A 113,941-nucleotide genomic window follows, 5' to 3' on the forward strand; every position below is an offset into this window, starting at 1 on the left:
CATCCTCACCAAGATCGAGCGGCAGTCGGGCAAGACCATGATGATCTGCGTCTCCCGCTGCACCGGCAAACGGCTGGTGCTGGACGTCTAGCCCCGCAGCCCGGGCTCGGCCCCGCGAGGGCAGGCCGCCCCGCCGTCGAAAGGAAACCCGCCCGGCACGGACCGACGATCTACTTAGTTGTCGAGCGTCAGCTTCTGCTTCTGCACCACGTCCTTGTAGACCGCGTACTCGGCCTTGATCTGTTCGGCGAACTGCTCGGGTGTGTTGGCCACGATGATCGAGCCGGTGTCCTCGATGCGCTTGCGCACCGCCGGGTCTTCCAGCGCCTTCTTGGTGCCGGCACTGATCTTGTCGACCACCTCCTTCGGCAGGCCCTTGGGGCCCAGGATGCCGTAGTAGGCCATACGGTTCACCGGCTCCAGGCCCACTTCCTTGAAGGTGGGCACGTTGGGCAGCTCCTTCAGCCGCTGCGGGGCGGCCACCACGATGGGCACCAGCTTGCCGGCCTTGATGAAGGGCAGCGCCGAGGGCAGGTTGTCGAAGATCATGGGCACCTGACCCGCCACCACGTCATTGAGGGCCGGACCGGCGCCGCGGTAGGGAATGTGGGTGATGAAGGTGCCGGTCACGCTCTTGTACAGCTCCATCAGCAGGTGGCCGATGCCGCCCGTGCCGGAGGTGCCGTACGAATACTTGCCCGGGTTCTTCTTCAGCTCGGCGATGAAGCCTGCATAGTCCTTGGCCGGAAAGCTGGGGTTCACGGCGATGACGTTGGGCGTGGCCGCGATGTTGATGATGGGCGTGAAGTCCGTCAGCGGGTTGTACGGCGTCTTGGGGTTGATCGCCGGATTGGCGGCCGTGCTGGACACGGTGGCCACGCCCAGCTTGTAGCCGTCCGGCGCGGAGCGCGCGGTCTCCAGCGCACCCACCGCGCCGCCGCCGCCGGCCTTGTTGGTGACCACCACCGGGTGGCCCAGGATCTTGCCCAACGGATCGGCGATGACGCGGCCCACGATGTCGGTGGTGCCGCCGGGTGCGAAGGGCACCTGCAGCTCGATCGGCCGCTCGGGATAGCCTTGCGCGAATGCGGCGGGCGCCGCAACGAGGGCGGCGAGCACGGCGCCACCCGCCAATGCCTTCCAGGGACTGCGTTGCATGGTTGTTTCCTTTAGTCGTGATCGGGAGCGGCCTCGTTGCGGGCCGGCCGGCAGTGTGGCGCGGCGGCGACGCGGCGTCGTCCGTAGCCGCGGGCCGGCGGCCTCCGTGGCGCTACGCAGGGGTTATCCCCAATCCAACACGCGCAGTTCTAAAGGCCGTGCTCGCGCAGGAAGCGATACAGCCCGTGGCTGTTGGCCACGCCCAGCTTGGCGAAGACATGCGCGCGGTGGGTCTCGATGGTGCGCAGCTCCACCGGCGCGAGTTCCTGCGCGATCTCCTTGTTGGGCTTGCCTTCGGCCACGAGCCGCGCCACCTGCATCTCGCGCGGCGTGAGCTTCTGCCACAGCGCCTGGGCCGCGTGCAGCGTCTGGCGGCGCTCGGCCCCAGCCTGGGCCTTCTCCAGCGCCTTGGCGACCGCGGCCAGCAGGCGCTCGTCGTTGCAGGGCTTTTCGAGCCAGCCCAGGGCGCCGTTCTGCACCGCTTCCACCGCCATGGGAATGTCGCCGTGGCCGGAGAGGAAGAGCACCTCCAGCGCGCTGCCCCGCTCGCGCAGCGCGTCGAAGACCTGCAGCCCGCTCATGCCGCCCAGCCGCAGGTCGAGGATCACGCAGCCCGGATGCTGCAAGTCGGCCCCGGCCAGGAAGTCCTCACCGCTCTCGAAGGTGCGCACGGCATAGCCACGCGACAGCAGCAGCAGGCCCAGCGAGCGGCGCACGGCCTCGTCGTCGTCGACGACGCACAGGTTGTTGGCGGGCAGGGTCATGGTGGGGCGATGGGCAGTTCGAGCGTGAAGACGGTGCCGCCGCCTTCGCGCCCGGCAAAGGTGAGGCGACCGCGGTGGGCCTCGACGATGGTGCGGCAGATGTTCAGCCCCAGGCCGAGCCCGCCTGCCCGCGTGGTGAAGAAGGGCGCGAACACCTGGTCGGCGATGGCCGGGTCGATGCCGGTGCCCCGGTCGGCCACGCGCAGCTGGATGCCGCCTTCGCGCCGCTCGGCGTCGATCTCGAGCCGGCGTTCGGCGGGCGGCACGCCGCGCATGGCATGCAGGCTGTTGGAGACGAGGTTGAGCAGCACCTGCTCCAGCAGCACGCGGTCGCCGCGCAGCAGGGGCAGGTCGTCGGGGATGCGCACCTCGGGCACCACCTGGCCTTCACGCAGCTCGCCGCGCAGCAGGGCCAGCGCCTGCGCCACCAGCGTGGCGACGGCGCAGTCCTCGGCGCCGGCCGTGCGCTGGCGCACGAAGCCGCGGATGCGCCGCACGATCTCGGCGCTGCGCTGGGCCTGGGCGATGGTGTCGTCCAGGCTCTGAGCCAGCAGCGCGCCGTCGCCGCGCTGCGCGAAGGCCTTGGCCGCGCTCGCGAAGCTGCTGAGCGCCATCAGCGGCTGGTTCAGCTCATGGGCCAGCGTGGAGGCCATCTCGCCCAGACTGGCCAGGCGTTGGGCGTGCTGCAGCTGGGCCTCGTTCTGCCGCTGCAGCAGCTCGGCGCGCCGCTGCTCGGTCACGTCGACCACCGAGCTCATCCAGCCCGCGTGCCGGCCCTCGGCATCGATCAGCGGCGAGGTGTAGACCATGGTGATGACGTCGTGCCCGTCCTTGTGCCGCAGCCGCGACTCGTGACCGGACTGCGAGGGCTGGCCGCTCATCATGGCCTCGTAATGGTGCCAGTGGCGCGTCACCTCGTCGGGATGCCAGTACGGATAGGGCGGCAGCCGGCCCAGCAACTCGCCGGCCTCGAAGCCGGTCATGCGGCAGAAGGCCGGGTTGACGTAGGTGATGCGGCCTTCCACATCACGCGCGCGCATGCCCACGGGCAGTGCGTCCTCCATGGCCTTGCGGAAGGCATTCGCCTCGCCCAGGGCCTGGGTGCGCTCCTTGACGCGCAACTCCAGCTCGCGGCGCGCGTCCCGCTGCTCGGCAAAGCGCCGCTCGCGCAGGCGCCAGTACAGGCCGGCCAGCAGCAGCAGGCTCAGGCACAGCAGGGCGACCATCCAGGCGCTTTCGCGCGTGCGCAGCACCTGGTCGTGGTCGGCCATCACGGTGAGCATCCACGGCAGGTCTTCCACCGGCTCGCTCACCGCCAGGAAGTGGCGGGCCTGACCGTCGATCTGCGTCCGGACCAGCATGCCGGGTCGGTCGCCGTCCGGCGTCACCTTCCACGGCAGTTGCGGAAAGCTGGCGCGCGGGCCGTACTGCTGATCGCGCCGCACCTGAGCCAGCCCCTCGGCATCCACCGGCCGCGTGGCGTGGTAGAGCCACTGAGGCACGGAGCTGAGGAAGACGATGCCGCGCGTGTCGGTCAGCAGGATCGGATCCTTGGCCAGTCGCCAGGAGTCCTGCAGCTGGCGCAGGCTCACCTTGACCGTCACGACGCCGAGCACCTGATCGCCATCGCCGCGCACCGGTGCCGACATGAACAGCCCCGGCTCGCCGGTGGTCTGCCCCACCCCGTAGAAGCGCCCGCTGCGGCCCGCCAGCGCCTCGGTGAAGTACGGCCGGTTGGCATAGTTATGGCCGACGAAGCTGTGCGGCGCCGCCCAGTTGCTGGCGGCCAGCGTGACCCCGCGCGCGTCGATGAGGTAGAGCACATCGGAGCCGGCCAGGCGGTTGAGTTCTTCCAGGTAGCGGTTGGCGCTCTGGCCGAGTGCGGCCTGCCCAGGCGCATTCAGCAGTGCCAGCACCACGGGATGCAGGGCGGCGGTGAAGGGCAGGTGCCGGTAGCGGCCGGTGGCATCGCGCAGGCCTGAGAGCTGCACCTCCGCCGCGCGGCGGATTTCGTCGGCCTGGTTGCGGGCGGCGCGGTCGGCGGCCCATTGGCCGGCCAGGGCGACGACCAGCAGCGAGAGTCCAAGCAGCGCGGTCCAGACCGCGAAGCGCGGCCAGTGGAATCTCGCGGCGGAGATGGAAGCCCCGGGGTTGGGCGCAGCGACGGCAGGTGGCATGGGCGATAGGCCGGCCATTCTCTTCGAGCAGGCTGGGGCGTCGGAGGCCAACGAGAGGACGCAGGAATCGCGGGCTGACTCCGCCTCGTCCTGGGCCATTGCTGGCCGTCAGATGCGCCGCGCCAGCTCTTCCGCGAAGAAGTCGGTCACCTGCCGCACGGTCGCCGAGATGAACCGGCGACTGGGCCACACCAAGGCCAACGCGCGGCTCTCCCCGACGAACTCGTCGAGGACGGTGATGACCTCCGCATCCTCCGGGCTGTCGGTCAGCGACGCTCCGTGGAACATGCCGATGCCCAGTCCTGCGCGCACTCCGGCGAGGATGGTCTCGACCGTGTTGGAGGCGAGGTTGCCGCCCACGCGCACAGTGATCGGCCCGGCCGGGCCGCTGAAGGCCCAATCGGTGGCGCCGTCGTAGACCAGGCAGTTGTGCTGGGTCAGCTCCTGCGGATGCCGCGGCGTGCCGTGGCGCTCGAAGTACGCGCGAGAGCCGGCGCACACCAGCGAAGTGCTGGCCACTTTCCGCACCACCGAATCCGCGTGGTAGACGGGGCTGACGCGGATCGCCAGGTCGACGCCTTCGGCAATCAGGTCTTCGGTCCGGTCGGAGAGACGCACGTCCAGCTGGATCTTCGGGTGCAGCGTCAGCAGGCGCGGCAGCAGCGGCAGCACATGCAGCCGCCCGAAGGTGGAAGGCGCTGCGATGCGCACCGGGCCGGCGATCTCGTGGACGCTGCCGGCGAGTTCCTCGTCGGCCTGCTGCATCTCTTCGAGGATCGGCTTGCTCCGCTCGTAGTAGCGGCGCCCCGCCGGGGTGAGCGCCACGCTGCGCGTGCTGCGGTTGAGCAGCTTGACGCCCAGGCGCTGCTCGAGCGCGCTGACCGACTTGCTGGCCATCGACTGCGAGCCGCCCATGCGGCGGGCGGCGGCGGAAAAGCCACCGGCCTCCACGACGGCGATGAAGGCACTCAGTTCCTGGAATCTATCCACGGCCCCTCTCCGGCTCATTGATTCGTTCTAAGAATAGACGATGTGCTTCATGACGGGATTATCAGCACGTAGAGCGGAAATTAAAGTCGATTCATCGATGCGCGACGGCCTCTGCAATACACAGCGTCCGCCCCGTCGGTGCCCCGCACTCCGATCGACCCTCCAAGGAATCACCATGACCTCCCGCCCCGACGCCCTCTCCAACGAAGCCTTTGCCGATGCCTCCGGCCCATCCCTGAACCTGGCCGGCAAGACCGTGGTCGTCGTCGGCGGCAAGACAGGCATCGGCCTGGGCATCGCGCAGGCCGCACGTGCCGCCGGCGCCACGGTCGTCGTGGCCAGCCGCCGCATCGCCACGCCCGACGAACGGCCCGACCTGGCCGGCTACCGCCAAGTCAGGCTCGACATGAGCGATGAATCCGCGGTGAGCGGCGCCTTCGACGGCATCGGCGCCTTCGACCACCTCGTGGTCACCGCCGCGCCGGACATCGGCAGCTGGGGCGCGTTCCAGGACGCGGACATGCGCGGCGTGCGCGCCTATGTGGAAGGCAAGTTCCTCGGCAGCTGGGCCTGTGCCCGGCACGGTGCACCGCACATCCGACCGAACGGCTCCATCACCTTCCTGACAGGTGGCATGGCCGTGCGACCCAAGATCGGCTTCACCGCGGTCACGTCGGCATTCGCCGCCGTGGAGGCCCTGTCCGCCTCGCTCGCGCTGGAGCTGGCGCCGCTGCGCGTGAACACGATCCGTCCCGGCTTCGTCGACACCGACATGTGGGGCTTCCTGCCCGAAGCACAGCGCCAGGGCTTGCGCCAAGCCGTGGCGCGGAACTTTCCCGCGCGGCGCGTGGGCCAGCCGCGGGACATCGGCCATGCGGCGCTCTTCCTCATGACCAACCCTTACGTCACCGGCACGGTGGTGGAGGTGGCGGGCGGCGAGAACCTGGTGCCGAGCGTCGGTTGAAAGCGCAACGGGGGCGAAGCCAAAGCCAAACTGTCTTGGCATTCCCCCCCTTCCGAAACAGACTTCCGATGGCGCACACGGGCTTCGGTGTTGTTGCCCCTACTCGTGCGCCGTCTCGCCGGTTCAGCGAGATGGATGGCTCACCAAGAGAGAAGGGGCACTCCCGGCAGGGCATCAATTGCTGACTGCCGATGTCCACTCACGGCCGGCTGCGTCTACCTACCTGTAGGACTCAGCTTAGGGACTTCCGCTACGTTGACCGGGTGGGTGTGGGCCGCTAAGTTGAGCCCATGTTCAAACCATCACAGTCTTATGCGGAATCCTGTTGATCTGGAACTGATTCGGCAGTTGGAGCCAGCTTAGTTGGCCACGGGTAGGGACCAGCTTCCACCGCCGAATTCAAGGTCGTCCTCGCACGCCGAAGCGGTCGTTTACCTGCCGGCTCTAGGAGTTGTACGGATCACGTATGCGCTGCGGAGAACAGTACTAAGAGGCGTTCTAAGCTGGTGTTGGTTCGCGAAGAGTGCCTCGGTCGAGGCTCCTCCTGCTTGAGGACAACTGCAAACTTGCGGCTTCGCCCAGTGTGAGACCGTTTTGTGGTCAACTCGACCTACTTACTACCTTGCCCGATAGGTCTTAAACGAATTCTGGCGGAAGCGGTGAGATTCATCGACGTCTACAAATCATGCACTTAGGATTTCGATACCATGGACTTCACCATGCCTACACGCCTATTTAGACTTGCGTCTCCCTTAGCGTCAAATCTTCAAAGTGACTGACCTACTTTCCATGAGACCTAGAGCCACCGGAGCAATGCGCGATGGCGGGCCCCTTACAGGTGGCGGTTATGGTGTGCCATTAAGCGCATGAGATTTCCGACCCTGACGAGGCTTGCGTCGGGCCGAGCGCCTAGCGTTGGTCCACGGCCGCCAGAACGTGACTATCTGGACTCGCAACTACTGCCAAAGCTTCATCCTGCGGATCGAAGTCCCTGAGCTTTCGGGTGCTCTTGAGAGCTTCCGGCGGCTAAGCACCCGCGACGCCGCGACCAAGGTAGACCGTAGGCCGGGTCGGCAGTCCCGCAGCTTGAGCTCTCGTAGTAGGCGCACAACGTTAACACTATCATTGGGGTCATCCTTGTCCGGTACGCATTTCCCGAAAGCACGTACCACGACTATGGACCTCTTTTCTATGCCGCCATCTTTAGGTGCGGCCGCGGAAAAACACTTCAGCTGCAAGAGTTCGCGGCTCAAGCGCTTCTCAGCTTGCGATGTGGAGCGCAGTGGTGACGAAATCAAGGCTAGTCGCCCGAGGCGGAGATACATTCGCCGCTGTCAGTTAAAGCGTCCTAAGCCAGCTAAGCGACCGCATCGTCTGCTCAAGGATCTCGCGGCTAGTCTGCGACCGCTGATGAGCATGAATGGTGCGGACCGAAATGAGTGGCGAAACTCCCGCGAAGCCGGCGGAAACCATGCTTCTGCAATCTTCCCCCGTCATATGCGACCTTGTCTCCGGCGATGTGCAAGCCCGACGATGACCTTACTTCGACTGCATTGTGTGCCCCACTTAGAGCGAGCTCACCTCCTACGCACGAGTTAGCAACGTTCACCGACGTCCGCATTTCGGCGCGCCTCCAACCCGCGGGCTTGTCCCGGTACGCTGTAGACTGGTGCAAGGACCCACGAAGGGTCGAGGAGATGTAGTGCCTATCCATCTAACTCCGTTCGGACAGACCGACTCGCTATGGACCGGCAATACTTGGGAGGTGCCCGACGAAGACGCCCTCGCGAAATGGATTGGGTGGGTAGCAATTGGCCAAGCGCTTCATGTCGCTGAAATTCTTCACTCAGTAGACCCAGGCTCTGCTTTACCCACGAACGAAGCAGCGAAATCCGAGGCTGTTGACCTTTTGACTCAAAAGGGTGCCGATCCTTGGCATCGAGATGGGTGGATGTTTCAAGTTATGTCGTGGCTAGCGGCTAATGTGGATAGGCCTGGCGCACTAATTGCGCTTCCCCATCTCATGCACGCAGACAAGGGCCTAGATGGCCTCGAAATACTGCTTGATGAATCCCAGAACGTCGTTGCAGCGATAATTTTTGAGGACAAAGCGACTGAAAATCCCCGAGACACCATCCGGGACGACGTCTGGCCAGAGCTCTTAAAATTCGAGTTAGGGCATGGAGTCAGCAGGCTGACTCAACAGGCTTCAGGGATTCTGGCGGCAGCGCAGGTCCCGAACCCGAGTGCAGCTGTTAGCAAGATCTCATGGAATACAACTAGGCGCTACCGCATTAGCATCACATCAAGTAAAAGCACGCCAAATTCGCGAAAGAGCCTATTCAAAGATTTCGAGACTACGGTGCAAGGTGGCATCGACCGGCGAAAGGCGGAACTTTTCGTGGTTAAGGACCTTAGACCGTGGATGGCGAACCTAGCCAAGAAAGCAATTGCCCAAGTAGCTGAGCTATAAGTTAAGGAGTGCCTCGCGATGTTTGACCCTTCAACAGAGGAGCTGATTCGGCACGCCCCAACCCTCGATGGGCTAGACAATAATCAACTCTCTAAAGAATTCACTCGAATATACACGACCATCATAGCGGCACGTATGCGGCTGCGTGATATACCCTCGCAAGCTGATCAAATAAGCGAGTCGCGAGTCGAGACCCTTGAAATAGTCAATAAAGAGATAAAGTTTTTAAGAGAGCTTGCAAGCACCCAAGAGGCAATTATTTCTGTCAGCCCTTCACGCGATGACCGCCGCTCTGCGGCATTTGTCGCCGGGACTGCGCACTATGTTCTCCTGCAGGCGGAACGCATCGGTGGCGCCAAGGTTACCTCACGCCTAGACGTCGACTACATATCGCCTGAAATTTCTGCGACAGTTTTGTTCATGATTGCTGGCGCTAGTGCAGACGCCGCGGAAATGGCCAGAGAGATTGAAGAAGACCATTCTCAGTGGAATCCTTATCGGTCGCCGCTATTAGCCGCTATCCGGCAACTTGCTACCGGAGATCTAGCGAACATCCAGCCACAATCAGAATTCACAAGTGGCGCCGATGATCGGCGTCCAAGCATAGAGCGCGCAGTTGATGCGCTGTACCACCTGATTTACAACGGTCTTGCGTCGTTGGCTGCCGAGATGCTGGGAAATGAGGACGCAAGCAGCGGTGGGAAATTCGCGAGAGCGGAAGCGCTATGCAGCCGAGCGGTCAGCAGTCCGTTTCAACATCAACCAATCGTCCGCATCTTCGCTGGGCCGCGACATCTAGCAGTGTTGCTTAAGATTCTGGCTGGTGACTTCCCAGAAACAAGTGTCGCTAAGCTTTCTCCACCAGATGGCAGCGATCCTGCGCGATGGAGCCGCGGCGTTCGCCACATCTCACGCCGTCGCCCATACCTCTGGCCGAACCACCTCGACGCCATCCGCAGTGGATATTTGGACCTCGGGAAATCCGCTGCAATAAGCTTTCCAACCGGCGCTGGGAAGTCAACCCTGTCCGAACTTAAAATACTCGCGACGCTCAGCAAACACTTAGATGTTGTCTTTCTGGCTCCGACGCTTTCGCTCGTGGACCAAACGGCTCGCGTTTTAGACGCGGCATTCCCTGAGGCGGCCGTCGAGCGCGAGTACGCAAGCGACGACCCATTCGGCTTCGAATCCGTCCGCCTTCCGCCGATCACCGTCATGACACCCGAAAGATGCCTCGCTCTAATGGGGTTTGAACCGAGACTGTTTGAGAACGTTGGCCTCATCGTCTTTGACGAGTGCCACCTACTTCATGCTATCGACACTGAGCGGGGAAAGCGGGCCGTGGATTCTATGCTCTGCGTGCTCAATGCGGTCGATCTGGCACCAAAGGCAGACATGCTCATGCTTTCAGCCATGATGAGCAACGCAACTCAAATAGCAGGATGGCTGGAAAGCATCATGAAACGGCCCTGTCTCGCACTGTCAATGAGTTGGAAACCTACTCGACAAGTGCGAGGCTGCCTTGTGTATCCACGTTCAGAGGTCGACGATATGAAAGCCCTCGCGAAATCACTAAAAAAGGCCGCTTCTACCAACGCACCTTCACAAAAAGCAAGACGGCAAATGCTGGCGCGACCGCAAGGTTTTTTTGGCCTTAAGCAAACATGGGACACCACGAACCGAGTTGATTATGCGCTGCTTCCATTGCTCGAAAAGCCGGTGCAGTTGGGCCTAAGTCCGTACTGGAAGCTAACGCCAAATGCGAATAATGTTGCGGCGGCCATTAGCTCTGCGGCAGTCGATGGGAGTTCGTCTCGGGTGCTAAAGACCCTTATTTTCTGCCAAACGACAGTTAACGCAAACAGCACCGCCGAATACGCCAGGGCGCGGCTTGGAGCAAATATAATTCAATTAACAGCCGAGGAATCTCAATTCTTAGACATTGCGTTACAAGAGATTGGAAGTGCAGACTGCCTGTATATTGAAATAACGTCAAAGAAGGAAGTGACTTCGTCGGCGCTACCACATCACGCACGGCTCCTACCGGCTGAGAGGCACCTACATGAGTCGCTGTATCGTCGTAAAGACGGCATCCATATTTTAGCTGCTACTTCAACCCTTGCACAGGGAATGAATTTGCCCAGTCAGATTGTTCTAATTGCCGGGGACAGTCGCTTTGACGCTGCAAACAACCAACTTGAACGCCTACAGGCGCACGAACTTCTAAATGCAGCAGGTAGAGCAGGCAGAGCGGGAGAGAGTTCATATGGATTCGTTCTTGTCATTCCCAGTAAAGTTGTCTTCTTTGACGATTCTATCGGCAGCATCCATCAACACTGGACTAACCTTAAAGAAATTTTTTCTCAATCTGACCAATGCCTTGCGATTGAAGATCCCCTTGCGCCGATTCTTGACTCTATACACTTGCATGGAGAGAGCCATGCGGCTGCTGAATATTTGCTTCGACGTCTTCCCGTTGGAGAGTCGGATGAGGTTACAGAAATGAAGTCCCGCGCCATGTTGAATCGGACATTCAATGCATACCTAAAATTGATGTCTGGAGACAAGGAATGGATTGGGTCGCGTATAGCCGCTGCAATTTCGGCTAAGAAGAATCTTGCCGATCCAGATGAAGATTCCGACTGGGCAGATGTGCTGGCGGCGAAGTTCGGCATTCATCCTTCCACACTGCGTTCGTTGGAAGAGCACCTTAAATCTCCGCCAAGTGACACTTCCGTAAACGGGTGGATCCGATGGCTGTTCGACTGGCTTAAGACCGAGCCGAAGGCCTTTATTGAGATGACTCGCCAAGAAGGTCTTGAAACGCTGTTCGGGAATAGATTTTCCGTGCTATCAGCGCCGGATGAACGAGGGGCATTTGCCATTCCGAGGCTTTTACCACTTCTCGAAGCATGGATGGCGGGGAAGCCGTATACGGAAATGGAGAAGGTGTTTGACCCCTCTCTGAAAAAGCTGAATAAGTGCGAGAACAGTCGGGATTTCGTGCTCCGTGTTCTCCCGGATTTAGCTTATGTAGCCTCACTTCCCGAATTAGTCCGCCGTTCCAGCGAAGCAATTGGCAAATCATGGATAACCCTCGAACGCCTGAGCGGATGTGTTCGCGACGGCCTAGACTCACTGGAGAAGCTCGCCCTGTATCAAATCATCGGCAGGTCAGGAGCGCGGATCGCAGCACACGAAACTTGGGATGTCTGCGAGTTTTGGACTGACGCTGCGAAGCCTGATGAGGACTGGAAGACGTTGCGAAACCGAGTCAAGGAGGGCTGGACGACGTGGCGCACCCCCTAAATCCATTTCAGCAGAAACGCCGCAATCTTCCATTCGGCGAGATTTATCGATTAACCTGAGCTATTAGGTCACCTGGAGGTCCATGACGACTACTGGAAAAATCATCAAATAACAACCCCGTCGGACTCGTGGCCCAAAACGGAACGTCGACAGGCTGATAATTTTGCACTTCAGCGTCCCCAAAGCAAACATATGTGGAGATGCACGAATAACTAGGTCTTCGTCGAACGAAATAGTTCGCACCGAATTTGAGTGGCGGCTCAAATCACATTTGTCCTCCCTGTACATTCGCAAGGCGTGCTATTCACCCTCAGATCTTTCTAGCGGGCGCAACTCGACTTGCGACCAATCTGTCAACGTCGGAGCCCCGCAGTAAAGATTTAGTGGGCATGGTTGGCGGATCGGGCTATCGCGCGCGGCACTCGATGGGCACTGGCACATTGAAGTGCAACAGCGGGCCGGCCAGGCATCCCGCCAGCAGGGCCGCAATTAGACAGAGGAGCACCGTTCGCCTCGCGGTGCAGCGCGCCCCCGCCTCCAGCTGTCAACGCGCGCCTGAGCGCTCCCGCAGAGGTTGCCTGGCACTACGGCCGGCGTCGACAGAATTAGTTGCGCCATAGCCTCCTGTTGCGGTCGCCGCTCTGCAGATGTGGCATTCGCGAGCCGATCGCGCTGGTCTGCTAGGTTGCGAAGATCGGCAGCTCCGTCGTTGCAGGCTGAAGCGTCCGCCCGTGCGGTGTTCCACTCGCCCGTCGTGCGCGCGACGGCACCCCGCGTGTGCAGCCAGGCCCAGCCGAGCCCGGCATTGCCGTCCGGCCACGCTCAGCACCAGCGCAACGGCAAGCGCCTGCATGGCCGCGGTCATCGAAACGCCGCCTCGCCGGCCTCGATGGCCTTGCGCACTGGCCAGCCCAGGAACACGAGCCGCGTCGCATGCCGGCGCCGCTGCAGCCCCTTGAACACCTGTCCTCCCGCCCTCACCCATTTCGGCAGCTCATCCGCTGCGCCCGCGTAGTCGCCGGCATTGAGCTTGCGCAGAAAGGTGCTCGGCCGGCCATCGGCCAAGTAGAGGATGCCGTCCCGCCCTCGCCCGCCTGGCCCGGTGTTGTAGACCGTCGAAACGATGGCGTCCCACTGGCACTGCGACACCGGCACATGCACGGCCTCGCGCGCGGGAGGCTCGAAGTCGCGCGCGAGGCGCCGCGCATAGCGCACGTCTGCCTCAGACTGCGTGATGACCCGGCCGACGCGCACGTCCAGTGTGTCACTCCATCCGATGGTCCAAGGTGCGCCGCTCAGCTTGGCGAACGGCGTCGGGATCGCGGGCATGTTGTACGGGTCGAAGCCCGCGCGGCGCAGCGCGGCAAAGAGCGGCGAAGCCGGGTCCGGGTAGGCCAGCAGCTTGCACGCCTCGTAATGGTGATTCAGCGCGTGGCAGGCCGGGCCCGCGCGCATCACTTCGACGGCACTATCCATGCTGCCCCCTCACGTCGCGCACCTTCGCTTCCCGCGGCGCGCAGCCTCGCCAGTTCTTGCGAGACAGAGCCAGGTGCATGAGCATGCCGGCGAGCGCCGCCACGTCGTACCAATCGAGGTCCTCGCCGCGCAGCAGGCCCAGCACCACGCCGAAGGCGAAGACCGCCCACAGCAGATAGACGCCGAAGACGCTCACGCGGTGTTCACCCGCGCGCAGAAGGTCCACGCGCACGACGCAGCCGATGAGCACAGCACATGCGGCGATGAGGCCGCCCAGTTCGATGGCTGTCGTCATGTCTTGCTCTCCAGCTTGCCGACGTGGCTCAGCAACGCACGCAGGAGCGTTGTCACGAGCACCTGCGCGCCGAATCCGGCGATCAGCGACAGCACGATGAGCACCGGCCGCGAGCTGCCGATGAACTCGGTTGCGGCCGTACCGCAGGCCGCGCCCACCAGCGTCGACAGAGCCACGAAGACGAGGGAGCGCACGCGCCCCATGCGCTCGGCCTGATACAGGGCCAGCAGCGCCCCAATGAGCCCCCAAATGAGGGCGTAATAGTCGACACCGAGCATCGCCATGGCGAGCGTCGAGGCGCTCGCGGCGATGCTGGCGACCACGTTCGAGGTCGGTTCCGGAGGCATGGGCTTAGGTCGCTTCCTCGAAGACGGCGGCGGCGCCGGCCAGCTCGCCGTCGGGCTTGGCGATCAGCGCCGTGTAGAGCCATTGCAGCGTGTCGCCTTCGGGCGTGCCCACGAGGTCGACGGCACGATGGGCCAGGGGCTTGCGGCCGGCGGCGCGCGCGTCCGCGCTCACGAAGCCCTGCAGCACGGCCTGGCTCTTGGTGCCGTCCACCACGATGGTGTATTGGCTGATGACGAAATGGGTGACAGGCGCCGGTGCCCTCGATGAGGGCTCGCGCAAAGCCCTGGCGGAAGCGGTGAGATTCGAACTCACGGACGGTCGCCCGTCGCCGGTTTTCAAGACCGGTGCAATCGACCACTCTGCCACGCTTCCTGGGTCGGCCTTCTGCGGCGATGCCGTGCGGCACCCGAAGGCGAAATGCGGCCGCAAGTGTAAGGGCACCGCCGCGCCCTTCCGCGGCGGCGGCGGCGTCAGTCCGCCCGGTCGCCTTCGGGCAGGAACATCGCCTGCAGGTCGCTCAGAAAATCCATGCCCCGCTCGGTCGGCCACACGCGGTGCAGGTCGCGCGCCAGCAGGCCGCGGGCCTCGGCCTCTTCAAGCGGACGGCGAATGGCGCTGATGGCCAGGCCGGTTCGCTCGCCAAACTGGGCCAGCGTGAAGCCTTCCTTCAGGCGCAGTGCGTTCAGCATGAACTCGAAAGGCAGGTCGGCCAGCGCCACGTCGTCGCTCTGCGCCACGGCCTGGCCGGCCAGGGCCTGCGCCATGTAGCGCTGCGGATCGCGCACGCGCACCTGCCGCACGATGCGGTGGGCAAAGCTCAGCTTGCCGTGCGCGCCCGCGCCCAGGCCCAGGTAGTCGCCGAACTGCCAGTAATTGAGGTTGTGCGTGCAGCTGTGGCCCTGCCTGGCATAGGCCGACACCTCGTAGCGCGCCAGGCCCGCAGCCGCCGTGCGCTCGGTGATGCGGTCGAGCATGGCGTAGGCGATGTCGTCCTCGGGCAACGCGGGCGGGTGCTTGGCAAAGAAGGTGTTGGGCTCGATGGTCAGGTGGTAGATCGACAGGTGCGGCGGCGCGAGGGCCAGGGCCTGGTCCAGCTCGGCCTCCAGGCCCTGCAGCGTCTGCCCGGGCAGGGCGTACATCAGGTCGAGGTTGAAGGTCTCGAAGGCCTGGGCGGCTTCTTCGACGGCGGCGATGGCCTGGCGGCGGTCGTGCACGCGGCCCAGCGCCTTCAGGTGCGCATCGTCGAAGCTCTGCACGCCGACCGACAGCCGCGTGACGCCGGCGGCGCGGTAGGCGCGGAAGCGGTCGCGCTCGAAGGTGCCGGGGTTGGCCTCCAGCGTGATCTCGCAGCCGGGCTCCAGGCGCAGGCGGGCACGCACGGCGCCGAGCAGCCGGTCGATGCTCTCGGGCGCGAACAGGCTGGGCGTGCCGCCGCCCATGAAGATGGTGTGCACGGTGCGGCCCCACACCAGCGGGAGGGCAGCGTCGAGGTCGGCGATCAGGGCGTCGATGTAGCGCTGCTCGGGCACCGCGGCGTCATCGCCCTCGCCGCGCCATTCGTGCGAGTTGAAGTCGCAGTAGGGGCACTTGCGCAGGCACCACGGCAGGTGGATGTAGAGCGACAGCGGTGGCGATGCGGCCAGCTGCAACGGGCCGGGCCGCATCATGTGCAGCACGTCGTTGGCCTGCGGCGCGACGGCCACGGCGGGCTGGATCGGGATGCTGCTCATCCGCCCAGGCCCCAGCGTTCGCGCATCAGGGCCAGCATGGCGCGCGCGGCCTGGCCGCGGTGGCTGTGGGCGTTCTTCACCTCGGGCGGCAATTGCGCGAAGGTCTTGCCGAACTGCGGCAGGAACATCACCGGGTCGAAGCCGAAGCCATGTTCGCCCACGGGCTCGGTGGTGATCTCGCCGACGGCGCGGCCCACGGCCACCAGCGGCTCGGGGTCCTCGGCATGGCGCAGCGCGACCAGCGTGCTGACCAGCGCGGCGCGGCGATTGGATTCGCCGCGCAGCTGCGCCAGCAGCGCCTTCACGTTGTTGGCGTCGCCCTTCTCGTAGCCGAACTGCGTGGCGTAGTAGGCCGTGTCCACGCCCGGCAGGCCGCCGAAGGCATCCACGCACAGGCCGGCGTCGTCGGCGATGGCGGGCAGGGCGGTGGCCGCGCTGGCATGGCGGGCCTTGGCCAGCGCGTTTTCGACGAAGGTGCGGAAGGGTTCTTCCGCCTCGCCTACGCCCAGCTCCGACTGGCGCACGAGCGTCAGGCCCAGCGTGCCGAAGAGCTGCTGCAGCTCGGCCAGCTTGCCCGCGTTGTTGGATGCGAGAACCAGTTTCATGGATGCGCTCTCCGTGCTCGCGCCCACTCAAGCGATCTGCAGGGCCTGCTTCTGCAGCTGCACCAGCTCGGCGATGCCCTTGTCGGCCAGCGCCAGCAGCTGGTTCATTTCTTCGCGGCTGAAGGCGGCACCTTCGGCCGTGCCCTGCACTTCCACGAAGTGGCCGGCGCCGGTCATGACAACGTTCATGTCGGTGTCGCAGGCGGAATCTTCGACGTATTCCAGGTCCAGCAGCGGCGTGCCCTGCACGATGCCGACCGAGATGGCGGCCACATGGCTGCGGATGGGCGACGCGGCCAGCGTGCCGGCAGCGATGAGCTTGGCGACGGCGTCGTGCGCCGCCACGAAGGCGCCCGTGATGGCCGCCGTGCGGGTGCCGCCGTCGGCCTGCAGCACGTCGCAGTCGAGGTAGATCGTGCGCTCGCCCAGAGCGGCCAGGTCGAACACGGCGCGCATCGAACGGCCGATGAGGCGCTGGATCTCCTGCGTGCGCCCACTCTGCTTGCCCTTGGCGGCTTCGCGGCTGCCACGGGTGTGGGTGGCGCGGGGCAGCATGCCGTATTCGGCCGTGACCCAGCCTTCGCCGCTGCCCTTCTTGTGCGGCGGCACCTTCTCTTCGACGGAGGCAGTGCACAGCACGCGGGTCTCGCCGAATTCGATCAGCACTGAGCCTTCGGCATGGATGGTGAAGCCGCGCGTGATGCGCACGGGACGAAGCTGGTCGGCGGCACGGCCGCTGCTGCGAGTGAAGGAGCTCATGAGGGTTCTCTGGATCGAATACGTAGAAAGCGAAGCGACGACCTGCGGGCACGAACGCGCGCCAGGCAGCACCTCGCGCGGATCAGTTCTTGCGGGCGGCGGAGCGCCGTATGGCCTCGTTGATCTCGGCGATGGAGCGCTCGATGGCGGCCTCGTCGAGTTCGTCGTGGTCTTCCTCGCCCGGCATTCCGGCCTGGATGCTGGAGGCGAAGACATCGGGACCGATGCTGTCGGTGGAGACGCCGGGCTCGGAGCCGGGGGCGTCCGGCGTCTCCCACTCCACGGCGATCAAGGTGACGTTGTCGGAATGGCTGCCACCGCGACGCAGGGCCATCTCGACCAGTTCGGGAGCCGCGTCCGCAACCGGCCGCGCGGACAGGGTACGCACCAGCAGCGCGTCCTCGACGACGCCCCACAGGCCGTCCGAGCAGAGCATCAGCCGATCCCCCTGCTGCAGCGGAAGCGGCTCCGACAGATCGAACAGCGGCGGTACCGGCGAGCCCAGACAGGTCTGCAGGATGTTGCGATTGACCGGCGCATCGACGCCGTCCGTGGCGCGCGGTCGCTCGGCATTGGAATGGTCACGCGTGCGCACCAGCAACCGGTGGTCGCGCACCACATACAGCCGCGAATCGCCGCAGTGGATCCAGGTGGCGCAGCCTTGCTGGAGCACGCCCACCACGATGGTGGTGCGCGGCGTGTCGAGCATGGCCTTGCCGCCGGCATAGCGCATGATCTGCTGGTGCGCGGCCATCACGGCTGCCACCAGAAAGGCGCGCACGTCCTTGAGCACCGGCCGCGCGTCGCGCTGGAACATGGCGGCCACGGCCTGCAGCGCGATCTGCGCCGCCACCTCGCCTTCCGGATGACCGCCCATGCCGTCGGCCAGCACGAACAGCGCGGACTCGCGGGTGTAGCAGTAGCCCATGCGGTCCTCGTTCTTGAGGCGCCCGCCCTTGCGGCTGACCTGGAAGACGGAGAACTTCATGATGCGGCCGGACGGGTGGTCGGCGCGCCCGCCTTGGCCACCGGCTTGCGTTCGGGCGTGCGCATGTTGTCGATCGACAGGCGCATGCGTTCGGCCACGGAGAGCTTGGTGTAGCGGCGCTCGCCCTCGCGCCCCAGTTCCTTCTGCAGCGCGAAGACGGATTGCGGGCGCGACAGCGGGTCGAGCGCCATGCACCACTCCACGACCTCGATCAGATCGTCGGAGTACACGCCACGCAGCCGCGTGAGCGAAAGGCCCAGACGGTCCTTTTCGAGCCGCTGCGGCGCATCGAGCGGCGGATACCCGTGCATGCAGGCATACACGCAGGCGCCCACGGCGTAGATGTCGGTCCAGGGACCCATCGAGGAATCGCGCCGGTACATCTCGGGCGCAGCGAAGCCCGGCGTGTACATCGGCCGCACGAAGTTGCCCTCCTTGGAAAGCACCTCGCGCGCCGCGCCAAAGTCGATCATCACCGCACGGTCGTCGTCGGTGATGAAGATGTTGGCCGGCTTGATGTCGAGGTGCAGCATCTTGTGCTGGTGCACCACGCGCAGGCCGCGCAGGATCTCGTCGAACAGCGAGCGGATGGTCGACTCGCGCAGGACCTTGGGGCGCTTGAGTTCGCGGGCCGTGACGACGAAGTCCTGGAGCGTCGCGCCCTCCAGGTAGTTCATCACCATGTAGACGGTCTCGTTCTCGCGGAAGAAGTTGAGCACGCTCACCACCGAGGCGTGGGCGATCTGTGCGAGCGCGCGGCCTTCCTCGAAAAAGCTCTTGAGGCCCAGGCGGTAGAGCGACAGCTTTTCGGGCGGCACCTGCGGCGTGAGGCTGCCGTCATCGCGCGTGACGAGCGACGAAGGAAGGTATTCCTTGATGGCGACCTGCTGGCCGGCCTTGTCCACCGCCAGGTAGACGACGCCGAAGCCTCCGGAGGAGATGCGGCGCACGACGCGGTAGCCACCGATCACCGTGTCCGGCATCAGGGGCGACGGTTTGACCTTTGACATAATCGGAGGCTTCGCCCGAAGAGGGGAGGCGGCATGCCCGTCGATCCACATGAGAGAGGGCGCCGGCCCGTCGCTTCTGCGGGGCTTGTCACACGAACACGAGCCGAGAGCGAGGTGCAATGTCAGTTTACAGCATGACCGGTTACGCCAGCGGGCAGAGCCGCGCGTCAACCCCCGATGCCTCGGCCGGCGAGGAAAGGCCGGGCCCGCGCCTGGGCCTGGAACTGCGCGCCGTCAACAGCCGCTTCCTGGACCTGAGCTTCAAGCTGCCCGAAGAGCTGCGCCAGCACGAGCCGGCCCTGCGCGAACTGCTCACCCGCCGGCTCAAGCGCGGCAAGGTCGAGATGCGCGGCTCCGTCGAGACCGGTGCCGACACCAGCTTGGCCGAGCCCTCCGTGCGTCTTCTTCAGCGACTCAATGGTGTTCAGGATGCCGTGCGGGCCTGGCTGCCCACGGCCCGCGAACTGAGCGTGGCCGATGTCCTGCGCCTGGCGGGCAACGACGGCGGTCGCGGGGTGTCGGCTGAGCAGTTCGACGTGGTCGCCCTGGCGACCTCGGTGGTGGACGACCTGATCGCGGCGCGCGAACGCGAAGGCGCGCGGTTGGTGGCACTGCTGCAGGAGCGGCTGCAAGCGCTGCGCACGCTGGCCGAGCAGGCAGAGCCACTCGTGCCCAAACTGGTCGAGCAGCAACGCACCCGCTTCCTCGAACGCTGGCAAGAAGCCATGGGCCTCACGACCGGCAGCGCAACGCCCGAAGCCGCCCAGGACCGCGCGCTGTCCGAAGCGACGGCCTTTGCGATCCGCATCGACGTCGCCGAGGAACTCGGCCGCCTGCGCGCCCACCTCGACGAGATCGACCGGTTGCTCACCAAGGGCGGCGAGGTCGGCAAGCGGCTCGACTTCCTCATCCAGGAACTGCACCGCGAAGCCAACACGCTGGGCTCGAAGTCGGCCGCACTCGAGCTCACCCGCATCGGCGTCGACATGAAGGTGCTGATCGAGCAGATGCGCGAGCAGGTCCAGAACATCGAATGAGCGCCATGGAATACCCCGGAAACCTCTTCGTCGTTGCGGCCCCGAGCGGTGCCGGCAAGTCCAGCCTGGTCAAGGCGCTGCGGGAACTCGACACCGGCGTGAACCCGTCGGTCTCCCATACCACGCGAGCACCGCGGGGGCAGGAAAAGCACGGCCGAGAGTATTTCTTCGTATCGCCAGCGGAATTCGACGCCATGGTGCAGGCCGAGGCCTTCCTGGAGTGGGCCAATGTGCACGGCCACCGCTATGGCACCTCAAAGCGCGCGGTCGAAGAGCGCATCGCTTCGGGCGCGGATGTCATTCTGGAGATCGACTTCCAGGGTGCGCTGCAGGTGCGCAAGGTGTTCGCCAACGCGGTGCTGATCTTCATCCTGCCGCCCAGTTGGGAAGAACTGCGCTCCCGCCTGGAGCGCCGCGGCGAGGACGCGCCCGACGTCATCGAGCTCCGCCTGCAGAATGCGGCCGAGGAGATGACGCAAACCCGCGAATTCGACTACGTTATAATCAACGAGTTATTTGAGCGCGCGCTTTTCGACCTCAAAGCGATCGTTCACGCGCAGAGGCTGCGCTACTCGGCCCAGCGTCGCGCACGTGCCGACACCTTCGCGGCATTGAATATTCCCTGACACTTCACCAAGGCATACCGTCATGGCCCGCATCACCGTCGAAGACTGCCTGCAGCAGATCCCCAACCGCTTCCAACTCGTGCTGGCCGCGACCTATCGCGCCCGCATGCTGAGCCAGGGCCACGCGCCCAAGATCGAGAGCAAGAACAAGCCTGCGGTCACTGCGCTGCGCGAGATCGCCGACGGCAAGGTCGGCCTCGAGATGCTGAAGAAGGTTCCGGGCTGATCGCCACCGTTCTCAGCGTCATTCGCCGAGAACAAGCACCTTTCGAGGTGCTTTTTTTACGCCCGGACGCTGCAGGACGCGTCAGCGGCTAAAGTCGGACGCATGAGTGTGGTCCTTCCCTCCTCCGCCTCCGGTTCGTTGCCCGCGCCCGGCAAAGCGCCCACGGCGGCGCTGAATGCGGCTGCGGCCAGCTTCGCCGCCTTGACGGCCCGGTTGGACTATCTGGCTGCGGAAGACGTGGACCTGGTGCGCCGCGCCTATCGTTTCGCAGACGAGGCGCATCTGGGTCAACTGCGCAACAGCGGCGAGCCCTACATCACTCACCCCATCGCGGTGGCGGCGCAGTGCGCCGAGTGGAAGCTGGACGCCCAGGCGCTGATGGCAGCGCTGTTGCATGACGCCATCGAAGACTGCGGCGTCACCAAGCCCGAACTGGTCGAGCGCTTCGGTTCGGCGGTGGCGGAACTGGTGGACGGGCTTACCAAGCTCGACAAGCTGCAGTTCGACACGCGCGAGGAAAACCAGGCCGAGTCCTTCCGCAAGATGCTGCTGGCCATGGCGCGCGACGTGCGCGTCATCCTCATCAAGCTGGCCGACCGCACGCACAACATGCGCACCCTCAGCGACGCACCGCGTGCCAAGTGGGGCCGCATCGCGCGGGAGACGCTGGACATCTATGCCCCCATCGCCTATCGGCTCGGGCTGAACCAGACCTATCGCGAGTTGCAGGAACTGTCGTTCCGACACCTCAAGCCCTGGCGCTACGCCATCCTCACCAAAGCCGTCTCCAAGGCCCGCAGCCGGCGGCGCGATCTCATCCAGAAGGTCCAGCGCGACGTGGAGACGGCGTTTGCTGCCGCCGGCCTTCAGGTGCGAATCGCCGGCCGCGAGAAGACGCTCTACTCCATCTACCGCAAGATGGACGACAAGCACCTGAGCTTTGCACAGGTCACGGACATCTACGGCTTCCGGCTGGTCGTGCCGAGCACCATTGCCTGCTACACGGGCCTGGGCGTGCTGCACCAGCTGTACAAGCCGCATCCGGGCAAGTTCAAGGACCACATCGCGATCCCCAAGATCAACGGCTACCAGTCGCTGCACACGACGTTGGTCGGCCCTTCGGGCGTGAACGTGGAGTTCCAGCTGCGAACCGAGGCGATGCATGTCGTTGCCGAATCGGGCGTGGCTGCGCACTGGCTGTACAAGGCCGCGGGCGACGCGGACCAGGGCGAGCGCGTGAGCGCCAAGTGGCTGCAGTCGCTGGTCGACATCCAGGACGAGACCCGCGATGCGCGCGAATTCTGGGAACACGTCAAGGTCGACCTGTTCCCTGACGCCGTCTACGTCTTCACGCCACGCAGCGAGATCCTTGCACTGCCACGCGGTGCCACGGTGGTGGACTTTGCCTACGCCATCCATACCAACGTCGGCCACCATGCATCCGCCGCCCGCATCAACGGCGAGCAGGTTCCGCTGCGAACCGAACTCAAGAACGGCGATGTGGTCGAGGTGATCACGGCACCCGTCTCCACGCCCAACCCGGCATGGCTGGGCTTTGTGCGCACCGGGCGAGCCCGCTCGAAGATCCGCAACTACCTCAAGACTCTCGCCCAGGCCGAGTCGGAGCGCCTCGGCGAAAAGCTGCTTTCCCAGGCGCTCCGGGCCGAGGGGGTGCGCAAGCTGCCGGGCAGCGAGGCCGACTACCAGCCCATCTGGGACAAGCTGCTGCGATTCACCGGCAACCGCAACCGCGAGGACCTGATGACCGACATCGGTCTCGGCAAGCGGGTGGCCAGCATCGTGGCCAAGCGGTTGATGACACTGCTGGCCGAGCGTGGCGAGAAGCCCGATGCGCTGCTGATGAGTCGTGAGCGCTTCACGGCGCATGAGAACGTCTCCCAGGGTGCGGTCACGCTGGACGGCAGCGAGAACTCATCCGTGCGGTTTGCGCTGTGCTGCCGGCCGGTGCCCGGTGATCCGATCGTGGGCTACCTTGGCCACGGCGAAGGTCTGGTGGTCCACACCGACGCGTGCGGCGTCGGTCAACGACTGCGCCACAAGGACGCCGAGCGATTCTTCGCCGTGGAGTGGGCCGACGAGCCCGTGCGCAGTTTCGAGACGGGCATCCTGGTGACCGTGCGCAACGACAAGGGTGTGCTGGCGCGCGTCGCCTCCACCCTCGCCCGGGCCGAGGCCGACATCACCCACGTCGAAATGCCGGACGAGAGCCAGCAGGATTCGACCGACCTGCGCTTCGTCATCGCGGTGCGCGATTCAGCCCATGTCGAATCCGTTCTGCGCGCCGCGCGGCGTACGCCGTCCGTGCTGTCGGCGCGGCGGATCGTGCCTGCGCCCTGAGCGCCCCTCCGCTCCGTCGCCCGCCCGCTGTGGTCCGATCAGCGGGAAGCCGGAGCCGGGTACACAACCTCGACCACCTCGATCTCCTGCGTCCCGCCGGGTGTCACCAGCTTGAGCGCATCGCCCACGTGCGCCTTGAGCAAGGTCCGCGAGATGGGCGCGATCCAGCTCACCTGGCGTTTTGCGCTCTCCGCCTCGTCGATCCCCAGGATGGTGACCGTGTGCTCCTCGCCGGATTCGTCCGCATAGGTCACGGTGGCGCCAAAGAACACCTGGTCGCTGCCGTGGTGGACCGATGGATCGGTCACTTCGGCGATCTCCAGGCGTTTGGTGAGAAAGCGGATCCGCCGGTCGATTTCTCGAAGGCGCTTCTTGCCGTACAGGTAGTCGCCGTTTTCCGAGCGATCACCATTCTTGGCGGCCCAGTGGACGGCTTCGACCACCTTGGGACGCTCCACATCCATCAATGACAGCAGTTCGGCACGCAGGCGCTCGTAACCTGCCGGCGTGATGTAGTTCTTGCCACCTGGGGGCAAGGGCGGGAGGCCGCCGGCCTCGTCGTCCTCATCACCGTTGTCGCTTTCCTTGGTGAAGGCTTTGCTCATGCGCGAGATCCCTCAAAAGCTCTTGGACAAAGAAAAACGGGCTAGCGCTTGTGGCGCTAACCCGTTGTTCCCCATAGGGAAATATGGTGCGGCTGGCAGGAATCGAACCCACGACCCCTTGGTTCGTAGCCAAGTACTCTATCCAGCTGAGCTACAGCCGCTGAGCTTTCTAGTATAGCACGACATTATCGTGGCGCCAACTATTAAGCAAAACTTTCTTCGTTTCTTCCGTCCTGGTAGGCCGTGCTGGGCTTGAACCAGCGACCAAAGGATTATGCCTACCACTTCAGCTTTCGCTGCCCGTTTCCGGTTCGTGGTCTGGACTCTGTCTTGCCTTTCGGCCTTCCCGTCGAGTCTCTACACGTTCCCCTTTCGGGGCTTCGCTCGGTGTTGGCCTGGCGCTCGGAAGAGCACGTTAGCGTTCGCCGAATTTGAGAAGTTCTACTTCAAGGCAGAGTGAACTTACCTTGAGCAACCCGTCGGGCCTCACCCTTTGGCGCCGAGACACCTTTAGGCTGCTGCCCTTCAAGTCCTCTGCTCTAACCAACTGAGCTAACGGCCCGAAGAAGTGGGATTATGACACGCTTTTCAGCCTCGGTCACGCGGAACGAAGGCACGACCCGAAAAAGATTTGCCGCCGTTGCCACGACCGGCGCCTGCCGGACGACCGTCGCGCGCAGCGGGAGCCGGCCGACGGCCATCGCCATGCGCGCGAGGACCACCAAAGCCCTCGCCATGTCCACGACCGCCAAAGCCTTCGTTGTGTCCACGATGACCTGCGAAGCCTTCGCCTGGACGCTGGCCGCCGAAGCCCTCTTGGCGGCCGCGATGGCCACCGCCAAAACCTTCGTCACCCTGAGGCCGGCCAAAGCCACCGCCGGCGCGCGCGCCGCTGTCGAAGCCTTGCGAGCGCTGGCCGCCGTGACGCGCCCCGCCTGACGACTCACCCCAACCCTGGGCACGGCCACCGCCAGCAAAGCCGGGGGAGCGGCGGCGATCGTCGCCTTGGCGCCCGGCCGGACCACTACGGCCCCGGCCCGCGCCGCCACGCGGCGGCTGGGCCGTCGGCGCACGGCGCGTCGGCTCCATGCCTTCGATCACCTCGGGCTGGAACTGCTGCTTCGTGAAGGCTTCGATATCGAAGATGCGGCGCTGGTCGCGGAACTCTGCGAAGGTGACGGCGATGCCGTCACGGCCGGCGCGGCCGGTGCGGCCGATGCGGTGGGTGTAGTCCTCCGACTTCATCGGCAGGCCGAAGTTGAAGACGTGACTGATCGTCGGCACGTCGATGCCGCGGGCGGCGACGTCGGTGGCCACCAGGATCTGGACCTGGCCATTGCGCAGCGCCATCAGGCGGCGGTTGCGCAGGCCCTGGCTCAGAGCGCCATGCAGCGCCACGGCAGAGAAGCCGGCTTGCTGCAGGTCATTGGCCAAACCATCGCATTCGATCTGCGTGCTGGCGAAGACCACGGCCTGCTGGATGGCGGGATCGCGCAGCCAATGGTCGAGCAGCGCGCGCTTGTGCGTGGCGTGGTCGGCCCAGTGCAGCACCTGACGGATGTTGGCGTGCTTCTGCTGCGGGCTGTCGATCTGCACCTTGCGCGGCTCGCGCATCACGCGGGCGGCCAGTTGCTGGATGCGCGGCGCGAAGGTGGCGCTGAACATCATGGTCTGCTGGCGCTGGATGGTCAGCTGGTTGATCTCGGCCAGGTCGTCCGCGAAGCCCAGGTCGAGCATGCGATCGGCCTCGTCGACGACGAGGAAGCGCACCTGGTCCAGCTTGATCTGCATCGAACGCTGCAGGTCCAGCAGGCGGCCAGGCGTGGCCACCACCAGATTGGCGTTCTGCAGGCGGGCGATCTGCAATTGGTAGGGCATGCCGCCCACCACGTTGGCAATGCGCAGGCCGCGGCAGTGACGCACCAGTTCGATGGCGTCGTGGGCCACCTGTTGAGCCAGTTCGCGCGTGGGGCACAGCACCAGCGCGCCGGGGACGGCCGCCTTGAAGTTGCGCGACTGCGTGGGGTTGACGCGGCGGGGCTTCTTGGGCGGTGCTTCGCCGCGGGCGGCGGCTTCGGCGGCCAGGCGGGCGTACTCGGCCTTGGCCTCTTCTTCTTCGCGCTGCTGTTGCAGCAGCAGCGTGTGTAGCACGGGCAGCAGGAAGGCGGCGGTCTTGCCGCTGCCCGTCTGGCTGGAGACCATCAGGTCGACGAAACCGGCAGCGCTGGCGTCCTGCTCTTCGTTGCCAGGCATGGCCATCGGGATGGTTTTCGTCTGGACGGCGGTGGGCTCGGTGTAGCCCAGTTCGCGCACGGCGGCGACGAGCTCAGGCGCCAGACCCAGTTCGGCAAAAGGATGCGGGCCTTCGGGCACGGCCGCATCGGCGACGACATCGTTGGCCAGGACGGCTTGGGGCGCGTCGGCGCGGCCATCGGCCATGATTTCGGTGGAAAGGGAAGAGTCGAGCACAGGCGCAGCAGCGCCCTGCTCATGCAGGGAGTCGGTCATAAAACTGATCGTGAACGCACGCCGCCCCGAGGGGGCAGGCACGTTGGAGGTTCAGAAAAACATCAACCATCCAACGACGATCGGCGCGTAGGCGATCCGTTCAAAAGGATCAGGCGCCGTGGTCGGGTTCATCGAGCTGTTCCGCTGTGTGCGGGAGCCGCCGACCAATGTGCAAGAAGGGAGATGCGCAAACTCGCTGCGGTCTTGGTTTTGCAGCGAGCCCGCGATTATGGCAGGACTTCAGGGTTTTGCCTAATCCCGCTTTGTGCAAATGCTTAATCCGTCAGGCGCAAGAAGGTGTCGCGGTAGTGCAGCAGCTCGTCGATGGACTCGTGCACGTCTGCCAAGGCCGTATGCGCCTGCTGCTTCTTGAAGGCGGCATAGGCGGTGGGCTTCCAGCGCTTCGCCAACTCCTTGAGCGTGCTGACGTCGAGGTTGCGGTAATGGAAGAAAGCCTCCAGGCGGGGCATGTACTTGACCAGGAAGCGCCGATCCTGCCCGATGGTGTTGCCGCACATCGGCGAGCCGCTGCGCGGAACATAGCGGCCGATGAAGTCGAGCAGCTGCTGTTCAGCCGCCGCCTCGTCGACGGTCGACGCACGCACCTTGTCGATCAGGCCGCTGCGGCCATGCGTGCCCTTGTTCCACGCGTCCATGGCTTCGAGCAGGGCATCGCTCTGATGGACGACGAGCACGGGGCCATCGATGCGCACCGAAAGGTCGGGGCTGGTGACGACGACGGCGATCTCGAGCAGGCGCTCCTTCTCGGGATCGAGCCCGCTCATCTCGCAGTCGAGCCAGACGAGGTTCTGGTCGCTCTTGGAAAGGGTCGGGACGGATGAGGCTTGGGATGCGGACATCCGGGCATTCTCGCCCACAGTCAACGGCGCCCCATGGGGCCGGTGGGTGCCCACTACACTGCGCCACGCATGTCCGCCTCCCTCGCCTTCACCCTTCTTTTCGCCGTCGCGCTCAGTGCCGGATTGCTGCTGCGCTTCTGGTTGGCGACGCGCCAGATCCGCCATGTGGCCCGGCATCGCGACGCCGTGCCCGCCCCCTTTGCCGGCACCATCGATCTGGCGGCGCACCGCAAGGCCGCCGACTACACGGTCGCGCGCATGCGATTCGGCCTGATCGAGGCCGCCTGGGGGGCGGCCACCTTGATTGCCTGGACCTTGTTGGGAGGATTGGACCTGCTGGACAAAGCGCTGGCTGCCTGGCTCGGCACCGGCATGTGGCAGCAACTCGCGCTGCTGGGCGCATTCAGCCTGATTGGCGGGCTGATCGACCTGCCCTTCACCTGGTGGCAGACCTTCCGACTCGAGGAACGCTTCGGCTTCAACAAGATGACGCCCCGGCTCTGGCTGGCCGACCTGCTCAAGGGGACAGCATTGGGCGTGGTGCTGGGCCTGCCGCTGGCCGCGCTGGTGCTGTGGCTGATGGGTGCGGCCGGGCCGCTCTGGTGGCTCTGGGCCTGGGTGGCGCTTGCAGGCTGGACGCTGCTGCTGCAGTTCATCGTCCCCACCTGGATCGCCCCGCTGTTCAACAAGTTCTCGCCGCTGGACGATGAATCGCTCAAGCAGCGCGTGCAGACGCTGATGACCCGCTGCGGTTTCGCGGCGAAGGGCCTGTTCGTGATGGACGGTAGCCGCCGCAGCGCCCACGCCAATGCCTACTTCACCGGCTTCGGCCGGTCCAAGCGCGTGGTGTTCTTCGACACGCTGCTGCGGCAGCTGACGCCGGGCGAGGTCGAAGCGGTGCTGGCCCACGAGCTGGGCCACTTCAAGCACCGCCACATCACCCGTCGCATGGGCCTGATGCTGGTGCTGAGCCTGGCGGCCTTCGCACTACTTGGATGGCTGTCGGCCCAGGCCTGGTTCTACACCGGGCTGGGCGTGAAGCCGCACATGGCGGCGCCCAACGACGCGCTGGCGCTGCTGCTGTTCATGCTGGTGGTGCCGGTGTTCAGCTTCTTCGTCTCGCCGGTCCTGGCGCGCATGTCGCGTCGGGACGAATTCGAGGCTGACGCCTTCGCGGCCACGCATGCCGATGGTGCCGACCTGTCCCGCGCCCTGCTCAAGCTGCACCAGGACAATGCCTCCACGCTGACACCGGACCCGGTGTATGTCGGCTTCTATTACTCGCACCCGCCGGCGGCGCAGCGCTTGGCGCGGCTGCAGCCGGCCGTGGTGGCCTGAGGCAGCCGTGGGCCGCAGCAAGCACAGCACGCCCGACGGCACCGCGCCCAACGTCGGCACGGTGCAGGCGGGGCTGGTGGTGGGCAGCCATGGCCGCCACTGCCTGGTGGAGTCGCCCGACGGCGAGCGCCGCATCTGCCACCCGCGCGGCAAGAAGAGCCAGGCCGTGGTGGGCGACCGGGTGCAATGGCTGCCGAGTACTGACGAGGGCACCATCGAGCGGGTGGAGACGCGCCGCAATCTCTTCTACCGCCAGGACGAGATCCGGACCAAGTCCTTTGCAGCGAACCTGGACCAGATCCTGATGCTGGTTGCGGCGGAGCCCGACTTTTCCGAGCACCAGCTGACGCGTGCGCTGATCGCGGCCGAGGCCGAGCACATCCGCGCGTTGATCGTGCTCAACAAGAGCGACCTGCCCGATCTCTTCTCGCCGGCCTGGGAGCGGCTCGCGCCCTACCGCCGCATGGGCTACGGGGTGTTGCCCCTTTCGCTGAAGGCCGACGGCGCCTCGGGCCTGGCCGAGGTGCAGGCCGAACTGGCCGGCCGCACCACACTCATCCTCGGCCCCTCGGGCGTGGGCAAGAGCACGCTGGTCAACCGGCTGGTGCCCTCGGCGCTGGCCCAGACGGGCGAGATCTCGCAGGCGCTCAACTCGGGCCGGCACACCACGACGACCACCACGTGGTACTGGATGGACAAGCCGGCCAGCACGGCCCTCATCGATTCGCCGGGTTTCCAGGAGTTTGGTCTTCATCACATCGAGCCCACGCAGTTGCCGGCGCTGATGCCCGACATCGCGGCCCACACTGGCGAATGCCGCTTCTACAACTGCACGCATCGGCATGAGCCCGGCTGCGGCGTCATCGACCATGTGGAAGGCGAAGAGCGCAACGGCAGCAGCGACGCGGACATCAGCGCGATGCGCTACCGCATCTACAACGAGCTTTTCGACGAACTGAGCCGACCGGCGTACTGAAGGACGTCGCAGGCGCAGGCCCGGCCTTCCGGCGCGCCCTGGCGGCGAGTCGAACCCGCGCCTCAACCCTCCAGGATCGCCTGCACCGCCTCAACCAACGCGCTGCACTGCGCCCGCGTGCCGATGCTGATGCGCAGCCACTGGTCGATGCGAGGCTGCCGGAAATGCCGTACCAGCACGGCCCGTTCTCGCAGCGCGGCCGCCAGGGCGGCCGCATCGCGCTGCGGATGCCGCGCGAACACAAAGTTGGCCTGTGACGGCAGCACTTCGAAGCCGAGGTCTTCCAGCTGCAGGGTCAGCCCTTCGCGCGTGTCGATCACCGCACGGCACTGCGCGCTGAACCATGCCTCGTCCTCGATGGCCGCCAGGGCGCCGGCCTGTGCCAGCCGGTCGAGCGGGTAGGAATTGAAGCTGTTCTTGATGCGGGCCAGGGCCTCGATGAGCGGCGCCTGCCCTAGCGCGAAGCCTACGCGCAGGCCCGCGAGCGCGCGCGATTTGGACAGGGTCTGCACGACCAGCAGATTGGGATGGGCGTCCACCAGCGCCGCCGCGCTCTCGGCACCGAAATCCACATAGGCCTCGTCCACGAGAACCACGCGCGGCGGACAGGCGAGCAGCAGCCGTTCGATGACAGCCAGCGGCAGCCCCTGACCTGTCGGCGCGTTGGGATTGGCGATCACCACGCCCGCACAACCCTGCGCGGCCCGGTAGGCCAACGCCTCGATGTCGATCTGCAAAGCCTCGCCGACGGGCACCTCCGTGGCCTCGATGCCGTGCAACTGCGTCCAGACCCGGTAGAAGCTGTAAGTGACGTCTGGAAAGAGCAGCGGCTCGTCACGCTGGAAGAAAGCCAGAAAAGCGTGGCTCAGCACCTCGTCGGACCCGTTCCCCACGAACACCTGGTTGGCCTGCAGCGCGTGGCGGCGGGCGATGGCCTCGCGCAACTGCGTGGACTCGGGGTCCGGGTAGCGCTGAAGTCCTTCCCGCGCGGCTTCGGTGATGGCAGCAATCACCCGGGCGGACGGCGCACTCGGATGCTCGTTGGTGTTGAGCTTGACCAGGTCGGCGATACGCGGCTGCTCGCCGGGCACGTAGGGCTCGAGATCCGCGATGCGCGGACTCCAGAATACAGAGGCGGGTTGGGACATGAGGCTCGCCACACGGCGCAGCGCCGGGCATTGAAAACAAGAGATGAAGACGGGCGCGCGTCAGCCCAGCAGACGCGCCAGCGTGAGCAGCGCCAACAACAGCATCCACAGCACCACGGACCGCCAGACCAAGCCCACCACGCTGCGCAGGTGGGCGGGCTCGGGCTCACGCCCCGACGTGCCGCCGCCGGCCGGCATGGACGCGCCGGCCGGATCGAGGTCGAGCAGCGCATCGGCCACCGGTCGGCTGGAGCGCAGCTGCTCACCCCCAAGGCGCACATTCAGCGCGCCGGAGGTGGCGGCAAGGATCACGCCATCGTTCACACCCGGAAAATTCCGCGCATCGTTGCGCCAGGCATCGACGGCCTCCTCGAAGCTGCCCACCACCGCGAAGCCCAAGGCCGTGATGCGGGCGGGCAGCCAGTCGATCACCGTCCACGCGCGGTCCGCGGCCTGCTGTACCGCGACACTCGCAGGCTGGCTCATGGCGTTGTGCTTGTAAGCCCAGTAGCGGCCGACAAATTCGCTCATGCGATAGAACACGGCCCCGGCCGGCCCCAGACCCAGCAGAGCCCCGAGCGAGAACCACGCCAGCACCCCCAACACATGGCGATGGGCTGCGATGACCGAATATTCGATCACATGCCGCACGATCTCGCTGCGCGGCAACTCCTCGGCGTCGACCCGCTGCCAGCGCGCGAGCAGGCTGCGCGCCAGTGCCTCGTCGCCCACGTCGAGCGCGTCGCGGATCTCCGTGAAGTGATGGCTGAACTGCCTAAAGCCCAGCGTGACATAGAGCACGCCGACGCTCCAGATCAGCGCAAACGGCGCGCCCAGCGTGAGCATCAGCAACCAATGCAGGCCCAGCGCCAGCAGGCTGGGCACGCCGACAGCCAACGACCATGCGACCCACCCATGATGCGGCTTGCCGGCGTCGAAGTTGCGGCTCGTCCACCGCGTCCAGGCCAGCGCCGCGCGAGCCGCCGGGTTGTCGGATGCCAGCGGCCGGACCTGCTCGATCAGCAGCGCACACAGGATGGCAAAGAAGCTCATCGAAGAATGATAAGACCGCCCTGCACGCCGCTCGGGGTCACAACGATGCCGGCCATGCCCGCGCGCAGGCTGCCGTCATGCGGACAGGAAGCGATAGAGATTGCGCAGCATGCCGGCCGTGGCACCCCACACAAAGCGCTCATGCGCGCCATCCTGGTAGGGCATCGAGAAGAAATGCCGTGCTGCAGGTCCTTCGCCTTCGAGGTGGTGGCGGCGATGGTGAGCGGGATTCATGAGGAAGGCGAGCGGCACCTCGAACACGTCGGCCACCTCCGCCGGATTGGGGCGCAGGGCGAAGCCTGGCTGCACCAGCGCCACGACCGGCGTCACGACGAAGGCCGTGATCGTGGTGTACGTGGGCAATTCACCCAGCACCTCGACGAAACTCGCGTCGAGGCCGACCTCTTCCCACGCCTCACGCAACGCCGCGGCGGCGATGGTCACATCGCCGGGGTCCACCCGCCCGCCCGGAAAGGCGATCTGACCCGAGTGGGTAGACATGCGGGTCGCCCGCTCGGTCAGCAGCACCATGGGCTCGTCGCGCAGGACGATCGGAACGAGGACGGCCGCCGGGGCGGGGCTGCGGCGCGTCAGACTGGGCTCGCGACGCACTTCGGGTGTCCACATGAGACTGCCCGACAAGGAAAAGCGCGCCCGCAAAGCGTCCGCAGTGAGGCGAGCTGGGGGCACTGCCGGCAGGTCATGGTCGACACGCGTGACCGGCACCATGCGTGGATCCGTCACCGCCCCAGTCGGCGTGCCGACCGCATTGACCACCTCGGGCGGTGCATGGTCCGGGGTGCCGGACAAGGGGGATTCAGGACTCAGGGACATGGCGAAATGCACTGCAATGAAAAAGGCCGCCCGAAGGCGGCCCGGTGCGGGCGGCAGGAACGTTCACCGATCCTGCCTGCACGGCGCGAATCAGTTCGCGGCGGCCGCGTTGGAGGCCTTGCCCGGCAGCTTTTCCTTGATGCGGGCGGAACGGCCACTGCGCTCGCGCAGGTAGTACAGCTTGGCGCGACGCACATCACCGCGACGCTTGACTTCGATGCCGGCGATCAGCGGGCTGTAGGTCTGGAAGGTCCGCTCGACGCCTTCGCCGCTGGAGATCTTGCGCACGGTGAAGGCGCTGTTCAGACCGCGGTTGCGCTTGGCAATGACCACGCCTTCGTAGGCCTGCACGCGCTTGCGGGTGCCTTCGACGACGTTGACGCTGACGATCACGGTGTCGCCAGGTGCGAATTCGGGGATCTTCTTGCCCAGGCGGGCGATTTCCTCTTGTTCGAGGGTCTGGATGAGGTTCATGGTTTCCTGCGAAGGATCGTGTCCGCGCTGCACTGAAGGCGGCTGCCGGTGCCAGCTCACACGTGAAGTTCGTGGAGGGCGCCGGCCCCAGGAAGCAAGGCTTCTGGACGATGGCCGCGGCCGGACAGAGGATCGGAAAAGCCCGCGATTATAGCGCGCCGCGCCGCAGTTCCTGCAAGAACTGCTCATCTCGCGTCTGCAGCCGGCCCTCGGCGCGGGCCGCGTCGATCAGTTCCGGCCGCCGCAGGGCCGTGATGGTCAGCCGCTGCTCGCGGCGCCAGCGCTCGATCTGCGCATGGTGGCCTGACATCAGCGGGGTCGGTACGGCCTCACCTTGCCAGATCTCGGGCCGGGTGTAGTGGGGACAGTCCAGCAGGCCATCGAGCGCCGGATTGAAGCTGTCCTGCGCGTGGCTGTCTGCGTCGCCGAGCACCCCAGGCTGCAGGCGCGCAACCGCATCGAGCAACGCCAGCGCGGCCAGTTCGCCGCCAGAGAGCACGAAGTCACCGAGGCTGATCTGGTGGGTGACGTAGCGGTCGATGAAGCGTTGATCCAGGCCCTCATAGCGGCCACACACCAGCAATGCGCCCACACCGGCAGACCATTCGCTCACGGCCGCATGCCGCAGCGGCTCGCCAATCGGAGAGAACAGCACCACCGGCACCCGCTCGCCACGATCGGTGAAGGCAGCCTCCGCGCAACGGGACATGGGCTCGGCCATCATGACCATGCCGGGGCCACCACCGAACGGCCGGTCGTCGACGCGGCGGTAGTTGCCGTCGGCGAAGTCTCGTGGATTCCAGAAGCGAACGTCCACCTGCCCCGACGCAAAGGCACGGCGGGTGATGCCGTTGGCCAGGAAGGGCGCAAATAGCTCGGGAAAGAGGGTCAGGACGTCGAAGCGCATGTGCGTCCCCGCTCGGGCCGCCGAGCCCGGTCAGTAATCGGGCTGCCAATCGGCCACGATGAGGCGGCCGGCCAGGTCGACCTTGTCGACGATGGCGGAGACAAAGGGAATCAGACGCTCGCCCGGCTTGTCGCCTTCGGCGGCGGGCGGCACCTCGAGGACCAGCGTCGTCTGTGGCCCGGTGGCCAGCAGCTCGCGCACCATGCCGAGGGCCACGCCATCGCGGTTGACGACCGACAGGCCGACGAGGTCGACCCAGTAGTACTCGTCGTCACCCGGCGTCGGAAACAGCGAACGCGGTACGAAGATGCGCGCACCGCGCAGGGCCTCGGCCGCGTTGCGATCGGGCACTTCGTCGGAATGAGCGACGATGCAGTCGGTGTGCTCGCGGGCTTCTCGGATGGGCAGTCGGAAGACCTGGCGATCATTGCCAGGCGGCTGGAGGAACCAGCGCTTGGACGTGAACAGCGCCTCCGGCTTGGCGCTGTGGGGCAGGACCTTGAACCAGCCCTTAATGCCCCAGGCATCGACGATGCGCCCGACTTCGATGGCATCCGCCGGCAGTTCGGCAGCGTCGAGCGTGGGCAGCATCGGCGACGGCCCGCCGATCAGGCGGCGGCTTGCTCGGCAGCGGCCGGCGCGGCGGAGCCGGCCTGCTTGATCAGGCGCACGACGGTGGGCGACGCCTGGGCGCCGACGCTCTTCCAGTACGCCAGGCGGTCCTGGGCGATGCGGATGCTTTCCTCGCCGCCACGGGCGGTGGGGTTGTAGAAGCCAAGGCGCTCGATGAAGCGGCCGTCACGACGGGTGCGCTTGTCGGAAACGACGATGTTGAAGAACGGACGGCCCTTGGAGCCGCCGCGGGAGAGTCGAATGACGACCATGATTTATCCTTGGGGTGGAGCCGGCCGCAGGTTTCAGGGAATGCCTGGGATCGGCCGGTGAATTCTTCTCCAGCGTTGAGACACGCGACATGGCCACCCGGCCAGCGACACGCTGAAAAGCCCGCGAGTATAGCGCCCTTCCGCCCACCCCCATGCATCTGACCATCCGACCGAGCCGCGACGAAGACCTGGCGGCCATCACGGCCATCTATGCCCACCATGTCCTGCACGGCACGGGCACCTTCGAGACCGAGGCACCGACCCAGACCGACATGACCCACCGCCGCGCTGACGTGCTGGCCAAGGGCCTGCCGTATCTGGTGGCCCAGGGCGAGGCGGGCGATGTGCTCGGCTTCGCCTACTGCAACTGGTTCAAGCCACGTCCGGCTTATCGCTATTCCGCGGAAGACTCGATCTACATCGCCGACGCGGCGCGCGGCATGGGCCTGGGCGCGCGGCTCCTCGAAGCCCTGATCGAGGCGGCGCAGGCGGCCGGGGTGCGCAAGCTCATCGCGGTGATCGGCGATTCGGCCAACGCCGGCTCGGTCGGCGTCCACCGCAAGCTGGGCTTCGCGCAGGTCGGCGTCATCAAGGACTGCGGCTGGAAGTTCGGCCAGTGGCGCGATGTGGTGCTGATGGACAAGGTGCTCGGCGAAGGCAGCAGCACGTCACCCGAATAAGGACACGCCATGACCATCGACACCCAGGCCGGGACGGTCCCCGGCGCCGTTCCCGTGCGCAGCCCCCGCAGCAAGACCATCGCAGCGTGGCTCGCCTTTGTGGGCGGCCCGCTGGGGCTGCACCGCTTCTACCTCCACGGCCTGGGCGACATGCTGGGCTGGCTGCTGCCGATCCCGACCGCGCTGGGCCTCTACGGCGTCGAGCGGGCCCGCATGTACGGGCTGGACGACGGCTGGAGCTGGGTGCTCATCCCGCTTCTGGGCTTCACCATCGCGGGCTGCGCGCTGATGGCCATCATCTATGGCCTGATGACCCCGGAACGCTGGAATGCCAAGCACAACCCCCAACTCGCGCCCGATGCGGCGCCGGGTGGCACCAGTTGGTTCACCATCGGTGCCGTCGTGCTTGCACTGCTGATCGGCGCGACGGTGCTGATGTCGAGCATCGTCTTCAGCTTCCAACGCTACTTCGAGCACCAGATCGAGGAAGGCCGCCGCATCTCGCAATAGGCCGACGCGCGGCCGGCAGCCCGTCCCCTCAAAAGAGCTGCATGCTCAGCCAGTAGGCGATGGCCGCCACGAAGGCGGCGGCGGGAATGGTGAAGATCCACGCCCACACGATGTTGCCCGCCACACCCCAACGTACCGCGCTCGCCCGCTGCGTGGCGCCCACACCGACGATGGCACCGGTGATCGTGTGCGTGGTCGACACCGGGATGCCCAGCGCCGTCGCCAGGAACAGCGTCAGCGCCCCGCCCGTCTCGGCACAGAAGCCGCCCACGGGCTTGAGCTTGGTGATCTTCTGGCCCATCGTGCGCACGATGCGCCATCCCCCGAACATGGTGCCCATGGCAATGGCCGTGTAGCAGGCCACGACCACCCAGGTCGGCGGCGCCGAATCGGCCGTCGAGGCGTAGCCCGTGGCCAGCAGCAGCATCCAGATGATGCCGATGGTCTTCTGCGCATCGTTGCCGCCGTGGCCCAGGCTGTAGGCCCCGGCAGAGACCAGCTGCAGGCGCCGGAACCAGCGGTCCACCTTCGAGGGCGTTGCGCGGCGGAATGTCCAGGCCACCGCCACCATCATCAGCGAGCCAAGCAGGAAGCCCAGCAGCGGCGAGACGAAGATGAAGGCCACCGTCTTCCAGATGCCGGCGCCCACCAGGCCCGAGGTGCCGGTCTTGGCCATCACCGCGCCCACGATGCCGCCGATCAGCGCATGCGAGGAGCTGCTGGGAATGCCGTAGTACCAGGTGACGAGGTTCCAGCTGATGGCACCGATCAATGCACCGAACACCACGTGCACGTCGATCACGTTGGCATGGGCGATGCCCTTGCCCACCGTCGCCGCCACGCTGAGGTGGAAGACGAAGATCGCAACCAGGTTGAAGAAAGCGGCGAAGAGCACCGCCTGGCCCGGCTTGAGCACGCCGGTGGACACCACGGTGGCGATGGAATTCGCCGCATCGTGGAAGCCGTTCATGAAGTCGAAGGCGATGGCCAGCGCGACCAGCACCACCACCACCCAGAGGGCGACCTGCACCGTTGCCATGGAGACTTCTCCCGGCGGTTCAGGAGTTCTCGAGGATGATGCCCTCGATCACGTTGGCCACGTCCTCGCATTTGTCGGTGACCGTCTCCAGCAGCTCGTAGATGGCCTTGAGCTTGATCACCTCGCGCACGTCGGGCTCCTCGCGGAAAAGCTTGCTCATGGCGCTGCGCATGACGCGGTCGGCATCGGATTCGATGCGGTCGATCTCTTCGCAGGTCTTGAGCGTGGCCTCGGCCACGGCCGGATCGGCGATCTTGCCCAGGTACTTGACGGCATCCTTGAGGCGGCCGCAGCACTTGACCGACAAGGCGGTCAGGCGGGAGATCTCGTCCGTCATCTGCCGCACGTCGTACAGCGCCATGGTCTCGGCGCAATCCTGGATCAGGTCGGCCACATCGTCCATCGTGTTGATGAGCTTGTGGATCTGCTCGCGGTCGATGGGGGTGATGAATGTCTTGTGCAGCAGCAGGTTGACGTCATGCGTCACCCGGTCGGCCGCACGTTCGGCGTTGTCGACGTCGCGGTTGTACTGCTCCCGCAGGTGCACGTCGTTGTAGTTGGCGACCAGCTGTTCGAAAGCCCGTGCGGCCTCGACGATGCGCTCGGCATGCTGGTTGAACATCTCAAAGAAATTGCCCTCGCGGGGCAGCAGCTTGCCGAGCATGAAATTGGCGTCCTTACACGAAAGATGCGACAGGGTGATGACACCCGAGCAACCCGCAAGTGTAAAGGGCAGCGCCTGCAGGCCGCCCCAACGGGTGCTTCAGAGGCGCTGGATGGCCTGGCCGACCACGGTTGCGAGCTGAGCCGCATCGACCCGCTCGGGCGCGATTTCCGCCAGCGGCAACAGCACGAAGGCCCGCTCATGCATCCGCGGATGGGGCACAACCAGGCGCGGCTCGCCGATGCGGGCATCGCCATAGAGCAGCAGGTCCAGATCAAGCGTACGCGGCGCGTTGCGATACGGTCGCTCGCGGCCCGCTTCGAGCTCCAGGCGCTGCAGTTCATCGAGGAGATCAAGCGGCGCCAGCTGCGTCTCGAGGCCCGCGACCGCATTGATGAAGTCCGGGCCGCCGGCATCGATGGGCGCGCTGCGGTAGAGGCTGGAGCGGGCGACCAGCCGCGTCTGCGGCAGACCGCCAAGATCGGCAAGTGCACGAACCACGGCCGCTTGGGCGTCGCCGAGGTTGGCGCCGAGCGCCACGTAGGCGCGCACGCAGGGCGCTTCGGGTGCGGCATGCATGCCTGGGCTCGCCGCGGCTTCGTTGGCAATGGGGCCAGCCGCTGGCGCGCCCGGCGCGAGGCTCACGCAGCGTCGGGCGAGGAGCCGCCCGCGTCGCCCCCACCCGCCACGCCGCCGGCGCCGCGCGGCTTGCGACGCCGGCGGCGCTTGCGCGGTGCCCCGCCCTCGCCGTCCGCGGGCACCAGGGCGTCCTCGCCATCGCCGGTCTGTTCGCCCAGGGCGGCCTCGGTCGGTTCACCGCCGCCCGTCGACGCAGGCGCCACGGCACGAGGGCTGCGCGTGTGAACGCGGGGCGCGCGGTTGCCCGACTGCGCCTTGCGCTGCTCCGCCCGCACCTGCTCGATCAGGTCCTCGCGGCGGATGTCGTCGGCGGTGCTGAATTCCTGCCACCACTCGGCAATCGCCTCGTCCACCTCGCCGATGTCGGCACGCAGGCGCATGAAGTCGAAGCCGGCGCGGAAGCGCGCCTGCTCCACCAGGCCGTAGGGCGTGCTGCCGACACGCTTGTCGAAGCGCGGCTGCATCATCCAGATCTCGCGCATGTCCGCGGCCAGCTTGCCGCGGCCCGACACGTCGCCGATGCGGGTGTTGAAGACGTCGTCGATGGCATCCTGCAGTGCAGGGACAGGCGGCTGCGCACGCTGGCCCGGGCGCTCCTTGAGGCGCGCCTGCCAGCCTTCACGCACGTCGCTCCACAGCACGCAGGCCAGCAGGAAGCTGGCGGCCACCGGTTTGCCCTCGCCCACGCGGCGGTCGGTGTCGGCCAGCGCGGCCTTCACGAAAGGCAAGTCGGCGCGCTCCACCACCACGTCGAGCAGCGGATAGATGCCTCGCGCCAGACCCAGTGTGCGCAGCTGCGCGATGCTGGCCAGCGCATGGCCGGTCTGCAACAGCTTGAGCATCTCGTCGAACATGCGGCTCTGCGGCACGTCGGCCAGCAACCGGGCTGATTCGACCAGCGGCGCCGCCGTCTTGGCGTCCATCTTGAAGCCCAGGGCCGCGAGCTTGGCCGAGAAGCGGATGGCGCGCACGATGCGCACCGGGTCCTCGCGGTAGCGCGTGGCGGGGTCGCCGATCATGCGCAGCACCAGCTTCTGCGCGTCGCGGATGCCGTTGTGGTAGTCCACCACGATCTGCCGCGCCGGGTCGTAATACATCGCGTTGACGGTGAAGTCGCGCCGCGCGGCGTCCTCGTCCTGCGGCCCCCAGACGTTGTCGCGCAGCACGCGGCCGCTGGCGTCCACGGCATGCTTCATGGCCGAGAGTTCGCTCTTGCTGGTGCGCTCGTTGCCGGCCACCTGCTCGGCGGCGCCGGCCTCCATGTAGGCGCGGAAGGTCGAGACCTCGATCACCTCGTGCTCGCGCCCGCGGCCGTACACCACGTGCACGATGCGGAAGCGCCGGCCGATGATGAAGGCGCGACGGAACAGGCCCTTGACCTCTTCCGGCGTGGCGTTGGTGGCGACGTCGAAATCCTTGGGCTTCAGGCCCAGCAGCAGGTCGCGCACTGCGCCGCCGACGATGTAGGCCTCGAAGCCGGCCTGCTGCAGCGTGGTCACCACGTTCTTGGCCCGCTCGTCCACCAGGGCGGGGTCGATGCGGTGCACGCTGGCATCCACTTCCTGGCGCTTGCCGAAGCGCGAACGGCCGCCGCGGGCCGAGCCCGTCTTGGCCAGGATCTTGTCGATGAATTGCTTGATCATGGAATCCGTGTGTCGGGCCGCCCCCGCAGGGCGGCCCGGAAAATCTTCATTCGTTCTCGAGCATGTGCCGCACCAGCGGGATGGTGATGGCACGCTGCGTCTGCAGCGCATAACCGTCGAGCTTCTTGAGCAGCTCGATGAGGCTGCCCAGGTCGCGGCTGAAGCGGTGCAGCATGTAGTCGACCACCTCCGGCGGCAGCTTGAGGCCGCGCGCCGAGGCGAGCTCGTGCAGCACCGCCCGCCGCTCCGCCTCGCTCAGCAGCTGCAGCTGGAACACATGGCCCCAGGCCAGCCGCGTGCGCAGGTCCTCGCGCAGCTTGAGGTCGGCCGGCGGCAGCTCGCCCGCCGCCACCACGCCGCACTGCAGCGACTGCGCCTGCACGAACCAGCTGAAGGCCGCCTGCTGCTGCACGGTGTCGTACAGGTGCACGTCGTCCATCAGCACGGCGTCCCATTGCTCGTCGAAGGGGGGTGGGTCGTAGAGGCCTGGGTGCATCCAGCCCAACCGCGCGCCCTGGTCATACAGGGCCGCGGCCACCGACTCGAGCAGATGCGTCTTGCCGGTGCCCGATTCGCCCCAGAGATAGATCGGTACCGGCGAGTGCAGCGTGCCCCGGCCCGTGCCCACCCAGGCCCGCAGATGGGCCACCGCCTCCTCATTGGGTCCGACGTGGAAGCTCGCCAGCGTCGGCGCTGTCTGCAGGCCGATGTCGAGCGCGAGCTGCTTCATGCGAGGGAGATGGAAGGCGGCGGAGGGATGTAGGGATGCGGCAGGGCGGCCCGGAGCCGACCCTTAAAATCGCGTGAAATTCTATGCGGCCCGCCTCCGCGCCTGTCGAAGACGTCCGGGCCGCCTTCTTTTTGTCCCTTCCCTGCGCCGCTCGCCATCATGACTTCGCCCTCCTCCACCCCCCTCAGCTATAAGGACGCCGGCGTCGACATCGATGCGGGGGACGCGCTGGTCGACCGCATCAAGCCGCTGGCGAAGAAGACGATGCGCGAAGGTGTGCTGGCCGGCATCGGCGGCTTCGGCGCCCTGTTCGAGGTGCCCAAGCGCTACAAGGAGCCGGTGCTGGTCTCCGGCACCGACGGCGTGGGCACCAAGCTCAAGCTGGCCTTCGAGTGGCAGATGCACGACACCGTGGGCATCGACCTGGTGGCCATGAGCGTCAACGACGTGCTGGTGCAGGGCGCCGAGCCGCTGTTCTTCCTGGACTACTTCGCCTGCGGCAAGCTGGACGTGGACACCGCCGCCCGCGTGGTGGGCGGCATCGCCCGCGGCTGCGAGCTGTCGGGCTGCGCGCTGATCGGCGGCGAGACGGCCGAGATGCCCGGCATGTACCCCGCCGGCGAATACGACCTGGCCGGCTTCGCTGTCGGCGCGGTCGAGAAGTCGAAGATCCTCACCGGCCAGAACGTCAGGCCCGGCGACGTGGTGCTGGGCCTGGCCTCGCACGGCGTGCATTCCAACGGCTTCTCGCTGGTGCGTAAGGTGATCGAGCGCGCCGGAACCGACCTGCCCGCGACGCTGGACGGCCAGCCATTTCGCGAGGCCGTGATGGCGCCCACGCGCCTGTACGTCAAGCCGGTGCTGGCGGCGCTGGCCGCGCATCCGCACGGCGGCGAGGCGGGTGACGGCGGCATCAAGGCGCTGGCCCACATCACCGGCGGTGGCCTGCTGGAGAACATTCCGCGTGTGCTGCCCGAAGGCACTGCCGCCCACCTCACCAAGGGCAGCTGGCCGCAGACCGAACTGTTCGCCTGGCTGCAGAAGGTGGCGGGCATCGACGATATCGAGATGAACCGCACCTTCAACAACGGCATCGGCATGGTGGTGGTCGTGGCTGCGGCCGATGCCGAGGCCTGCGCGGCCACGCTGCGCGCCCAGGGCGAGACGGTCTACCAGATCGGCACCATCGCCGAGCGCGGCCAGGGCGCCGCTGTCGTCGTGGCCTGAGGATCCGCCCGGCCACGCCGTGACGATGTCGCATCCTGTCGCCGTCGGCGCAAGCCGGCCGGTGGTCATCGCCAGCTACCTGCTAATGGGGCTGGGCCTGCTGGGCATCCTGCTCAGCCATCTGCTGGTGGGCCTGCTGTGCGCCTGCGTGGGCTTCCTGTTCACACGCTGGTTCACACGGCTCACGGTGCAACTGGCGCATCGGCGGCTGCCGCCACGCGCCCTGGCGCGGGTCGAATCGATCATCAAGGCTGTGGCGATCCTGCTGGTGGTGCTGGGCCCGCTGGCGCTGCTGGCGCTGGGCGTGTCGCAGGCGCGCGAGTATGTCGTGGAGGCGCCGCAGCAGTACCGTGGACTTCTCGACTACGTCGCCCGCACCATCCTGGAACTGCGCCAGAAACTGCCGCCCGAGCTGGCCGCTTCGCTGCCGGCTGCAGCGGACGATGTCCAGCGCATGGTGGCCAACTACCTGCGCAACGAAGCCGGTACGCTCGCACTGGCCGGCCGGGCGTGGCTCAATGCGGTGCTGCATGGCTACGTCGGCCTGATCGTCGGCGGCCTGGCCGCCGTCGCGCTACCGCCGCTGCAGCGCCGCCCCCTGGCTGCCGCGCTCCACCAGCGCATCACCACCTTCGGTCTGGCCTTCAAGCAGATCGTGGCGGCCCAGTTCTGGATCGCCAGCTTCAACACAGCCCTGACGGCCACCTTCCTGCTGCTGGTGCTGCCGCTGTGGGACACGCGGCTGCCCTACACGCCCGTGCTCATCACCTTCACCTTCGTGGCGGGGCTGGTGCCGATCGTGGGCAACCTGCTGTGCAACGTGGTGCTGACGCTGGTGGGCCTGTCGGTCTCGCCGGTGACGGCAGCGGCCTGCCTGGTCTTCCTGATCCTGATCCACAAGGCCGAGTACGTCATCAACGCCAAGGTGGTCGGCAAGCGTACCCACATGGCAGTGTGGGAGCTGCTGTCGGTGATGTTCGTGGCCGAAACCGTCTTCGGGCCGGCAGGGCTGGTGGCGGCGCCGCTGTTCTACGCCTACCTCAAGAAGGAGCTGGAGGCGGCGAAGCTGGTCTGACGCGCTCGGCCGTGGCTGAAGCCCCTCGTACCGGCCGACCCATCTTGAGCCCCGGTCCTGGGCCCCCCTCGAAGCACACCCGCCCAGGACGCCCAAGCACGGCCCAAGTGCTCGGGGTTCAGCCCGGACGACTCGCCCCGTCCACCTGCGCCCCAGCGCCATCCGGCGGCGACTCGGACGCTGTCAGCCATTCGGCCGCATGGGTGCGCAGCACATCGATCTGCACCCACACCAGCAGCAGTTCGGTGCGCATCAGCCGCAGGCGGGCGGCCAGATCGTCGGCCCGCTCGTCCCCAGCCGCCATGGCGCCGGTGTCTGCCTCTGCGCGGGCGGCGAGCGCATCGCGGGCGACCTGCGACGGCACCTCGCCCACCCGGCCGGCTTCGACCTCTGCCGCCAGTTGTTCCAGCGCTGCAGCTGCCTGCTCGGCGGCCGCCCGCAGCAGAGCCACCCGCGGGCCGTCGGGGACTGCGGCACGGTGTGCGCCCAGGGCCGAGAGGTAGCTCAGCAGCGTGTGCGACTGAATCACGAAGCGCACCGCCACACCCGCACGGCGGCGCGCAAAGCCGGGTTCCCGGAACATCTCGGTCACGGCCGTCGCCAGCGCCGCGTCGCCGTTGTGCGCGTTGCGCCGCGCCAGCCGGTAGGCCAGGTCGTCGCGGGCACCGCTGTCGTACTGACCCGCGATCTGGCGCAGGTAGGCGGCATGGTGGCGCATGGCCTGCGCGGCGATCTCGTGGATGCGCCGGGCCTGCCAGTGCGGCAGCACCAGCAGCACGGCCAGGCCGGCGATCACGCAGCCGATGGCGGTGTCGATCAGCCGCGGCTGGATGAGCCGCGCGCTATCGGTGATCTGGTTGAAGCACATCAGCACCAGCAGCGTCATGGCGGCGGTGGCCAGCAGATAACGCGTGCTGCGGTTGGCAAAGAACACCACGCCCGCCACCACGGCGAAGGACGACTGCAGCAGCGGCTGCGGAAAGAGGTCGATCAGCGCCCAGCCCACCACCACGCCCAGGGTCGTTCCCACGACGCGCTGGCCCATGCGCGCAATGGTCTCGCCGTAGCCGGGCTGGCAGACGAAGAGCGTGGTCAGCATGATCCAGTAGCCCTCCTGCAACTGCACGACATGCATCACGCCATAGCCGGTGGCCAGTGCCACGGCCAGACGCACGGCATGGCGGAACAGCGGCGAGCGCGGCGTGAGCTGCCGTCGCACGCGCGCCAGCGCATCGCGCCAATCCCGCGCGGAGCGGTCGAACAGGCTCATGTCGGTGCGGCCGAGCCGGGCCGAGGGGTGGGCCGTGTTGCTGGCGCCGGCCAGTTGCCCGTCGAGCAGCGCCAGATTGCGTGCCAGAGCCTCGATGGCCGGCAGCCGTTGCTGCGCCTCATCACCCGCGGTCGCACGCGCATGGGCGATGGCGCTGCGCAGTTCGGCCAGGGCCTGCACGCTCTGGCCGTCCATCACGAAAGGCTCTCGCCGCTCCACCGACCGGGCCAGCTGGCTGCACGCGTCGCCCTGCAGCCAGAGAACGCGCTGGCAACGGTAGAGCAGGTCGCTGTGGAAGAAGGCCTCGGCCAGCGCGTTGTAGTCCTCGTGCGAGGAGCTGGCGCGCTCGTGCACGTCCTGCGCGATCAGGTAGAGGCCGCGGTAGCGCGCGAGCCGGCCCGTGGGAGCCCGCGGACCGAGCCGCGAGAAGATGGCTTCCTTGGCATCGTTGAGGGCGGAGACCACCTTTGCATTGAGCCCGGCCAGCGCCAGCCGCTTGCGCTGCACGTCCACGCCGCGCAGCGGCTCGAACAGCGAGGCCTTGTAGCGCACGTACTCGCCCAGCACGCCATACACCCGCACCAGCAGGGCCTGCACCGGCAGCGACGGGAACAGCGCGCACCACAACACCGAGATGGCGCCATACCAGGCCGCCCCTGCCACCAGCAGCAGCGGCTCGCGCCAGTGCTGGCCGGGGCCGTGCGCCGCCACCGCGTGCTCCATGCTGATGGTGGCATACATCCCCAGGATCAATGTGCCATAGGCGATCGCCTTGTAGCGCGCGCCGATGGCGCCCAGCATGGTGATGCCGAATGCAGAAAGGCAGAAAACGCCGATGAACACCCATGAGAGGCCGAACAGCGCCTGCACCCCGGCGCCGACGGCCGCGAAGCAGGCCAGCATCACCAGGAGCGCACGCAGCCGGCCACGCCAGCTGTCGTCGGTCTCGGCCAGCGCGCTGGCGATGGTGCCCAGAAACAGCGGAATGACCGCATCCTGGTGGCCGGCCAGTCCGGCGCCGGCCATCAAGGTGGCCAGCGCCAGCAGCACGCGCAGGGGCTGCGCGCGCTGAAAGAGCAGGCGCCACTGTCCGCGCAGGCCATCGAGGGAGATCAGGGAATCCATCAAACAGCGGGAGGGGTGTCGCCCGGATCACGCAGGATGCGTGCCGCGGGCTCGGAGGACCGATATGGGTGGTGTGTTCGCGCGGTGAACCGGGCGGAACCGTCGCCGCGTCCAGGAACGATAGCCGGACCCGCTTAGCGGGTCGTGAACAAGATGCTGGCCCGCAGCCCGCCCGTACTCGTGGTGGCGGCCAGGCGCATCTGCGCGCCCAGCAGCTTCGCATAGCGAGCGACGATGGACAGCCCCAGGCCCGACCCTTCGCCCAGCTTGCGTCCGTCGGTGCCCTGGGCCCAGCGATGCATCAGGGCCTGCCGCTGCACGTCGGGAATGCCAGGCCCGTCGTCGGCCACCGAGAGCACGGGCACCATCGTTCCGTCGACCTCCTCCTTCGACAGCTCGATGGTCACCGTCTTGCCGCCATAGCGCAGGGCGTTGTCGATCAGGTTGTCGAGGATGCCCTCCACCAGCGCCACGCTGCCATTGATGGTGAAGCCGCCGCTTTCCTGTGCCTCGTCCAGGCCGCGGGCGCCCAGGTCGACGCCACGGGCGTCTGCGCGGGTCAGGTGGCGCAGCACGGCCTCATGAGCCAGCTCGTCGAGGACCACCGGCTCGCGCTGCAGCACGGCATCGGATTCGGCGGCCAGGGCCAGTGCCAGCAGCTGGTCGACCAGGTGGCTGGCCCGGGCCTCGCTGGCGGCGATGCGCTGCAACTGTTCGCGCGCGACCCCCGGATCGGCGTGGCCCAGGCCGTAATGGGCCAGCGCGCGGATGCCGGCCAGCGGCGTGCGCAGCTCGTGCGCCACGTTGCCCGCGAACTCGCGCTGCGCCCGCACGCTGCCGTCGAGCCGCACGAACAGGTCGTTCAGGGCATCGCCCAGCTGCGCGACCTCGCGCGTGTCGCCGCCCACGATCACCGGCGACAGGTCGCTGGCGTCGCGCCGGCCAAGGTCCTGCTGGAGCGCGCCCAGCGGGGCCAGCTCCCGTGCAATGCCGCGCCACAGCCACCAGGCCAGCACGCCCAGCAACAGGATCTGCGGCAGCGTGGCATAGAGCGCCAGCCGCCGAAGCAGCGCAGTGCGCGATCCGGTGGTCTGGGCCACGACAACGATGAAGTCACCGGACCCCGCAGGATGGCGCAGGACCACTGCACGCAACTGCTTGCCGGCGAAGCGAACGTCCGCGAGATGCCAGGTCGCGCCCTCGGCCAGGAAGGGTGTCTGCAGCGCCGGATCACCCGAGAGCAGACTGCCATCAGGCCGTCGGACCGCGAAATACACCGTCTCCCGCTGGTCGAACAGCAGCGTGGTCATCTCGCGCGCCGTGAGCTGCAACTGCGCATCGGGCCGGCCCTGGGGCTGGATGTTGGCGGCGATGGCGTAGGCATCGTCCACCAGCGCACGGTCGAAGGCCTGGCGCACGAAGTAGTTGGAGATGATCAGCACCACCACCGTGCCGGCCAGCCAGGTGAGGGCCAGCGGCAGCATCACCTGCCGCAGTACGCGCGCACGCAGCGATGGGCGGGGGCGATGCCCGGCCGCCGCAACGGTCGCGGCGCTCGCCGGTCGGGCGCTCAAGCGTCGCCTTCCAGCAGATAGCCGATGCCGCGCAGCGTGCGGATGCCGGCGCCGCTGCCCAGCAGCTTCTTGCGCAGACGCGAGATGAAGGCCTCCAGCGCGTTGTCGCCCAGTGCATCGTCGAAGCTGGACAGCTTGTTGGAGAGCACACGCTTGCTGACGGCATGGCCCGGTGGACTCATGAGCTCCCACAGCACCTCGAATTCGCGGGCCGGCAGGTCCAGCGGCGCACTGCCGATGAAGAAGCGGCGCGCTCGGCGATCGAGCTTGAGCTGACCGACCAGCGCCACGTCGTCCGTGCCCTGGGCGCGACGCACCAACGCGCGCAGGCGGGCGTCGACTTCGGGCAGCTCGAAGGGTTTGCCGAGGTAATCGTCGGCGCCGGCGTCCAGGCCGGCAATGCGTTCGTCGGTCCGGTTGCGGGCGGTGAGGACCAGCACAGGCGTACGGTCACCGCGGCTGCGCGCCTGTCGCAGCACCGTCAGACCGCTGCCGAGCGGACTTCCTGGGCCAGGACCGGCCGGCAGATTCAGGTCCAGCAGCACGGCATCGAAGGGTTGCACACGCCAGAGGTAATCGGCCTCCTCCATGCTCGCCGCCACATCGACCCGATGACCGGCATCGGTCAGGCTGCGCAACATCACGTCGCGCAGGGTCGCATCGTCTTCCACCAACAGGATTCGCATGGGGGCGAAGGCTACCCCACCCGAAGGGAAGCTGACCAGGGGGCGGTCAGCAATTGGTCAGCCTTCCGGCGCGGCACGCCGACGGTTGGCTTGGGAACTGCCCGCCGCTTCCCTGGAGCGGTACGAGGGCGACGGTCTCAGGACAGCGCCCGCCGCAGCGTCGCGGCGCGCTCGGCGATGGCGTCGACGTCCAGGGCGTCCTCGGCATGGGCGAGGTAGGTGTCGAGGTCCTGCACGGCCTGGGCCGTATGGCCCTGCTCGGCGCAGGCCAGGCCGCGGTCGCGGTATTCGGCCCAGGCCTGAGGCAGCAGCACGATCAGGCGGTCCAGCACGCCGATGAGACGGGCCCAGTCCTCCTGTGCGCTGTGGATCTCCTTCAGATTGCGGAGCATGCGGGCGATGATCTCCCGTGCCGGCGCCGGCTGCAGATACAGGCCCAGCGGCACGTCGAATTCGCCCACCAGGCCGTTGCTGCGCTTGTAGGGTTCGAGGCGCTCCGCCAGTTCCTCCCGCGACAGCGAACGGCCGGTGAAGGGGTCGATGACCACCTGCCCCTTTGGAAGCGACACCTTCAGCATGAAATGGCCCGGAAAGCTGACGCCGCGCGCATGCAGGTTCAGGCCCTGGGCCAGCTCGATCCACAGCACCGCCAGCGAGATCGGGATGCCGCGGCGGGTGCGCAGCACCACATGCAGGAAGCTGTTGTCGGGGTCGTAGTAGTCATTGACGTTGCCGCCGAAGCCCAGGTCATGGAAGAAGAACTGGTTCAGCGCCCGCAGCCGCGCCAGCGGCGCGGCGTCCGCCGGCAGCCGGCGTTTGAGGCGGGCCAGCAGCTGGTCCATGTCGCCCAGCACCTGCTGGACATCGAGCTCGGGATATTCGTCCTGCGCAAGGCTGGCGGCGGCTTCGAGCAAGGGAAAGTGCTCGTCGCTTTGCACCAGCGACTCGAAATAGGCCAGCGGCGTCGGCGTGTCGTATCGAAGAGACATGGGCCTTTGTAGTGGAGCCGCGTCGCGAGCGTCAAGGCGGCCGCAGGAAGCCCCACGCCCACCTCGGCGATGCCGGGCGCCCTGCCTCAACGCCGGACGAAACTGCGCAGCCGCAGGCCGCAGGCGGTGAGCACGCCGAAGTACAGGAGTGCGGCACCGGCGACGAAGGCCGCCAGCAGGCCGACGCGCAGCAGACGTTGGCTGCGCAGGCCCACCCAGTCGAAGCCATGCGCGCCCCATATCAGGAGCGCCGTCATCACCACTGTCCCGGTCAGGACCTGCAGCAGGAAGCGGCCCCAGCCCGGCGCCAGCCGGTAGCTGCCGCTGCGACGCAGACCGACCCACAGCGCCAGCGCATTGAGCAGTTGCCCGACACCGATCGCCAGGGTCAGGCCTGCATGCTGCAGCCACGGCACGAATGCGAGGTTCAACACCTGGGTCACGGCCAGCGCCGCCAGGCTGATGCGCATGGGCGTGCGCATGTCGTGGCGCGCGTAGAAGCCGGCCGCCAGCACCTTGATCGAGACGATGCCCACCAGTCCGACGCCGTAGCCCGCCAGCGCATCGGCGGTGCGCAGCACGCTGGCATCGTCGAAGGCGCCGTTGTGGAAGAGCACCGCCACCAGCGGCACGGGAAACACCAGCAGGGCCGCCGCACAGGGCAGCGCCAGCAGCACGATGAGCCGAAGCCCCCAGTCCAGCATGGCTGAATACCGGTCCGCATCCTTCGCCGCGCGCGCCGCGGCAAGTTGGGGCATCAGCACCACGCCGAGGGCGACGCCGAGCATCGCGCTCGGGAACTCCATCAGCCGATCGGCATTGGTGACCCAGGTGACGCTGCCAGCCACGAGGTGCGACGCGATCTGCGTGTTGATGAGCAGCGACAGCTGCGCTCCGCTGACGCCGATCATGGCCGGCAGCATGAGGCCGAGGATCTTGCGGGTACCCGGATCGGCCCAGGCCTCACGCAAGGCGGCGACACGAACGCCCAGGTTCGGCATGAGGCCCAGCCGGCGCAGAGCGGGAATCTGGATGGCCAGCTGCAGCACACCGCCCACCATCACGCCGACGCACTGCGCGTAGATGGGTTCGATGCCCCAGCGCTGGAACAGGGGTGCGCCCAGCACGATCGAACCGATGAGCGCCACGTTCAGCAGCACGGGCGACGCCGCAGGCACCGCAAAACGCTTCCAGGTATTGAGGATGCCGCCCGCGAAGGCCACCAGCGACATGAAGCCGATGTAAGGGAACATCCAGCGCGTCATCACGACGGCGGCATCGAAGCTGCCCGAGCGCTCCAGACCGCTGGCCATGGCCCACACCATCAGCGGCGCGGCGACCACGCCCGCCACGCACAGCAGCACCAGCGCCCACAGCAGCAGCGTGCCGACGTGGGCGATCAGCTGCCGGGCCCGGTCCTCGCCACCCTCGGTGCGGGTGGCCGACAGCACAGGCACGAAAGCCTGGCTGAACGCGCCCTCGCCCAGCACGCGGCGGAACAGGTTGGGAATGCGGAATGCGACGTAGAAAGCGTCGGTCATTGCGCTCACGCCGAAGACTGAGCTCATCAGCACATCGCGCACGAGGCCGGTGATGCGCGAGGCCAGGGTCAGCAGGGAAACGGTGGAAGCGGATTTGAAGAGCGACACGGCGGCGCAGTGTAGGCGGGGCCTTGGGACGCCTGGCTGCGCGGGGAACCGCCTGCTGCCGTTGCCACTGCCGGCCATGGCACTCTTAAGCGGGGCGAGCAAAGAACGGGGTGGGCTATACTCGCGGGTTCGCCGCAACATCCCCAGACACTCAAGGAACACACATATGGCATCCGCCAAGCCCAAGAAGAAGAACCCGCGCCTCGCGTCGGGCCGCAAGCGCGTCCGCCAGGACACCAAACTCAACGCTGCCAACAGCTCGCTGCGCTCCAAGTACCGCACGGCGCTGAAGAACGTCGCCAAGGCCGTTGCCGCTGGCGACCAGGCCAAGGCCACCGAGCTGTTCGCCAAGGCCCAGAGCGTCGTCGACACCATCGCCGACAAGGGCATCTTCCACAAGAACAAGGCCGCGCGCGACAAGAGCCGCCTGGCCGCCAAGGTCAAGGCCCTGGCCACTGCCGCTCCGGCGGCCGCCGCCTGACGGAATTCAGGTCAGCCCGGACTGCCTACAGGCGGTCCGCCGTTTGATCGGGTGCGCTGCAGCGAAAAAGAAAAACCGCCTTCGGGCGGTTTTTTCGTTTCTGGATCCGGCGGCTCCGGATCAGAAATGGGGCGAGGCAATCAGCCCTTGGGCGGCTTCCCGTCCGGCACCAGGCAGGCCTCGGCCACCTGCAGGTCGTTGTCCTTGGCGAAATTCATGACGAAATCCCAGGCCATCGGCTCGGACTCCTGGAGGTCGCGGTGGACGACCACGCACTTCACGCCGTTGATCACCGTCGGCACGCACCAGGGCGAATAGCTGAGATGCCCCCCGAGGCGGGCACCACCGGGGCGGAACTGGCTCATCACGCCGGCCAGCCGCTCGGCCCAGTCGCTGGGCCGGAAAGTGCGACCCTGGCTCGTGATGCCCTGAATGAAGACTTCTTTGGCAGAGGGGGAAACCATTGTTCTCGTGTTCGGCGCAGGCGTGTTGCGCCGCACAAGGGATTCTACCCAGCGTGTCCCGCGCGCGACCTCCCCGGGACATGCATCCGATGGGGATCGGGGCGCATGGCAGTGATGCGCAATCCTCAACGAAGGCGTCATGCCCCCCACCTAGAATTTCTTCACTTTCAGGAGAACCCATGAGCGCCACCGCCGCCCCCACCTCGCCCCACGTCATGAACACCTACGGCCGGCTGCCGATCGCCCTGGTGCGCGGCCAGGGCTGCCGCGTGTGGGACGTCAACGGCAAGGCCTACCTGGACGGCCTGGGCGGCATCGCCGTCAACACGCTGGGCCACAACCATCCCGAACTCGTCCCGGCGCTGCAGGAACAGCTCACCCAGCTGATCCACACCTCCAACTACTACTATGTGCCCGGCCAGGAAGTGCTGGCCGAGCGCCTGACGACGCTGTCGGGCATGACCAACGCCTTCTTCTGCTGCACCGGGCTGGAGGCCAACGAGGCCGCCATCAAGCTGGCCCGCAAGTTCGGCCACGACAAGGGCATCGAGCGGCCGGAGATCGTGGTGTACGAGCATGCCTTCCACGGCCGCAGCCTGGCCACGCTGTCGGCCACCGGCAACCCGAAGATCCAGAAAGGCTTCGGCCCGCTGGTCGAAGGCTTCATCCGCGTGCCGCTCAACGACATCGAGGCGCTGAAGAAGGCGACCGAAGGCAACCCCAACGTGGTGGCCGTGATGTTCGAGACCATCCAGGGCGAAGGCGGCATCCACCCGATGCGCTGGGACTACCTGCAGCAGGTGCGGGCCCTGTGCGACGCCAACGACTGGCTGATGATGATCGACGAGATCCAGACCGGCATCGGCCGCACCGGCAAGTGGTTCGCGCACCAATGGGCCGGCATCGTGCCGGACGTGATGTCGCTGGCCAAGGGCCTGGGTTCGGGCGTGCCAGTGGGCGCGGTGGTGGCCGGCCCCAAGGCCGCGAACATCTTCCAGCCGGGCAACCACGGCACCACCTTCGGCGGCAATCCGCTGGCCATGCGCGCCGGCATCGAGACGCTGCGCATCATGGAGAAGGACGGCCTGCTGCAGAACGCCGCCGATGTCGGTGCGCACCTCAAGGGCGCGCTGCAGGCTGCGTTCGAGGGCGTGGCTGGCGTCAAGGAAGTGCGCGGCCAGGGCCTGATGCTGGGCATCGAGCTCGACCGGCCCGCCGGCGCCGTGCTGACCCGCGCCTGCGACGCCGGCCTGCTGCTGTCGGTGACGGCGGACAGCGTGATCCGCCTGGTGCCGCCGCTCGTCCTCACCGTGGCCGAGGCCGACGAGATCGTCGCCCTCCTCGCCCCTATCGTGAAGGCCTTCCTGGCCGAGCCGGCACAATAAGCCCATGAGCCTTCCTGCGATCCGCCACTACCTCCAGTTCAGCGACTTCACGGCCGACGAGTACGCGTACCTGTTCCGACGCGCGGCGCTCATCAAGAAGAAGTTCAAGACCTACGAGAAGCACCACACGCTGGCGGATCGCACCCTGGCCATGATCTTCGAGAAGGCCAGCACCCGCACCCGCGTGAGCTTCGAGGCCGGCATGTACCAGCTCGGCGGCAGCGTGGTGCACCTGACCACCGGCGACAGCCAATTGGGTCGCGCAGAGCCGATCGAGGACAGCGCCAAGGTCATCAGCCGCATGACCGACCTGGTCATGATCCGCACCTACGAGCAGGAGAAGATCGAACGCTTCGCCGCCAACTCGCGGGTGCCGGTCATCAACGGCCTGACCAACGAATTCCATCCCTGCCAGATCCTGGCCGACCTGTTCACTTACCTGGAGCACCGCGGCCTGAATGCGGACGGCACGCCCGACCCGGGGGCGCTGCGCGGCAAGACCGTAGCCTGGGTGGGCGACGGCAACAACATGGCCAACACCTGGCTGCAGGCGGCCGAGATCCTGGGCTTCGCGGTGCATGTGAGCACGCCCAGCGGCTACGAGGTGGACCAGGCCGTCGCCGGCATCCGCTCCGGCGACAGCTACAAGGTCTTCAGGGACCCGATGGACGCCTGCCGCGACGCGCATCTGGTGACCACCGACGTGTGGACCAGCATGGGCTACGAGGCCGAGAACGAGCAGCGCCGCCAAGCCTTTGCCGACTGGTGCGTGGACGAGGCCATGATGGCCGTGGCCCAGCCTGACGCGCTGTTCATGCACTGCCTGCCCGCCCATCGCGGCGAGGAGGTCACGGGCGAGGTCATCGACGGCCCGCAATCGGTCGTCTGGGACGAAGCAGAGAACCGCATGCATGTGCAGAAGGCACTGATGGAGTACCTGCTGCTCGGCCGTATCGGCTGAAGGTTTTTCCGGCGCATCGATGAACCCCTGCCAGAGCTGCGGCGCCTGCTGCGCCAGCTACCGCGTCGACTTCAGCATCCACGAGCTGGACGACATGGGCGGCACGGTGCCGGCGGGTCTGACGGTCCAGGTCACAGGCGCCACCTGCCGGATGCGGGGCACGGACCACGTTCCGATGCGTTGCGCTGCGCTCACGGGCAAGGTGGGGCAATCGGTGGGCTGCGGCATCTACGAATGGCGGCCGAACCCTTGCCGCGAACTGGAAGCGGGCAGCCATGGCTGCGAGAGGGCACGCGCACGGCACGGGTTGCCCGTGCTCGGAGGCTGAGGCAACGCTCTCGCCAAACGAGGCCGGACCGCCTTCTTCGCCCGCGTTGGAAATAACCGACACCACACATCCCGCGCCGGCGCTATGGTCCGGCGCATGTCTGCTCCGCCCTCCCGTCTCTGGGACATCTCTCCCCCTGTCTACGTCGGCGCGCCGGTGTTTCCCGGCGACACGCCCTATGCCCAGCAATGGGCCGCAACGCTGGGCCCGGGCTGCCCGGTCAACGTCAGCCAGATCACGATGTCGCCGCACGTCGGCGCGCACGCCGACGCGCCTCTGCACTACGCGGCCGACGGCGCCACCATCGGCCAGGTGGACTTGGACGCCTTCCTCGGCCCATGCCGTGTGATCCATGCCGTCGGCGCCGCGCCCCTCGTCGAGTGGCAGCACATCGCCCATGCCATCGACGACCGCCTGCCGCCGCGGGTGCTGGTGCGCACTTACGACCGGGCGCCCGTGGACCGATGGGACCCGGCGCTTCCCGCCTACGCGCCCGAGACGGTCGAACGCCTGGCCGCGCTCGGCGTGCGCCTGATCGGCATCGACACGGCCAGCATCGACCCGGCCGACAGCAAGGCCCTGCCCAGCCACCAGACCATCCGGCGCCACGACATGCGCGTGCTGGAGAACCTGGTGCTCGACGCCGTGCCCGAAGGCGACTACGAGCTGATCGCGCTGCCGCTCAAGCTGGTGCAGGCGGATGCCTCGCCCGTGCGCGCCGTGCTGCGCGCGCTGGGCTGACGGCGCTCAGGCCGGCACCATCGCGTAGGCCACGATCTCGATCTTCATGCCCGGCACCACCAGCGCCGCCACGGCCGCGCTGGAACGGTTGGGGTACGGCGCCTCGAAGAACTCGCGGTAGACCGCGTCGATGGCCGGCATGTCCGCCACGTCGGTCATGTAGATCAGCACCTGCGTCACGTCCGCCATCGTGCCGCCGGCCGACTGCACGCCGCGTCGGAGGTTCTCGAAGGTCAGGCGCGTCTGCGCCTCGATGGTCCCGGTGTCGATGGTGCCGTCGGTGCGGACGGGCCCATGCGCGGTGAAGAGCATGGCGCCCGTGGCCTTCACGGCCCACGAAAAAGGTTGCTTGAGCGCCGGCAGACCCACATCGATCACTTGCTTCATCGCAGCTCCAAATGTTCCATACATAAAACGACGTTTATTTTATGGTCAGCGTTGGGAATAAGCGACACAACGCATTTTTTGACAGTGATAACTTCCCCGCTTCACTCCGCAGCGCCCTGTCCTACGCCGCTCGTCCCCGAGCGCGGCAGCCCGCCCGGCCCGCAGCTTGCGTCGTCCGTGCCGCCCCCGCCCACGGACCGCACCACCGAAAGCCACGCCATGTTCGAACACATTCCCGCCTACCCCGGTGATCCGATCCTCTCGCTGATGGAGGACTTCCAGCGCGACACACGGCCCAACAAGGTGTCCCTGAGCATCGGCATCTATTTCGACGACGACGGCCGCCTGCCGGTGATGAAGGCCGTGCGCACCGCCGAGACCGCCCTGCTGCAGGAAATCGGCCCGCGTTCCTACCTGCCCATGGAAGGCATGGCCGACTACCGCGCCGCGGTGCAGAGGCTGGCCTTCGGCCCCACGCACGAGGCCGTGACCAGCGGCCGCGTCGCCACCATCCAGACCATCGGCGGCTCCGGCGGCCTGAAGGTGGGTGGCGACTTCCTCAAGCGCTACTTCGGCGATTCGCAGGTGTGGGTGAGCGACCCGACCTGGGAGAACCACCGCGCCATGTTCGAGGGTGCCGGCTTCCAGGTGAACCTGTATCCCTACTACGACCCGGCCACCGGCGGCCTGCGCTTCGAGGACATGCTCGCGGCCTTCAAGACGCTGCCCGCCCGCAGCATCGTGCTGATGCACGCCAGCTGCCACAACCCCACGGGCGTCGACCTGTCGCAGGACCAGTGGAAGCAGCTGATTCCGGTGATCGCCGAGCGCGGCCTGATTCCCTATGTGGACATGGCCTACCAGGGCTTCGGCGACGGCCTGGTCGAGGACGCCTTCGCGCCGCGCGCGCTGGCCGATGCGGGCGTTCGCTTCTTCCTGGCCAACTCCTTCTCCAAGAGCTTCTCGCTGTACGGCGAGCGCTGCGGCGGCCTGTCGGTGGTGTGCGGCTCGGCCGAGGAAGCCGGCCGGGTGCTGGGCCAGCTCAAGAGCTCGGTGCGCGCCAACTATTCCAGCCCGCCGACGCATGGCGCGCGCATCGTGACGCGCGTGCTGAGCACGCCCGAGCTCTACGCCCAGTGGGACGCCGAGCTCGCCGAGATGCGCGGCCGCATCAAGGCCATGCGCGAGGCCCTCCACGCCACTCTGGTCGACCGCCTGCCCGGCCGTGACTTCGGCTACTTCCTGACCCAGCGCGGCATGTTCAGCTACACCGGCCTCACGCCCGAGCAGGTGGACCGCCTGCGCGAAGAGCATGCGGTGTACCTGGTGCGCTCGGGCCGCATGTGCATCGCCGGCCTGTCGACCAAGAACGTGGCCTACGTCGCCCAGGCCATGGCCGCCGTGCTGGACTGATCCCACCCTCCCAGGAGCCTTGCGATGAATTCCTCGACATCCGCCGGCCCGGCGGAGGGCGGAGCACTGCCCGAACAGATCGTCCATGAAGAGAAAGCCCAGCTCGACTTCAGCCAGTCGATGAGCTACGGCGACTATCTGCATCTGGACGAGATCCTGAGCGCCCAGCATCCGCTGTCGCCCACGCACGACGAGCTGCTGTTCATCGTGCAGCACCAGACCAGCGAGCTGTGGATGAAGCTCATGCTGCACGAGTTGACGGCCGCCACGGCGGCCATCGCCAACCCGGGCGAGAACACCAAGCCCGAGGCCTTCAAGATGCTGGCGCGGGTGACGCGCATCATGGAGCAGCTGGTGGGGGCCTGGACGGTGCTGTCGACCATGACGCCTCCGGAGTACACGGCCATGCGGCCCTACTTGGCCAACTCCAGCGGCTTCCAGAGCGCGCAGTACCGCTGCATCGAGTTCTCGCTGGGCAACAAGAACGCCGCCATGCTCAAGCCCCATGCCCACCGGCCGCACCTGCTGGCGATGGTGGACGCCGCGTGGCGCCGGCCCTCGCTGTACGACGAGACCCTGCGCCTGATGGCCCGCGAAGGCCTCGCCATTCCGGCCGACAAGCTCGAGCGCGACTGGACCCAGCCCTACACCGCGAGCGAGGCCGTCCAGGAGGCCTGGCTCACGGTCTACCGCGACCCGAAGGCGCACTGGGACCTCTACCAGCTCGGCGAGAAGCTCACCGACATCGAGGACGCCTTCCGCCTCTGGCGTTTCCGGCACGTGACCACGGTGGAGCGTGTGATCGGCTTCAAGCGCGGCACCGGCGGCACCGGCGGCGTGAGCTACCTGCGCAAGATGCTGGACGTGGTGCTGTTTCCTGAGCTCTGGACGCTGAGGACGGAGCTTTAATGGCAATTCATCCGGCGTAGAGCCAGGGCTGGTCCATCAGGGCCGGGCCGGCCAAGCGCATCGCCAGGTCGCGGCCCCAGCGCACCGGCCCGCCCAGGTGGAAGATGCCCCCGTTGCGCCGCGCACGGGCCTGCACCTGCGCATTGCGCGCCCAACGCGCCTGCGCATAGCGCGTCAGGGCCTGGGGCACCTCGGCCGGCGTGCAGCCACTGAGCTGCTGCGCCAGCGCCACGGCATCCTCGATCGCCATGCCGGCACCCTGTGCCAGGTACGGCAGCATGGGGTGAGCCGCATCGCCCAGCAGCGCCACACGCCCGTCGACCATCTCCTGCGGTCCGGCCAGCGGCGTTCGGTCGCACAACGTCCAGGCTCGCCACGCCGGAACGGCGTCGAGCAGCGCCCGCAGCGGCTGGCCGACATGGCCGCTGGAACGGTCGAGTGCAGCGCGGCTGGCGGCCTGATCCCAATCTCGCGCGTCGGCGTCGGCGTCGGCGCCGACTTCGGCTTCGCCGAGCGGCGATTCGGCCAGCACCACCAGGTTGAGCCATTCGCCGCCTCGCACCGGATAGGCCACGGCGTGCAATCGCGGCGCCAGCCAGACGTCCACCTGCCGGCTGCGCAGTGCTGCCGGCAAAGTGTCCTGCTTCAGCAGCGCGCGGAAGGCTGTGTGGCCGGTGGGCCGGGCGGACGCCGCATCGGGCCAGATGCGCGGCCGGACACGGCCCCACACCCCATCCGCGCCGATGAGCGCATCGCCCTCCCACGCGCGGCTGTCCGAGGTGGCGGCGCAGACGAATGCATCGCCGCGCGTGGACAGGCGCTCGATGCGGGCGTTTGTGTTGAGCGTCACACCTGCGTTGTCCAGAGCACGCACCGCGTGCAGCAGCAGGCTGTGCAGATCGGCGCGATGGATCGTGAAGTAGGGCGCGCCGTAGCGCTGTTCCATGGCACCTGCGAGCGGCATGACGGCGATGCGGGCACCCGTCAGCGCCGAGGACACGCACAGCCGCTCGGGACGGGCCACGACATCCTCCAGCGCCTCTTGCAGTCCCAGGGCCTGCAGCCGGCGCACGACGTTCGGCCCCAGCTGAATGCCCGCGCCCACCTCGCTGAAGGCAGGCGCCTGCTCCATCAGGTCTGCCGTGTGGCCGGCCCGCGCCAGCGCCAGGGCGGCGGCCAGGCCGCCGATGCCGCCGCCAACGATGAGGGAATGGATGCGCATGCGCTCGTGAACCCCAAAAAGTCCACGATTCTCGGCCCGCCGCAGCCTGGCCCGCTGCGCAGGATCAGCGAGACGCCGACGGCGACTGGGCGTCGTCCTTGCGGGAGGACGGCTTCGGCCCGCAGCTGCCACAACTGTCGCACGAGCCGCAGCCGCCCACCTGGCCAAGGGAGCGGGCCACGTTGGCCTCGCGCTCCTCGCGCACCAGGCCGCTGCGCGCCATCCAGCGCGCCATGCGCGGCGCGAGCGACCGGCGCCAGCCCGCCGGCATCCAGTGCCAGGCGGCATAGACGGCGGCCACGAGGACGATCAGGGCAACGACGGCGTTCTGCATGGCAAGGATCTCCGCATCAAGAGCGTCAGCCGGCCCCGAGAGCCAGCGCGACGCGGTAGGTGATGAAGCAGGCCGCGTAGGCCAGCCCGAACAGGTAGCCGGTCATGATGAAGACCTGCTTCCAGCTGTTGGTCTCGCGCTTCACCGTGGCCAGCGTCGAGATGCACTGCGGCGCAAACACGAACCACACCAGCAGCGACAGCGCGGTCGCCAGCGACCAACTGCCGGCGATCAGCGGCTCCAGCGCGCCCGCCACCTCTTCGCCAGTGGCCGAAAGCGCATACACGGTGCCGAGCGCACCCACGGCCACCTCGCGCGCGGCCATGCCCGGCACGAGGGCGATGGAGATCTGCCAGTTGAAGCCGATGGGCGCGAAGACGTGCTCCAGCAACCCGCCCAGTCGGCCGGCGAAGCTGTATTCGATGGCGGGGCCGGTGGCACCGGCGGGCGGTGCCGGGTAGCTGGACAGGAACCACAGCAGGATGGTGAGCGTGAGGATGATGGTGCCCACGCGGCGCAGGAAGATCCACGCCCGCTCCCACAGCCCCAGCAGCAGGTTGCGCAGGTTGGGCCAGCGGTAGGCCGGCAGCTCCATCAGCAGTGGCGAGTGGCCCTGCTGCGTGCGCAGGCGCTTGAGCACCCAGGCCACGGCCATGGCCGAGACGATGCCGAAGACATACAGCGCGAACAGCACCACGCCCTGCAGGTTGAAGATGCCCAGCACCTCGCGCTGCGGGATGAAGGCGCCGATCAGCAGCGCATACACCGGCAGCCGGGCCGAGCAGGTCATCAGCGGCGCGATCAGGATGGTGGTCAGCCGGTCGCGCCAGTTGCTGATGGTGCGCGTGGCCATGATGCCGGGAATGGCGCAGGCGAAGCTGGACAGCAGCGGAATGAAGGAACGGCCCGACAGGCCCACGGTGCCCATCACCCGGTCCAGCAGGAAGGCGGCACGCGGCAGGTAGCCCGAATCCTCCAGCGCCAGGATGAAGAGGAAGAGGATCAGGATCTGCGGCAGGAAGACCAGCACGCCGCCCACGCCGGCCACCACGCCGTCGACCAGCAGGCTGCGCAGCGGCCCGTCCGCCATGATGCCCTGCACCCAGCCGCCGATGGCATCGGTGCCGGCCTTGATGGCGTCCATGGGCACGGCCGCCCAGCTGAACACGGCCTGGAACATCAGGAACAGCGTCACGGCCAGCACCAGCATGCCCCACACGGGATGCAGCACCACGCGGTCGATGCGGTCGCTGGTGGCCAGGCTGCCTTGCGGCGTCTGCACCGCCAGGTCGAGGATGCGGCGCACTTCCTTGTGCGAGGCCAGCACGTCGTCCATCGACGGCGCCTCCCAGGGCAGCGGCGAGGCGGCTGGCACCGGCGCATCAAGTGCGGCCAGCAACTCGGTGGCGCCATGGCGGCGCACGCCCACGGTGCGGATCACCGGAATGCCCAACTCGCGCGAGAGGATGTCGGTGTCGACTCGGATGCCCTGGCGCTCGGCCATGTCGGTCATGTTCAGCGCCATCACCATCGGCACGCCCAGACGCCTGGCTTCAAGCACCAGACGCAGGTTCAGCCGCAGGTTGGTGGCGTCGGTCACGCAGACCAGCAGGTCGGGCAGCTGGTCGCGGCGGCCGGTGACCACGTCGCGCGTCACCGCCTCGTCGGCCGAGAGGGCATTGAGGCTGTAGGCGCCAGGCAGGTCCAGCACCGCCACGCTGCGGCCGCCGGGGGTGCGCAGCTCGCCTTCCTTGCGCTCGACGGTCACGCCGGCATAGTTGGCCACCTTCTGGCGGCTGCCCGTCAACAGGTTGAACAGGGCCGTCTTGCCGCAATTGGGATTGCCCAGCAGCGCCACACGGCGCGGCGGGTTGGGCGACTGGAACGCGATGCTCGCCTCAGCCATGGGCGGCCTCCGCGGGTGCGACATGGATCAACGCAGCCTCGTAGCGGCGCAGGGCGAAGGTGGTGTGGCCGAGCCGCACGGCCAGCGGCTCGCGGCCGGGGTGGCCGCTTGCCACCACGCAGACACGCTCGCCGGGGACAAAGCCGATCTCCGTCAGGCGCAGCGCGAGGTCGCGGTCCTCTGCGCCTTCGCCGCGCGCGACGTCCATCACGGTCGCCCATTGGCGGTCGGGCAGTTGGTCGAGCGGCAGAAAGGCGGCCGGTGCGCGCGAGGCAGGAGTGGACACGGAGGCAAACGGTCCCGCTGCGACGCGGAACTCTCTCTGGCAAAAGCTAGATGCTAACAATTTTCAATTGCAAGCAGGAGCCCCGTGGGTCAGAAACCGCGTTGCCATTCGGCAATGCGGGCCGCGGCCGGCCGCCCAAAACAAAGGCCGCGGAACGGCGTTCACCGTTCCGCGGCCTTGCTCGCATCAGCACCGCGCCCACTCGGACGCAGCGGCCGGGCGCTTCAGCCCTGCAGCAGTTGCCGCAGCACGAAAGGCAGGATGCCGCCGTGCTTGTAGTACTCGACCTCGATGGGCGTGTCGATGCGCAGGCGCACGGTCACTTCATTGCGGCTGCCGTCCGCGCTTTCGATCACCAGCTTGACATCGTCGCGCTGGGGCTTGAGCTCGCCGGGGATGACCACGTCGACCTTCTCGTCGCCCTTGAGGTTCAGACCCTGCCAGGAATCGCTGCCCAGGAACTGCAGCGGCAGCACGCCCATGCCGACCAGGTTGGCGCGGTGGATGCGCTCGAAGCTGCGGGCCACCACGGCCTTGATGCCCAGCAGCTGCGTGCCCTTGGCCGCCCAGTCGCGGCTGGAGCCGGTGCCGTATTCCTCACCGGCGAAGATCACCGTCGGCACGCCCTGCTCGATGTACTTCATCGCGGCGTCGTAGATGTACATCTTCTCGCCATTGGGCTGGAACAGCGTCAGACCGCCCTCCTCGCGCGAGCCGTCGGCACCGGCCGGCAGCATCAGGTTCTTGATGCGCACGTTGGCAAAGGTGCCGCGCATCATCACCTCGTGGTTGCCGCGGCGCGAGCCATAGCTGTTGAAGTCGGCCTTGCCCACGCCATGGGCCTTGAGCCACTGTCCGGCGGGCGAGCTCTCCTTGATGGAGCCGGCCGGCGAGATGTGGTCGGTGGTGATCGAGTCGCCGAAGAGCGCCATCACGCGCGCGCCGGTCACGCCCGTCTCCGTCGCCTTCGGCTCCATGCCGAAGCCTTCGAAGAAGGGCGGCTCGGCGATGTAGGTGGAAGTGGGCCAGTCGTAGACCTCGCCCTGCACGCCCTTGATGCTGTTCCACAACTCGCCCGGGTTGGCGGCGATCTGCTCGTAGTTGCGGCGGAAGGCCTGCGCGTCCATGGCGAAGCGCAGCAGCTCGTCCACCTCGGCAGCGCTGGGCCAGATGTCGCCCAGGTAAACGTCCTTGCCGCCGGTGCCCTTGCCCACGGGCTGGGTCATCAGGTCGACCGTCACGTTGCCTGCGATGGCGAAGGCCACCACCAGGGGCGGCGAGGCCAGGAAGTTGGCCTTCAGGTTCGGGTGGATGCGCGCCTCGAAATTGCGGTTGCCCGACAGCACGGCCGCGCACACCAGGTCGTTGCCGGTGATGGCGTCGTTGATTTCGGACGCCAGGTCGCCGGCATTGCCGATGCAGGTGGTGCAGCCGTAGCCGGCCAGGTAGAAGCCCAGTTTTTCCAGGTAGGGCAGCAGGTTCGTCTTCTGCAGGTAGTCGGTGACGATGCGCGAGCCGGGCGCCAGCGAGGTCTTGACGTGCGGCTTGACCGTGAGGCCCGCTTCCACCGCCTTCTTGGCCAGCAGGCCCGCCGCCAGCAGCACGCTGGGGTTGGAGGTGTTGGTGCACGAGGTGATGGCCGCGATGAGCACGTCGCCGTTGCCGATGGAGACCTGCTTGCCGTCCAGTGCGATGTCATGGCGCACCGCCAGCTTGTCGGCCGGCTGGTTGAAGCCGTTGGCCTCGTTGGGCTTGCTGTAGAGCTCGGTGAAGCGGCCGGACAGATGGCCCAGGTCGATACGGTCCTGCGGACGCTTGGGGCCGGCCAGGCTGGGCGTGACGGTCGACAGGTCCAGCTTGACGGTCTTGGTGTAGTTCAGCGCGCCGGGGGCGGGCATGCCGAACAGACCCTGGGCCTTGTAGTAGGCCTCCAGGCGCTCGATCTCCTCGTCCGTGCGGCCCGTGCCGCGGAAGTAGGCGATGGTCTTCTCGTCGACCGGGAAGAAGCCCATGGTGGCGCCGTACTCCGGCGCCATGTTGCCGATGGTCGCGCGGTCAGGCACCGGGATGGACGCGGCGCCGGGGCCGAAGAATTCGACGAACTTGCCGACGACCTTCTCCTGCCGAAGGATCTGCGTGACGTAGAGCACCAGGTCGGTGGCCGTCACGCCTTCGCGCAGCTGGCCGGTGAGCTCGAAGCCCACCACATCGGGCGTGAGGATGTACACCGGCTGGCCCAGCATGGCGGCCTCGGCCTCGATGCCGCCCACGCCCCAGCCGACCACGCCCACGCCGTTGATCATGGTCGTGTGGCTGTCGGTGCCCACGAGCGAATCCGGGTACCAGGTCGCCACATCGGCCCTGTCGTCGGCCGACTTGTAGACGCCCCGCGCCAGGTACTCCAGGTTGACCTGGTGCACGATGCCGAAGCCCGGGGGCGTGACGCCGAAGGTGTCGAAGGCCTGCATGCCCCACTTCATGAACTGGTAGCGCTCCTTGTTGCGGGAGAACTCCAGCTTCATGTTCAGGTCCAGCGCCTGGGGCGTGCCGTAGTGGTCCACCATCACCGAGTGGTCGACCACCAGGTCCACGGGCACCAGCGGCTCGATGGTCTTGGGCGACTTGTCCAGGCGCTTCGCAGTGCTGCGCATGGCGGCCAGGTCGGCCAGCAGCGGCACGCCGGTGAAGTCCTGCAGCACCACGCGCGTCACGACGAAGGGAATCTCCTCCGTGCGCTCGGCAGTGGGCTGCCAGTTGGCCAGTTGCTCCACATGTTCAGCGGCCACCTTCTGGCCGTCGCAGTTGCGCAGCACCGACTCCAGCACGATGCGGATCGACACCGGCAACTTGGCGATGTTGGGGAACTGCTTGGCCAGCTCGGGCAGCGACCAGTATTTGCCTTGCCGGCCAGAGGCCGTCTTGAAGGTCTTGAGGGCGGAAGCGAAGACGTGGGGAGTAGCAGCGTCAGCCATGAGAAGCATCCTTCTTGTTCGAACCAACGAGCAAGATAGCAGGCTTTGAAGGCAATGGACGTCAGCGGGCTACCCCTCGTTCGGCCATGCTCAGGCTTGCAGCATGGACCCGCGCCGCTGCGAAGTGGCGCGAAGTCCGGCCCATTGCGCAGCGGCCAGCGCGAGCACCACCATCACCTGAAGGCCGACCCACGCCTCGCCGGCCACCGTCGGCTGCACGCGGCCGCTGAAAAGCAGGCCGAGGCAGGCGATGGCCCAGCCGACGTTGCCGGCCACCACCAGGCCGATCAGTCCGCGCGGTGGCGCGGCGCGCCCCGCCATCCAGGCGGCAGCGGCGGCATATATCAGCAGGAACAAGCCGGTGGATCCGAGCAACGCCGGCGGCAGACCGGTCAGAGCGGACAGCGGAGCCGTCGCCCCACACTGGACGGCACCCGTGGCCAGGCAGGATGCGGCATCCAGCCACATCACACGGGGAAGAAAACGGGGCGAGATCAGGATCGAGGACATGGAAGCTCCTTGCAGGGTGAGGGGAATCGACGGTGCCCGAGGGCTACCGTCAGACGCATCCTCCCGGGTGCGCGGCACGCCGGCCATGACCTGGGAGGTCATGGTCCATACACCAGAGGCTTCGCCAGAATGGGGACATGTCCGCCACAACGACCCCCGCCGCCGGTGCACCGCCGGCCGGCGATGCCTCCTTCGGCGCCCACCTGCGCCACTGGCGGCAGCACCGGCGCCTGAGCCAGCTCGAACTGGCGCACGAAGCCGACGTCTCCACGCGTCACCTGAGCTGCGTGGAAACGGGCCGCGCCCTGCCCAGTCGCGACATGGTGCTGCGCCTGGCCGAAAGGCTTGCGGTACCGCTGCGTGAGCGCAACCGGCTGCTGGTGGCCGCTGGCTATGCGCCCATGTACCGCGAACGTTCCATCGACGATCCCGCCCTGTCCATGGCGCGCCGGGCCGTCGACCGGCTGCTGCAGGCGCACGAACCCTACCCCGCCCTGGCGATCGACCGCCACTGGGGCATGGTCGCTGCCAATGCACTCGTGCCCCGCCTGCTGGAGGGCGTTGCAGCGAGTCTGCTGACGCCACCGGTCAACGTGCTGCGCCTGAGCCTGCATCCCGAAGGGCTTGCTCCCCGCATCGTCAACCTGCGCGCCTGGCGGATGCACCTGCTGGAGCGGCTGGCACACCAGATCGGCGCCACCGCCGATCCGGCGCTGCAAGCGCTGCACCAGGAGCTGTCCGGCTACGCCGTGCCGCCCGAACCCGACACCGAGGCCGGCATGGCGGCGGGCCAGTCCGACGCACTCGCCGGCATCGCCGTGCCGCTGCGGCTTCGCATGGGTGACGACACGGTGCTGAGCCTCATCAGCACCACGACCGTCTTTGGCACGCCCGTCGACATCACGTTGCAGGACCTGGCCATCGAAGCCTTCTTCCCGGCCGACGCCGCCACGGCCGCAGCGCTGGCCGCGCTGGCACCGGCCGCGGAGCGGGCGGTACAGGTCGGCATGCGCTGACAGGCGGACGCGCCTCAAGGCGTCAGGCAGCCGCACGGCGCGCTTCTACGGTGCATGGCACGCGTCCTCGTCGACGCGCCGCCTCATCCACCCACCAGAAGGTACAGAAAGACCGCCATGACTCACACCGACGACCACGCCAAGCTCTGGGAGCTGATCAAGGACACGCGCTTCGGCATGCTCACGCACCGCCATGGCGACGGCCTGTTGCACAGCCACCCGCTGACCACGCAGAACCGCTCGGTGGACGAGAACGCCACGCTGTACTTCTTCATTCCGCTGGACGGCGAGATCGCCCGACACGTCGCCAACGACCCGATCGTCAACGTCGCCTATGCCAATCCGGACGACGACAGTTATGTGTCGGTGGCCGGACGCGCCGTGCTTTCCAGCGATGAAGCGCTCAAGCGCGAGCTTTTCAACAAAGTCGCTGAGGCTTGGTTCCCGAAGGGCATTGAAGACCCGAACCTCGGCCTGCTGGCCGTGAACATCGAGGCCGCCGAATACTGGGACGTGACCGAGAGCAAGGTCACACAGTTGCTCAAGATCGCTCGCGCCGCCGTAGGAGGCAAGGCGCCGCCCTCGATGGGCGAGCACAAGAAATTGGACCTTTGAGTCCCAGAGCGAGCCGCTGCCCCTTGCTAGGCCCGGCCGGCTCATTGACATGTGGCACATGGATCGGGACCGCGCCTGCCCCACCATGTGAACCTGACAAAAGCAAAAAGGGCCCGCCTTGAGGCGGGCCCTTTCTTTTGCCGGAGCGCGCGGGGATCAGGCAGCGACGCCGTCGGCCACTTCCTTGTAGTCCTCGATCTTGTCGAAGTTCAGGTACTGGTAGATCTTGTCGCCGTTCTGATTGATGACGCCGATGTCTGCCATGTACTCATCCTTGCTGGGGATGCGACCCAGCTTGGAGCAGATCGAAGCGAGCTCCGCCGAGCCGAGATACACATTGGTGTTCTTGCCCAGGCGGTTGGGGAAGTTGCGGGTACTGGTGGACATCACCGTCGCGCCCTCGCGCACCTGTGCCTGGTTGCCCATGCACAGCGAGCAGCCCGGCATTTCAGTGCGGGCGCCGGCATTGCCGAAAACGCCGTAGTGGCCTTCCTCGGTCAGCTGCTGCGCGTCCATCTTGGTCGGCGGCGCGATCCACAGCTTGACCGGGATGTCGCGCTTGCCTTCCAGCAGCTTGGACGCCGCGCGGAAGTGGCCGATGTTGGTCATGCACGAGCCGATGAACACTTCGTCGATCTTGGCGCCGGCCACGTCGGACAGCGTCTTCACGTCGTCCGGGTCGTTCGGGCAGGCCACGATGGGCTCGTGGATGTCGGCCAGGTCGATCTCGATCACGGCCGCGTACTCGGCGTCCGCGTCGGCCTTGAGCAGTTGCGGGTCCTTCAGCCAGGCTTCCTGCGCGGCGATGCGGCGCTGCAGCGTGCGGGCGTCTTCATAGCCCTCGGCGATCATCCACTTCATCAGCGTGATGTTGCTGTTGATGTATTCGATGATCGGCTCCTTGTTCAGGTGCACCGTGCAGCCGGCGGCCGAGCGCTCGGCGCTGGCGTCGGACAGTTCGAAGGCCTGTTCCACCTTCAGCTCCGGCAGGCCCTCGATCTCGAGGATGCGGCCGGAGAAGATGTTCTTCTTGCCCTTCTTCTCGACAGTCAGCAGGCCCTGCTTGATGGCGTAGAGCGGAATGGCGTTGACCAGGTCGCGCAGCGTGACGCCGGGCTGCATCTGGCCCTTGAAGCGGACCAGCACCGACTCGGGCATGTCCAGGGGCATCACGCCGGTGGCGGCCGCGAAGGCCACCAGGCCGGAGCCTGCGGGGAAGCTGATGCCGATCGGGAAGCGGGTGTGCGAGTCGCCACCGGTGCCCACGGTGTCGGGCGTCAGCAGGCGGTTGAGCCAGCTGTGGATCACGCCGTCGCCCGGACGCAGCGAGATGCCGCCGCGGGTGCTGATGAAGTCGGGCAGCTCGTGGTGCATCTTCACGTCCACCTTCTTCGGGTAGGCGGCCGTGTGGCAGAAGGACTGCATGACCAGGTCGGCCGAGAAGCCCAGGCAGGCCAGGTCCTTCAGCTCGTCGCGGGTCATGGGGCCGGTGGTGTCCTGGGAACCGACCGAGGTCATCTTGGGCTCGCAGTAGGTGCCCGGGCGGATGCCCTGGCCTTCGGGCAGGCCGCAGGCGCGGCCGACCATCTTCTGCGCCAGCGAGAAGCCCTTGCCGCTGTCCACCGGCGCCTTGGGCAGACGGAACAGCGTGGAGGCCGGCAGGCCCAGCGCCTCGCGCGCCTTGGCCGTCAGGCCGCGGCCGATGATCAGCGGAATGCGGCCGCCGGCGCGCACTTCGTCGAACAGCACGTCGCTCTTGACCTGGAACTCGGCGATGACCTGACCGTCCTTCAGCGCCTTGCCTTCGTAGGGGCGCAGCTCGACGGTGTCGCCCATGTTCATCTGGCTCACGTCCAGTTCGATAGGCAGGGAGCCGGCGTCTTCCATGGTGTTGTAGAAGATCGGGGCGATCTTCGTGCCCAGGCAGATGCCGCCGAACTTCTTGTTCGGGATGTAGGGGATGTCCTCGCCCGTCCACCACAGCACGCTGTTGGTCGCCGATTTGCGCGACGAACCGGTGCCGACCACGTCACCCACATAGGCCACGGGCAGGCCGCGGGCCACCAGGTCCTGGATGAACTTGACGGGGCCACGCTTGCCGTCTTCTTCCGGCTCGAAGGGCGCGCCGTCGCGCTTGTTCTTCAGCATCGCCAGGGCGTGCATCGGAATGTCGGGACGGGTGGTGGCGTCCGGGGCCGGCGACAGGTCGTCGGTGTTGGTCTCGCCGGGCACCTTGAAGACGGTGAAAGTGATGCTCTGGGGCACTTCCGGGCGGCTGGTGAACCACTCGGCGTCAGCCCAGCTCTGCAGGACGGCCTTGGCATGGGCGTTGCCGGCATCGGCCAGTTCCTTGACGTCGTGGAACTGGTCGAACATCAGCAGCGTCTTCTTGAGGCCCTCGGCCGCCACGGCGCCGACTTCGGCATCCTTGAGCAGGTCGATCAACGGGCCGATGTTGTAGCCGCCCAGCATGGTGCCCAGCAGTTCGGTGGCGTGCGCACGGCTGATGAGCGCGTTCTTCTCGGTGCCATGGGCGATGGCCGCGAGGTAGCTGGCCTTGACCTTGGCCGCGTCGTCCACGCCGGCAGGCACGCGGTACGTCAGCAGGTTCAGCAGGAATTCGCCGTCCTTGGCGGTGGCGGACTTCAGAAGTTCGATGACTTCGCTGGTCTGCTTGGCGGTCAGGGGAAGCGGGGGGATGCCCAGCGCGGCGCGCTCGGCGACATGGTCAACGTAGGCTTGCAACATCTTTCTTTTCTCCGGAAAACGTTCGGACAGCATCCATCCACGCCGGCATCCGCAGGGGTTCGAAGCCCTCCCAGGGCCTGCGGGCCGACGAGGGCCACAGCGCGAAGCTCATAGCAAGAGCCGCGCCGGTGGCCGGCCGGGCTGCGGGTTATTTCTTGGGCGCGTCGGCCCCTTCGAACAGGGCCTTGGGCGGGTTCTTCTTCATCTCTTCGGCGAAGGCCACCTGCGGCGCCGCCTGGCACTCGTCCGCCATGCGCACGCCCTGCTTCTGGTTCATCAACATGGACTTGTTGCCCAGTTGCAGCCACATGGCCCCCGCACCGCTGTCTTCCAGGCGGATGGCGCCGGTACGGCTTTCGACGGGATGCATGCGGTACTTGGCACCCTTGGTGCTGACAGTGAAGAAGCCAGGCTTGGCGTCGTCCGCCGTCACCGTGACGTCCGCACCCAGCTCGCACTGGATCTTGCCGGTGTAGACGCGCTTGGCGACTTCGATATCGCCTTCCGTCAGCACGGCATCGGCGACCGGCGTGGTCTCTTCCACCGCCTTGACGGCGCTGGCCTTGAGATGCTGCTTGCCCTTGACGGGCACGACCTTGTCCTTGGAGGCGGCCTTGTTGGAGGACTTGGTGGCGGACTTGGCCTTGGTCGACGCCTTTTCGGCAGTACTCGCCGACTGTGCCAGCGCGGACAGGGGCAACGCGAGCGCAGCAGCGGTGATGAACGCGAGGGTCTTGTTCATGGTGACAGGAATCCTTTTCCTTGGATGGCGATGTTCAGGTGGACGCGCCGGTTGCGAACCATTCGGCGGCCGGAGCGGGCAACGAGCGCCCGGTGGCGTGTGCGCGCATCAGCACCTGCCAGAAATGGCGGTAGCTGGCGCGGTCGTGCAATGTGCCATCAAAGCTGATGGGCGCCCAATCTGCTTCTTGTGCTGAAGCTATTATTTGTGTAGCAATTTGAATCTGCGCCTCGTCCGGCGCAAAGGCCTCGAGGATGGGGCGGATCTGGTTCGGATGGATGCTCCACATCCGCGTGTATCCGAACTCGTGCGCAGCGCGGCGTGCCGCATCCTTCATGGCGTCGGTATTGCTGAACTCGGTCACGACGCAATGCGAGGGCACCTTGCCATAGGCATGCGCCGCGCTTGCGATAGCCAATTTGGCGCGCACCACCAGGGGATGAGAAAACTGGCCCTGAGCGCCCATGCCCGCGGCCGGGATGGCACCGGCGTGAGCCGACACGAAATCCATCAGGCCGAAGCTGAGCGACTGCACCCGGGGATGCGCCGCGATCTCGAACGCATGGTGGACGGCCAGCGGGGATTCGATGAGGACGTGCAACGGCAGGGCCCCAGCGCCCGCCGCGTCGAGCGCGGCGACGGCGCGCACCACATCGGACAGCTGCTCGACCTTTGGCACCATGAGATAGGCCAGCCGGTCCGCCGCCTGGCCGGCAATGGTGTCGACATCGGCCTCGAAGGCGGGATGGTCGACCGGATGCACCCGGACGCCTACGCGCATGCCGAGCGCAGCGGCCTGTGCCAGTTCGACCACAAGCCGGGCATGTTCCGCCTCGCCACCCACGGGGGCGCCGTCCTCGCAGTCGAGCGTCACGTCGAAGACACAGGCGCCGAATTCGGCCGCCATGTCGGCCTGCAGCGCCAGGCTCTTGCGCATGCGCGCCTCGACGCCGCTGTAGTGATCGCACACCGGGAGGGCCACCGCGCCCGCCTGGGCGCCCAGCAGCACCTCGGCCGGATGGACAGGTCGGCGCGCAGCCATGGAATCCGCGCTCATGACGGACGCCGTGCCACGATGAACAGGCGCGGAAAGGCCAGCAGGCGCCGGCCGTCGCTGCGTAGGGGATAGGCGGCGTCCACACCCTGCTCGTAGGCCTGCAGATAGCTCGTCCGCAGGTCGTCCGGCAAGGGATCGAGAAATGGGCGCAGCCCGGTGCCGCTGACCCATTCGACGATGGCGGCGGCCGAGGCCATGCGGTGCTGGTAGATGGTGTGCCAGACGTCGACCTCGGCCGCTTCGCGCGCCAGAAGGTCGTAATAGCCCCTGATCGTCAGCAACTCGGTACGCACGCGATCGGCATCACCGATGTGCGTGGCCCAGGGTGCGCGGCCGGCGAGTTCGCGCATCAGGCGATGCGTGGGCTCCTGCCGGTTGTCGGGCATCTGGATGGCCAGTACCCCGCCGGGCGCCAGCAGCGAGAAGAGCCGGGGGAGCAGTTCTTCGTGACCGGGCACCCACTGGAGGGCGGCGTTGGCGTAGATGAGATCGGGGGCATCGCCTGCGGGCTGCCAGGTGCCGATGTCACCCAGCTCGAACCGGGCGTGAGGCAACCGCTGGCGCGCGGCGACGATCATGGACTCGGCGTTGTCGACCCCAACGACCTCGGCGCCCGGGAAGCGCTGGACGAGCAGCTCGGTGGAATTGCCCGGGCCGCAGCCCAGGTCGACCACCCGCCGCGCCGACGCCAATGGAACCCGCGCCAGCAGCTCGGCGGCCGGGCGGGTCCGCTCATCCTCGTAGCGGCGGTACAGCGCGGGATCCCAATCCATGGTGTCGAAGGAAGAGTCGGAAAACGGGCCCCGCGTTCCCGGACCGTCGGAAAGAGGGTTCGCGAGGCGGTTGGAACCCCTTTCCGCTGCGCGCCCGGCCGGGCAGGCCACGGCGCGCAAGGCCTCGGCAGGCCTCAGAGCAGGTGCTTGACGCCGTCCTGCTCGCCCTGCAGTTCGGCGAGGGTCTTGTTGATGCGCTCCTGCGAGAAGGCATCGATCTCCAGGCCTTCGACGATCTTGTACTTGCCGTTCTCGGTGGTGACCGGGAAGCCGAAGATCACGTCCTTGGGGATGCCGTATTCGCCGTTGGAGGGCACACCCATGGTGACCCACTTGCCTTGCGAGCCCAGGGCCCAGTCACGCATGTGGTCGATGGCGGCGTTGGCGGCCGAGGCGGCCGACGACAGGCCGCGCGCTTCGATGATGGCAGCGCCGCGCTTGCCCACGGTGGGCAGGAACACGTCGGCGTTCCAGACCTGGTCGTTGATGGCGTCTTTGACGCTCTTGCCGCCGATGGTGGCGAAGCGGTAGTCGGCGTACATGGTGGGCGAATGGTTGCCCCACACGGTCAGCTTCTCGATCTCGCCGACCTGGCCACCGGTCTTGGCAGCGATCTGGCTCGCAGCGCGGTTGTGATCCAGGCGCAGCATGGCGGTGAAGTTCTCGCGCGGCAGGCTGGGCGCGCTCTTCATGGCGATGTAGGCATTGGTGTTGGCGGGATTGCCGACCACCAGCACCTTGACGTCGCGGCTGGCGACCTTGTCCAGCGCCTTGCCCTGGGCTGTGAAGATCTGGGCATTGGCGGCCAGCAGGTCGGCACGCTCCATGCCGGGGCCGCGGGGACGGGCACCGACCAGCAGTGCATAGTCGGCATCCTTAAAGGCCACTTCCGGGTCGCCCGTGGGGATCACACCCGCCAGCAGCGGGAAGGCGCAGTCCTCCAGCTCCATGATCACGCCCTTGAGCGCCTTCTGGGCCTTCTCATCCGGGATCTCCAGCAGTTGCAGGATGACCGGCTGATCCTTGCCCAGCATTTCGCCCGAGGCGATGCGGAACAGGAGGGCGTAACCGATTTGGCCGGCGGCGCCGGTGACGGCGACGCGAACGGGCTTTTTGCTCATGGGAAGACTCCAGACGAAGTGGGAAGAAACGGAACGTGCCGCGCGAGCCCTGCCTGCAGGAATTGCACATCGACCGGCACCGCCAGGCGACCCGGGGCAGGAAACAACCGCGCATTCTAGGCCGATTCCATGGCGCATGTCTTATGTCTTATATAAGATGTCGGACTCGGCCCGCTTCGCGGCGCCACGCCACACCCACCCATGTCCTCCCCTCCCGCCGCGGACGCCGGCACGCCTTCCTTCAGCCCGCTGTACCAGCAGATCAGGGCTTTGATCCTGCAGAGCCTGCAGGCCGGGGAATGGAAGCCGGGCGAACCGATTCCGAGCGAAATCGAACTCGCGGCACGCTTTCGCGTGAGCCAGGGCACGGTGCGCAAGGCCATCGACGAACTGGCGGCCGACAACCTTCTGGTCCGCCGCCAGGGCAAGGGCACCTTCGTCGCCACACATGCCGAGCAGCAGGTGCAGTACCGCTTCCTCAAGCTGGTGCCTGACGAAGGCAGCCCCACCAGCGAAGGACCCGCCGAGCGCACCATCGTGGACTGCCGACGGGTGCGCGCAAGCGCTGATGTTTCGCGCGCGCTGGCGCTGCGCAGCGGGGACCCGGTGCTTCAGGTACGCCGGGTGCTGGCCTACGCAGGTGTGCCCACCATCCTCGAAGACCTCTGGCTGCCGGGCGCACCCTTCAAGGGTCTGACCGCCGAGCGGCTGACCGATTGGCGCGGACCCATGTACGAGATGTTCGAAACGGAGTTCGGCGTGCGCATGGTGCGGGCAGAAGAGAAGTTGCGCGCCGTCCTGCCGGACGCCGAACAGGCCGCCCTGCTCTGCGTGGCGCCCCAGACACCGCTGCTGTCGGTCGAGCGCATCGCCCACACGTATCACGACGCGCCGATGGAGCTTCGCCGCGGCCTGTACCGCACAGACACCCACCACTACCGCAACGACCTGGGCTGAGGCACCACGCCGAATTGATTCCGTCCAAAACGATGACGCTCTGAAAACCATAGCACCGGAAGCACGCCACAGAATGCCTGCAAGAGAGCCCATGCAACATGGTGCATTGCAATAGAATTTTGAGTTGCCTGGATACACGTCCTGACACGAGTCGCCCTACCGACACCCCAGAAAGAACCTCCCCATGACAGAGCTAGCTTCCAAAAACAGGCCGCCGCGCCGTGAGTTCCGCAACATCAACGTGGTCACGGATCTGAAGGGCTACCGGCTGCCGCCGGCGGGCATCGTGTCGATCCTGCACCGTGTCAGCGGGGTGCTGATGTTCCTGCTGATGCCCTTCATCATCTGGATGTTCGACACCTCCGTGTCTTCGGAGATCTCCTATGCGCGCTTCCAGGCGGTGTTCGCTGAAGGCGCGGGCTTGCTGCCCGGCTGGCTGCTCAAGCTGGTGGCCCTGGCGCTGATCTGGGCCTACCTGCACCACTTCTGCGCGGGCCTGCGCCACCTGTGGATGGACGTGAGCCACGAGGCCGTCACCAAGGAATTCGGCCGGACCTCGGCCCTGGTCGTGCTGGCCATCAGCGTCGTGCTCACGCTCGCGCTGGCCGGCAAGCTCTTCGGCGTCTACTGATCCGCCTGCCCGCTCTCTCCTTTCTCCCCCACGACAACCCCACAACACCATGGCAGTGAATTACGGCTCCAAGCGCACCGTCGTCGGCGCGCACTATGGCCTGCGCGACTGGCTCTCCCAACGCGTCACCGGCGCCCTCATGGCGGTCTTCACCATCGTCGTGCTCGCGCAGGTGCTGCTCACCCGCGGCCCCGTCGGCTACGACCGCTGGGCAGGCATCTTCGCGCCGCAGTGGATGAAGGTGCTGACCTTCTCGGTGATCGCCGCCCTGCTCTGGCATGTCTGGGTCGGCATGCGCGACGTCTGGATGGACTACGTGCAGCCCGTGGGCATCCGCCTGTTCATGCAAATCTTCACCATCGTCTGGCTCGTGGGTTGTGCCGGCTGGGCGATTCAAGTGCTCTGGAGGATCTGAGCCCATGTCGTACACCAAAGCAAAAATCGCGACGCGCAAGTTCGACGTCGTCATCGTGGGCGCCGGCGGCTCCGGCATGCGCGCTGCGCTCGAGCTCTCGCGCGCGGGCCTGAACGTCGCCTCCCTGTCCAAGGTCTTCCCCACCCGCTCGCACACCGTGGCGGCGCAAGGCGGCGTGTCGGCCTCGCTGGGCAACATGTCCGAGGACAACTGGCACTACCACTTCTACGACACCATCAAGGGCTCGGACTGGCTGGGCGATCAGGACGCCATCGAGTTCATGTGCCGCGAGGCGCCGAAGGTCGTGATCGAGCTGGAGCACTTCGGCATGCCCTTCGACCGCAACCCGGACGGCACGATCTACCAGCGCCCCTTCGGCGGCCACACCGCCAACTATGGCGAGAAGCCCGTGCAGCGCGCCTGCGCCGCGGCTGACCGCACCGGCCACGCCATGCTGCACACGCTGTACCAGCAGAACGTAAAGGCCAAGACGAACTTCTTCGTCGAGTGGATGGCCCTGGACCTGATCCGCGACGCCGACGGCGACGTGGTGGGCGTCACGGCCATCGAGCTGGAGACCGGCGACCTGCACGTGCTGCAGGCTAAGGCCGTGCTGCTGGCCACCGGCGGCGCAGGCCGCATCTTCGCGGCCTCGACCAACGCCTTCATCAACACCGGCGACGGCCTGGGCATGGCCGCGCGCGCCGGCATCCCGCTGCAGGACATGGAGTTCTGGCAGTTCCACCCCACCGGCGTGGCCGGCGCGGGCGTGCTGCTGACCGAAGGCTGCCGCGGCGAAGGCGCCATCCTGCTCAACAGCAATGGCGAGCGCTTCATGGAGCGCTATGCGCCCACCCTCAAGGATCTGGCCCCGCGCGACTTCGTCTCGCGCTCGATGGACCAGGAGATCAAGGAAGGTCGCGGCTGCGGTCCCAACAAGGACTACATCCTCATGAAGCTGGACCACCTGGGCGCCGACACCATCCGCAAGCGCCTGCCCTCGGTGGAGGAGATCGGCCACAACTTCGCCAACGTGGACATCACCAAGGAGCCGATCCCGGTGGTGCCCACCATCCACTACCAGATGGGCGGCATCCCCACCAACATCAACGGCCAGGTGGTGGTGCAGAACGGCGACGTGCACAACCAGGTCGTGGGCGGCCTGTACGCCGTGGGCGAGTGCTCGTGCGTGTCGGTGCACGGCGCCAACCGCTTGGGTACCAACTCGCTGCTGGACCTGCTGGTGTTCGGCAAGTCGGCCGGGCGCCACATCGTGGACTTCGTCAAGGGCAGTGGCGAGCACAAGCCGCTGCCGGCCGACGGCGCCGACCGCACCCTGGCGCGCCTGAACCAGCTTCAGGATTCGAATGACGGCATCTACGCGCAGGACATCGCCAACGACATCCGCGCCACCATGCAGCAGCACGCGGGCGTGTTCCGCACCCAGGCGAGCATGGACGAGGGCGTGGTCAAGGTGGCCGATCTGCGCAGCCGCGTGCCGGCCGTGACGCTCAAGGACAAGTCCATGGTGTGGAACACCGCACGCATGGAAGCGCTCGAAGTGGACAACCTGATCGAGGTGGCGCAGGCCACCATGGTCTCGGCAGCCGCCCGAAAGGAGTGCCGCGGCGCCCACACGGTGGACGACTACGAGCACCCGGCCGACCACCCCGAATTCCCGCTGGGCCGCAACGACAAGGAGTGGATGAAGCACACGCTGTGGCACAGCGCGGGCAACAACCTCACCTACAAGCCGGTCAACCTCAAGCCGCTGACGGTGGACAGCGTGCCGCCGAAGGTCCGCACGTTCTGACATCGCCGCAACCCCACGAGAGCCCGACATGAAGCGCACATTCCAGATCTACCGCTACGACCCGGACAAGGACGCCAAGCCCTACATGCAGACCGTCGAGATCGAGCTCGACGGCCACGAGCGCATGCTGCTGGACGCCCTGGTCAAGCTCAAGGCCCAGGATCCGAGCATCGCGTTCCGCCGCTCCTGCCGCGAAGGCGTGTGCGGCTCGGATGCGATGAACATCAACGGCAAGAACGGCCTGGCGTGTCTGACCAACATGAACACGCTCAAGGGCACCATCGTGCTCAAGCCGCTGCCGGGCCTGCCCGTGATCCGCGACCTGATCGTGGACATGACCCAGTTCTTCAAGCAGTACCACTCGATCAAGCCCTACCTGATCACCGAGGGCCTCGCGCCCGAGCGCGAGCGCCTGCAGTCGCCCGAGGAGCGCGAAGAACTCAACGGCCTGTACGAGTGCATCCTGTGCGCGAGCTGCTCGACCAGCTGCCCGAGCTTCTGGTGGAACCCCGACAAGTTCGTCGGCCCCGCCGGCCTGCTGCAGGCCTACCGCTTCATCGCCGACAGCCGCGACGAGGCCACCGGCGAGCGGCTCGACAACCTGGAAGATCCGTACCGCCTGTTCCGATGCCACACCATCATGAACTGCGTCGACGTCTGCCCCAAGCACCTCAACCCCACCAAGGCCATCGGCAAGATCAAGGAGCTGATGGTGCGACGCGCCATCTGATCCTGGCCAAACCCACGCAACGGAGACGACACGCCATGCCGCAAGTGCAGCCAGCCCCGGGCGCATCCGACGAACGACTCGACGAGCGCGCGATGGCCCGGCTGCAGTGGCGATGCCGTCGCGGGTTGCTGGAGAACGACATCTTCATCACCCGCTTTTTCGAGCGGCATGCTTCTGGCTTGACCCGGGCGCAGGCCCAGGCGATCGACACCCTGATGGACCTGCCGGACAACGACCTGCTCGACCTTCTGCTGCGCCGAAAGGAGCCCGAGCCCGCATGGGCCGGGGCCGAGGTGGCGGCGGTGCTGGAACTGATGCGCCCCTCATCGGGCGGCCAGTTCGCGGCCTGAGCCGCTCCATTCGATCCTTCGCCACCTTCCCATTTCCTCCACCTTCTCAAGAGAAAGTCGACATGAAAGCCTCCGACATCAAGGCCACGCTCGCGTTCAGCAATGGCGGCCAAGCCATCGATCTGCCGATCTACAAGGGCACGGTCGGTCCGGACGTCATCGACATCCGCAAGCTGTACGCACAGACGGGCATGTTCACTTACGACCCGGGCTTCCTGTCCACGGCGTCGTGCCAGTCGTCCATCACGTACATCGACGGCGACAAGGGCGAGCTGCTGTACCGCGGCTATCCGATCGAGCAACTGGCGGTGAACTGCGACTTCCTGGAAACCTGCTACCTGCTGCTCAATGGCGAACTGCCGAACGAAGCGCAGAAGACCGAGTTCACGAACACGGTGACGCGCCACACGATGGTGAACGAGCAGATGCAGTTCTTCCTGCGCGGCTTCCGTCGTGACGCGCACCCGATGGCGGTGCTGACGGGCCTGGTGGGCGCCCTGTCGGCCTTCTACCACGACAGCACCGACATCAATAACCCGGAGCATCGCCAGATCTCGGCCGTCCGCCTGATCGCCAAGATGCCCACGCTGGTCGCCATGGCCTACAAGTACGGCACCGGCCAGCCGTACATGTACCCGAAGAACGACCTGAGCTACTCGGGCAACTTCCTGCGCATGATGTTCGGCACGCCCTGCGAGGAATACCAGGTCAATCCGGTGATCGAGCGTGCCATCGACCGCATCTTCATCCTGCACGCAGACCACGAGCAGAACGCCTCGACCTCGACCGTGCGCCTGTGCGGCAGCTCGGGCACCAACCCCTTTGCCGCCATCGCTGCCGGCGTGGCCTGCCTCTGGGGCCCGGCCCACGGTGGCGCGAACGAGGCATGCCTGAACATGCTGGAAGACATCCAGCGCAACGGCGGCGTCTCCAAGGTCGGCGAGTTCATGGAGAAGGTCAAGGACAAGAACTCCGGCGTCAAGCTGATGGGTTTCGGTCACCGCGTCTACAAGAACTACGACCCGCGCGCCAAGCTGATGCAGGAAACCTGCAACGAAGTGCTGGCCGAGCTGGGCCTGGAGAAGGACCCGCTGTTCGCCCTGGCCAAGCAACTCGAGAAGATCGCGCTGGAGGACGACTACTTCGTGCAGCGCAAGCTCTACCCGAACGTCGACTTCTATTCCGGCATCGTGCAGCGCGCCATCGGCATCCCGGTCAACCTGTTCACCGGCATCTTCGCGCTGGCCCGTACCGTGGGCTGGATCGCTCAGCTGAACGAGATGATCAGCGACCCCGAGTACAAGATCGGCCGCCCGCGTCAGCTCTTCAGCGGCTCGGACAAGCGCGACGTCAAGCCGATCGCCCAGCGCTGATCGCTGCCACTGCACGGGTGTCGCAAGGCGCCCGCCTGCAATGCAAAGGCCGCCTGCGGGCGGCCTTTTTGCGTCTTGACTGACATCCGCCTGACCGCCTCCACGTCACATTGCCCAGCGGAGGGTGACCTCCGACATCCACATCGTCCACGAAGAGGAAGGAAACATCCCATGAAGAAACTCGCTGCCCTGCTCGCCATCACTTTCGCCGTCTCCGTGCCGCTGGCCGGCTGCAATACCTTCAAGGGTGCAGGCCAGGACGTCCAGAAGGCGGGCGAAAAGATGGAAGACTCCGCGAAGAAGCGCCAGTAACACGCGACGGCGGCAGGGCCGCCCGCAGTTGCTCGACGGCCCCTCAGGGGCCGTTTTCTTTTGTCGTCGTGCATTCGCCGCTCGACAGCCGAGCCCTCTCGAACCGCGATGACTCAGGGCCGAAAACCGGAGGAAAATTGCACCTCCCCTCGTGGATCGTGATGACCCTGCCCGCCCCGCTCACCCTCGAACGCAGTTTTGCGCGACGTATCGACCTGACGTCGCTGCAGCTGTTCGTTGCCGTATGCGAGCTGGGAAGCATCGGACGGGCGGCCGAGCGCGAGTTCATCGCTGCATCGGCCATCAGCAAGCGGCTGTCCGACCTCGAATCCACGCTCGGCATCACCTTGCTCTACCGCCATGCGCGCGGCGTGGATCTGACCCCGGCCGGCGAAAGCCTTCTCCATCACGCACGCGCCATGCTCTACAGCCTGGAGAAGATGCAGGGCGAGCTGTCAGAGTACGCCGAAGGTGTGCGCGGCCACGTCCGGGTGCACGCCAACATCTCCGCCATCGTGCAATACCTGCCAGAAGATCTGGGCGCGTTCGCCCGGCTTCACGAAGGCATCAAGATCGATCTAGAAGAACACCTCAGCCACGAGGTGGTGCGCGCGGTGCAGGCCGGCGCGGCCGACTTGGGCATCTGCCATGTGCCCGAGGACGACACCGGCGAGCTGCAGACGCTGCCTTACCGGCGCGATCAGTTGGCACTTGTGCTGCCGCAACAGCACCCCCTGGCGGCGCAGCCCTGCGTCGGCTTCGCCCAGACGCTGGACGAGGACCACGTGGGCCTTCACACCCACAGCTCCATCTACCGCGCGATGCACCAGGCCGCCACCGCCGAGGGCCGCAGCGTGCGGCTGCGCATCCACGTCACCGGCCTGGACGCCATGTGCCGCATGATCGACAACGGCCTGGGCGTGGGCGTGATGCCGCGCCGCGCCTTCGAACTCATGCAGGCCGGAATCGGCCGTCGGCTGGCGGCTGTGGACCTGGCCGACGATTGGGCGCACCGCGAGATCCGGCTGGTGGCCCGCGATTTCTCCACCCTGCCCGTGGCAGCACGCACGCTGGTGCAGCACCTGCAGCCGCCGGCGGATGCACCCGGCGCGCCCCGCGAGGCAGCGGCCGCCTGAAACCCAATACCCATCCACGATTCCCCACGAAAGACGAGACCCCATGGCCCGCACGCTCTACGACAAGATCTGGGACGAGCACGTCGTCCACACCGAGGAAGACGGCACCGCCGTCCTCTACATCGATCGCCATCTGGTGCATGAAGTGACCAGTCCGCAGGCCTTCGAAGGACTGCGCCAGACCGGACGCAAGCTGTGGCGCGTCAGCTCGGTGGTGGCCACTGCCGACCACAACACGCCCACCACCGGCTGGGAGCGCGGCTACGACGGCATCGCCGATCCGATCAGCAAGGAACAGGTCACCACGCTGAACACCAACATCGAGGAGTTCGGCGCCGCCGCCTTCTTCCCTTTCCTGTCCAAGCGTCAGGGCATCGTGCACGTCATCGGCCCCGAGAACGGCGCCACGCTGCCGGGCATGACGGTGGTGTGCGGCGACAGCCACACTTCCACACATGGCGCTTTCGGCGCGCTGGCCCACGGCATCGGCACCAGCGAGGTCGAGCATGTGATGGCCACGCAGACACTGCTGGCCAAGAAGGCCAAGAACATGCTGGTCAAGGTCGAGGGCAAGTTGCCCCTGGGCTGCACCGCCAAGGACATCGTGCTGGCCATCATCGGCAGGATCGGCACCGCGGGCGGCACCGGCTACACCATCGAATTTGCCGGCTCCGCCATCCGCGACCTGTCGATGGAAGGCCGCATGACGGTCTGCAACATGGCCATCGAGGGCGGCGCTCGCGCCGGCCTGGTGGCGGTGGACCAGAAGACCATCGACTATGTGAAGAACCGCCCGCTCGCGCCCAGCGGCGTGGAATGGGACCAGGCCGTCGCCTACTGGAAGACGCTGCATTCGGACCCGGACGCGAAGTTCGACACCGTGGTCGAACTCAACGCCGCCGAGATCAAGCCGCAGGTCACCTGGGGCACCTCGCCCGAGATGGTGCTGCCCATCGACGGCCGCGTGCCCGATCCGGACAAGGAAAAGGACGCCAACAAGCGCGGCGCCATCGAGCGTGCCCTGGCCTACATGGGCCTGGAGCCCAACAAGGCGATGAACGACATCTTCGTCGACAAGGTGTTCATCGGCAGCTGCACCAACAGCCGCATCGAGGACATGCGCGAGGCCGCCACGGTCGTCAAGAAGCTGGGCCAGAAGGTGGCCAAGAACATCAAGGTGGCCATGGTGGTGCCAGGCTCGGGCCTGGTGAAGGAACAGGCCGAGCGCGAAGGCCTGCACGAGGTGTTCAAGGCCGCCGGCTTCGAGTGGCGCGAGCCCGGCTGCTCGATGTGCCTGGCCATGAACGCCGACCGACTGGAGCCCGGCGAGCGCTGCGCCTCCACCAGCAACCGCAACTTCGAAGGCCGCCAGGGCGCGGGCGGACGCACCCACCTGGTGAGCCCGGCCATGGCCGCCGCCGCCGCCATCCGCGGCCACTTCGTCGACATCCGCACCATCGCCTGAGCCAGGGAGCAGACACCATGCAGAAATTCACCGTGCACAAGGGCCTCGTCGCACCGATGGACCGCGAGAACGTCGACACCGACGCGATCATCCCCAAGCAGTTCCTCAAGTCGATCAAGCGCACCGGCTTCGGCCCCAACCTGTTCGACGAGTGGCGCTACCTGGACCATGGCGAGCCCGGCATGGACCCGGCCAGCCGCAAGCCCAACCCGGACTTCGTGCTGAACCAGCCGCGCTATCAGGGCGCCTCGGTGCTGCTGGCGCGCAAGAACTTCGGCTGCGGCTCCAGCCGCGAGCATGCGCCCTGGGCGCTGGACCAATACGGCTTCCGCGCCATCATTGCGCCGAGCTTTGCCGACATCTTCTTCAACAACAGCTTCAAGAACGGCCTGCTGCCCCTGGTGCTGCCCGAGGCCACCGTGGCCAAGCTGTTCGACGAGGTGTTCGCCTTCCCGGGCTATGAACTGACCGTGGACCTGGACCGCCAGGTGGTCGTCAAGCCCGACGGCGAAGAGTTGCCCTTCGAGGTGCAGCCCTTCCGCCGCTACTGCCTGATGAACGGCCTGGACGACATCGGCCTGACACTGCGCCACAAGGACAAGATCAAGGCCTTCGAGGCCGAGCGCCTTGCGGCCAAGCCCTGGCTTGCCCACCAGATGATCGCCTGACCATTTCTCTCCTACCGAAACACCACTTATGAAAATCGCAGTTCTGCCCGGCGACGGCATCGGCACCGAAATCGTCGCGGAGGCCGTGCGCGTGCTGGACGCGCTGGACCTGACGTTCGAGATGGAGACCGCCCTGGTTGGCGGTGCCGCCTACGAGGCTCATGGCCATCCGCTGCCCGAGGCCACGCTCAAGCTGGCCAAGGAGGCCGATGCCGTGCTCTTCGGCGCCGTCGGCGACTGGAAATACGACAAGCTGGACCGCCCGCTGCGCCCCGAGCAGGCCATCCTGGGCCTGCGCAAGAGCCTGGGCCTGTTCGCCAACTTCCGCCCCGCCATCTGCTACGAGCAGCTGACGCATGCCTCCAGCCTCAAGCCCGAGCTGGTCGCAGGTCTGGACATCCTCATCATCCGCGAGCTGACCGGCGACATCTACTTCGGCCAGCCGCGCGGCAAGCGCGTGGCCACCGACGGCCACTTCCCGGGCGCCGAGGAGGCCTTCGACACCATGCGCTACTCGCGCCCGGAGATCGAGCGCATCGCCCGCGTGGCCTTCGAGGCCGCCCGCAAGCGCAACAAGCGCGTGACCAGTGTGGACAAGGCCAACGTGCTGGAGACCTTCCAGTTCTGGAAGGACGTGGTCACCGAGGTGCACAAGGACTACCCCGACATCGAGCTGGAGCACATGTACGTCGACAACGCGGCCATGCAGCTCGTGAAGAAGCCCAAGGCCTTCGACGTGATCGTGACCGGCAACATGTTTGGCGACATCCTTTCGGACGAAGCCTCGATGCTCACCGGCTCCATCGGCATGCTGCCCTCTGCCAGCCTGAACGACAGCAACCAGGGCCTGTACGAGCCCAGCCACGGCAGCGCGCCCGACATCGCCGGCAAGGGCGTGGCCAATCCGCTGGCCACCATCCTGAGCGCCGCGATGATGCTGCGCTTCTCCCTCAACCAGGAAGAGGCCGCCCAGCGCATCGAGACCGCCGTCAAGGCCGTGCTGGCGCAGGGCCTGCGCACGCCCGACATCTGGAGCGAGGGCACGACCAAGGTCGGCACCCGGGAAATGGGCGATGCCGTGCTGAAGGCCTTGGCCTGAACGGTGTGAACGCGGCGCCCGTCGGGCGTACGCGACGTCTGCTGCAAAACGGCCCTGTTGGGCCGTTTTGCATGTAGGACGACACCGATGCGCGCTACAATCGCGCCCCATGTTTGTCGCCCGCCCGTTCGCCCTGAACACCGTGCCTGCCGCCCTGGCCAGCACCGCGCGCGCATCCATCACCAAAACCACGACGACCATTAAGGGCTGACCCAGCCTGGTTCGTCGCGCGTGCCTTCCCCCTGGCCCCGGACGAGCCAGGCGGGCCAGCCCCTTCGCCGCGGTCTTCTTTGTATGACTCTGAAAGGGCTTTTGAAATGAGCAAGTTGGTAGGTTTGGTCGGCTGGCGCGGCATGGTCGGCTCGGTCCTGATGGATCGCATGGTGGCCGAGAAGGATTTCGACCTGATCGAGCCGCTGTTCTTCTCCACCTCGAACGCCGGCGGCAAGGCACCCGCCATGGCCAAGAACGAGACCACGCTGCAGGATGCCTTCGACATCGCGCAGCTCAAGCGCTGCGAGATCATCATCACGGCCCAGGGCGGCGACTACACCACCGAAGTCTTTCCCAAGCTGCGCGCCGCTGGCTGGAACGGCCACTGGATCGACGCCGCCTCCACCCTGCGCATGAAGGACGACGCCGTCATCGTGCTCGACCCGGTCAACATGCCGATCATCAAGAACGCTTTGTCCGATGGCGGCCGCAACTGGATCGGCGGCAACTGCACCGTCAGCTGCATGCTGATGGGCGTCGGCGCGCTCTACAAGGCGGGTCTGGTCGAGTGGATGAGCACGCAGACGTACCAAGCGGCATCGGGCGGCGGCGCGCAGCACATGCGCGAGCTGCTGACGCAGTACGGCACGCTCTATTCGGAGGTGAAGTCCCTGCTGGATGATCCGAAGAGCGCCATCCTGGAGATCGACCGCCAGGTCATCGCCAGGCAGCGCAGCCTCTCTGGCGACGAGACGGCCAACTTCGGCGTGCCCCTGGGCGGTTCGCTGATCCCCTGGATCGACAAGGACCTGGGCAACGGCATGTCCAAGGAAGAGTGGAAGGGCATGGCCGAGACCAACAAGATCCTCGGCCAGGGCGAAGGCTTCGGCAGCGCTGCCGTGCCCGTGGATGGCTTCTGCGTGCGCGTGGGCGCCATGCGCTGCCACAGCCAGGCGCTGACCTTCAAGCTCAAGAAGGACGTGCCCTTGGCCGACATCGAGGCCATGATCGCGGCCGACAACGACTGGGTGAAGGTCGTGCCCAATACGCGTGAGGCCACCCTCAAGGACCTGACGCCCGTGGCTGTCACCGGCACGATGACCATTCCCGTCGGTCGGCTGCGCAAGATGGCGATGGGCCCTGAGTACCTGGGCGCCTTTACCATCGGCGACCAGCTGCTGTGGGGCGCTGCCGAGCCGCTGCGCCGCATGCTGCGCATCCTTTTGGACGCGTAATCTAAAGATGCGTTGCCCCGCGGCAACGCGTAACTCAAAAGGGACTGCACCGGGCATGGCCGCCGGGTTCAGTCCGCCTTGTTTTTGGGCAATGCGAGTGTTAACGTCTACTTACATTTATCGGGCCTCGCCCGCGACAGCATGACCAGACTCTCGCCGCCTGCCCAAGGCGCTGGGCGCGACACGGCCGCTTCGACGGCCGTTCGCCGTTTCCGCATCTCCTCCCTTGGTACGGCCGTGGTCGTGGCCTGCGGCCTGTGGTCGGCCCACGCGCACGCGCTGACGCTGGGCACGCTGAATGTCCTGTCGGCATTGGGCGAGCCGTTGCGTGCCGAAATCCAGGTCAGCGACGTGACCCCGGCCGAGGCGGCGAACCTGCAGGTCCGGCTGGCGGCGCCTCAAACCTTCCAGAGTGCAGGTCTGGCCTTCTCCGACGCCCTGCAAGGCATGCGCACCGCACTGCAGCGGCGGGCCGACGGCCTCTACGTGGTTCGGCTCGAAGGTCTGCGCCCCATCAACGATCCCTTCCTGGACCTGCTGATCGAGGCGAATTCGCCGAGCGGCCGCCTCGTTCGCGATTACACGGCCTTGATCGATCCCCCTCAGAGCCGGGCGCCTGCCCCGCCTGCGGCCGTCGCGATCGACCGGCCCATCACCGCGGCGCCTCCCAGCGCGCCGCAGCGAACGCCGCGTCCTTCGCCGCCCCCGGTGGAAGCTGCAGCGGCCAACCGCCCGGCGGTGAGCACCGAGCCCGGCAGCTCGCTCACCGCGCGTGCAGGCGATACCGCGGGGCGTATCGCAGCCGCGGCCAAGCCGGTGGATGTCTCGCTCGAGCAGATGCTGCTGGCCATGCTGCGCGCGAATCCCAGCGCCTTCGTCAATGGCAATGTCAATCGGCTGCGTGCCGGTGCCGTACTGCAGATGCCTTCGGCCGAAGCGGCCCGCACCACGCCGCCCGACGAAGCCCGCCGCACCATCGTGGCCCAGAGCCGCGACTTCAACAGCTACCGGCAGCGTCTTGCCGGCAACGCGCCTTCAATGAATGTCGAAGGCGCAGGGCGCCAGGCTTCAGGTGGACTGCAGGCCCGTGTGCAAGACCGGGCGGCGTCGGCCTCATCCGCGGACCGCTTGACCATTTCGCGCGGCAGCACGCCCGGGCAGGCCTCCTCCGAGGAACGGCTGGCGCAACAACGGCAGGCCCAGGAGTCCGGCAGCCGCGTGGCAGAGTTGTCCCGCAACATCGAGGAGCTCAATCGCCTGCAAGGCGCGTCGGGCGCCGCCCCCGGTGGGGCTGCCCCAGCACCCGCGCCGGCTGCAGGCCCCTCGCCCGCGCCGGCTGCCGCACCCTCGGCAACCGCAGCCGGAGACACGGCAACGCCAGCGGCGGGGACTCCTTCCGCGGCGATGCCGGCATCCACCGCTTCGGCGCCCGCAGCGGCGTCTGGCCCATCGGGATCCGCATTGCCCGCAGCCCCCGCCTCCGCGGCGGTGAAGCCGGCACCTGCGCCGGCATCGCCACCGGCCAGGGAGGAAGAGCCCCGTTTCCTGGATTCGTTGCTGGGCAATCCGATGGTACTGGCAGCCGGTGGTGTCGTGCTTCTCCTGTTGCTGCTCGCCCTGCTGTCCCGCCGCCGTCGGCAGCAAACGAAGGACGCGGCGGAGAGCCTGTTCCCGGAGAGCCTGCAGAAGGACTCCTACTTCGGCGGCTCCGGCGGCGCGACCGTCGACACCAAGGAGGACCACAGCGGCGCCTCCTCCCTCAACTACTCGCCCAGTCAGTTGGATGCGGGCGACGTGGATCCCGTGGCCGAGGCCGACGTGTACCTGGCATACGGCCGCGACCTGCAGGCAGAGGAGATCCTCAAGGAGGCGCTGCGTACCTCGCCGGATCGCACCAGCATTCAGCTCAAGCTGCTCGAAATCTATGCCCGCCGTCGCGATGCGCGGGCATTCGAGCAGCTGGCGCGCGAGTTGCACGCGCAGACGGACGGCAAGGGAGCGGATTGGCACCGCGCCCAGGAACTGGGTCGCGGCCTCGACCCGAGCAACGCGCTCTATCAGGGCGCGGGCCCGCTGTCGGTGCCAGATGGGGCTGGAAACGCTGCAACGTCGGCGGGCCTCGCTCCTGCAGCGGCCGCGTCGGGGCTTGGCGCGGCATCTGGCAGCGCATCGGCAGCGTCGCGCCCGGCGGAGGAGCCCAAGCCCCAGGCCTTCGTTCCCTCGGTGGCCCCGCTGGATTTCGACCTGGATCTGGACCTGCCGCCTGCACGCCCTGCGCCGGCCGCTCCGACGGCCGCACCGCCCTCTCCTTCCGTGTCCTCGCTGTTCCCGTCCGCGCTGGCTGACGACCCGCCGGCGGCCCCGTCCTATGCCGCCTCAGGCCCGAACTCCGGCTTGCGCGGCACGGCCGAGGAGCCCACCATCCCGGCGCCCCTGCGCGCCGCGCCGGCGGTCGATCTTGGCAATGATTTCGACACGGCACCTGCCGAGTTGGAGCCCATGGGTGGGTTCCGCCACGTCGGCGACGAGGTGCGCACCCAGCCCGCCACGCTGCATGCGCCGCTTGAAGGCTCGGACATCTTCAGTCGCGACTTCCATGCCTCACTCAACACGGCCGATACGCAGCCCATGGACCTGCCGCTGAGCATCGCCACCGGCATCGACCCCGGGCCCGGCGAGAGCGCGGAAGCGGTCAAGCTGTCGCTTGCACGCGAACTGCACGCGTTGGGCGACCCCGAGGGCGCCCGCACACTGCTGGAGGAACTCAGCGTCGAAAGCACGGGCTCCGTCCAGGCGGAGGCACGTCGGCTGCTGTCCGAACTGCGCTGATACTCCGGGCCGCGCGGGACCACCCGAGGTGGTCCGCGCGGCCTTCTTCTTTTCGCCATGCCCCTGCCGTCGCCTTTCCCCTCGACCGCCGTCCTACCTTCCCGCGCTGCAGGCGCTCCACGCGCATGAGGATGGCCCTCGGCATCCGCTACAACGGTCGCGCCTATGACGGCTGGCAGAGCCAGCCTTCCGGCCGGACGGTGCAGGACCAGCTCGAACGCGCACTGGAGCGCTTCGCGCTTCAGCGGATCGGCACGCTGTGCGCCGGTCGCACCGACGCGGGCGTGCACGGGTGGATGCAGGTGGTGCACTTCGATACCGACGTCGAGCGTGTGCCCTTTTCCTGGGTACGCGGCCCTAACCGGTTCCTGCCAGAGGACATCGCCGTGCAATGGGCGCAGCTGGTGCCCGACAGCTTCCATTGCCGCGCCGCAGCGCGAGGGCGGCGCTACCGCTACGTGCTTTCCCAGTCGCCAGTCAGGCCCAGCCTGGACGCCGGCAAGGTGGGCTGGTCGATGCACCCGCTCGACGGCAACGCCATGCGCGCCGCGGCCGAACACCTGCTGGGCGAGCATGACTTCAGCTCCTTCCGCGCCTCGGCCTGCCAGGCCAAGTCGCCGGTCAAGACGGTGCGGCGCATCACCATCACGCGGGTCGGCGCGGCGGAGCGCTGCCGCTGGCTCTTCGACTTCGAGGCCGACGCCTTCCTGCACCACATGATCCGCAACATCATGGGCTGCCTGGTGCGTGTAGGCCAGGGCCATGCCACACCCGACTGGCTGCGAGAAGTGCGCGATGCGCGCAGCCGGCAGGCGGCGGCGCCTACCTTCGCAGCCGACGGGCTGTACTTCCTCGGCCCCATGTACGACGCCGCATGGGGGCTTCCGCCCGAGGTCACCATGGGCGTTGGGGCAGGCGCCTGCGGGGACCTGCCCTGAACACTGCCGGGCGGCCACCTCTGTCGCCAAACCACGCGCCGCGCCCTGTTCCTCTGCCCGCCCACGCCATGACCACTTCGCCCCCCACCTTCCGCACCCGCATCAAGATCTGCGGCCTCACGCGCGAGCAGGACGTAGATGCGGCGGTGGACGCAGGAGCCGATGCGGTGGGCTTCGTGCTGTATGCCAAAAGCCCGCGGGCCGTGACCGCGGAGCGCGCCGCCGAACTCGCCGGACGGCTGCCGCCTTTCGTGGTGCCGGTGCTGCTCTTCGTCAACGAGGCGCCGGATCGGGTGCAGGCAGCGCTGGCGGCCGTGCCAGGTTCCATGGCCCAGTTCCATGGCGACGAGACGCCTGAACTGTGCCGGCAATCCGCCGCCGAGGGTCGCCACCGCTGGCTGCGCGCCGCCCGCATCCCCCTGGGCGCGGCAGGGGCCGGCTTCGACCTCTTAAACTACGCGGCTCAATTTTTCCAGGCCAGCGCCATCCTGCTCGACGCCCATGTCGACGGCTATGGCGGTGCCGGCAAGGTCTTCGATTGGTCACTCCTTCCAACCGCCGTCGACGCTCACCTCGTCTTGAGTGGTGGGCTCGCACCTGCAAACGTGGGCGATGGCATTGCGCTGCTGCGCCCGCGCTGCCGGTCGCTGTCGGTTGATGTGAGCTCGGGCGTTGAGACGGCCAAGGGCATCAAGGACGGCGACAAGATCCGCGAGTTCGTCGCCGCCGTCCGCGCGGCCGACGCGCTCCCCGCCCGCTGAGCCGGGGCCTTCGGGCCAACGGCTGCACCGTCAGGACACTGCGCGTCCTGACGACTGCCAACAAGACCCCCTCGTTCTGCCGGTGCCCAACTGTGCACCCGCGCCATCTTCACGATCGCCATGAACACACCCACCTATGCCCTGCCCGACGCCGCCGGCCACTTCGGCCCCTACGGCGGCAGCTTCGTCAGCGAGACGCTGACCCATGCCATCGCCGAACTGCGCGAGGCCTACGACCGCTACCGCGAGGACCCGGAGTTCCTCGCCGAATTCGCCTACGAGCTGAAGCACTTCGTCGGCCGGCCCTCGCCCATCTATCACGCGGCCCGCACCAGCCGTGAGCTGGGCGGCGCGCAGATCTACCTCAAGCGCGAGGATCTCAACCACACCGGCGCCCACAAGATCAACAACGTGATCGGCCAGGCCATGCTGGCGCGCCGCATGGGCAAGCCGCGCATCATTGCCGAGACCGGTGCCGGCCAGCACGGCGTGGCCACGGCCACCATCTGCGCCCGCTACGGGCTGGAATGCGTGGTCTACATGGGCAGCGAGGACGTCAAGCGCCAGAGCCCCAACGTCTACCGGATGAACCTGCTGGGCGCGCGCGTGGTGCCGGTCGAATCCGGCAGCCGCACGCTCAAGGACGCGCTCAACGAGGCCATGCGCGACTGGGTGACGAACGTGGAGAACACCTTCTACATCATCGGCACGGTGGCCGGCCCGCACCCGTACCCGGCGATGGTGCGCGACTTCCAGACCGTGATCGGCAAGGAATGCATCGAGCAGATGCCGTCGATGCTCCCCGGCGAAGGCAGCCAGCCCGACGTGGTGGTGGCCTGCGTGGGCGGCGGCAGCAATGCCATGGGCATCTTCCATCCCTACATCCCTTACGAGCAGGTGAAGCTGGTGGGAGTAGAAGCCGCCGGCGAGGGCCTGGACAGCGGCAAGCACTCGGCCTCGATTCAGCGCGGCAGTCCGGGCGTGCTACACGGCAACCGCACCTACATCCTGCAGAACGAGGACGGCCAGATCACCGAGACGCACAGCGTCAGCGCCGGCCTGGACTACCCCGGCGTGGGCCCCGAGCATGCCTACCTGGCCGACATCCGCCGCGCCGAGTACGTGGGCGTGACCGATGGCGAAGCGCTGGCCGCCTTTCACCACCTGTGCCGCGCCGAGGGCATCATCCCGGCGCTCGAATCCAGCCATGCGGTGGCCTATGCCATGAAGCTCGCCAAGACGATGCGGCCCGACCAGTCCATCCTGGTCAACCTCTCCGGCCGGGGCGACAAGGACATCGGCACCGTGGCCGATCTGGCAGGCGTCGACTTCTACGACCGGCCCTCCATGCGCGGCCTGGCCGTGAAGGGGGGCAAGCAATGAGCGCCGCGAACACCACGCCGGACAGCCGCCGCATCGCGTCCACCTTCGCGCGTCTGGCGGGCGAAGGCCGCAAGGCGCTGATTCCTTATGTGACCGCCGGCTTCCCCCAGGCCGACATCACACCCGCGCTGATGCACGCCATGGTCACCGCCGGCGCCGACGTGATCGAGCTGGGCGTGCCCTTTTCCGATCCGATGGCCGATGGTCCCGTGATCCAGAAGGCCGGCGAAGCTGCGCTGGCCATGGGGGTGGGCATGGCGCAGGTGCTGGCCATGGTGGCCGAGTTCCGCCGCGAGGACACCGGGACCCCCGTGGTGCTGATGGGCTATGCCAACCCGGTGGAGCGCTACGACCTCAAGCATGGCGCCGGCGCCTTCGTGCGCGACGCGGCGACAGCAGGCGTGGACGGCGTGCTGATCGTCGACTACCCGCCGGAGGAATGCGAAGCCTTCGCCGCAGATCTGCGCGCGCACGGGCTGGACCTGATCTTCCTGCTCGCCCCCACCAGCACCGACGCGCGCATGGCGCAGGTGGCGCGCGTGGCCAGCGGCTACGTCTACTACGTTTCGCTCAAGGGCGTGACCGGTGCCGGCCACCTGGACACCGGTGCCGTCGAGCAGATGCTGCCGCGCATCCGCGAGCACGTGACAGTGCCCGTGGGCGTGGGCTTCGGCATCCGCGACGCACAGACGGCGCAGGCCGTCGGCCGCACGGCCGACGCGGTGGTGATCGGCACGCGGATCATCCAGCTGCTGGAAGGCCAGCCGCGCGAAGCGGCACTGGCCGCGGCGGGCGATTTCCTGCGTGGCATCCGCGCCGCGCTGGATGCGCTGCCGGCCTCCGGGCCGAAAGCGGGATAATCCGTCCCCTCGTTCCCCGCCCTGCCCGGCCACCGCGCCCGGCAGGCGCCGCGGACAGGCGGCTTGGCCGTCCCGTCCGCCTCCTTGCACAGAACTCGGACGTACACCATGAGCTGGCTCGAAAAACTCCTCCCCCCCAAGATCGCGCCCACCGACCCCGGTGCCCGGCGCCAGATGCCCGAGGGCCTGTGGATCAAGTGCCCGAGCTGCGAAACGGTGCTCTACAAGACCGACCTGGAGCAGAACCAGAACGTCTGCCCCAGCTGCAGCCACCACCACCGCATCGGCGCCCGCGCGCGGCTCGACGCCTTCCTCGACGCCGAGGGCCGCTACGAGCTGGGCCAGGAAGTGCTGCCGGTCGATGCTCTCAAGTTCAAGGACAGCCGCAAGTACCCCGAGCGCCTGAAGGAAGCGCTGGAGTCCACTGGCGAGACCGACGCCCTGGTGGTGATGGGCGGCTCGGTGCTCAACATCGGCGTGGTCGCCGCCTGCTTCGAGTTCGAGTTCATGGGCGGCTCCATGGGCTCGGTGGTCGGCGAGCGCTTCGTGCGCGGCGTCGAGACCGCCATCGAGCAGAAGGTGCCCTTCATCTGCTTCACCGCCACCGGCGGCGCTCGCATGCAGGAAGGCCTGCTGTCGCTGATGCAGATGGCCAAGACCAATGCAGCCCTCACCCGCCTGGCCAAGAAGGGCCTGCCGTACATCAGCGTGCTGACCGACCCGACCATGGGCGGAGTCTCGGCCGGCTTCGCCTTCGTGGGTGACGTGGTGATCGCCGAGCCCAAGGCGCTGATCGGCTTCGCCGGCCCGCGCGTGATCGAGTCCACCGTGCGCGTGAAGCTGCCGGCGGGCTTCCAGCGCGCCGAGTTCCTGCAGGAAAAGGGCGCGGTCGACTTCATCAGCGACCGCCGCGAGCTTCGCAAGACCATCGCCAGCGTGCTGGCCATGCTCACGCGCCAACCGGCCGACGCGGTCGGCTGATTGCCCTCTGGCGCCCGGCCCACAGTGGCCGGGCCGTGGTGCGATTGCGACAGCCGACACGGACATGAGAAAAGTTCTCATTAGCAAGGCAGAATAGGGTTTTCACCAGTTCGCCAACAGCGCGCATCGGCGCGCTTTTTTGTGGCCGCTTGCCGGCCCGCCTGCTCATGAGAAGACTGCTCCCTGTCGCCGCCGCCCTGGCGCTGCCGCTGCCCTGCGCCGTCCTGGCCCAGACCACCCTGGAAGCCGTGGACGTTCAGGCCAGCCGCAGCAACGGCTTCGTCGCCAACACGGTGGAGGCCGGCACCTTCCGCGGCGGGCAGCTGATGGACGTTCCGGCCACCGTGAATGCCGTCACCAGCGCCGTCATCGAGCTGCAGGCGGCCGACAGCGTCTACGACGTGCTGCGCAACACCGCTGGTGTCGCCCGCCAGCAGAACGGCGGCGACACCTTCGACCAGCTGGTGATCCGCGGCATCGGCGTCGAGAACCGCACCAACTACCGGCTCAACGGCTCGCTGGCCATTCCCAACATCTCCGAGATCCCGATGGAGAACAAGGAGCGGGTGGAGGTGCTCAAGGGCGCCTCGGCGCTCTACTACGGCTTCACCTCGCCGGCCGGCATCGTCAACTTCGTGACCAAGCGGGCCGGCGCCACACCGGTGACCAGCGTGGGCCTGAAGGTGGACGACCACGGCGGCGCGCAGGGCCTGATGGACATCGGCCGGCGCTTCGGCGCGGACGATCAGTTCGGCGTGCGCATCAATGCCGCGGGCGGCAGCCTGGGCTCGGCCATCGGCGGCGTGGATGGCAACCGCCAGATGCAGTCGCTGGCCTTCGACTGGCGCGTGAACTCGCAGTTGACCCTGAAGGCCGACATCGAGCATTACCAGAAGCGCATCGTGGAACAGGCCGGCATCGGCCGGCCGACGGCGGTCAACGGCGTGATCACGCTGCCCGCGTTGCCCGACCCCACCAGGCTGCTCGGCCCCACCTTCGCGCCTTTCTCCGCCGAGGTCACCAACCAGCAGCTGCGCGCCGACTATTCGATCAACAGCGACTGGGCGCTGATGGTCGAGGCCGGCCGATCGGAAGCCGAGCGCGACCGCGGGCTGGCGACCTTCAGCAACTACAACGTGACGACGGGCCGGGGCCGCATCACCGGCACCGTGCAGCACCTGGAGCAGACCTCGCAGCTGCTGCGCACCGAGCTGTTCGGCACCTTCCAGACGGGCAGTCTCCAGCACGAGCTGACCCTGGGCGTGGCACGGGCCGACAAGAGCCAGGCACCGCTCTACAACCGCAGCTACGGCAGCGCCAGCACGGTGCAGTACCTGTACGACCCGATCCCCATCGCGCCGCTGGCGCTCAGCAACCGCACGCTGGCGCCCACCAACGGCTTCCAGGACAGCAGCGACCTGGGCCTGTACGCGCTGGACCGCATCGTGATCTCGCCCGAGTGGCAACTGGTGGCCGGCGCGCGCCACACGCGCTACCAGAGCGTGCAGGGCGCCAGCACCACGCTGCCGGTGATCGCCTACGACGTCGACAAGACCTCGCCGCTGCTCGCGCTGACCTACAAGTTCACGCCGGACCTGGCCGTCTACGGCTCCTATGCACAGGGCGTGGAGGAAGGGGAGGCGGCGCCAGCCGGCACCACCAACCAGAACCAGCGGCTGGCCCCGGGCGTGAGCAAGCAGAAGGAGCTCGGCCTGCGCTGGCAGGCGCCCACCGGCACGATGTTCTCGGCCGCAGTGTTCGACATCGATCGGCCCGGCACCTACACCAACAGCGCCAACACCTTCGTGGGCGACGGCCGGCAGGTCTTCCGCGGCCTGGAGCTGTCGGCCCAGGGCCAGATCACGAAGCAGCTGGCGTGGCAGGCCTCGGGCCAACTGCTGAACGCCGCCTTCCGAGAGATCAACGCCCAGTACAACGGCAAGATGCCCGAGAACACGGCCCGCAGGACGGCCAGCCTGTTCCTCTCGTATGACATCGCCGGCGTGCCCGGCCTCTCGATCAACGGCGGCGCCTACTACACGGGCCGACGGCCCATCGACGACCTGAACCAGGGCTTCATCGGCGGCTACACGCTGTTCGACGTGGGAGCGCGTTACGTGACCCAGCTGTTCGGCAGGCGCACCCAGTTCCAGCTGAACGTGGAGAACGCGGGCGACAGGCGCTACTGGTCGGCCGCCGGCACCCGACTGGCAGTGGGCGCACCGCGCATCGTGAAGGCCTTGATGAAGGTCGACCTGTGAGCGCGGTGAGAGGCTGACATGCGCTGGACCTGGCGCCAAGTCCTGTTCCAGCTGCACTGGCTGGCCGGCATCACGGCCGGCACGGTGCTGGCGGTCATCGGCAGCAGCGGCGCGCTGCTGGCCTACCGCGCGGAGATCGTCGAGGCGTTGAATCCGGCGCTGTTCCAGCGCCAGGCGCCCATGCCCGGCGCTGCGCCGCTCACACCCGCGGCGCTGGTGTCGGCCGTGCAGGCCCGCGATCCGAAGGTGCAGGTGCAGACGCTCACGCTGCGCGAGCAGGCCGGCTGGCCCGTGCGCATCGGCCTCGCGCCGGCGCCCGGCCAGCGCCGTGGCGCCCAGCACTGGCTGGACCCGTGGACCGCCGAGCCGCTGCCCGAGCCGCGGGGCGACGAATTCTTCGAGACCGTCGAATCGCTGCACCGCTGGCTGCTGCTGCCGCGCGACATCGGCAAGCCGGTGACGGGCGTGCTCGCGGCCTCGCTGTTGCTGCTGGCCGTCTCCGGCCTGGTGCTGCGCTGGCCGCGCCGGGCGCTGGACTGGCGCGCCTGGCTGCGGCTGGACTTACGCCTGCGCGGCCGCGCGCTGCTGTGGAACCTGCATGCGGTGGCGGGCACGCTGGCGCTGCTGTGCTACCTGGTGTCGGGGCTGACGGGCGTCTACTGGGGTTTCGACGCCGTTCGCGCGGCGGTGGACGGCGCCGTGGGCGAAGGACAGGCGGCGCGCATGCAGCGCGGCGGCGGCAACCCGGTGGGCCGGACCATGGCCGGCACACCCGGCGGCACCGGCCCGGACGGTGCCAAGGCTGCGACACCGCGCGCCGCGCCCGACCTCGACCGGCTCTGGCAGAGCTTCCTGCAGGCTTCTGGCGGCAACTGGCAACTGGCCACGCTGCGCCTGCCGGCCCGCGCCAACCCGCGGGTCGAAGTCACCTACCTGCGCCGTGACGCCGAGCACGACCGCGCCCGCAACCGCCTCTACCTCGATGCCGCCACCGGCGCCGTGGCTGAGCACCGCCGCTATGCCGAGCTGAGCGCGCCCGCGCGGCTGGTCAACAGCATCTATCCGCTGCACATGGGCAGTTTCTGGGGCCCGCTCGGGCGGGTGGTGATGGTGCTGGCCAGCGCCGGGCTGCTGCTCTTCGCCGTCACCGGCTGGCTGCTGTACCTGCGCCGCCGGCGCGAGGCCGCGGCGGCACGGCGGGCGCGGCGGGCCTCACTGGCGACGGCGGGTGGCAACGCCACGCCCGAGGCCGGCGGCCTGCTGATCGCCTTCGCCACCCAGACGGGCCATGCCGAACGGCTCGCTTGGCAGACCGCCGCCGCCCTGGGCGCGGCCGGCGTGCCGGCCACCGTCCGGCCACTGCAGGCGCTGGCCCCGGCCGACCTGTCCCGCCACCCGCGCGTGCTGGTCGTGGCCAGCAGCTATGGCGACGGCGAGCCGCCCGATGCGGCCCGCGCCTTCGCCCGGCGGCTGAGCGCGATGAATGCGCCGCTCACGCCCGCTCCAGCGTTCGGCCTGTTGGCCCTGGGCAACCGGCAGTACGGCACCTTCTGCGGCTTCGGCCATGCGCTGGACGCGCAACTGCGCCGCCTGGGCGCGCGGCCGCTCTTTCCGCTGGTCGAGATGGATGACGCCGATGCCTCGGCCGTTTCCCGCTGGCGCGCCCGGCTGGGCGCCGCCTTCGGCGTCGTGCTGGACGAAGATGCGGCGCTGGAGCCGGCCCTGGCGGCGCCCGGCTGGATCGACGCTGCGCTGAGTCTGCGCACGCATCTGAACCCTGGGAGCGCCGGCTCACCCCTCTTCGAGCTACAGATCGCCCTGCCCCCCGAGGCTGGCTGGCGCCCAGGGACCCTGGCGGAGATCGAAGCGCCCGCACCAGGCGAGCCGCCGCGGCGCTATTCCGTTGCCTCGCTCCCGGCGGACGGCACGCTGAGCCTTCTCGTGCGCCAGCGCGTGCTGGCGGGCGGCAGGCTTGGCCTCATGTCCAACTGGCTGACCGTGCAGACCCAGCCCGGTGCGCCGCTGCGCCTGCGGCTGATCGACAACCCCGGCTTCCAGCTGATCGACGACGACCGGCCCTGCATCTTCATCGGCAACGGCTCGGGCTTCGCCGGCCTGCGCAGCCACCTGCGGGAGCGGGTGCGACGCGGCCACGGACGCAACTGGCTGGTTTTCGGCGAGCGGCACCCGGACCATGACGCCTTCTTCACCGACGAGGTGCAGGCCTGGCAGTCGCGCGGCCTGCTGGCGCGGGTGGACCTGGCCTGGTCGCGCCTGCCGCCGAACGGCCGACATGTGCAGGATGCCTTGCGGGATGCGCGCGACGAGCTGCGACGCTGGGTGGAGGATGGCGCTGCGATCTATGTCTGCGGCAGCCTGGCCGGCATGGCCCAGGGTGTGGATTCGGCCCTGCGCGATCTTCTGGGTGCTTCGGCCGTCGAGGCGTTGCTCATGGACGGCCGACTGCGCCGCGACGTCTACTGAGCGCCAGGGCAGCGATGCAGCGCCGAAAGCGCTGCGCAAGCCCCTGCCCGGCTCAGCGCCCGATACCGTAGATGGCCACCAGCAGGTTGCCCAGCACCATCGCCACGATCTGCAGCAGCACGATGGCCACCAGCGGTGACAGGTCCACGCCGCCGATCAGCGGCACCACCCGGCGGATGGGGCGCACCAGCGGCTCGGCCAGGCGCTGCACCAGGTCGTGCAGCACGGGCGATGCACCGGGCACCCACGACAGCACCGCATAGACGATCAGCAGCGCCGTCAGCCCCGACACCGCCAGTTGCATCAGCCCGAACAGCGCCAGCAGCGGCAGCGCCACCGGTCGCAGTCCGCCCACCAGCAGCATCAACAGCAGGTACTTGAGCATGACGATCAGCCATGCCGCCACCAGGCTGGCGATGTCCCAACGGCCCGCCGTGGGGATGATGCGGCGCAGCGGCAGCACGATCCAGTCGGTCAACGCGAAGACGAAACGTCCCAGCGGATTGCCGAAGGGCACGCGATGCAACTGCATGTACAGACGCAGCAGGCAGGCGCCGCCCAGCAGGCCGGCGATGACGTCCAGCAGGAACGAAGGGATCTGGTAGAGCATCGTCAGGAAAAGGAAGACGCCGCAGGGGGCAAGGAGGGAGTGCGATGATAGCCACGCACTTTTGCACCCATCATGTCCGAAGCCCCCGCCTTCCTGCCGCTTTTTCCTCTTGGAACCGTGCTCTTTCCGGGCGGGCTGCTGCCGCTGCGGATCTTCGAGCTGCGCTACCTGCAGATGATCGGCGAGTGCCACAAGACCGGAACGCCTTTCGGTGTGGTGGGGCTGGTTCGCGGCGCCGAAGTGCGCGCGGCGGGGGCGTCGCCCGAGACCTTCGCCGACATGGGCACGTTGGCGACCATCCGCCAGCTGGAATCGCCCCAGTCCGGCCTGCTGGTCATCGAATGCGTGGGCACCGAGCGCTTTCGCGTACTGGAGCGCCGGCAGCAGGCGAACGGCCTGTGGACGGCCCGCACCGAGACGCTGCCGGCCGAGCCGCGCGTGCCGGTGCCGGACGACCTGCACAACGTGGCCGACGCGCTTCGTCAGTTCGCCGACACCCTGCGCCAGCGCGGCGGGCCGTTGCCGATGGCAGAGCCGTTCGATTACGACGACTGCGGCTGGGTCGCCAACCGCTGGTGCGAGTTGCTGCCCTTGCCCTCGGAGATGCGCCAGCGGATGCTGGCGCTGGACAGCCCGCTGGTGCGCCTGGAACTGGTGGGCGACCTGCTGGCGCAGACGCGCATCTCGGGCCAGCGCTGAAGGTGCTCCCGTGCCGCCGCCCTGCGGCGCCTCTTGCGGCACGCGGGCCGCGCGACGCGACGCCGGTCGCTAAAATCGTCGGCCGCGCTGTGCCGGGCCCCCTGCCCGGCGACCCTGCGCCCCTCCCCCTCAGCCGCCCTCACACCGGTCGCATCCGCGGCCGGCGGCGGCCTTCAACCGCACGACGTCCTCCATGTCCGACCTCACCACGCCGGCCGCTGCCGCCCCTTCCGTTGACGACAACCAGCTGATCGCCGAACGCCGCGAGAAACTGAAGGCGCTGCGGGCCGGCCAGGCCGAGGGCCGCGGCGTCGCCTTCCCCAACGACTTCAAGCCTGCCGACCGCGCCGACGCCCTGCTCGCCGCACATGGTGAGACGGCTGCGGAGACGCTCGAGGCCACGCCCGTGGCCGCCAGCGTGGGCGGTCGCATGATGCTCAAGCGCGTAATGGGCAAGGCCAGTTTCGCCACGCTGCAGGACGCCACCGGCCGCGTCCAGCTCTACGTCACCCGCGACGCGCTGGGCGAAGAAGCCTACGCCGACTTCAAGAAGTGGGACCTGGGCGACATCGTCGGCGCCGAAGGCACGCTGATGAAGACCAAGACCGGCGAGCTGTCGATCAAGGTCAGCCGATTGCGCCTGCTCACCAAGAGCCTGCGTCCGCTGCCCGACAAGTTCCACGGCATGAGCGACCAGGAGCAGAAGTACCGCCAGCGCTACGTGGACCTGATCACCGACGAGGCCGCCCGCACCCGCTTCGCCGCCCGCAGCAAGGCCGTGAGCGGCATCCGCGAGTTCATGGTGAGCCATGGCTTCCTGGAGGTGGAGACGCCCATGCTCCACCCCATTCCTGGCGGCGCCAATGCCAAGCCCTTCGTCACGCACCACAACGCGCTCGACCAGGAGATGTACCTGCGCATCGCGCCGGAGCTCTACCTCAAGCGCCTGATCGTGGGCGGCTTCGAGCGCGTGTTCGAGATCAACCGCAACTTCCGCAACGAAGGCATCTCGGTCCGTCACAACCCCGAGTTCACGATGATGGAGTTCTACGCGGCCTACTGGAACTACCGCGACCTGATGGACTTCACCGAAGCGCTGATCCGCGACGCCGCCACCAAGGCCGTGGGCACGCTGCAGCTCACCTACCAGGGCAAGCCTGTCGACCTGGCCGCGCCCTTCGAGCGCCTGACCATCCGCGAAGCCATCGTCAAGCACACCGAGGCGGCAGACAACGTGGACAGCCGCGACTGGCTGATCGCCGCGCTGCGCAAGCTGGGCATGAGCGAAGAGAAGGACCGCCTGGCCGGCCGCACCCTGGCCAGCCTGCAGGTGCTGTACTTCGAGGAAGTGGGCGAAGAGAAGCTCTGGCAGCCCACCTTCATCATGGAGCATCCGACCGAGATCTCGCCGCTGGCCCGCGCCAACGACGAGCGGCCGGAAGTCACCGAGCGCTTCGAGCTCTACATCACCGGCCGCGAATTCGGCAACGGCTTCTCGGAGCTGAACGACGCCGAGGACCAGGCCGCCCGCTTCAACGCCCAGGTGGCCGCCAAGGACAGCGGCGACGACGAGGCGATGTACTTCGACCACGACTTCGTGCGCGCGCTGGAGTACGGCATGCCCCCCACCGGCGGCTGCGGCATCGGCATCGACCGCTTCATGATGCTGCTGACCGACTCGCCCAGCATCCGCGACGTGATCCTGTTCCCGGCGCTGCGGCGCGAGGGCTGAGCGCCTTCTCCTTCCGGAGGCCGGCGCGGCGGCTTGCCCGCGCTAGTGCTGCTGCACCTTCACCAGCTTCATGCGCCCGCCCGCGCCGGCGTGGATGTCGACGGCCGCCTTGGCCACGCCCAGTTGCTTCGCCACCAGGCCGATCAGTTCGGCATTGGCCTTGCCGTCCACCGGGGGCGACTTGAGCCGGGCCAGCCAGGTGCCGTCCTCCTGTTGCACCAGGCTGCTGGCCCGTGCGTTGGGCTTGACCTTCACCTGAAGCATGGTGGTTGCCATGGCCGCCGCCTCAGACCGTCGCGGGCAGCAGCGCGCGGACGTGGCGATAGCCTGCATCGGCCATCAGCGCATCCCAGTCCAGGGCCTCGCCGCGCGGCAGCAGGCTGCGTCGCCGGGCCTCGCGTTCGGGTGATGGCGCGAGGTCGCCGCGTGCATACGCCTGCGCCATCCCGTCCAGGAATTCGTCCAGCACTGCGCCACCGTTCAGGCTCTGGTTGCACAACAGGGCCAAGTCGCAGCCCGCCTGCAGGGCCTGTAGCGCCGCCTGGGCCGGCGTCAACAGCCGGCCTTCGAGGTGGCGCGCGCCTTCCATGCTGAGGTCGTCGCTGATGACCGCGCCGGTGAAGCCCAACCGACCGCGCAGCACCGCCTGCAGCCACTTCCGAGAGAAGCCGGCCGGCCGCGCATCGACCGCCGGGTAGACGACATGGGCCGGCATCACCGCCGCCAGGCTGGCGCTGAGCCAGCGGTAGGGCGCGGCATCGTCCGCCAGGATGTCTTCCAACCCCCGCGGATCGACCGGCACGGCCACATGCGAGTCGGCCGCCGCAAAGCCATGACCAGGGAAATGCTTGCCGCAATGGGCCATGCCAGCGTCGCGCAGCCCATGCATCACTGCCCGCGCGAGCGCTGCGACGACGGCCGGGTCGCGGTGGAAGCTGCGATTGCCGATGACGGCGCTGCGCGAGGCCGGCGCATCGCCCGCCGCCGCGTCGGCATGGTCCAGGTCCAGCACCGGCGCGAAGGAAAAGCCGATGCCGCAGGCGCGCAGCTCCGCCGCCAGCACCTGGCCGAGTGCAGCTGCGGCATTCAGCGCACGCTGCGGACCGTCACCGCCCGACTGCCACAGCGTGCCCAACGCACGCATGGACGGCAGCACCGTGAAGCCATCTGTGCGGAAGCGCTGCACGCGACCGCCTTCATGGTCCACCGCAATCAGCAGGCCGGGCCGCAGGGCCCGGATCTCGGCCGAGAGCGCCGTGATCTGCGCCCGGCTTTCGAAGTTGCGGCTGAAGTAGATGCAGCCGCCCACCAGCGGATGCTGCAGGCGGCGCCGGTCGTCGGCTGTGAGGGCGGTGCCGGCGACGTCGATGATGAGCGGGGAGTCGGTCATGGGGTCTGCTTCTCGACCACCACGAAGCTGGCCGCGTAGTCGGCCTCGTCGGTGACGGTCACATGCGCGCTCAGGCTCTGGGCCTCGAACCAGCTTTTGAGCGGATCGTGCAGCGCGATGTAGGGCTTGCCGCTGGCGTCGTTGAGGACTTCGCACAGCTTCCAGCTCATGGGCATGCGCATGCCCAGCCCGATGGCCTTGCTGAAGGCCTCCTTGGCCGAGAAGCGGGTGGCCAGGTAGCGCATGCCGCGCGCGGGCCAGCGACTGGCACGCTGGCGCCAGATGGCGAGTTCGGCGTCGCCCAGCACACGTTCGGCGAAACGGTCGCCCTGGCGGCCGACCGTGGCCTCGATGCGGCGGATGTCGCAGAGGTCGGTGCCGATGCCGTGGATCACGATGCCGCGGCCTCGATGCACGCCAGGTAGGCGCGGGTGGTGGCGGCGTACCCCGCCTCGAGCGCATCGGCGACGAAGGCGTGGCCGATGGAGACCTCCTTGACCTGCGGCACCGCACGCAGGAAGTCGGCGAGGTTGTCCTGGCTCAGGTCGTGGCCGGCGTTCACGTCGAGGCCAGCGGCCTGCGCAGCCTGCGCGGCGGCGGCGTAGCGGGCCAGCACGGCGTCGGCATCGGGCCGGCCGCGAGAGGCGGCATAGCCCTCGGTGTAGAGCTCGACCCGGTCGGCGCCGACGGCACGGGCGGCGGCCATCATCTTGGGCGCGGGGTCCATGAACAGGCTCACGCGCACGCCCAGGGCTTTCGCCTCGGCGATCAGAGGGCGCAGGCGCTCGGCGTCCTGCGGGAAGGTCCAGCCATGGTCGCTGGTGAACTGGTCCTCGCTGTCGGGCACGAAGGTGGCCTGGTGCGGGCGCAGTTCGCGCACAAAGTCCATCAGGTTGTGGAAGGGGTTGCCTTCGATGTTGAACTCCACGGCCGGCCAGTCCTGTTTCAGCAGCGCGTGCAGTTCGTGCACGTCGCCCGTGCGGATGTGGCGGGCGTCCGGCCGCGGATGCACGGTGATGCCGTGCGCCCCGGCCTGCAGGCACAGCGTGGCCGCGCGGGTGACGCTGGGAATGCCCAGGTGGCGGGTGTTGCGCAACAGCGCGACCTTGTTGACGTTGACGGACAGTGCCGTGCGGGAGGAAGTGGCGGTGTTCACGGATGGACCTTCGGCTTGGCCTGCAAGGCGCACGCCGCGGCAAGTGGCCGGACGCGCCTCACAGATCCTGCAGGTCGCGCATCATCTGCCGGGTGCGCAGCTGGGCGACGCCGCAATGGTAGTGGAGCAGTTGGCGCAGCTGGCTGCGCAACGCGCCGCTGGCGCCGGGCGACAGCTCGGCCACGGTGCGCAGCGTGCGGGTGAAGGGGGCATGGTCGGCGAGTGCGCGCTGCAGCGACTGCCAGCCTTCGGCGCCGATGGCCGCGGGCTCGTCCTCGCCGGCCTCGCGCAGACCGGTTTCAGGCAGCAGCAGGTAGCGGCCGCCCGGGGCGAGCGGCGCCAGCGTCGAGGTCTGCGCGTCCAGGTCGGGCAGGAAGCCGATCTCGCGCAGCAGCAGCAGTTCGAAGGCGCGCAGGGCCGAGGCTTGCACCGCCTGCTGCGAGGCAGGATCGTGCGGCGTGCCCAGCACCTGGACCACGGACGCATAGGCATCGAACAGCGCCGGATGTGCATCCTCGCGCGCCAGCAGGCGCAGCAACAGCTCGTTGAGGTAGTAGCCCGACATCAGCGCGTCGCCGGTCGGCATGACATGGCCGCCCATCCATTCGGCGGACTTGAGGGTGCGCACCTCGGCATCGCCGCCGAAGGCCAACTGCAGCGGCTGCAGCGGCAGCAGCACCGGCCGGAAGTTGGAACTCGGCCGCTTCGCGCCTTTGGCCACCAGCGCGATGCGCCCGTGGTGGCGGGTGAACACCTCCAGGATCAGGCTGGACTCGCTCCAGTCGTAGCGGTGCAGCACGAAGGCGGGTTCATGCGCGACCCGGCGCGCCGCCCCGGCCACTCAGTTCCCCAAGCCCATTCGAATGGCCGCGGAGCAGGTCATGCGTGAGCGCCCGCGGAACCGGCTTTGCCGGGCCGCCAGGCGCGCCCCCTCGAGGGGGGAGGCGGCTACACGAAGTGAGCAAGCAACGGGGGGGAGCATCACTCGTAGCCGAAGCTTTTCACGCGGGCCTCGTCGTCGGCCCAGCCGGAGCGCACCTTCACCCACAGCTCGATGAACACCTTGGCGTCCATCAGCTTCTCCAGCTCCTGGCGCGTCTCCATGCCAATTCGCTTGATGCGCTCACCCTTGTCACCGATCACCATGGCCTTGTGGCCGTCGCGCTCGACCACGATGGTGGCGGCGATCTTGAGCAGGCGCTTGTGGCCCTTCTTCTGCGGCGGCTCTTCCTCGAACTTGTCGACCACCACGGTGGAGGTGTAGGGCAACTCGTCGCCGGTCAGGCGGAAGAGCTTTTCGCGCACCGTCTCGCCGGCCAGGAATTTCTCGCTGCGGTCGGTCAGTTCCTCTGCGTCGTACCACCAGTTCTGCTCGGGCAGGTACTTGGCGCAGATGGCGAACAGGCGCTCGATGTCCTTGGCGTTCTTGGCCGACATGGGCACGAATTCGGCGAAGCGATCCTGTGCCTCGCCGCCGTGCTCGCGCTGCATCTGCTGCAGCCACGGGGCAAGGTCGGCGCGACGCAGCACGGTGTCGAGCTTGTTGGCGATCAGCAGCACGGGGATGTTGCGGTCGAGCAGGCCCAGCACCTTGGCGTCTGCGGAGGAGAAACGGCCAGCCTCCACCACGAAGAGGATCAGGTCCACGTCCGCCACCGCGCCCAGCACCGTCTTGTTGAGCGAGCGGTTGAGCGCATTGGCGTGGCGGGTCTGGAAGCCGGGCGTGTCGACGAACACGAACTGCGTGCCGCCCGGGCCCTCGGCATCGGCCACCGTGCGGATGCCGGTGATGCGGTGGCGCGTGGTCTGGGCCTTGCGCGAAGTGATGCTGATCTTCTGGCCCACCAGCGCGTTCATCAGCGTGGACTTGCCGACGTTGGGCTTGCCCACGATGGCCACCAACCCGCAACGCTGGCCCGGGATGGGCTCGGCCTGCACGCCCGCGGGCATCGCCGGCATGGGCGGCATGGTGTCGGGCACCGGATCGTGGTCGTGGTCGTGGTCGGGCGCGGAAGTGGCGTCGGGAAGGTCGTTGTGGTCGTTCATGACAGCAATTGGAGGTTCAGCGGCCGCGGGTCTTCAGGCGCTGCAGCATGGTGGCAGCCGCCGCCTGCTCGCCGGCGCGGCGCGAACCACCGCTGCCGCGTTCAGCCAGGCCCAGTTCCGGCACTTCGCATTCGACCTCGAAGGTCTGCTTGTGCGCGGCGCCCAGCGTAGCGACGACGCGGTAGGCGGGCAGCTTCATTTTGTGGCCTTGCAGCCATTCCTGGAGTTCGGTCTTCGGGTCCTTGGAGGCGGCGCTCATCTGCGGCTCGATCTCGATGTCGGCATAGAGACGCTGCACCAGCGCCTGCGCCGGACCGAAGCCGGCATCCAGGTAGACGGCACCGATCAGCGCCTCCACTGCGTCGGCCAGGATCGAGGGTCTGGCTGCGCCACCGGAGCGGGCCTCCCCTTCGCCCAGGCGCAGCAACCCGGCCAGCTGCAGGCGCTGGGCGATCCCGTGCAGCGTGTCCTGTCGCACAAGGTTGGCGCGCACCCGCGACAGGTCACCCTCGGCCTGCCGCGCCAGACGGGTATAGAGCAGATGAGAGATGGCCAGGCCCAGCACCGAGTCGCCCAGGAATTCGAGGCGCTCGTTGTGCTCGGACGAATAGCTGCGGTGGGTCAGCGCCCGCTGCAGCAGGCGGTCGTCGGAGAAGGCATGCCCCAGGCGCACCTGGAGCGCCGCCAGGCCGCTCGGATTCACGTGAAGACTTCCCTGTCGTTGTGGCGCCGCAGCCTGGCGCATCCCGGGCGGATGCTCAGTCGGTGCGGCCCGTGTATTTCATCAGCAACCAGGCGGGCCCGACCAGATGGATCTGCTTGTCGTAGGCGAAGGAAACGACGACCTTGTCGCCCACCTTCTCGACGTTGAGGTCCTTGCCCGAAATGGCGGTGAAGTCGTCGATGGCCTGCGCCCGATCGAAGAGCGAGCGCACCTCGGGGACGGTGCTTCCCACCTTCGCACGCTCGGCCGCCTTCAGGATGGCCTGGTACTCGATCAACGTGGGCACCAACTGGGCCGCCACCACTCCGACCGCCCCCAGCACGATGACCACGAACAGCAGGCCGATGAACGAAATGCCGCGCTGCCGGGCCCTGCCCTTGCCGATTCTCATGAACCTCACTCCTTCGCCGGGATGACCCGCCCTCGTTGCCCGCCGCCATGCGGCGCCTGATCAGTGGAATGGCCCGATCCGCTTGAGGTTGCCGAAGTTCATCCAGACGAAGAAGGCACGGCCCACGACGTTCTGATCCGGCACGAAACCCCAGTACCGCGAATCGAGGGAGTTGTCGCGGTTGTCGCCCATCATGAAGTACTGACCGGCTGGCACCTTGCAAACAAATCCTTCCACACTGTAACGACAATTTTCACGGTTAGGGAAGGCCATGATCTCGGCGTCCGACAGGCCTGCACGCCGGGTCTCGTCATTGAGGATGCGGTGATCGGCAGCGCCGAGCTTCTCGGCAAACTGCTTCGAATACCGCATCGTGTCTTCGTCGAAGTAGTCGGGCAGCGGGTCCTTGCTGACGGGCTGGCCGTTGATGGTCAGCCGCTTGTTCTGGTAGGACACTTCATCGCCCGGCACGCCGACGACGCGCTTGATGTAGTCCATCGAGGGCTGCGGCGGATAGCGGAACACGACCACGTCGCCCCGGGCCAGGGGCGTGCCCTCGGTGATCTTGGTGCCCAGCACCGGCAGGCGCAGGCCGTAGGTGAACTTGTTGACCAGGATGAGGTCGCCGGTCAGGAGCGTCGGCATCATCGAGCCTGACGGGATCTTGAAGGGCTCGGCCACGAAGGAGCGCAGCAGGAAGACCGCCAGGATCACCGGGAACAGGCCGGCCGTCCAATCGAGCCACCAGGGCTGGGCCAGCAGCCGTTCGCGGGTCTTGCCACCGTCGTCGGTGTCGAGCCGGTCGATGCCCTGGCGTGCGAGTTCCTCGCGGCGCTGGGCCTGCGTGGCCTCGAAGGCCTGCGCAGCCCTGCGGCGGCGCGGCAGGAAGACCAGCCGCTCGGCCAGCCAGTACAGGCCGGTCACCACGGTCGCCAGAAACAGCAGCAGGGCGAAGTTGCCCTCCACCGCGCCGACGTACCAGGCGCCGATGTAGCCGGCGAACGCGGCAAGGATCAGGGAGGTGAGGATGGGCATCGCTTGGAATTGTTCTGGGGGAAGCTGAGTGGCGGCGGACCGTCGGTCCGCTCAATCCTCGACTTGGAGGATGGCGAGGAAGGCTTCCTGCGGCACCTCGACCGAGCCGATCTGCTTCATGCGCTTCTTGCCGGCCTTCTGCTTCTCGAGCAGCTTGCGCTTGCGCGTGATGTCGCCGCCGTAACATTTTGCCAGCACGTTCTTGCGCATCGCCTTGACGGTCTCGCGGGCGATGATGTTGGCGCCGATGGCCGCCTGGATGGCGACGTCGAACATCTGGCGGCTGATGATCTCGCGCATCTTGGCCACCACCGCCCGCCCGCGGTACTGCGACTGGCTGCGGTGCACGATGATGGACAGCGCATCCACCTTGTCGCCGTTGAGCAGGATGTCGACCTTGACCACGTCGGAGGCGCGGTACTCCTTGAACTCGTAGTCCATGGAGGCGTAGCCGCGGCTCACCGACTTCAGCTTGTCGAAGAAGTCCAGCACGATCTCGCCGAGTGGCATCTCGTAGGTGAGCATGACCTGGCGGCCGTGGTAGGCCATGTTGATCTGCACGCCGCGCTTCTGGTTGGCCAGCGTCATCACCGGGCCCACGTACTCCTGCGGCATGTACAGGTGCACCGTCACGATCGGCTCGCGGATCTCGGCCATGCGGCCGATGTCGGGCATCTTGGACGGGTTCTCCACCATGATGACCTCGCCGTCGCTCTTGAGCACCTCGTACACCACGCTCGGCGCGGTAGTGATCAGGTCCTGGTCGAACTCACGCTCCAGACGCTCCTGCACGATCTCCATGTGCAACAGGCCCAAAAAGCCGCAGCGGAAGCCGAAGCCCAGCGCCTGCGACACCTCGGGCTCGAAATGCAGCGAGGCGTCGTTGAGCTTGAGCTTTTCGAGTGCGTCGCGCAGCTGGTCGTATTCGCTCGCCTCGGTCGGGTACAGGCCCGCGAACACCTGCGGCTGGATTTCCTTGAAGCCCGGCAGCGGCTCGGTGGCCGTGAAGGCGGCGCCGCCCGAGCCCTGCTTGATCAGCGTGACCGTGTCGCCCACCTTCGCGGCCTGCAGTTCCTTGATGCCGGCGATGATGTAGCCCACCTCGCCCGCCTCCAGGCTCGCGCGCGGCTCGTTGGCCGGCGTGAAGACGCCCAGGTTGTCGGCGTTGTAGGTGGCGCCGGTCGCCATCATCTTGATGCGCTCGCCCTTGGCCAGGCGCCCATCGACCACGCGCACCAGCATCACCACGCCCACGTAGGCATCGAACCAGCTGTCGATGATCATGGCGCGCAGCGCGCCATCCGGATTGCCGCGGGGCGCAGGAATGCGGGCGACGACGGCCTCCAGGATCTCGTCCACGCCCATGCCGGTCTTGGCCGAGCAGGGAATCGCATCGCCGGCATCGATGCCGATCACGTCCTCGATCTCTTCCTTCGCGCGCTCGGGATCGGCCTGCGGCAGATCCATCTTATTGAGCACCGGCAGCACCTCGACGCCGAGGTCCAGCGCCGTGTAGCAGTTGGCCACCGTCTGCGCTTCCACGCCTTGCGAAGCATCGACGACGAGCAACGCGCCTTCACAGGCGGAGAGCGAGCGCGAGACCTCGTACGAGAAGTCGACGTGGCCCGGCGTATCGATGAGGTTGAGGTTGTAGACCTGCCCGTTCTTGGCCTTGTAGTGAAGCGCTGCGGTCTGCGCCTTGATGGTTATCCCACGCTCCTTCTCGATGTCCATGGAGTCCAGCACCTGCGCTTCCATCTCGCGCTCGGCCAGGCCGCCGCAGCGCTGGATCAGGCGGTCCGCCAGTGTGGATTTGCCGTGGTCGATGTGCGCAATGATCGAGAAGTTTCTGATGTGGTTCATCAACGAGCAGACTTAAGTCTTTGAATTTGCTGGTGCAGCAGAGCAAAGCGCACAAGAAAAAAGGGCGCGTCTTCGGAAGACGCGCCCTGAACCAACAAGCAATGGCAACTGCAGTAGTTGGAACTTCATTGTAGGCAAAACGGGGGGCGCGTACAGGCCGGGGGACACCGGGGGGGCCTCGTTGCAGGTCAGCAACACGAATTTATCAACAACTTATTCACAGTCCGTGTGGGCTGTTTTCTGGACAACTTGTGGGCGATCTGTGGACCGCCGGTGCATGACACCCTGGAATCCCGCATCGTGAATATGCGTAGGACTCTTATGAACCGAAACCGCGTTGAGGCGGCCGCATTCTACCGAATCGGTTGTTAGGCCCCCGAAACGGCACTGCGAGAGCCTGACTATCGGAGGCGCTCGACCCTTCGCAACTTTATATCCTCCAACGCTTTTCGCCCGGGAAAAACGCGGGTGAAATGACCCCAAAACCCAAGTCATGGATGGGGCCACTCAGCCCGCTGGTACGGGCCACCCGCGCCCATCCCACGGACGCTTGGGCCTTCAGCGAGCTGGGCGGATCAACGCGTACTGGGCCCAGTCTCCGCGGCGGAACAGCACGCTCACCGGCTTGCTGCGGTCCATCTTGCCCAGGGCGGCGTCGAATTCCTTGACGCTGGCAACTTCCACATTGCCCACGGACAGGATGATGTCGCCCTCGCGCAGCCCGGCGCGGGCGGCGGCCTCCGAAGCGGATTCGACCCGGACACCCCCGCGCAACTTGAGCTCGCGCCGCTGCGCATCGGTAAGCTCGGTCACGGCCAGCCCCAGGGACTTGGCGGCGGCCGACACGGGAGGCTTCGGCTCTTCCTTGCCACTGGCCGGACGCCGGGTGGGTTGTTCGGCTTCCAGTTCGGCCACGGTGATCGACAGGTCGCGGTTGCCACCGCGGCGGAACACGGTGACCGTCGTCTTGGTGCCGGGCTTGGTATTGCCGACCATGCGCGGAAGGTCGCTGGGGCGTTCGATGTCCCGCCCGTCGTACTTCAGGATGACATCCCCCGGCTCGATGCCTGCCTTGTCGCCCGGTGAGCCGCTTTCGACGCCGCGCACCAGAGCACCCTGCGCCTTGGGCAGGCCAATGGACTCGGCCACGTCCTTGGTCACTTGGTCGATCTGCACGCCGATGCGCCCGCGGGACACCCGGCCACTCGCGCGCAATTGGTCGCTGACGCGGATCGCCTCGTCGATGGGTATCGAGAAGGAAATGCCCATGAAGCCACCGGAGCGCGAATAGATCTGGCTGTTGATGCCGACGACCTCGCCGCGCATGTTGATCAGCGGACCGCCGGAGTTGCCGGGGTTGATGGCGACGTCGGTCTGGATGAAAGGCAGGTATTCGCCGGTGTCGCGCTGCTTGGCACTGACGATGCCCGCCGTCACGGTGTTCTCCAGGCCGAAAGGTGAGCCGATGGCCATCACCCACTCGCCCACACGCAGACGGGAGATGTCTCCCACCTTGACCGCGGGCAGGCCGGTCGCGTCGATCTTGACCACGGCCACGTCGGTGCGCTTGTCGGCGCCGACGATCCGGGCCTTGAACTCGCGCTTGTCGGTCAGCGTGACGATCACCTCCGACGCGTCCTCGACGACATGGGCGTTGGTCATGACGTAGCCATCGGGCGTGAGGATGAAGCCCGAACCCACGCCGCGGGGCCGCTCCTCCTCCTGCGGTTGCTGCTGGGGCCTGTTCTGCCGCGGGGCGTTGGGCAATGGTTGGCCAAAGAAGCGGCGGAAGAACTCCTGCATTTCCTCGTCCATCTCACCGGAGCCGCGGCGGGTGACCCGTTCCACGGTTCGGATGTTGACCACCGACGGGCCAACCTGGTCGACGAGGTCGGTGAAGTCAGGCAACGTGCGGGTGGCCTGCGCAGCCTGGGCCACGGCCGGCTGCATCGGCGCCAGCAGGGTCAATCCCGAGAAGGCAGCCAAGGCCAGCGCCGGCACACGCCGGGCCAGCACGGAAGAAGACATGAAACGGTCTCTGTTCGTCATCCTCGGACTTCTTTCAACAATACAGGGGAGCAATGTGGCGAACGCCGACGATAGCCGCTGGGCCGGCGCTCGCGGCAGATGCCCTTGAGAAGGCCCAAAACGTGAAAGGTTCAGCGCGTGCGAGCGAGGGCCCGGGCGAATGCGTCCAGCGTACGCATCGGTACTTCGCCGACGGCCGTGAGCCACCAGTCGCCCGCGGCGTCGGGCAGTTTGCGCGAGAGGGTGTACGTCGCGCCCTGAGCCTGGGAGGCCTCCTGGCGCGGCTGTTCGCCATAGGGCTCGAGGAACAGCGAGACGGTGGCCAGTCCGTCAGAAAAGGTCCATTGCAGGATGCGTTTGCGTGGCCCGAAGAAGAAGCGAGGCTCGCCGATGGGGCGCAGGTAGCTGCTCACCGGCTTGAACCCCGGGACGGGCTGCGACAGGGTCCAGCCTTCTGCCTCGACATTCGCAGCTTCGAGCTTCGATCGCTCGGTCTTCCAGCCCTGGATGTTGTCCATCATCTCCGTGAGCGCCGGCACGGGCAGAGGCTCCTCGAACTGGAGTTCGGAGAAGGCCGACTGCTCGACCACCGCGCCGCGCACATCCAGGGTCTGCAGCTTCAGCACCAGACCCGAACGCCGCTCGCACCAGACGCGGTAACCGAAGCGCATCGCATCACGCGCAACGATCTGCACCACGTCAGCCTCGATGCCCGCCACACGGCCGCGGCCCAACGGTCGCGCGTCGTAGAACTCGGTGATCGAGCTTTCGGTTGCTCCCAGCAGATTGGGGAAAACGTCGAGGTTCTCGCGCTGCTCGGTCTTGACCAGCCGTTGGTCCGGCAGAAAGGTACGGACCAGTTCATTGCGGCGGAAAGTCGATCGCTGCGGCCCGGACAGCGTCTCCACCCGCTCGATGCACACCGGGCCCTCGCACGCGTGCCAGATGCGTGCGCTCGACAGCGCGCCAGCCCCCGTCGACACCACGAAGGTCCCCACATATTCGGTGGTACGCGCCGCCTCGTGCATGCGCCGCAGCCAGTCGATGGCACCCGCCGCGGCGGGCGCCTGCGCAGGCGGCTGCGGGCCGGGTTGAGGAACGGAAACACCCTGCGGAGGTGCCGCTTGCGCGTCCGACGGCCGGGCAGCCCAGACCAGCACGGCAGCGGGAACAGTCGCAATGAGACGGCGGCGCGAGGCAGGGGAAACAGGCATCGGCAGTGGAATGGCGATCCGGTCGGTCAGCGGGACGGCGTCTCGAACGTGGCGTTGCGCAGGAAGCCCGAGGGCATCTGGGACGCACCACCAGCCGCCTGATGGGCCTCGAGCAGTTCATCGAGCCGCGCGTCCCGCAGCATGACCTCAGGCCGGTTGCCCACCTGCACGAGGCTTTGTTGCTGCGCAGGGGCCGGAGTGGCTGATGCCAACGTCGGCGCTGCCGCATCCTGGCGGGCCATCTGGGCCCCGCCCGTTGCTCCACCACCGGACACGAAGCCCCAGCCGACCGCCGCGGCGACGGCGACCGATGCCACACCGGCGACGAGCCGCCAGCGGAACACCGGCTCATTGGCCGCCTCCGCGCGCTCGGTCCATGCCACGGGTGGCTGCGTGGACTCCCGGGGACGCAGCACCGGCGGCTCCTGAGCCATGCGCTGGCGCAGTTTGTCGAGGAAAGCATCACTGTCGGTGCAGACGGTGTGGCGCCCTGTACGCAGGACCTCACCGACGAGGTGATAGGTCTGCCACGACGCCCGAAGCGCATCGTCGCCCGCCACCTGCTGCACCGCCTGCGCCACCTCATTAGCCGGCATCTCGCCGTCCATCAGTGCCGACACCTGTTCCAGGGTCTGTTTCCTAAGCTCGTTCATGGGATTCACCTGCTCACCAACGTTTGCCCGACTGGTTTTCCAGCAGGGGTTTCACTCGCGCAGAAATCGCCTCGCGTGCCCGGAAGATTCGGGACCGGACGGTGCCGATCGGGCAATTCATGGCCTCGGCGATTTCCTCGTAGCTCAACCCCTCGATCTCACGCAAGGTCACGGCCTGGCGCAATTCGGCCGGCAGCGCCTCCATGGCGGCATTCACCGCCGCGGCCACTTCATTGGCCGCAAGCACGGACTCAGGGGTTTCGTCGCTGATTGGTTCGTTTCCGCCGCGGTAAGTTTCATCGTCATCGTCACTGCTGCGCAGCGCCGCTTCGGACACCGTCGGATCGCGCTTCATGTCCACCAGTGCCTTTTTGGCGGTGTTGACGGCGATCCGGTAGAGCCACGTGTAGAACTGCGCATCGCCGCGGAACTGGTGCAGTGCCCGATAGGCCCGAATGAAGGTTTCCTGCGCGATGTCCTCGATCAGGTCCACATCGCGCACCATCCGGCCAATGAGCCGCTCGATTCGTCGCTGGTATTTCACCACCAGCAGCTCGAAGGCCCTGTCTTCGCCGGCCAGGGTTCGCTGGACCAACAGCAGGTCGGCTTCGCCCGGACTGCCCGGCGCCGGGGAGGGAGGAGACGTGGTCACGTCGAGGCCTCCCCGGTGCGACGCCCAAGAGTTCGCGCGCCATCGAAGGCCGCCCGGCGCAGGGCACGCCAACGCAGGGGATCGGTCTGCCGGTCCAGCCAGA

Annotated in this window: 107 protein-coding genes and 2 tRNA genes (1 of these 109 cut by a window edge); 45 read left to right on the forward strand and 64 right to left on the reverse strand. The window is 67.2% G+C overall.

Annotated features, from left to right (window positions below):
• Positions 1–174: 174 nt before the first annotated feature.
• From BXA03_RS11850 to BXA03_RS11865, 4 genes are all read right to left on the reverse strand, one after another.
• On the reverse strand, positions 175–1,158 hold the full coding sequence (locus tag BXA03_RS11850) for a tripartite tricarboxylate transporter substrate binding protein BugE (RefSeq protein ID WP_076507752.1): 984 nt from the start codon (positions 1,156–1,158) through the stop codon (positions 175–177).
• Positions 1,159–1,307: 149 nt separating this feature from the next.
• A complete protein-coding gene (locus BXA03_RS11855; RefSeq protein ID WP_076507755.1) occupies positions 1,308–1,922 on the reverse strand; it encodes a response regulator transcription factor in 615 nt (204 codons plus the stop codon).
• Complete coding sequence (locus BXA03_RS11860) at positions 1,919–4,099, reverse strand: sensor histidine kinase (RefSeq protein ID WP_083716066.1); 2,181 nt, start codon at positions 4,097–4,099, stop codon at positions 1,919–1,921. The genes BXA03_RS11855 and BXA03_RS11860 overlap by 4 nt, the downstream gene beginning before the upstream one ends.
• Before the next feature lie 108 nt (positions 4,100–4,207).
• The gene (locus BXA03_RS11865; RefSeq protein WP_076507758.1) at positions 4,208–5,089 is read right to left on the reverse strand and encodes a LysR family transcriptional regulator; all 882 of its coding nucleotides are present in this window, start codon (positions 5,087–5,089) and stop codon (positions 4,208–4,210) included.
• 175 nt (positions 5,090–5,264) lie between these two features.
• Here BXA03_RS11865 and BXA03_RS11870 point away from each other — a divergent pair, with 175 nt between their 5' ends.
• From BXA03_RS11870 to BXA03_RS11880, 3 genes are all read left to right on the forward strand, one after another.
• A complete protein-coding gene (locus tag BXA03_RS11870; protein WP_083716042.1) occupies positions 5,265–6,053 on the forward strand; it encodes an SDR family oxidoreductase in 789 nt (262 codons plus the stop codon).
• 1,765 nt (positions 6,054–7,818) lie between these two features.
• Entirely contained in the window at positions 7,819–8,526 is a 708-nt protein-coding gene (locus tag BXA03_RS26555) for a hypothetical protein (protein WP_143476293.1), read from the forward strand.
• A gap of 18 nt (positions 8,527–8,544) precedes the next feature.
• Entirely contained in the window at positions 8,545–11,835 is a 3,291-nt protein-coding gene (locus tag BXA03_RS11880; RefSeq protein WP_076508507.1) for a DEAD/DEAH box helicase, read from the forward strand.
• A gap of 861 nt (positions 11,836–12,696) precedes the next feature.
• On the opposite strand, the gene BXA03_RS11890 is transcribed toward BXA03_RS11880, so the two are convergent.
• From BXA03_RS11890 to BXA03_RS11935, 10 genes are all read right to left on the reverse strand, one after another.
• Positions 12,697–13,290 carry a lysozyme gene (locus tag BXA03_RS11890; RefSeq protein WP_234983664.1) on the reverse strand — a complete coding sequence of 198 codons (594 nt, stop codon included), beginning with the start codon at positions 13,288–13,290 and terminating at the stop codon, positions 12,697–12,699.
• Between the two features lie 13 nt (positions 13,291–13,303).
• Positions 13,304–13,606, reverse strand: coding sequence for a hypothetical protein (locus BXA03_RS11895; protein WP_076507766.1), 303 nt, complete (start codon positions 13,604–13,606; stop codon positions 13,304–13,306).
• Positions 13,603–13,929, reverse strand: coding sequence for a hypothetical protein (locus tag BXA03_RS11900; protein WP_143476294.1), 327 nt, complete (start codon positions 13,927–13,929; stop codon positions 13,603–13,605). The genes BXA03_RS11895 and BXA03_RS11900 overlap by 4 nt, the downstream gene beginning before the upstream one ends.
• A 28-nt stretch (positions 13,930–13,957) precedes the next feature.
• The gene (locus BXA03_RS11905) at positions 13,958–14,266 is read right to left on the reverse strand and encodes a hypothetical protein (RefSeq protein ID WP_143476295.1); all 309 of its coding nucleotides are present in this window, start codon (positions 14,264–14,266) and stop codon (positions 13,958–13,960) included.
• Positions 14,239–14,326: transfer RNA gene (locus BXA03_RS11910), tRNA-Ser, on the reverse strand. Before BXA03_RS11910 ends, BXA03_RS11905 begins: the two co-directional genes overlap by 28 nt.
• 98 nt (positions 14,327–14,424) lie before the next feature.
• On the reverse strand, positions 14,425–15,684 hold the full coding sequence (gene hemW, locus BXA03_RS11915; protein WP_076507774.1) for a radical SAM family heme chaperone HemW: 1,260 nt from the start codon (positions 15,682–15,684) through the stop codon (positions 14,425–14,427).
• Positions 15,681–16,289, reverse strand: a complete 609-nt coding sequence (gene rdgB, locus BXA03_RS11920) for an RdgB/HAM1 family non-canonical purine NTP pyrophosphatase (RefSeq protein WP_076507776.1) — start codon at positions 16,287–16,289, stop codon at positions 15,681–15,683. Before rdgB ends, hemW begins: the two co-directional genes overlap by 4 nt.
• A 27-nt stretch (positions 16,290–16,316) precedes the next feature.
• On the reverse strand, positions 16,317–17,048 hold the full coding sequence (rph, locus tag BXA03_RS11925) for a ribonuclease PH (protein ID WP_076507779.1): 732 nt from the start codon (positions 17,046–17,048) through the stop codon (positions 16,317–16,319).
• Between the two features lie 82 nt (positions 17,049–17,130).
• Positions 17,131–18,036 carry a PP2C family protein-serine/threonine phosphatase gene (locus BXA03_RS11930; protein WP_076507782.1) on the reverse strand — a complete coding sequence of 302 codons (906 nt, stop codon included), beginning with the start codon at positions 18,034–18,036 and terminating at the stop codon, positions 17,131–17,133.
• Positions 18,033–19,046, reverse strand: coding sequence for a serine/threonine protein kinase (locus BXA03_RS11935; RefSeq protein WP_076507785.1), 1,014 nt, complete (start codon positions 19,044–19,046; stop codon positions 18,033–18,035). The genes BXA03_RS11930 and BXA03_RS11935 overlap by 4 nt, the downstream gene beginning before the upstream one ends.
• A 119-nt stretch (positions 19,047–19,165) precedes the next feature.
• On the opposite strand from BXA03_RS11935, the gene BXA03_RS11940 reads away from it, so the two are divergent.
• The 4 genes from BXA03_RS11940 (at position 19,166) to BXA03_RS11955 (ending at position 23,293) form a co-directional block, all read left to right on the forward strand.
• Positions 19,166–20,083 carry a YicC/YloC family endoribonuclease gene (locus tag BXA03_RS11940; protein WP_076507787.1) on the forward strand — a complete coding sequence of 306 codons (918 nt, stop codon included), beginning with the start codon at positions 19,166–19,168 and terminating at the stop codon, positions 20,081–20,083.
• Between the two features lie 5 nt (positions 20,084–20,088).
• Positions 20,089–20,709, forward strand: a complete 621-nt coding sequence (gene gmk / locus BXA03_RS11945) for a guanylate kinase (protein ID WP_076507790.1) — start codon at positions 20,089–20,091, stop codon at positions 20,707–20,709.
• A 22-nt stretch (positions 20,710–20,731) separates the two neighbouring features.
• Positions 20,732–20,935 (forward strand): DNA-directed RNA polymerase subunit omega, encoded by a 204-nt coding sequence (rpoZ, locus tag BXA03_RS11950; RefSeq protein WP_017758912.1) that lies wholly within the window; start codon positions 20,732–20,734, stop codon positions 20,933–20,935.
• A 102-nt stretch (positions 20,936–21,037) separates the two neighbouring features.
• A complete protein-coding gene (locus BXA03_RS11955) occupies positions 21,038–23,293 on the forward strand; it encodes a RelA/SpoT family protein (protein WP_076507793.1) in 2,256 nt (751 codons plus the stop codon).
• 38 nt (positions 23,294–23,331) lie between these two features.
• On the opposite strand, the gene greB is transcribed toward BXA03_RS11955, so the two are convergent.
• The 4 genes from greB to orn form a co-directional block, all read right to left on the reverse strand.
• On the reverse strand, positions 23,332–23,898 hold the full coding sequence (gene greB, locus BXA03_RS11960; protein WP_076507795.1) for a transcription elongation factor GreB: 567 nt from the start codon (positions 23,896–23,898) through the stop codon (positions 23,332–23,334).
• 84 nt (positions 23,899–23,982) lie between these two features.
• A tRNA-Arg gene (locus tag BXA03_RS11965) sits at positions 23,983–24,059 on the reverse strand.
• A gap of 427 nt (positions 24,060–24,486) precedes the next feature.
• Positions 24,487–26,406 carry a DEAD/DEAH box helicase gene (locus BXA03_RS11970; protein WP_076507798.1) on the reverse strand — a complete coding sequence of 640 codons (1,920 nt, stop codon included), beginning with the start codon at positions 26,404–26,406 and terminating at the stop codon, positions 24,487–24,489.
• A 275-nt stretch (positions 26,407–26,681) separates the two neighbouring features.
• Positions 26,682–27,266, reverse strand: coding sequence for an oligoribonuclease (gene orn, locus BXA03_RS11975; protein WP_076507801.1), 585 nt, complete (start codon positions 27,264–27,266; stop codon positions 26,682–26,684).
• A 69-nt stretch (positions 27,267–27,335) separates the two neighbouring features.
• On the opposite strand from orn, the gene BXA03_RS11980 reads away from it, so the two are divergent.
• Positions 27,336–28,604: a M48 family metallopeptidase gene (locus BXA03_RS11980; protein ID WP_076507803.1), complete on the forward strand. Its 1,269-nt coding sequence runs from the start codon at positions 27,336–27,338 to the stop codon at positions 28,602–28,604.
• Positions 28,605–28,611: 7 nt separating this feature from the next.
• A complete protein-coding gene (gene rsgA / locus BXA03_RS11985; RefSeq protein WP_369822420.1) occupies positions 28,612–29,580 on the forward strand; it encodes a ribosome small subunit-dependent GTPase A in 969 nt (322 codons plus the stop codon).
• 62 nt (positions 29,581–29,642) lie between these two features.
• On the opposite strand, the gene hisC is transcribed toward rsgA, so the two are convergent.
• The 7 genes from hisC to rpsP form a co-directional block, all read right to left on the reverse strand.
• On the reverse strand, positions 29,643–30,728 hold the full coding sequence (gene hisC / locus BXA03_RS11990) for a histidinol-phosphate transaminase (protein WP_076507805.1): 1,086 nt from the start codon (positions 30,726–30,728) through the stop codon (positions 29,643–29,645).
• Positions 30,729–30,788: 60 nt separating this feature from the next.
• Positions 30,789–31,781 (reverse strand): CobD/CbiB family protein, encoded by a 993-nt coding sequence (locus BXA03_RS11995; RefSeq protein ID WP_076507808.1) that lies wholly within the window; start codon positions 31,779–31,781, stop codon positions 30,789–30,791.
• A gap of 75 nt (positions 31,782–31,856) precedes the next feature.
• The gene (locus BXA03_RS12000; protein ID WP_076507810.1) at positions 31,857–32,615 is read right to left on the reverse strand and encodes a CoA pyrophosphatase; all 759 of its coding nucleotides are present in this window, start codon (positions 32,613–32,615) and stop codon (positions 31,857–31,859) included.
• A 90-nt stretch (positions 32,616–32,705) separates the two neighbouring features.
• Complete coding sequence (rplS, locus tag BXA03_RS12005; protein ID WP_076507813.1) at positions 32,706–33,089, reverse strand: 50S ribosomal protein L19; 384 nt, start codon at positions 33,087–33,089, stop codon at positions 32,706–32,708.
• Positions 33,090–33,237: 148 nt separating this feature from the next.
• A complete protein-coding gene (gene trmD / locus BXA03_RS12010; protein ID WP_076507816.1) occupies positions 33,238–33,996 on the reverse strand; it encodes a tRNA (guanosine(37)-N1)-methyltransferase TrmD in 759 nt (252 codons plus the stop codon).
• Positions 33,997–34,026: 30 nt separating this feature from the next.
• The gene (gene rimM, locus BXA03_RS12015) at positions 34,027–34,587 is read right to left on the reverse strand and encodes a ribosome maturation factor RimM (RefSeq protein WP_076507819.1); all 561 of its coding nucleotides are present in this window, start codon (positions 34,585–34,587) and stop codon (positions 34,027–34,029) included.
• Positions 34,588–34,604: 17 nt separating this feature from the next.
• Positions 34,605–34,880, reverse strand: a complete 276-nt coding sequence (gene rpsP / locus BXA03_RS12020; RefSeq protein ID WP_076507822.1) for a 30S ribosomal protein S16 — start codon at positions 34,878–34,880, stop codon at positions 34,605–34,607.
• A 152-nt stretch (positions 34,881–35,032) separates the two neighbouring features.
• Here rpsP and BXA03_RS12025 point away from each other — a divergent pair, with 152 nt between their 5' ends.
• Complete coding sequence (locus BXA03_RS12025) at positions 35,033–35,560, forward strand: GNAT family N-acetyltransferase (RefSeq protein ID WP_076507825.1); 528 nt, start codon at positions 35,033–35,035, stop codon at positions 35,558–35,560.
• 9 nt (positions 35,561–35,569) lie between these two features.
• Entirely contained in the window at positions 35,570–36,070 is a 501-nt protein-coding gene (locus tag BXA03_RS12030) for an NINE protein (RefSeq protein WP_076507828.1), read from the forward strand.
• Positions 36,071–36,098: 28 nt separating this feature from the next.
• On the opposite strand, the gene BXA03_RS12035 is transcribed toward BXA03_RS12030, so the two are convergent.
• From BXA03_RS12035 to hda, 5 genes are all read right to left on the reverse strand, one after another.
• A complete protein-coding gene (locus BXA03_RS12035; protein ID WP_076507831.1) occupies positions 36,099–37,109 on the reverse strand; it encodes an inorganic phosphate transporter in 1,011 nt (336 codons plus the stop codon).
• A 19-nt stretch (positions 37,110–37,128) separates the two neighbouring features.
• Complete coding sequence (locus BXA03_RS12040) at positions 37,129–37,773, reverse strand: DUF47 domain-containing protein (RefSeq protein ID WP_017759823.1); 645 nt, start codon at positions 37,771–37,773, stop codon at positions 37,129–37,131.
• Between the two features lie 99 nt (positions 37,774–37,872).
• Entirely contained in the window at positions 37,873–38,352 is a 480-nt protein-coding gene (gene folK / locus BXA03_RS12045; RefSeq protein ID WP_076507834.1) for a 2-amino-4-hydroxy-6-hydroxymethyldihydropteridine diphosphokinase, read from the reverse strand.
• A gap of 62 nt (positions 38,353–38,414) precedes the next feature.
• Positions 38,415–40,055, reverse strand: coding sequence for a polynucleotide adenylyltransferase PcnB (gene pcnB / locus BXA03_RS12050; protein ID WP_076507837.1), 1,641 nt, complete (start codon positions 40,053–40,055; stop codon positions 38,415–38,417).
• 46 nt (positions 40,056–40,101) lie between these two features.
• A complete protein-coding gene (gene hda, locus BXA03_RS12055) occupies positions 40,102–40,785 on the reverse strand; it encodes a DnaA regulatory inactivator Hda (protein ID WP_076507839.1) in 684 nt (227 codons plus the stop codon).
• A 159-nt stretch (positions 40,786–40,944) separates the two neighbouring features.
• On the opposite strand from hda, the gene purM reads away from it, so the two are divergent.
• Together purM and BXA03_RS12065 are read left to right on the forward strand one after the other, a co-directional pair.
• Positions 40,945–42,012: a phosphoribosylformylglycinamidine cyclo-ligase gene (purM, locus tag BXA03_RS12060; RefSeq protein WP_076507841.1), complete on the forward strand. Its 1,068-nt coding sequence runs from the start codon at positions 40,945–40,947 to the stop codon at positions 42,010–42,012.
• A 25-nt stretch (positions 42,013–42,037) separates the two neighbouring features.
• The gene (locus tag BXA03_RS12065) at positions 42,038–43,087 is read left to right on the forward strand and encodes an AI-2E family transporter (protein ID WP_076507843.1); all 1,050 of its coding nucleotides are present in this window, start codon (positions 42,038–42,040) and stop codon (positions 43,085–43,087) included.
• Positions 43,088–43,205: 118 nt separating this feature from the next.
• Here BXA03_RS12065 and yccS read toward each other — a convergent pair whose 3' ends face one another.
• The 5 genes from yccS to murJ all read right to left on the reverse strand — a co-directional run bounded on the left by yccS (position 43,206) and on the right by murJ (position 50,380).
• The gene (gene yccS, locus BXA03_RS12070; RefSeq protein WP_076507845.1) at positions 43,206–45,482 is read right to left on the reverse strand and encodes a YccS family putative transporter; all 2,277 of its coding nucleotides are present in this window, start codon (positions 45,480–45,482) and stop codon (positions 43,206–43,208) included.
• Positions 45,483–45,616: 134 nt separating this feature from the next.
• Entirely contained in the window at positions 45,617–47,056 is a 1,440-nt protein-coding gene (locus tag BXA03_RS12075) for a sensor histidine kinase (protein WP_076507847.1), read from the reverse strand.
• The gene (locus BXA03_RS12080; protein WP_076507850.1) at positions 47,053–47,742 is read right to left on the reverse strand and encodes a response regulator transcription factor; all 690 of its coding nucleotides are present in this window, start codon (positions 47,740–47,742) and stop codon (positions 47,053–47,055) included. Before BXA03_RS12080 ends, BXA03_RS12075 begins: the two co-directional genes overlap by 4 nt.
• Positions 47,743–47,879: 137 nt before the next feature.
• Complete coding sequence (locus BXA03_RS12085) at positions 47,880–48,731, reverse strand: SirB1 family protein (RefSeq protein ID WP_076507853.1); 852 nt, start codon at positions 48,729–48,731, stop codon at positions 47,880–47,882.
• Positions 48,732–48,817: 86 nt separating this feature from the next.
• A complete protein-coding gene (murJ, locus tag BXA03_RS12090) occupies positions 48,818–50,380 on the reverse strand; it encodes a murein biosynthesis integral membrane protein MurJ (RefSeq protein WP_076507856.1) in 1,563 nt (520 codons plus the stop codon).
• A gap of 166 nt (positions 50,381–50,546) precedes the next feature.
• Between murJ and rpsT the strand changes: the two genes are divergently transcribed.
• Positions 50,547–50,861 (forward strand): 30S ribosomal protein S20, encoded by a 315-nt coding sequence (gene rpsT, locus BXA03_RS12095; protein ID WP_017761815.1) that lies wholly within the window; start codon positions 50,547–50,549, stop codon positions 50,859–50,861.
• Positions 50,862–51,001: 140 nt separating this feature from the next.
• Here rpsT and BXA03_RS12100 read toward each other — a convergent pair whose 3' ends face one another.
• Positions 51,002–51,325: a DUF3579 domain-containing protein gene (locus BXA03_RS12100; protein WP_076507858.1), complete on the reverse strand. Its 324-nt coding sequence runs from the start codon at positions 51,323–51,325 to the stop codon at positions 51,002–51,004.
• Between the two features lie 179 nt (positions 51,326–51,504).
• Between BXA03_RS12100 and BXA03_RS12105 the strand changes: the two genes are divergently transcribed.
• From BXA03_RS12105 to kynB, 4 genes are all read left to right on the forward strand, one after another.
• On the forward strand, positions 51,505–52,710 hold the full coding sequence (locus tag BXA03_RS12105) for an aspartate aminotransferase family protein (RefSeq protein ID WP_076507860.1): 1,206 nt from the start codon (positions 51,505–51,507) through the stop codon (positions 52,708–52,710).
• Between the two features lie 4 nt (positions 52,711–52,714).
• Positions 52,715–53,671, forward strand: a complete 957-nt coding sequence (argF, locus tag BXA03_RS12110) for an ornithine carbamoyltransferase (RefSeq protein ID WP_076507862.1) — start codon at positions 52,715–52,717, stop codon at positions 53,669–53,671.
• A gap of 19 nt (positions 53,672–53,690) precedes the next feature.
• Complete coding sequence (locus BXA03_RS12115) at positions 53,691–53,999, forward strand: YkgJ family cysteine cluster protein (RefSeq protein WP_076507864.1); 309 nt, start codon at positions 53,691–53,693, stop codon at positions 53,997–53,999.
• A 96-nt stretch (positions 54,000–54,095) separates the two neighbouring features.
• On the forward strand, positions 54,096–54,740 hold the full coding sequence (gene kynB, locus BXA03_RS12120) for an arylformamidase (protein WP_076508512.1): 645 nt from the start codon (positions 54,096–54,098) through the stop codon (positions 54,738–54,740).
• Positions 54,741–54,746: 6 nt separating this feature from the next.
• Here kynB and BXA03_RS12125 read toward each other — a convergent pair whose 3' ends face one another.
• Complete coding sequence (locus BXA03_RS12125; RefSeq protein WP_076507867.1) at positions 54,747–55,127, reverse strand: RidA family protein; 381 nt, start codon at positions 55,125–55,127, stop codon at positions 54,747–54,749.
• Positions 55,128–55,346: 219 nt separating this feature from the next.
• Between BXA03_RS12125 and BXA03_RS12130 the strand changes: the two genes are divergently transcribed.
• The gene (locus tag BXA03_RS12130) at positions 55,347–56,540 is read left to right on the forward strand and encodes an amino acid aminotransferase (RefSeq protein ID WP_076507870.1); all 1,194 of its coding nucleotides are present in this window, start codon (positions 55,347–55,349) and stop codon (positions 56,538–56,540) included.
• A gap of 24 nt (positions 56,541–56,564) precedes the next feature.
• On the forward strand, positions 56,565–57,449 hold the full coding sequence (kynA, locus tag BXA03_RS12135) for a tryptophan 2,3-dioxygenase (RefSeq protein ID WP_076507873.1): 885 nt from the start codon (positions 56,565–56,567) through the stop codon (positions 57,447–57,449).
• Between the two features lie 7 nt (positions 57,450–57,456).
• Here kynA and BXA03_RS12140 read toward each other — a convergent pair whose 3' ends face one another.
• The 6 genes from BXA03_RS12140 to BXA03_RS12165 all read right to left on the reverse strand — a co-directional run bounded on the left by BXA03_RS12140 (position 57,457) and on the right by BXA03_RS12165 (position 64,679).
• Positions 57,457–58,671: an FAD-dependent monooxygenase gene (locus BXA03_RS12140; protein WP_076507876.1), complete on the reverse strand. Its 1,215-nt coding sequence runs from the start codon at positions 58,669–58,671 to the stop codon at positions 57,457–57,459.
• 64 nt (positions 58,672–58,735) lie between these two features.
• Positions 58,736–59,005 carry a DUF6587 family protein gene (locus BXA03_RS12145; protein WP_076507878.1) on the reverse strand — a complete coding sequence of 90 codons (270 nt, stop codon included), beginning with the start codon at positions 59,003–59,005 and terminating at the stop codon, positions 58,736–58,738.
• Positions 59,006–59,030: 25 nt separating this feature from the next.
• Positions 59,031–60,911, reverse strand: a complete 1,881-nt coding sequence (gene feoB / locus BXA03_RS12150) for a ferrous iron transport protein B (protein WP_076507881.1) — start codon at positions 60,909–60,911, stop codon at positions 59,031–59,033.
• Positions 60,904–61,197 carry a FeoA family protein gene (locus BXA03_RS12155; RefSeq protein ID WP_076507884.1) on the reverse strand — a complete coding sequence of 98 codons (294 nt, stop codon included), beginning with the start codon at positions 61,195–61,197 and terminating at the stop codon, positions 60,904–60,906. The genes feoB and BXA03_RS12155 overlap by 8 nt, the downstream gene beginning before the upstream one ends.
• A gap of 224 nt (positions 61,198–61,421) precedes the next feature.
• A complete protein-coding gene (acnA, locus tag BXA03_RS12160) occupies positions 61,422–64,169 on the reverse strand; it encodes an aconitate hydratase AcnA (protein WP_076507886.1) in 2,748 nt (915 codons plus the stop codon).
• Positions 64,170–64,259: 90 nt separating this feature from the next.
• Complete coding sequence (locus BXA03_RS12165; RefSeq protein WP_076507888.1) at positions 64,260–64,679, reverse strand: hypothetical protein; 420 nt, start codon at positions 64,677–64,679, stop codon at positions 64,260–64,262.
• 137 nt (positions 64,680–64,816) lie between these two features.
• Here BXA03_RS12165 and BXA03_RS12170 point away from each other — a divergent pair, with 137 nt between their 5' ends.
• Together BXA03_RS12170 and BXA03_RS12175 are read left to right on the forward strand one after the other, a co-directional pair.
• A complete protein-coding gene (locus BXA03_RS12170; protein ID WP_076507890.1) occupies positions 64,817–65,695 on the forward strand; it encodes a helix-turn-helix domain-containing protein in 879 nt (292 codons plus the stop codon).
• 117 nt (positions 65,696–65,812) lie between these two features.
• Positions 65,813–66,310 carry a pyridoxamine 5'-phosphate oxidase family protein gene (locus BXA03_RS12175; protein ID WP_076507892.1) on the forward strand — a complete coding sequence of 166 codons (498 nt, stop codon included), beginning with the start codon at positions 65,813–65,815 and terminating at the stop codon, positions 66,308–66,310.
• A gap of 156 nt (positions 66,311–66,466) precedes the next feature.
• Here BXA03_RS12175 and BXA03_RS12180 read toward each other — a convergent pair whose 3' ends face one another.
• The 5 genes from BXA03_RS12180 to BXA03_RS12200 all read right to left on the reverse strand — a co-directional run bounded on the left by BXA03_RS12180 (position 66,467) and on the right by BXA03_RS12200 (position 72,751).
• Positions 66,467–69,058, reverse strand: a complete 2,592-nt coding sequence (locus tag BXA03_RS12180) for a bifunctional aconitate hydratase 2/2-methylisocitrate dehydratase (RefSeq protein WP_076507895.1) — start codon at positions 69,056–69,058, stop codon at positions 66,467–66,469.
• 148 nt (positions 69,059–69,206) lie between these two features.
• Positions 69,207–69,800, reverse strand: coding sequence for a hypothetical protein (locus tag BXA03_RS12185; protein WP_076507898.1), 594 nt, complete (start codon positions 69,798–69,800; stop codon positions 69,207–69,209).
• Positions 69,801–69,834: 34 nt separating this feature from the next.
• Positions 69,835–70,857 carry an HpcH/HpaI aldolase/citrate lyase family protein gene (locus BXA03_RS12190; RefSeq protein WP_076507900.1) on the reverse strand — a complete coding sequence of 341 codons (1,023 nt, stop codon included), beginning with the start codon at positions 70,855–70,857 and terminating at the stop codon, positions 69,835–69,837.
• The gene (gene tam / locus BXA03_RS12195) at positions 70,854–71,630 is read right to left on the reverse strand and encodes a trans-aconitate 2-methyltransferase (protein ID WP_076507903.1); all 777 of its coding nucleotides are present in this window, start codon (positions 71,628–71,630) and stop codon (positions 70,854–70,856) included. Before tam ends, BXA03_RS12190 begins: the two co-directional genes overlap by 4 nt.
• Before the next feature lie 134 nt (positions 71,631–71,764).
• Positions 71,765–72,751, reverse strand: a complete 987-nt coding sequence (locus BXA03_RS12200) for a malate dehydrogenase (RefSeq protein ID WP_076507906.1) — start codon at positions 72,749–72,751, stop codon at positions 71,765–71,767.
• A 201-nt stretch (positions 72,752–72,952) separates the two neighbouring features.
• Here BXA03_RS12200 and BXA03_RS12205 point away from each other — a divergent pair, with 201 nt between their 5' ends.
• The 21 genes from BXA03_RS12205 to BXA03_RS12305 all read left to right on the forward strand — a co-directional run bounded on the left by BXA03_RS12205 (position 72,953) and on the right by BXA03_RS12305 (position 97,645).
• Positions 72,953–73,708 carry a GntR family transcriptional regulator gene (locus tag BXA03_RS12205; protein ID WP_076507908.1) on the forward strand — a complete coding sequence of 252 codons (756 nt, stop codon included), beginning with the start codon at positions 72,953–72,955 and terminating at the stop codon, positions 73,706–73,708.
• Between the two features lie 184 nt (positions 73,709–73,892).
• Positions 73,893–74,339 carry a succinate dehydrogenase, cytochrome b556 subunit gene (gene sdhC / locus BXA03_RS12210; protein WP_076507911.1) on the forward strand — a complete coding sequence of 149 codons (447 nt, stop codon included), beginning with the start codon at positions 73,893–73,895 and terminating at the stop codon, positions 74,337–74,339.
• Positions 74,340–74,388: 49 nt separating this feature from the next.
• Positions 74,389–74,754 carry a succinate dehydrogenase, hydrophobic membrane anchor protein gene (sdhD, locus tag BXA03_RS12215; RefSeq protein ID WP_076507914.1) on the forward strand — a complete coding sequence of 122 codons (366 nt, stop codon included), beginning with the start codon at positions 74,389–74,391 and terminating at the stop codon, positions 74,752–74,754.
• 4 nt (positions 74,755–74,758) lie between these two features.
• Positions 74,759–76,567, forward strand: coding sequence for a succinate dehydrogenase flavoprotein subunit (gene sdhA, locus BXA03_RS12220; protein ID WP_076507916.1), 1,809 nt, complete (start codon positions 74,759–74,761; stop codon positions 76,565–76,567).
• Between the two features lie 28 nt (positions 76,568–76,595).
• Positions 76,596–77,297, forward strand: coding sequence for a succinate dehydrogenase iron-sulfur subunit (locus BXA03_RS12225; RefSeq protein WP_017761520.1), 702 nt, complete (start codon positions 76,596–76,598; stop codon positions 77,295–77,297).
• 35 nt (positions 77,298–77,332) lie between these two features.
• A complete protein-coding gene (locus BXA03_RS12230; RefSeq protein ID WP_076507918.1) occupies positions 77,333–77,647 on the forward strand; it encodes an FAD assembly factor SdhE in 315 nt (104 codons plus the stop codon).
• Between the two features lie 62 nt (positions 77,648–77,709).
• The gene (locus tag BXA03_RS12235; RefSeq protein ID WP_076507920.1) at positions 77,710–79,020 is read left to right on the forward strand and encodes a citrate synthase; all 1,311 of its coding nucleotides are present in this window, start codon (positions 77,710–77,712) and stop codon (positions 79,018–79,020) included.
• A gap of 171 nt (positions 79,021–79,191) precedes the next feature.
• The gene (locus BXA03_RS12240; RefSeq protein WP_076507923.1) at positions 79,192–79,332 is read left to right on the forward strand and encodes an entericidin A/B family lipoprotein; all 141 of its coding nucleotides are present in this window, start codon (positions 79,192–79,194) and stop codon (positions 79,330–79,332) included.
• A gap of 161 nt (positions 79,333–79,493) precedes the next feature.
• Positions 79,494–80,468 (forward strand): LysR family transcriptional regulator, encoded by a 975-nt coding sequence (locus BXA03_RS12245; RefSeq protein ID WP_076507925.1) that lies wholly within the window; start codon positions 79,494–79,496, stop codon positions 80,466–80,468.
• 43 nt (positions 80,469–80,511) lie between these two features.
• Positions 80,512–81,933: a 3-isopropylmalate dehydratase large subunit gene (leuC, locus tag BXA03_RS12250; protein WP_076507928.1), complete on the forward strand. Its 1,422-nt coding sequence runs from the start codon at positions 80,512–80,514 to the stop codon at positions 81,931–81,933.
• 17 nt (positions 81,934–81,950) lie between these two features.
• Positions 81,951–82,601, forward strand: a complete 651-nt coding sequence (gene leuD, locus BXA03_RS12255; protein WP_076507931.1) for a 3-isopropylmalate dehydratase small subunit — start codon at positions 81,951–81,953, stop codon at positions 82,599–82,601.
• A 28-nt stretch (positions 82,602–82,629) separates the two neighbouring features.
• Entirely contained in the window at positions 82,630–83,700 is a 1,071-nt protein-coding gene (gene leuB / locus BXA03_RS12260) for a 3-isopropylmalate dehydrogenase (RefSeq protein ID WP_076507934.1), read from the forward strand.
• A 317-nt stretch (positions 83,701–84,017) separates the two neighbouring features.
• Positions 84,018–85,148 (forward strand): aspartate-semialdehyde dehydrogenase, encoded by a 1,131-nt coding sequence (gene asd, locus BXA03_RS12265; protein ID WP_076507937.1) that lies wholly within the window; start codon positions 84,018–84,020, stop codon positions 85,146–85,148.
• Positions 85,149–85,391: 243 nt separating this feature from the next.
• Positions 85,392–87,977 carry a motility hub landmark protein FimV gene (locus tag BXA03_RS12270; protein ID WP_234983665.1) on the forward strand — a complete coding sequence of 862 codons (2,586 nt, stop codon included), beginning with the start codon at positions 85,392–85,394 and terminating at the stop codon, positions 87,975–87,977.
• Positions 87,978–88,102: 125 nt separating this feature from the next.
• Entirely contained in the window at positions 88,103–88,915 is an 813-nt protein-coding gene (truA, locus tag BXA03_RS12275) for a tRNA pseudouridine(38-40) synthase TruA (RefSeq protein WP_076507943.1), read from the forward strand.
• Positions 88,916–88,983: 68 nt separating this feature from the next.
• A complete protein-coding gene (locus BXA03_RS12280; protein ID WP_076507945.1) occupies positions 88,984–89,676 on the forward strand; it encodes a phosphoribosylanthranilate isomerase in 693 nt (230 codons plus the stop codon).
• Between the two features lie 120 nt (positions 89,677–89,796).
• On the forward strand, positions 89,797–91,059 hold the full coding sequence (trpB, locus tag BXA03_RS12285) for a tryptophan synthase subunit beta (RefSeq protein ID WP_076507947.1): 1,263 nt from the start codon (positions 89,797–89,799) through the stop codon (positions 91,057–91,059).
• The gene (trpA, locus tag BXA03_RS12290) at positions 91,056–91,919 is read left to right on the forward strand and encodes a tryptophan synthase subunit alpha (RefSeq protein WP_076507950.1); all 864 of its coding nucleotides are present in this window, start codon (positions 91,056–91,058) and stop codon (positions 91,917–91,919) included. Before trpB ends, trpA begins: the two co-directional genes overlap by 4 nt.
• A gap of 108 nt (positions 91,920–92,027) precedes the next feature.
• A complete protein-coding gene (gene accD, locus BXA03_RS12295; protein WP_017761322.1) occupies positions 92,028–92,900 on the forward strand; it encodes an acetyl-CoA carboxylase, carboxyltransferase subunit beta in 873 nt (290 codons plus the stop codon).
• A gap of 167 nt (positions 92,901–93,067) precedes the next feature.
• The gene (locus BXA03_RS12300; protein WP_076507953.1) at positions 93,068–95,161 is read left to right on the forward strand and encodes a TonB-dependent siderophore receptor; all 2,094 of its coding nucleotides are present in this window, start codon (positions 93,068–93,070) and stop codon (positions 95,159–95,161) included.
• Positions 95,162–95,179: 18 nt separating this feature from the next.
• A complete protein-coding gene (locus BXA03_RS12305; RefSeq protein ID WP_076507956.1) occupies positions 95,180–97,645 on the forward strand; it encodes a PepSY domain-containing protein in 2,466 nt (821 codons plus the stop codon).
• A 52-nt stretch (positions 97,646–97,697) separates the two neighbouring features.
• On the opposite strand, the gene BXA03_RS12310 is transcribed toward BXA03_RS12305, so the two are convergent.
• On the reverse strand, positions 97,698–98,255 hold the full coding sequence (locus BXA03_RS12310) for a YggT family protein (protein WP_076507957.1): 558 nt from the start codon (positions 98,253–98,255) through the stop codon (positions 97,698–97,700).
• Between the two features lie 72 nt (positions 98,256–98,327).
• On the opposite strand from BXA03_RS12310, the gene BXA03_RS12315 reads away from it, so the two are divergent.
• Complete coding sequence (locus tag BXA03_RS12315; RefSeq protein ID WP_076507958.1) at positions 98,328–98,954, forward strand: LON peptidase substrate-binding domain-containing protein; 627 nt, start codon at positions 98,328–98,330, stop codon at positions 98,952–98,954.
• A gap of 193 nt (positions 98,955–99,147) precedes the next feature.
• Positions 99,148–100,686: a lysine--tRNA ligase gene (gene lysS / locus BXA03_RS12320; protein ID WP_076507960.1), complete on the forward strand. Its 1,539-nt coding sequence runs from the start codon at positions 99,148–99,150 to the stop codon at positions 100,684–100,686.
• 42 nt (positions 100,687–100,728) lie between these two features.
• Here the strand turns inward: lysS and BXA03_RS12325 are convergent, their stop codons facing one another.
• The 15 genes from BXA03_RS12325 to BXA03_RS12395 all read right to left on the reverse strand — a co-directional run.
• On the reverse strand, positions 100,729–100,962 hold the full coding sequence (locus BXA03_RS12325) for a DUF167 domain-containing protein (protein WP_076507962.1): 234 nt from the start codon (positions 100,960–100,962) through the stop codon (positions 100,729–100,731).
• Positions 100,963–100,972: 10 nt separating this feature from the next.
• Entirely contained in the window at positions 100,973–102,076 is a 1,104-nt protein-coding gene (nagZ, locus tag BXA03_RS12330; protein WP_076507965.1) for a beta-N-acetylhexosaminidase, read from the reverse strand.
• Positions 102,073–102,471 carry a holo-ACP synthase gene (acpS, locus tag BXA03_RS12335; protein ID WP_076508515.1) on the reverse strand — a complete coding sequence of 133 codons (399 nt, stop codon included), beginning with the start codon at positions 102,469–102,471 and terminating at the stop codon, positions 102,073–102,075. Before acpS ends, nagZ begins: the two co-directional genes overlap by 4 nt.
• Positions 102,468–103,232 (reverse strand): pyridoxine 5'-phosphate synthase, encoded by a 765-nt coding sequence (locus tag BXA03_RS12340; protein WP_076507968.1) that lies wholly within the window; start codon positions 103,230–103,232, stop codon positions 102,468–102,470. Before BXA03_RS12340 ends, acpS begins: the two co-directional genes overlap by 4 nt.
• Positions 103,233–103,290: 58 nt before the next feature.
• Positions 103,291–104,073, reverse strand: coding sequence for a DNA repair protein RecO (gene recO / locus BXA03_RS12345; protein WP_076507971.1), 783 nt, complete (start codon positions 104,071–104,073; stop codon positions 103,291–103,293).
• Between the two features lie 140 nt (positions 104,074–104,213).
• On the reverse strand, positions 104,214–105,200 hold the full coding sequence (gene era / locus BXA03_RS12350) for a GTPase Era (protein WP_143476304.1): 987 nt from the start codon (positions 105,198–105,200) through the stop codon (positions 104,214–104,216).
• Between the two features lie 94 nt (positions 105,201–105,294).
• Positions 105,295–105,981 (reverse strand): ribonuclease III, encoded by a 687-nt coding sequence (rnc, locus tag BXA03_RS12355; protein ID WP_234983666.1) that lies wholly within the window; start codon positions 105,979–105,981, stop codon positions 105,295–105,297.
• Positions 105,982–106,036: 55 nt separating this feature from the next.
• Positions 106,037–106,393: a DUF4845 domain-containing protein gene (locus BXA03_RS12360; RefSeq protein ID WP_076507980.1), complete on the reverse strand. Its 357-nt coding sequence runs from the start codon at positions 106,391–106,393 to the stop codon at positions 106,037–106,039.
• Positions 106,394–106,453: 60 nt separating this feature from the next.
• Positions 106,454–107,428, reverse strand: a complete 975-nt coding sequence (gene lepB / locus BXA03_RS12365) for a signal peptidase I (protein WP_076507983.1) — start codon at positions 107,426–107,428, stop codon at positions 106,454–106,456.
• Positions 107,429–107,479: 51 nt separating this feature from the next.
• Positions 107,480–109,291, reverse strand: a complete 1,812-nt coding sequence (lepA, locus tag BXA03_RS12370) for a translation elongation factor 4 (protein WP_076507986.1) — start codon at positions 109,289–109,291, stop codon at positions 107,480–107,482.
• Between the two features lie 558 nt (positions 109,292–109,849).
• The gene (locus BXA03_RS12375) at positions 109,850–111,340 is read right to left on the reverse strand and encodes a DegQ family serine endoprotease (protein ID WP_234983667.1); all 1,491 of its coding nucleotides are present in this window, start codon (positions 111,338–111,340) and stop codon (positions 109,850–109,852) included.
• Positions 111,341–111,450: 110 nt separating this feature from the next.
• On the reverse strand, positions 111,451–112,479 hold the full coding sequence (locus BXA03_RS12380; protein WP_159444716.1) for a MucB/RseB C-terminal domain-containing protein: 1,029 nt from the start codon (positions 112,477–112,479) through the stop codon (positions 111,451–111,453).
• A gap of 80 nt (positions 112,480–112,559) precedes the next feature.
• Entirely contained in the window at positions 112,560–113,186 is a 627-nt protein-coding gene (locus BXA03_RS12385) for a sigma-E factor negative regulatory protein (RefSeq protein WP_076507995.1), read from the reverse strand.
• Positions 113,187–113,199: 13 nt separating this feature from the next.
• The gene (gene rpoE / locus BXA03_RS12390; RefSeq protein ID WP_076507998.1) at positions 113,200–113,838 is read right to left on the reverse strand and encodes an RNA polymerase sigma factor RpoE; all 639 of its coding nucleotides are present in this window, start codon (positions 113,836–113,838) and stop codon (positions 113,200–113,202) included.
• Positions 113,835–113,941, reverse strand: the end of a protein-coding gene (locus tag BXA03_RS12395; protein ID WP_143476296.1) for a hypothetical protein. It continues 355 nt past the right edge of the window; the window shows 107 of its 462 coding nt (coding positions 356–462); its start codon lies off the right edge, out of view; its stop codon occupies positions 113,835–113,837. Before BXA03_RS12395 ends, rpoE begins: the two co-directional genes overlap by 4 nt.

Source organism: Pseudacidovorax sp. RU35E, from assembly GCF_900156165.1.
In the GTDB taxonomy this organism is placed as follows: Bacteria; Pseudomonadota; Gammaproteobacteria; order Burkholderiales; family Burkholderiaceae_C; genus Xenophilus.

Bases quoted from the DNA above. Each gene is read 5' to 3' on its own strand.
- BXA03_RS11850 (WP_076507752.1), bottom strand. From the start codon at position 1,158: ATGCAACGCAGTCCCTGGAAGGCATTGGCGGGTGGCGCCGTGCTCGCC.
- BXA03_RS11855 (WP_076507755.1), bottom strand. From the start codon at position 1,922: ATGACCCTGCCCGCCAACAACCTGTGCGTCGTCGACGACGACGAGGCC.
- BXA03_RS11860 (WP_083716066.1), bottom strand. From the start codon at position 4,099: ATGCCACCTGCCGTCGCTGCGCCCAACCCCGGGGCTTCCATCTCCGCC.
- BXA03_RS11870 (WP_083716042.1), top strand. From the start codon at position 5,265: ATGACCTCCCGCCCCGACGCCCTCTCCAACGAAGCCTTTGCCGATGCC.
- BXA03_RS11880 (WP_076508507.1), top strand. From the start codon at position 8,545: ATGTTTGACCCTTCAACAGAGGAGCTGATTCGGCACGCCCCAACCCTC.
- BXA03_RS11890 (WP_234983664.1), bottom strand. From the start codon at position 13,290: ATGCGCGCGGGCCCGGCCTGCCACGCGCTGAATCACCATTACGAGGCG.
- BXA03_RS11895 (WP_076507766.1), bottom strand. From the start codon at position 13,606: ATGACGACAGCCATCGAACTGGGCGGCCTCATCGCCGCATGTGCTGTG.
- hemW (WP_076507774.1), bottom strand. From the start codon at position 15,684: ATGAGCAGCATCCCGATCCAGCCCGCCGTGGCCGTCGCGCCGCAGGCC.
- rdgB (WP_076507776.1), bottom strand. From the start codon at position 16,289: ATGAAACTGGTTCTCGCATCCAACAACGCGGGCAAGCTGGCCGAGCTG.
- rph (WP_076507779.1), bottom strand. From the start codon at position 17,048: ATGAGCTCCTTCACTCGCAGCAGCGGCCGTGCCGCCGACCAGCTTCGT.
- BXA03_RS11930 (WP_076507782.1), bottom strand. From the start codon at position 18,036: ATGAAGTTCTCCGTCTTCCAGGTCAGCCGCAAGGGCGGGCGCCTCAAG.
- BXA03_RS11935 (WP_076507785.1), bottom strand. From the start codon at position 19,046: ATGTCAAAGGTCAAACCGTCGCCCCTGATGCCGGACACGGTGATCGGT.
- BXA03_RS11940 (WP_076507787.1), top strand. From the start codon at position 19,166: ATGTCAGTTTACAGCATGACCGGTTACGCCAGCGGGCAGAGCCGCGCG.
- gmk (WP_076507790.1), top strand. From the start codon at position 20,089: ATGGAATACCCCGGAAACCTCTTCGTCGTTGCGGCCCCGAGCGGTGCC.
- rpoZ (WP_017758912.1), top strand. From the start codon at position 20,732: ATGGCCCGCATCACCGTCGAAGACTGCCTGCAGCAGATCCCCAACCGC.
- BXA03_RS11955 (WP_076507793.1), top strand. From the start codon at position 21,038: ATGAGTGTGGTCCTTCCCTCCTCCGCCTCCGGTTCGTTGCCCGCGCCC.
- greB (WP_076507795.1), bottom strand. From the start codon at position 23,898: ATGAGCAAAGCCTTCACCAAGGAAAGCGACAACGGTGATGAGGACGAC.
- BXA03_RS11970 (WP_076507798.1), bottom strand. From the start codon at position 26,406: ATGACCGACTCCCTGCATGAGCAGGGCGCTGCTGCGCCTGTGCTCGAC.
- orn (WP_076507801.1), bottom strand. From the start codon at position 27,266: ATGTCCGCATCCCAAGCCTCATCCGTCCCGACCCTTTCCAAGAGCGAC.
- BXA03_RS11980 (WP_076507803.1), top strand. From the start codon at position 27,336: ATGTCCGCCTCCCTCGCCTTCACCCTTCTTTTCGCCGTCGCGCTCAGT.
- hisC (WP_076507805.1), bottom strand. From the start codon at position 30,728: ATGTCCCAACCCGCCTCTGTATTCTGGAGTCCGCGCATCGCGGATCTC.
- BXA03_RS11995 (WP_076507808.1), bottom strand. From the start codon at position 31,781: ATGAGCTTCTTTGCCATCCTGTGTGCGCTGCTGATCGAGCAGGTCCGG.
- BXA03_RS12000 (WP_076507810.1), bottom strand. From the start codon at position 32,615: ATGTCCCTGAGTCCTGAATCCCCCTTGTCCGGCACCCCGGACCATGCA.
- rplS (WP_076507813.1), bottom strand. From the start codon at position 33,089: ATGAACCTCATCCAGACCCTCGAACAAGAGGAAATCGCCCGCCTGGGC.
- trmD (WP_076507816.1), bottom strand. From the start codon at position 33,996: ATGCGCTTCGACGTCCTGACCCTCTTTCCCGAGCTATTTGCGCCCTTC.
- rimM (WP_076507819.1), bottom strand. From the start codon at position 34,587: ATGCTGCCCACGCTCGACGCTGCCGAACTGCCGGCGGATGCCATCGAA.
- rpsP (WP_076507822.1), bottom strand. From the start codon at position 34,880: ATGGTCGTCATTCGACTCTCCCGCGGCGGCTCCAAGGGCCGTCCGTTC.
- BXA03_RS12025 (WP_076507825.1), top strand. From the start codon at position 35,033: ATGCATCTGACCATCCGACCGAGCCGCGACGAAGACCTGGCGGCCATC.
- BXA03_RS12030 (WP_076507828.1), top strand. From the start codon at position 35,570: ATGACCATCGACACCCAGGCCGGGACGGTCCCCGGCGCCGTTCCCGTG.
- BXA03_RS12035 (WP_076507831.1), bottom strand. From the start codon at position 37,109: ATGGCAACGGTGCAGGTCGCCCTCTGGGTGGTGGTGGTGCTGGTCGCG.
- BXA03_RS12040 (WP_017759823.1), bottom strand. From the start codon at position 37,773: ATGCTCGGCAAGCTGCTGCCCCGCGAGGGCAATTTCTTTGAGATGTTC.
- folK (WP_076507834.1), bottom strand. From the start codon at position 38,352: ATGCATGCCGCACCCGAAGCGCCCTGCGTGCGCGCCTACGTGGCGCTC.
- pcnB (WP_076507837.1), bottom strand. From the start codon at position 40,055: ATGATCAAGCAATTCATCGACAAGATCCTGGCCAAGACGGGCTCGGCC.
- hda (WP_076507839.1), bottom strand. From the start codon at position 40,785: ATGAAGCAGCTCGCGCTCGACATCGGCCTGCAGACAGCGCCGACGCTG.
- purM (WP_076507841.1), top strand. From the start codon at position 40,945: ATGACTTCGCCCTCCTCCACCCCCCTCAGCTATAAGGACGCCGGCGTC.
- BXA03_RS12065 (WP_076507843.1), top strand. From the start codon at position 42,038: ATGTCGCATCCTGTCGCCGTCGGCGCAAGCCGGCCGGTGGTCATCGCC.
- yccS (WP_076507845.1), bottom strand. From the start codon at position 45,482: ATGGATTCCCTGATCTCCCTCGATGGCCTGCGCGGACAGTGGCGCCTG.
- BXA03_RS12080 (WP_076507850.1), bottom strand. From the start codon at position 47,742: ATGCGAATCCTGTTGGTGGAAGACGATGCGACCCTGCGCGACGTGATG.
- BXA03_RS12085 (WP_076507853.1), bottom strand. From the start codon at position 48,731: ATGTCTCTTCGATACGACACGCCGACGCCGCTGGCCTATTTCGAGTCG.
- rpsT (WP_017761815.1), top strand. From the start codon at position 50,547: ATGGCATCCGCCAAGCCCAAGAAGAAGAACCCGCGCCTCGCGTCGGGC.
- BXA03_RS12100 (WP_076507858.1), bottom strand. From the start codon at position 51,325: ATGGTTTCCCCCTCTGCCAAAGAAGTCTTCATTCAGGGCATCACGAGC.
- BXA03_RS12105 (WP_076507860.1), top strand. From the start codon at position 51,505: ATGAGCGCCACCGCCGCCCCCACCTCGCCCCACGTCATGAACACCTAC.
- argF (WP_076507862.1), top strand. From the start codon at position 52,715: ATGAGCCTTCCTGCGATCCGCCACTACCTCCAGTTCAGCGACTTCACG.
- BXA03_RS12115 (WP_076507864.1), top strand. From the start codon at position 53,691: ATGAACCCCTGCCAGAGCTGCGGCGCCTGCTGCGCCAGCTACCGCGTC.
- kynB (WP_076508512.1), top strand. From the start codon at position 54,096: ATGTCTGCTCCGCCCTCCCGTCTCTGGGACATCTCTCCCCCTGTCTAC.
- BXA03_RS12125 (WP_076507867.1), bottom strand. From the start codon at position 55,127: ATGAAGCAAGTGATCGATGTGGGTCTGCCGGCGCTCAAGCAACCTTTT.
- BXA03_RS12130 (WP_076507870.1), top strand. From the start codon at position 55,347: ATGTTCGAACACATTCCCGCCTACCCCGGTGATCCGATCCTCTCGCTG.
- kynA (WP_076507873.1), top strand. From the start codon at position 56,565: ATGAATTCCTCGACATCCGCCGGCCCGGCGGAGGGCGGAGCACTGCCC.
- BXA03_RS12140 (WP_076507876.1), bottom strand. From the start codon at position 58,671: ATGCGCATCCATTCCCTCATCGTTGGCGGCGGCATCGGCGGCCTGGCC.
- BXA03_RS12145 (WP_076507878.1), bottom strand. From the start codon at position 59,005: ATGCAGAACGCCGTCGTTGCCCTGATCGTCCTCGTGGCCGCCGTCTAT.
- feoB (WP_076507881.1), bottom strand. From the start codon at position 60,911: ATGGCTGAGGCGAGCATCGCGTTCCAGTCGCCCAACCCGCCGCGCCGT.
- acnA (WP_076507886.1), bottom strand. From the start codon at position 64,169: ATGGCTGACGCTGCTACTCCCCACGTCTTCGCTTCCGCCCTCAAGACC.
- BXA03_RS12165 (WP_076507888.1), bottom strand. From the start codon at position 64,679: ATGTCCTCGATCCTGATCTCGCCCCGTTTTCTTCCCCGTGTGATGTGG.
- BXA03_RS12170 (WP_076507890.1), top strand. From the start codon at position 64,817: ATGTCCGCCACAACGACCCCCGCCGCCGGTGCACCGCCGGCCGGCGAT.
- BXA03_RS12175 (WP_076507892.1), top strand. From the start codon at position 65,813: ATGACTCACACCGACGACCACGCCAAGCTCTGGGAGCTGATCAAGGAC.
- BXA03_RS12180 (WP_076507895.1), bottom strand. From the start codon at position 69,058: ATGTTGCAAGCCTACGTTGACCATGTCGCCGAGCGCGCCGCGCTGGGC.
- BXA03_RS12185 (WP_076507898.1), bottom strand. From the start codon at position 69,800: ATGAACAAGACCCTCGCGTTCATCACCGCTGCTGCGCTCGCGTTGCCC.
- BXA03_RS12190 (WP_076507900.1), bottom strand. From the start codon at position 70,857: ATGAGCGCGGATTCCATGGCTGCGCGCCGACCTGTCCATCCGGCCGAG.
- tam (WP_076507903.1), bottom strand. From the start codon at position 71,630: ATGGATTGGGATCCCGCGCTGTACCGCCGCTACGAGGATGAGCGGACC.
- BXA03_RS12200 (WP_076507906.1), bottom strand. From the start codon at position 72,751: ATGAGCAAAAAGCCCGTTCGCGTCGCCGTCACCGGCGCCGCCGGCCAA.
- BXA03_RS12205 (WP_076507908.1), top strand. From the start codon at position 72,953: ATGTCCTCCCCTCCCGCCGCGGACGCCGGCACGCCTTCCTTCAGCCCG.
- sdhC (WP_076507911.1), top strand. From the start codon at position 73,893: ATGACAGAGCTAGCTTCCAAAAACAGGCCGCCGCGCCGTGAGTTCCGC.
- sdhD (WP_076507914.1), top strand. From the start codon at position 74,389: ATGGCAGTGAATTACGGCTCCAAGCGCACCGTCGTCGGCGCGCACTAT.
- sdhA (WP_076507916.1), top strand. From the start codon at position 74,759: ATGTCGTACACCAAAGCAAAAATCGCGACGCGCAAGTTCGACGTCGTC.
- BXA03_RS12225 (WP_017761520.1), top strand. From the start codon at position 76,596: ATGAAGCGCACATTCCAGATCTACCGCTACGACCCGGACAAGGACGCC.
- BXA03_RS12230 (WP_076507918.1), top strand. From the start codon at position 77,333: ATGCCGCAAGTGCAGCCAGCCCCGGGCGCATCCGACGAACGACTCGAC.
- BXA03_RS12235 (WP_076507920.1), top strand. From the start codon at position 77,710: ATGAAAGCCTCCGACATCAAGGCCACGCTCGCGTTCAGCAATGGCGGC.
- BXA03_RS12240 (WP_076507923.1), top strand. From the start codon at position 79,192: ATGAAGAAACTCGCTGCCCTGCTCGCCATCACTTTCGCCGTCTCCGTG.
- BXA03_RS12245 (WP_076507925.1), top strand. From the start codon at position 79,494: ATGACCCTGCCCGCCCCGCTCACCCTCGAACGCAGTTTTGCGCGACGT.
- leuC (WP_076507928.1), top strand. From the start codon at position 80,512: ATGGCCCGCACGCTCTACGACAAGATCTGGGACGAGCACGTCGTCCAC.
- leuD (WP_076507931.1), top strand. From the start codon at position 81,951: ATGCAGAAATTCACCGTGCACAAGGGCCTCGTCGCACCGATGGACCGC.
- leuB (WP_076507934.1), top strand. From the start codon at position 82,630: ATGAAAATCGCAGTTCTGCCCGGCGACGGCATCGGCACCGAAATCGTC.
- asd (WP_076507937.1), top strand. From the start codon at position 84,018: ATGAGCAAGTTGGTAGGTTTGGTCGGCTGGCGCGGCATGGTCGGCTCG.
- truA (WP_076507943.1), top strand. From the start codon at position 88,103: ATGAGGATGGCCCTCGGCATCCGCTACAACGGTCGCGCCTATGACGGC.
- BXA03_RS12280 (WP_076507945.1), top strand. From the start codon at position 88,984: ATGACCACTTCGCCCCCCACCTTCCGCACCCGCATCAAGATCTGCGGC.
- trpB (WP_076507947.1), top strand. From the start codon at position 89,797: ATGAACACACCCACCTATGCCCTGCCCGACGCCGCCGGCCACTTCGGC.
- trpA (WP_076507950.1), top strand. From the start codon at position 91,056: ATGAGCGCCGCGAACACCACGCCGGACAGCCGCCGCATCGCGTCCACC.
- accD (WP_017761322.1), top strand. From the start codon at position 92,028: ATGAGCTGGCTCGAAAAACTCCTCCCCCCCAAGATCGCGCCCACCGAC.
- BXA03_RS12300 (WP_076507953.1), top strand. From the start codon at position 93,068: ATGAGAAGACTGCTCCCTGTCGCCGCCGCCCTGGCGCTGCCGCTGCCC.
- BXA03_RS12305 (WP_076507956.1), top strand. From the start codon at position 95,180: ATGCGCTGGACCTGGCGCCAAGTCCTGTTCCAGCTGCACTGGCTGGCC.
- BXA03_RS12310 (WP_076507957.1), bottom strand. From the start codon at position 98,255: ATGCTCTACCAGATCCCTTCGTTCCTGCTGGACGTCATCGCCGGCCTG.
- BXA03_RS12315 (WP_076507958.1), top strand. From the start codon at position 98,328: ATGTCCGAAGCCCCCGCCTTCCTGCCGCTTTTTCCTCTTGGAACCGTG.
- lysS (WP_076507960.1), top strand. From the start codon at position 99,148: ATGTCCGACCTCACCACGCCGGCCGCTGCCGCCCCTTCCGTTGACGAC.
- BXA03_RS12325 (WP_076507962.1), bottom strand. From the start codon at position 100,962: ATGGCAACCACCATGCTTCAGGTGAAGGTCAAGCCCAACGCACGGGCC.
- nagZ (WP_076507965.1), bottom strand. From the start codon at position 102,076: ATGACCGACTCCCCGCTCATCATCGACGTCGCCGGCACCGCCCTCACA.
- era (WP_143476304.1), bottom strand. From the start codon at position 105,200: ATGCCGCCCATGCCGGCGATGCCCGCGGGCGTGCAGGCCGAGCCCATC.
- BXA03_RS12360 (WP_076507980.1), bottom strand. From the start codon at position 106,393: ATGAGAATCGGCAAGGGCAGGGCCCGGCAGCGCGGCATTTCGTTCATC.
- lepB (WP_076507983.1), bottom strand. From the start codon at position 107,428: ATGCCCATCCTCACCTCCCTGATCCTTGCCGCGTTCGCCGGCTACATC.
- lepA (WP_076507986.1), bottom strand. From the start codon at position 109,291: ATGAACCACATCAGAAACTTCTCGATCATTGCGCACATCGACCACGGC.
- BXA03_RS12375 (WP_234983667.1), bottom strand. From the start codon at position 111,340: ATGACGAACAGAGACCGTTTCATGTCTTCTTCCGTGCTGGCCCGGCGT.
- BXA03_RS12385 (WP_076507995.1), bottom strand. From the start codon at position 113,186: ATGAACGAGCTTAGGAAACAGACCCTGGAACAGGTGTCGGCACTGATG.